The sequence below is a fragment of the Corynebacterium sp. genome (genome assembly GCF_030532325.1).
Classification (GTDB): domain Bacteria; phylum Actinomycetota; class Actinomycetes; order Mycobacteriales; family Mycobacteriaceae; genus Corynebacterium.
The window spans coordinates 1-115,343 of sequence record NZ_JAUNLS010000006.1; the positions used below are offsets into that span (position 1 = coordinate 1).

Below are 115,343 nucleotides of genomic sequence, written 5' to 3' on the forward strand. Positions count from 1 at the left end.
CACCATTATTGTTGCCACCATTGTTGTCACGGTGGTTATCGCGGTTGTGGTGGGACTTCTCGCCCTCGTGGCCCTCGTGCTGGCCACCGTTCTGACCGTTGTGACCACTGTCGTTGTGGCCGTTATCGTGACCGCCCTCGTTGTGGCCGTTGTCGCCGTTGTTGGCCTTGTTGTTTTCCTCGCGGGCCTCGCGCTCCTGGCGGCGGGCGCGGTTGCGGCGGGCGCGGCGGGCCTGAGAGCGCGACTCGTAGCGGTGCTCACCGTGCTCCTCGCCGCCCTTGTTCGCGCCACCCTTGTCCACGCCGCGGTGGTGGCCGGGGCCTGCGTCTCGGGCTTGTGGTCGGTGCTCTTGTTCTCGGCAGCAGCCTGCTCCTCGGCAGCACCCTCCACGGAGCCGGCCTTGCGGGTGGCCTTGCGCGCGCGGCGCGGCTCCTGCTCTGGCTCCTTGGCGCTGTCTGCGGTGGGCTTCTCGGCTGTGTCGGCCTTCTCGGGCTTGCCAGACTTGTCAGTCTTCTCGGCCTTCTCCGGCTGGGCGGGAGCCTCAGCCTTCGCCGCTGCGCCCTTGGCCGGCACCTGTCCGGTGGTCAGCGCGGTAATGAGGTCCCCCTTGCGCAGTCCAGAAACGCCGCGAAGTCCGCGCTCCGCCGCAAGCTTGCGCAGTTCCGGCAGCTTCAGGGATGCCAGGTCCTGTGCTGCGGTCTTGTCCGTTGTGCTCACGGAAATCCTTTCGTCGCTTGACCAGCGCGCGTACCGAAAGGGCACGTGCAACGCCGCACCGTACGCCGCTGGAAGCCAGTGTGTAATTTAAGGTGATTCCGCCGCCACGATCCGCATCCTCTGCGGGCGCGGGCAGAAAGTAGTGTCATGCACGCATGCCCAGCTCAACAACCAGTGAGCATCACGCGATGGAAGGCGACTGCGAGCGTTCTCATCCGGCAGCAGCGCCCACGGCGCTGCGCGATGACCGGGATGTGCTCGGTTCTGCGGGGAAGTGCATAATCAACGTCTCCGCCAGTCGCCGCTCACTATACCGCATAGCACACACGCGCTCATACTGACACCGCTAAAGTGGTACGCATGCTGTCGACGATGCAGGACATTCCGCTCTCCCTCACCCGGATTCTCACCTATGGTTCCACCGTTCACGGCCACACCAAGATCACCACGTGGCACAGCGAATGGCCCGGTGAGGAGCGTGAGGAGACCACCTTCGCGGAGGTCGGGGCGCGCGCCGCTGCCTTCGCGCACGCGCTGCACGACGAGCTCGGCATCACCAGCGATGAGCGCGTGGGCACATTGATGTGGAACTGCGCTGAGCACCTCGAGGTACTCTTCGCCACCGCCTGTAAGGGCGCGGTCATTACCCCGCTGAACAAGCAGCTGATGAATGACCAGATCCGGCACATCGTCAACCACGCGGAAATCCAGGTCATCGTCGCGGACCCGCGCCTGGCGGAGCAGCTCTCCAAGGTGCTGGCCGGCGTCGAGTGCGTCAAGGCTGTGGTCTTCATCGGCACCGAGACTCCCCACGTCCGCTTCCACCCGGACATTCACGTCTATTCCTACGAGTCCCTGCTCGACGGGCGCTCCACCGTCTATCAGTGGCCGGTGCTCGACGAGCGCACCGCCGCCGCGTTGTGCTACTCCACCGGCACCACCGGCGCGCCGAAGGGGGTGCTCTACTCCCACCGCGCGCTCTACCTGGAGTGCATGCAGCTTCGATCCACCGACTCTTTGGCCGTCACCCACGGCGAGACCTTCCTGTGCTGTATCCCCATTTATCACGTGCTCAGCTGGGGTGTTCCCTTCGCGGCCTTTGCCACGGGCACGCCCTTGGTGCTTCCCGACGCCAACATTTCCCCCGCCGAACTCGCCCGCATCATCGCCGCGACCTCCCCGCGCGTGGCCCACGGTGTACCCACCATCTGGATTCAGCTCTTTGTCCACTACCTCAAGAACCCGCCGGAGCGCATGACGCTCACCGAGATCTACGCCGGCGGCTCCCCCGTTCCGCCGCAGCTCATCAAGAGCTGGGAGGAGCGCTACGGCGTGGACGTGGTCCACGTGTGGGGCATGGCAGAGACCACCACCGTGGGCACCGTGGCCCGCCCGCCCTCTGGAGCCTCCGGCGAGGCGCGTTGGGCCTACCGCATCTCCCAGGGCCGCTTCCCTGCCTCCCTGCAGTACCGCGTGGTCAACGACGGCCAGGTGGTCTCCACCACTGACCGCAACGCCGGCGAAATCCAGGTGCGCGGCAACCTGGTCACCGGCTCCTACTACCACTCTCCGAGCTCCGAGCCGGGCGAGTCCGCCTCCGAGTTCCGCGGCAAGGCCGTGGAGGACGCCGATTCCAAGTTCACCGCCGATGGCTGGCTACGCACTGGCGATGTCGGCTCGGTCACCGAGGATGGCTTCCTCACCGTCGAGGACCGCGCCCGCGATGTCATCCGCTCCGGCGGCGAATGGATCTATTCGGTGCAGCTGGAGAATCTGGTCATGGCCAACCCCGTGGTCCTGGAGTGCGCGGTCATCGGCTTCCCGGATAAGCAGTGGGTGGAGCGCCCCCTGGCCGTCACCGTGCTCGCCGCGGGCATTTCGCCCACCATCGAGACCGCCGAGCGTATCCGCGAGGGCATGCGCAAGGAGCTGCCCTCCTGGATGCTGCCGGAGTACTGGACCTTTGTGAAATCCATTGACAAAACCTCCGTGGGCAAGTTTGACAAGAAGGACCTGCGCTCCCACCTCGCGGAAGGCGAATACAACATCATCCGCCTCAAAGGCCCGGGCGAGTCTCAACGCCTCGATCCTGCCGAGGGCGCCACGGAGTCCCGCCCCGCATCCACGCCGACAGGCCCCGCCTAGCTCGCTAGCCTGGTCGCGCCCGGGCGGGCGACTATTAATCCGCTATTACTCCGGCTAAAGTGTGGTTAATGTCTGATCGCGTCTTTCTCCCTACCCCCTCCCCGCGCGGGGCCGCCCGCGGCGGGGCCGACGCATCGGCTGCGGATCTCCCTCCTGCCCACGCCGATGGCCGCCGCGACTTGCTCGACCGCTACGGGCGCCAGGCCCGGGATCTCCGCGTCTCGCTGACGGATCGCTGCAACCTGCGCTGTACCTATTGCATGCCCGCCGAGGGCTTAGAGTGGATGCCCACCGAGCACACGCTCAGCGACGAAGAAACGATCCGCCTCATCCGCATCGCGGTTACCCAGCTGGGTATCCGGCAGGTGCGTTTTACCGGCGGCGAGCCTTTGCTGCGCAAGTCTTTGGAGAAGATCCTTGCGGCCACCACGCAGCTGCACACCGACGAGGGCCTGGCTCCCGCCACGGCGCTGACCACCAACGGCCTGGGGCTTCCCCGCCGCCTCGACGGCCTCATCGAGGCCGGGCTCGACCGCGTCAACATCTCGCTGGACACCGTGGACCCCGAGCTCTACGCCCAACTGACCAGGCGCGACAGGCTCAGCGACGTCTTCTCCGCCATCGAGGCGGCCACAGCCGCGCACCGCGCCGGCCGCCTGGGCACGGTCAAGGTCAACGCCGTGGTGATGCCGGGGGTCAACGAGGAGGACATCGTGCCGCTGGCGCGCTACTGCCTGGGCCACAGCGCGCAGCTGCGCTTCATTGAGCAAATGCCGCTGGGCCCGCGCGATCAGTGGGACCGCGCACAGATGGTCACCGCCGAAGACATCCTGTCCCGCCTCGAGGAGGCCTTCGAGCTCCACCCGGCGCGCGAACCGCGTGGTTCGGCACCCGCCGCCCTGTGGGAGGCCACTGGCCGCGATTCCGCGACTCCGTCCGGGCGCATCGGTGTGATCGCCTCGGTGACGCATCCCTTCTGCGGCAGCTGTGATCGCACGCGCCTGACCACCGACGGCGCCGTGCGCAACTGCTTATTTGGTAACTCGGAGACTTCGCTGCGGGCTCTCATGCGCGAGGGCGCCAGCGACACCGAACTCGCGCGGGCCTGGGCCGGGGAAATGTGGGCCAAGCTGCCAGGCCACGGCGTTAACGACGAAGGCTTCTTGCAGCCGGATCGCCCCATGTCCGCCATTGGCGGGTAGGCGTAGGCTGCGCTGTTAGGCTGTTGGCGTGCTGAATTCTTCTCATTCGCCTCATTCTTCTTCCCGCGGTGTGGAAGAGCACTTTGATGCCGTGATTGACACGGTGCTCGACACGGTGCCGAGCGCAGCCGGCCTGCCCAGCGAGGAGCGCGGCGTGGACGCCTCCGTGGTGGGGCTGGTGCTGGCGCAGGACGTGCGCGCCGCCATTCCCCTGCCGCCTTTTAGCAACTCCGCAATGGACGGCTTCCTCGTCCACGCCGCCAGTATTGACAACGGCCAGGGCCCGTGGACGCTTCCGGTAGCAGGCGACGTTCCCGCCGGCGGCAGCCCGCGGGAGGTACCCGTCGGCCAGGCAGTGCGCATCATGACCGGTGGGCCGGTGCCCGAGGAGCACGCCGATCTCTGCGTGGTCCCGGTGGAGCTGACCACCACCCCGGCGGGCCCGCAGCCCTTGCCGCAGGAGGTGACCATCACCCAGGCGCCGCATCGGCGCAACATCCGGGCCCGCAGCGAGCACATCTGCCAAGGCGAGATTATTGCGCGCGCGGGCGAGCTTATCGACGCCGGAACTCTCGCCGCCCTGCTTTCAGCCGGGGTGAACCGGGTGAGCGTTTATCCCCGCCCGCGGGTAGGCGTGATCTCCACCGGCGCGGAGCTGGGTGAGGGGGTGGGGGCCGAGGGAGCGTCGCCAAGCACGGCCACCCCACGCACAGCCACTACCGCGCAGAGGGCAGGCACGCGCATCCCCGACTCCAACGGCCCCATGCTCAGCGCGCTGGCGCGCCAGGCAGGGGCGGAGGTCGTGACCACTCGCCGCAGCGGCGACCACGCCGAGGAGCTGGCCGCCGTGCTCGATGAGCTGGCCGGGCAATGTGATCTCATCGTCACCACCGGCGGGGTCTCGGCGGGTGCCTTCGACGTAGTGCACGACACCCTGGGCCACACCCCGGGCGCGTGGTTCGGGCACGTGGCCCATAAACCCGGCGCCCCGCAGGGCTACGGCAGCTGGGAGGGCACGCCGGTGCTCTGCCTGCCGGGCAACCCGGTGGCGGCGTTCATGTCCTTTCATCTCTACGTCAGCCAGGCGCTGCGCGTGCTTGCCGGCCACCCACGCCCGGGCTCGCCCTGGCAGCGGCCGTATCTGCCCGCGGCGATCGACGCCGCCTCCTTCCCGGCGGCTGCCCCGGCGAAGACCACGCTCGTGCCCGTGCAGCTCGACTCTCACGGGGAGCGCCCCGTGGCCACGCCCTTTAGCCACCGCAGCCTGGGCAGCCACCTCGTGGCCTCGCTCTCGGGCACGCACGGCTTCGCGGCCCTGGATGCCGGGGAGGAACTGGCAGATAGTCTGCGCGTCTACCTCTTCTAGGCCGCGCATGGCCGCTCAATGAGGCTGAGTGTTTCAGCCGCCCCCGACTCTTAAATCTTCGCGATTTTCACGCGTCTTATCACCGTCTGAAGGAGATTCATCCATGAAGTTCACCCATCTCAACGAGTCCGGCTCGGCCTACATGGTCGACGTCACCGAGAAGCAGCCCACAGTGCGCTCGGCCACCGCGCAGGGCGAGATAGCCTGCTCGCCCGAGGTGCTCGCCGCGCTGCGCGATGGCACCGTGCCCAAGGGCGACGTGCTCGCCGTGGCGCGCGTTGCCGGCATTTCCGCCGCCAAGAAGGTCCCGGATCTGTTGCCGCTGGCGCATACCATCGGCGTGCACGGCTGCTCGGTGGACATCACCCTGGCTGAGGATCACGTCTTCATCGAGGCCACCGTGCGCACCGCCGACCGCACCGGCGTGGAGATGGAGGCACTCACCGCGGTCTCCGTGGCCGCACTGTCTGTCATCGACATGGTCAAGGGCGTGGACCGCTCCGCCTACATCCGCCGCTGCGGCATCACCGCCAAATCCGGCGGGCGCTCCGGTGACTGGTCCCGCGAGCTGCCCGAATGCTAGCGCCAGCGTTGGGCGGCGGTGCCGGGCTGGGCGCCATCATCGTGGCCGGCGGCCGCGGCAGCCGCATGGGCGGGGTGGACAAAGCCAGCGTGCGCGTCGGCGGGGTGCGTATGCTCGATCGGCTCATGCACCACCTGCCCTATGGGGCGGATACCGTGGTGGTTTCCCCGCACTGGCTGGGCACCCCGCAGGTCTGCGAGACCCCGCTCTATGGCGGGCCCGCCGCCGGTATTGCGGCTGGCTACCGCTTTCTGGCCGCGCGCTCCTCGGCCAGCCGGGTGGCGGTGCTCGCGGTCGACGCACCCGAGTCCCCCTTGGTGCTGCCCCAGCTCCTCGTAGCGCTGGAGAAGGCCCCTGCCGTGGAGGCGGCCGTGGCCGCGAACCAGGGCCAGCTGCAGCCGCTGTGCGCGCTGTGGCAGGCAGAAGCTTTGGGCCGCGCGATCACGCGCCTGGGCGAGGTGCACAATCGCTCCGCGCGCTCCCTGCTGCGGGCGGCCGGGCCCCTGGCCGTGGTGCCGGTGGGCGAGGAGATCCGCGACTATGACACGCTCACGCAGCTGCGCGCCTACGAGCACCGCGTGACCGGAGCTTAAGAGCGCTGCCCGCAGCTACCCAGGATGTCCGGTAGCAGCGGCAGCACCACGCCGAGGGTGTCCTCCACCGCGCCGCGGGAGGAAGCACTGTTGATAATGAGGGTGCCGCCGTGGCGGTCTAGCCCGATGATGCCGCGGCACAGCCCGGCCTTGGGCGAGTTCTTCAGGCCCTCCATGAGCACCTGGGTCTCCAGCCCGTGCAGGCGCAGGCGCACGTAGCGCGCGCTGACCTCCGGGGTGAAATTGCCCTCGTGGACGCCGGTGGCCCCGATGATCACTACCACGCGATGGCCCGCGGTGAGGGCGGCGCGGAGGGCGCGGTCAATAGCGCCTTCTTCCTCAGCCACGACCTGCAGGCTATCCACCGCGCAGTTGGCCGCTTCTAGCATCTCTTGCGCGCGCAGCCCGGCTGCATTGTCTCTTTCCCCTCGGCGCACTCTATCGGAGGCCACGATGATGGATGTCGTCCACGGGATCATGTGAGTTCCTTCAGCTTCTGTGTGATTGTTGCTCTGTGACTGTGGCTGTGCCTGCGCGGGCTGTGGCTGTACAGACTGTGGCTGCGCGGGAAAGCACCGCATTGCGAACTCTGCAAAACCGAACCTTCACAGAAAACCGTCCTAGCTGGGTCGTCGTCAAGCCGCGATTTTCGCAACATTTATGTGCCCATATTTTCCACGGCTTTCTTTTTGTTAAATGTCATATTAACGAACTTCCTCGGGTAATTTAAGGATCACAGGTTCACTTCGACCAATAGAGGATCCATGACAACTCTCACTACCTCAGGCAAGGTCATCCAGGGATGGGACCCGGAAGATCCCGCCCGCTGGGACTCCAAGATTGCCTGGCGCACACTGTGGATTTCCACATTCGTACTCATCATCGGCTTCGCCACCTGGTACCTGGTATCCGCCATCGCGCCGATGCTCAACCAGATCGGCTTTGACCTCAGCAAGTCTCAGCTCTACTGGCTGACCTCCATCGCAGGCCTATCCTGCGGCCTCTTCCGCCTCCTGTTCATGTTCCTGCCGCCCATGATTGGCACCCGCAAGCTGGTCAGCCTCTCCTCGCTGCTGTTCATCATCCCCATGCTGGGCTGGTTCTTCGCAGTGCAGGACACCTCCACCCCGTACTGGTGGCTGCTGACCCTGTCCTTCCTTTCCGGCATCGGCGGCGGCGTGTTCTCCGGCTTCATGCCCTCCACCGGATACTTCTTCCCCAAGCGCATGTCCGGCACCGCCCTGGGCATCCAGGCCGGCATTGGCAACTTCGGTATCTCCTTCATCCAACTCGTCGCCCCCTGGCTCATGGGCTTTACCCTGCTGGGTATCGGCTTCGTCGCCCCGCAGCGCACCGAGGCCGGCGAGATCTTCGTGCACAACCCGGCCATCTTCCTCGTGCCCTGGGCCATCGTCGGCGCCATCATCGCCTGGATGCTGCTCAAGGACGTCCCGGTCAAGGCCAACTTCCGCCAGCAGATCGACATCTTTGGCAACAAGAACACGTGGATCCTCACCGTGGTCTACCTCATGACCTTCGGTGCCTTTTCCGGCTTCGCCGCCCAGATGGCGCTGCTCATCAACCAGACCTTCGGCGCCGATTCCCAGTTCGCCGGCTCCTACGAAAACCTGCCCAAGGGCGCGGCCTTCGCCTTCCTCGGCCCACTGATCGGTGCTTTGGTGCGCGCCCTGTGGGGCCCGCTGTGCGATAAGTTCGGCGGCGCCATCTGGACCTTCATCGGCTGCGCGGGCATGACCGTGTTCACCGCCGTGGCTGCACTCTTCCTCAACCCCTCCAGCCCGGATCAGTTCTGGTGGTTCCTGGGCGCGATGCTCATCATGTTCTTCTTCACCGGCCTGGGCAACGCCGGCACCTTCAAGCAGATGCCCATGATCCTGCCGCCGCGTCAGGCCGGCGGTGTCATCGGCTGGACCGGCGCCATCGGCGCCTTCGGCCCCTTCGTCGTGGGCGTACTGCTGTCCATGATGCCGGCCGCCGCCTTCTTCTGGGGCTGCGTGGTCTACTTCGCCATCACCACCGTCCTGGTGTGGATCTACTACGCCCGCCCCAACGCGCCCTTCCCCGGCTAGGAACACCCGCGCACCTTTCTCCCCGCAACTTTTCTCAAGGAGATTAAGACATGGCTAACCACGTCGAGCCCGTCGACGGCAAACTCAACCCCCTCTTCAAGCTGGGCGCCTACCTACGCAAGGGTGAGGCCAGCGACTCGGGCCAGCAACTCTTCCTCCGCGGCGGCCGCCAGGCCGACGTCTTCTACCGCAACCGCTGGGCCTTTGACAAGATGGTCCGCTCCACCCACGGCGTGAACTGCACCGGCTCCTGCTCCTGGAAGGTCTACGTCAAGGACGGCGTGATCACCTGGGAGTCCCAGGCGGTGGACTACCCCACCACCGGCGCCGACATGCCGGAATACGAGCCGCGCGGCTGCCCGCGTGGCGCCTCCTTCTCCTGGTACACCTACTCGCCCACCCGCGTGCGCTACCCCTACGCCCGCGGCGTGCTGGTGGACATGTTCCGCGAGGAAAAGGCCAAGCACGACGGCGATTCCGTTCTGGCCTGGAAGGCCATCCAGGAGGATCCGGACAAGCGCCGTGCCTACGTCTCCCAGCGCGGCAAGGGCGGCCTCATCCGCATCTCCTATGAGGAAGCCATCGACATCGCGGCCGCTGCGCACGTCTACACGCTGCGCAAGTACGGCCCCGACCGCATCTTCGGCTTCACCGTCATCCCCGCCATGTCGCAGGTCTCCTACGGCGCGGGCACCCGCTTCCTGCAGATGATCGGCGGCGTGGCGCTGTCCTTCTATGACTGGTACGCCGACCTCCCGCCGGCCTCCCCGCAGACCTTCGGTGACCAGACCGACGTGCCGGAATCCGGCGACTGGTACAACTCCTCTTACCTCATGATGTGGGGCTCCAACATCCCGGTCACCCGCACCCCGGACGCTCACTTCATGGTCGAGGCCCGCTACAAGGGCACCAAGGTGGTCGTGGTCTCCCCGGACTTCGCGGATAACACCAAGTTCGCCGACGAATGGGCCCGCATCGAGCCCGGCACCGACGCCGCCCTGGCCTTTGCCATGGGGCATGTCATCCTCAAGACCTTCCACGTGGAGCGCCAGGAGCCCTACTTCCTCAACTACATGCGCAAGTACACCGACGCGCCCTTCCTCGTCACCCTAGACGAGCGCGCCGACGGCACCTACACCCCAGGCAAGTTCCTCACGGCCGCCGAGCTGGGCGGCGACCCCTTGGCTCACTCCCCCAACGCCGAGTCCCGCACCCTGGTGATGGAAGCCAACGGCCGCGTGGTGGACCCGGGCGGCACCATGGCCGACCGCTGGGACATGGACTCCGCAAAGTGGAATCTCTCTCTTGACCACGCCGATCCGGTGATGTCCATCGCCGAGACCGATGAGTTTGGTACCGCAGAGGTGCTCTTCCCGCGCTTTGATCTCGACGCCGACCTCGAGGCCGACTCCGCCGACGGAGGCAACGGCCCCATCGGCGCGGGCATCGTCCACCGCGGCGTGCCCGTGCGCGAGGTCGACGGCCGCAAGGTCACCACCGTCTTCGACATCATGCTCGCCCACTACGGCGTCGAGCGCCCCGAGCTCACCCTGCCCGGCAGCTGGCCCAAGGACTTCTTCGATGCCAGCGAGGTGGGCACCCCGGCCTGGCAGGAGGAGCTCACCGGCGTGCCGGCCGAGACCGCCATCCGCATCGGCCGCGAGTTTGCCCAAAACGCCGCGGACTCTCAGGGCCGCTCCCAGATCATCATGGGCGCTGGCGTGAACCACTACTTCCACGCCGACACCATCTACCGCACCTTCCTGGCGCTGACCTCGATGTGCGGCACCCAGGGTGTCAACGGCGGCGGCTGGGCGCACTACGTGGGCCAGGAGAAGCTGCGCCCCATCAACGGCTGGACCCAGTGGGCCATGGCCACCGACTGGCAGCGCCCGCCGCGCCACATGATCTCCACTGGCTTCTACTACTTCGCCACCGAGCAGTACCGCTACGACAACTCGCGGGCCTCCCACCTGGGCTCCCCGCTGGCCAGCCGCGGCAGCATCGGTGACAAGATGGTTTCCGACACCATGGCCGAGTCCATGCGTCGCGGCTGGATGCCGGCCTACCCGCAGTTCAACAAGAACAACCTCATCATCGCCGAGGAGGCCAAGCAAGCGGGTAAGGAAATCACCGACTACGTCGTGGAGAAGCTGGGCAGCGGTGAGTTGGAATTCTCCTACGATAATCCCTCGGCCGAGGAGAACTGGCCGCGCATCCTGCTCAACTGGCGTACCAACCTGCTGGGCTCCTCCGCCAAGGGCACCGAGTTCTTCCTGCGCCACCTGCTGGGCGTGGACTCCGACGCTACCGCCGAGGAGCTCAGCGAGGAAGATCGTCCCAAGACCATCAGGTGGGTCGATAAAGCCCCCGAGGGCAAGCTCGACCTCATGATGACCACGGACTTCCGCAACACCTCCACCACCCTGGTCTCCGACATCATCATGCCGGCGGCCACCTGGTACGAGAAGCACGACATGTCCTCCACGGACATGCACCCCTACCTGCACTCCTTCAACGCGGCTATCAACCCGCCGTGGGAGGCGCGCACGGACTTCGAGGTCTTTAGGGATCTCGCCGCCTCGCTCTCGGATAAGGCGGTGAAGTGGCTGGGTACTCAGACCGACATCATCACCCAGCCCTCGCACCACGACTCCCCGGATGAAATGGGCATGCCGCGCGGCGTGGTGCCGGACGTCGACAAGCAACACCTCATCCCGGGCAAGACCATGCCCAAACTGCACGTTGTCGAGCGCGACTACACCAAGATCTACGAGAAGTGGACACACCTAGGTCCCCTGCCCGCCACGGCCGGCACCGGCGTGCACGGCACCAAGTTCGATGTGTCCAAGCAGGTCAAGGAGCTCGAGCTCATTTGTGGTACCTCGGAGACCTCCCAGGGCCAGCTGGTGGACCTCACCAAGGACACCAAGGTCATCAACGCCATCCTGCACCTTTCGGGTGTCTCCAACGGCGAGCTGGCCAAGCAGGGCTTTGAGTTCCTCTCCTCGCGCACCGGCAAGGACCTCTCCCCACTGGGCACCCCGGACGAGGACGTGCGCATCACCTGGGACTCCATCAAGGAGCGCCCGACGGAGGTCATCACCTCGCCCGAGTGGACCGCGGACAAGCGCGGCAAGCGCCGCTACACCGCGTTTAGCATCAACGTGGAGTTTGATAAGCCCTGGCACACCGTGACCGGCCGCATGCAGTACTACGTGGACCACGACTGGTTCCTCGACTACGGCGAGGCGCTGCCCATCTTCCGCCCGCCCCTGGACCACGTGCGCATGCACGGCGAGTTCGCCCCGGGCCAGACCCTGCGCAACGAGCGCGGCGAGGTCGAGGTCACGCTGCGCTACCTGACCACCCATAACAAGTGGTCCATCCACTCGCAGTACTTTGACAACCTGCACGTGCTCTCCATCTCCCGCGGCGGCCAGGTGGTGTGGATGTCCGATAAGGACGCCGCCAAGATCGGCGTGCGCGATAACGAGTGGGTTGAGGTCTATAACCGCAACGGCGTGGTCTCCGCGCGCGCGATTGTCTCCCACCGCATCCCAGAGGGAACGATGATCTGCAACCACGCCCAGGAGCGCACCGTGGGCACCCCACTCAACGAGCACACCGGGCGCCGCGGCGGCACCCACAACTCGCTGACCCGTATTTCCATCAAGCCGGTGCACATCGCCGGCGGCTACGGCCAGCTGACCTACCACTTCAACTACATCGGCCCCACCGGCAACAACCGCGACGAAGTCACACGCGTGCGCCGTCGTTCTCAGGAGGTTACGTACTAATGAAAGTCATGGCGCAAATCTCCATGATCATGAACCTGGACAAGTGCATCGGCTGCCACACTTGTTCAGTGACCTGCAAGCAGGCATGGACCAACCGCGAAGGCACCGAGTACATCTGGTTCAACAACGTGGAGACCCGCCCGGGCGTGGGCTACCCGCGCACCTGGGAGGACCAGGAGAAGTGGAAGGGCGGCTGGCAGCGCACCGCCAGCGGCAAGCTCAAGCCCAAGGCGGGCGGGCGCCTGAAGAAGCTGGCCACCCTCTTCCACAACCCCAACCTGCCCACCATCCAGGACTACTACGAGCCCTGGTCCTACCAGTACGAGGACCTCATGGGCGCCAAGCCGGGCCAAAAGACCCAGCCCACCGCCAAGCCTGTGTCCCAGATCGACGGCCGCGAGATCAACAAGATCGAGTGGTCCTCCAACTGGGACGACAACCTGGGCGGCTCCACGGAGACCCTGGACCAGGATCCCACGCTGCACGCGATGAACCTCAAGGTCAAGAAGGAGATCGAAGACTCCTTCATGTTCTACCTGCCGCGCATCTGCGAGCACTGTCTCAACCCCACGTGTGTGTCCTCCTGCCCCTCAGGCGCGATGTACAAGCGCACCGAGGACGGCATCGTGCTGGTGGATCAGGATCGCTGCCGCGGCTGGCGCATGTGTGTCTCCGGCTGCCCCTACAAGAAGGTCTACTTCAACCACAAGACGGGCAAGGCCGAGAAGTGCACCCTGTGCTACCCGCGCCTGGAGGTGGGCCAGCCCACCGTGTGCTCCGAGACCTGCGTGGGCCGCCTGCGCTACCTGGGCGTCATCTTCTACGACGCCGACCGCGTCGCCGAGGCCGCCGCCACCGAGAACGAGCAGGACCTCTTCGAGGCACAGAAGTCCATCATGCTCGATCCCCACGATCCCGAGGTGGTGCGCGCCGCCCAGGCCGAGGGCATCCCCCACTCCTGGATCGACGCCGCGCAGAACTCGCCCATCTACGATCTCATCTTCACCTACGGCGTGGCCCTGCCGCTGCACCCGGAGTTCCGCACCCTGCCGATGGTCTGGTACATCCCGCCGCTGTCCCCCATCGTGGACCAGGTCAGCGCCACCGGTAACGACGGCGAGGACCACAAGATCCTCTTCAGCGCGCTGTCGAACATGCGCATCCCGCTGGAGTACCTCGCGGGCCTGTTCACCGCGGGTGACACCGTCCCGGTGGAAAAGTCCCTGCGCCGTCTGGTGGCCATGCGCTCCTACATGCGCGATATCAACCTGGGCAACGAGCCCCAGGAGGAGATCGCCCAAGCCGTGGGCATGACCGGCAAGGACATGGAGGCGATGTACCGCCTGCTGTCCATTGCCAAGTACGACGACCGCTACGTCATCCCCACCGCCTCCCCGGAAACCCCGCGTGGCATCTCCTCGCTGGATCCCTTCGGCGGGGTGGACCCGGCGCGCAGCAGCGACGAGATCTTCCACGATCTGGGCATGGGCGCGCCGGAGGCCTGCTCCCCGGGCGCGGGCGGGGCCGGCCAGCCGGTCTCGCTGATGTCCTGGACTGGGGATCGCCCGGATGCCATGTTCCCGCCCCGGCGCGAGGGCGAGGCGCACGCCTAAGCCGCGGCGCAGAGAGCAAGGACTACAGAGCAAGGACGACGAAGAGGAATATCGTTGAGAAACTGGCGCGGCGCCTTCCGGCCACCACGCCCGGCGCCGCGCGCACCGGGGCGCATCACGCAGGCGCGCCGCTGGATGACGCCATCGCGGGCTTCGGCACCCCAGCCGGCATCGGCTCCGCGGGCGGGGCGAAGGACCTCAAGCGCACCGCGCGCACGCACACCGGCCCGGTGCCCACGGACTTCGTGGAGCCGGTGAGCCTGAGCGAAGAGCAGCGCCGCACCGTAGCAATGGCCGCCGCCGTGCTCCTGCACTACCCCGGCGCGGACTACCTGGAGCGCCTGCGCGTGGTGGAGGACTCCGTGCGCGAGCTGCCGCGAGAGGTGACCGAGCGTTGTGCAGAGTTCGCCGCCTGGGCCCGCGAGGCTGGGCTGCGCGGCGTCGAGGAGCACTACGTGGACACCTTTGACCAGCGTAGGCGCTGCTCGCTCTACCTTTCCTACTACGCGGTGGGCGATACCCGTCAGCGCGGCATGGCCATTCTGGCCTTTCGCCAGCAGCTGGAGTCCATGGGGCTTATCCCCAGCGAGGACGAGCTGGCGGATCACCTCTGCGTGGTGCTGGAGGCCGTGGCCATGACCGAGGGCGCCCAGCACGCCCACGCCGTGGAGATGCTGGCCAGCCACCGCCAGGGCCTGGAGGTCCTGCGCGCCGCGCTGCTCGGCCTGGGCTCTCCCTTTGCCGCGCTGATTACCGCCGTGTGCGCCTCCCTGCCCGCGGTGGATCCCGCCACCGCCCAGAAATACGTCGACCTCATCCGCACCGGCCCGCCGGCGGAGATGGTGGGCATTGCCGATCTTCCCTTCCCAACCTCCCAACCCGACTACGTTTAAGGACCACCCATGGACTACTTCACTAACTTCCTCTGGGGCGCATTCCCGTGGTTGGCCATTGCCGCCTTCGTCGTGGGCATCTTCTGGCGCTGGCGCACCGACCAATTTGGCTGGACCACGCACTCCTCACAGATCTACGAATCCAAGCTCCTTCGCTTGTCCTCCCCGCTCTTCCACTGGGGCATGGTCTTTGTGGTCATCGGCCACATCATGGGCCTGGCCTTCCCCAAGTCCTGGACGCGGGCGGTGGGCATTAGTGATTCCGCCTACCACCTCATTGCCACAATCCCGGGCACCATCGCGGCTGCGGCCGTGGTGCTGGGCTTCATTGGCCTGCTCTACCGGCGCATTGTCAACCGCTCGGTGTTCTTGTCCACCTCGACCTCCGATAAGGTGATGTACCTCGTGCTGGGCCTGGCCATTGCCTCCGGCACCATCGCGACGGTCAGCACCCAAGTCTTCGGCGGACCGCACGGCTACGACTACCGCGAGACCATCTCGCCGTGGCTGCGCGATCTGCTGGTGTTTAACCTCCACCCGGAAACCATGGTGGATGTGCCCTGGCAGTTCCAGGTGCACGTGCTCTGCGGCTTCACCATCATCGCCGTGTGGCCCTTTACCCGCCTGGTGCACGCCTTCTCCGCGCCGGTGGGCTACGTCACCCGCCCCTACGTGGTCTACCGTTCCCGCGATAACCGCACCACGGACATGCGCGGCCACACCGCCTGGGAGCCGGTGCGCTCCCACCGCGCGCAGCTCGACGCCAGCGAGACTCCCTCGCACGGCGCCTAGCGCGCTGGCCGGCAGCCCACCTGCCGGCCGCCTGTGCTACTCGACGACGATCTTGCCGTGCTGGCCCTTCTCCGCGTTGGTCATGATGTGATTGACAAAGCTGTAGGTGCCTGGCTCGTTGAAGGTCATCTCCACAAACCCGCCCTGGGCGGGCAGCAGGTCTAGGGCCTGCGAACCGGCGTCTTCCTTATCCCGGATAAGGTAGGCGCCTTCCTTGTAGACGGTCTCGAATTGCTCGCCCACCACGTGGAAGCTCAGCGGCTGATCGGGGCCCACGTTAACCAGCCAGATGCGGATCTTCTCCCCCACCTTCGCTGTGAGTGGGTCGATATCGTACTGGTTGGGGTAGTAATTGAAGGCCATGAGGTCGAAATCGCCCGCACTCACGCGCTCGGGGTCCGCGCCCTCGGTGCCGAGGAAGACTTCATCAGCCACCATGGCGTACTCGGCGTCGACGGGGCCAAGCGCGTCGGCGCCGCGCGGGTCGATGATCACCATGCCGGCCATGCCGTTGGCGATGTGCAGGCTCATCGGGTCCGTCGAGCAGTGATACATCCACGCCCCGGCGCGGTGCGCGGTGAACTCATAGGTCAGCGACTCCCCCGGCTGGATGGTCTTCATGTTGCTATCTGGGGTGACCTCGCCGGCGTGGAAGTCCACGGAATGGCCCATGCTGCCCTTGTTGACGATGGTGATTTTGAAGCGATCCCCCACCTTGCCGCGCAGGACGGGCCCGGGGTTCTGGCCGTTGAACAGCCAGCGGGTCTGGGTCACGCCGGGGGCGACTTCGAGTTCTTCCTCGGTCATGGTCCAGGTCTCCTCGTGCAGCTCGCCGCCGGCGGGCGGCAGGGCGGCGTCGAAGGCCGCAAAGTTATCCCGCGGGGCGGTGCGCTCGGCGGCGGAGGGGACCTCGATAGGCGCGGAGGCCCCGTGCGCGTGACCGGCGCCGGTGTTGCCCTCCGCCATGGTGGCGGCCGAGCCCGCGCCGCTTTCTGCACCCACGTTGACGTTGAAGACCATGCCCTGCATCTTGTGCCCGGCGATGGTGCAGTAGCCCTCGACGCTCTGGCTGATCACGCCGGCGTCGAGCTGCACGCTATCGCCCGGATCCACGCGGCCGGTCTCGGCCTCGCCGATCTTAAGATCGTGGACCTGATCGCCGGTGTTGGTGAAGTTGACCACCAGGCGGGAGCCGGCCGGCACGTCCACGGAGTTGGGCACGAAGGCCATGCCTTCCACAGAGACGTCCACGGTCACCGCCTCACCGCTGGCCACCATGTCCCCGCTGCCGGCGGTGCCGGAGTGCTTCCACACGGTGGAGTTCATCACCGCCAGGGCGCTGACCGCGATGAGCGCCACGACGATGATCACCCACGAGAGCGTGCGGGCTCTCTCCGGGGACAGCGAGGCCTGGGCGGGCTGACCGGCGGCCGGCGGTGTGGAAGGGTTCTTAGGCATGAGCCTCTCCTTTTTCTTCGGTGGTGGAGCTGGGGTGCTTCCCCAGCGCGAGAAGGATGAGCACGACGGTGGCCCCCAGGCCTAACCCCATCATGATAAGCCCGGCGTTTTCAGCCCCGAAAAGGCAGGCCACGCCACCGGCGTTGATGAGTGCCAGGCGGAGGTAGCCGCCGCGCTGGGCGGCTTGCTGCCGGGCGCGCACGGTGTCCGGCCCGCCGCCGAGCAGCACGGGCAGCAGGTGCTGGGCCACACCGGTGACCATCTGCAGAAGAGCCGCGCCCACAAAGACCGGCATGAGCAGAAGCGTTGCCCCGCGCGGGTACTCGCCCACCAGGGCCAGCGCGGCATCCGCGGCGCACACGGCCAGCATCCACACCAGGCCGGCGATGACGGCCAGCGCGGCGATACTCATGCGGCCGCGCAGCACGCCGGCCAGGACCGGCTGGATGACGGACAAAACCGCGAGCACCACGAAGAGCTGCGCCATGCCGGCGGCCACGCTCAGCCCCACCGCGTAGAGAAACATCGCGGCGCTGAGCCCCACGCAGTGCACCACCAACGCGCGCAGGCACCGCGCAGCCGCCTGCCCGGCGATCCTGGTGCCCGTCAGGGTGGGAAGCAGGGTGACCACCGTGGCCACGATGGTCATGAGGGCAAAGCCCCACACCATCCCACGGGAGTGGGCGGCTACCAGGGCGGAGTAGTTCCCCAGCCCGTTGCCCGCGGCCAGTACGAGCAGCGCGGAGATCACCATGGCCACACAGGCGGCCAGGTACCAGGGCACGGTCACGGCGAAGGAACCGGTCAGCGCCCCGCGCAGGCAGCGGTAGATGACCGCGAACTGCCAGCCCAGCGCCACAATCACCAGGAGGCTGGCCGCCGTGGAGGCAACGCCCCAGTCATAGCCCGCCCGGTCCACCAAGAGCAGCACGAGTGCGGCCTGCACCAGGGCCACGCGCGCGGCCACGCCGCGGTAGCCCCCGGCCGGGGTGCGGGTCAGGGCCTGGCTAAAGTGCGTGCCCAGCACCACGATGGCGGTGGTCAGTGCGCCGATGGTCAGCGGGTGAATGAGATCCCACCACACCACGGGTGCGCCGAGCACGCCGGCCACGTAGATCCCCATGCCGCACAGGATCCACAGCCCCACCACTGCGCCCGCGATGCGGAACCAGCGGCCGCGGGCGCGCAGGGATGCGGCAAGGGAGACATCCCGGGAGGTACCACCGGCAGCATGCCGGGAGCCTTCACCGGAGACAACACTGAGCCCAAGGTTATTTTTCACGGACTTAATCGTAGTAAACTTTCAGGCACCAAGGAAGCGCCCGCATTCCCGCCCGCCAGCGCCCCGCGCGCACTAGTGTGTGATGCAGCCGCCCCACAACCGGAGGAGCCCCTTGATGCACAGCACACCCCACCACCCGCGCCGTGCGGCCGCAGCGGCTGCGCTCATTGTGAGCAGCGCGCTGACCTTGAGCGGCTGCGCCAGCCAGCCCGCGGATACACTCCAGGTCTTCGCGGCCTCCTCCACCCGGGTGCTCAACGAGGATCTCCAGGCGCAGTCAGAGATACCCCTGGCCTTTAACAACGGCGGTTCTTCTGAGCTGGTCCACACCATCCACGAGGGCGCGCCGGCCGATCTCCTGCTCACCGCCTCCGCCGCCACGATGGACATGGCCGTCCACAACGGCGACGTGGACGCCCCGCGCACCCTGGCCACCAACACCATGGTCATGGTGGTTCCGCGCGGAAACCCGGCGGGTATTAGCTCCATTCACGATCTCACCGACGACACCCGCCTGGTACTCTGCGATCCCCAGGTGCCTTGCGGTGATACTTCCCAGCGCATCATGCAGGAGGCAGGCCTTAACGTCAGCGCCGATTCCCTCGAGGGCCAGGTGGCCGACGTCCTGGGAAAGGTTGCCTCCGGTGAGGCCGACGCCGGCTGGGTCTACTCCACCGACGCCGCCGCCAGCGATGACGTGGAAGCCATCGAAATCGACGGAGCCGAGCGCTTCCGCAACGAGATCAAGGGCGCGGTGGTCAGTGCTAGCTCCCGCCGGGAGGAGGCCCAGGCGCTGCTGGACCTGCTGGCCACGGAGTTCAGCGAGTCCTGGCGCGCGCACGGTTTCAGCCCCGCGGACAGCCCTTCCCCCTCAACTGCATCCCGCCCATCACGCGACACGTAGAATCAACGGATCTGATGCCAGATTCACCCACGCCCACCCCGCACACCGGCGCCGTGCGCGGCCCGCTTACCGAGGCCCCCGCGCGCTTCCCGCTGCCGGTCGCCCTCGTGGCACTACTCGCCGCGGCCTACATCCTCGCCCCCGTGCTGGCCTTGGGCACCCGCGTTCCCTGGAGGAATCTGGGCAGCCTGCTGCGCACCCCGGAGACAGCCGACCTAGTGCGGATCACCCTCAGCTCCGGGCTCATCGCCACCGCTGTGTCCACCGTGCTGGGCACCTGCCTGGCGCTGTGGCTGCAGCAACTGCGCGGCAGCGCCCCGCTGGCCCGCGCGCTGGTCTACCTGCCCCTGGCCATGCCCCCGGTGGTTGGCGGCCTGGCGCTTACCGCGCTGCTGGGGCGCCAGGGCCTACTCTCGCCGCTGCTGGCGGCCACGGGCATTCAGCTTGCCTTCGCCTTCTCTGGGGTGGTGGCCGCGCACACGTTTGTCACCATGCCCTTCGTGGTGGTGGCGGTGGATTCCGCGCTGCGCCACCTCGATCCGGAGGTTCACGCCAGCGCTCGGGCGGTGGGCATTAGCCCCTGGCGCATCCTCAGCCGCATTACTACCCCGGCCATCGCCCCGGCCGTGCTCAGCGGCGCTGCTCTGGCCCTGGCCCGCTCCCTGGGGGAATTCGGCACCACCATCACCTTCGCCGGATCCATGCCCGGGGTCACGCGCACCATGCCCAGCGGCATCTACCTTGCCCGCGAGGTCAGCGCCGATCACGCCTACGCCCTGTCCGCGCTACTCATTGGCCTGGCGCTCGTCGCACTCATCATCGCTGCCGCACCCGGGCTGTGGGCCTGGACCCGCGCCCACCGCAGTACCCAGACCCCCAAGCACACCGAGGCGATGGACGTGGCCGCCTTGCGCGATCTCACCGCCGCCGACAACGCCACGCTTGACGACGTCCTCCTCGACACCCCCTCCCACCACGTGCGTTTCCCGGGCGGCGCTACCACGGCGGTCATCGGCCCCAACGGCTCCGGCAAGACCACGCTCATGAGTTTTCTGGGCGGCAGGTTCAGCGGCGCCACCGTGCGCGGCGGCCACGGGGAGGCGGACCACGCGGACGCAACCGCACGCACGAGCCACCGCGCGCAGATCGTGATGCTCACCCAGCGCCCCGGACTGCCGCCGACGGCCACCGTGCGCCAAGCGCTGACCATGGTCACCGGCAATGCCTCCCGCACCGAGGAGCTTCTGCGTGCCGCCGGGCTGAGCGGCTTGGGCCACGTGCGTGAGCTCTCCGGCGGGCAGGCCGCCCAAGTAGCCCTCTTGCGCGCGCTGGCCGCCCGGCCGCAGGTCTTGGTCCTCGATGAGCCCTTTGCCGCCATGGATGTCGCAGCCGCCGCGCGCTGGCGCTACTTCTTGTCCACCGCCTCCGGCACACGCACCCTCGTGCTGGTCACCCACCGACTGGAGGACGTCACCGCACTGGCCAGCGAGCTACTCGTCATGGACAACGCCCAGGTGCGCGCCCAGGGTCCCGCACGCGCTCTGCTTGCTCAGCCGCCAACGGCCTTCGTTGCCGAGCTGCAAGGCGTGAACTTCCTCGAGGGCAGCGTAGACGGGGAGTTCTTTTCCTGCGGTGGGCTGCGCGTTCCGCTAAGTTCCATCGAGCACGCCAGCCTCACACCCGGCTACTCCGGCCCCGTCTGCGCCACGTGCAGCGACGAGGACGTCGTCGTGGTGCCCGAGGCACGCGATGCTGCCACTACGGGAGCACCCGGGAAGACCACAGCAGAAACCACCGTGGTGGCGCTGACCCACGAGGGCGGCAAAGACGTGCTCATCCTCGAGCTTGCCGGGCAGCGCCTGCGCGCTGCTGCCCCCGCGGGCCACCCCGCAGGCGGGCCCGGCTCCTTAGTGCGCGTTGCGGTTTCCAACCTGCGCGTCTATCCAAAAATGTATTAATTAGCCAGGTTTTGCGCACGTAGTGGCAGATATCGCATATCCAAATTTGTAAAAAATAGGGGTAGGGGCGGTAAAGTTTTCCTGATAGGTACATAAAGGAGCATTCATGTCAGCGCAAATGCCTCGCTCATCCACTGAGCTCTTCCCCGAGGCGCTTCGCCTTTCCCCCAAGCAACGCGAAGTGCTCACCACGCTGCAAAACTACCCCCAAGGCGCCAAGGCCGCCGACATCGCAGCGGACATGTCCATGCATGTCAACACCGCCCGCGGGCACCTCGATGAACTCGTCCAAGCCGGCGCGGTGCGCGTGGCCACCTCACCGGCCAAGGGCCGCGGGCGCCCCTCACTCATCTTCCAGGTGCGTGTGCCCGATAACCGCTCGGTGGCCGAGGAGTACATCACCCTCATCAGCGTGCTCGCGGAGATGCTGGCAGATAAGGATCAGCTCGATGACTTCGCCTCCGAGCAGGCCCGCGAGATCGGGCGCTCCTGGGCCAACTCGACCCTCGCCGGTGGCAAGGCGCAGCCAGGTGCGCTGCTCTCCCTGTACCGCAAGATGCGCGACATGGGCTTTGACCCGGTCTTCTCCCACGCCGAGTACCAGCACAATGGCGAGGCCACCATGGAGCTGCACGCTTGCCCCTTCGTGGCGGCGGGCGTGAAGCCCTCTCCTTTTGTCTGCGGCATCCACGCCGGATTCCTCGACCAGACCGCGAAGAACTCCGGCGAGAATCTGCACCTGGAGCTCTTGCCCAAGTCCGGCAACGGCGTGTGCTGCGTGAACGTGAACGCCACAGACTAGAAGCTGACCAGCAGCAGCCTAGGAGCTGCGCTCCACCTTCACCGGGCCGGCCACCTCGAGCTCAAGCACGCGCAAGCCTTGCTCGCGGGCCTCGTCCAGGATGGACTCCTCGACCGGCTCGGTGTGCAGCACCATGACGGTGGGGCCGGCACCAGAGAGGTAGGCGGCATAGCCGCGGTTGCGCAGGCGGTTAACCCACTCCGCGGTCACCGGAAGCACATCGGCGCGGTAGGGCTGGTGCAGGCGGTCGCGGGTTCCCTCCCACAGCAGCTCGGGGTACTGGGTCAGGGCTGCGACGTTGACCGCGGTGCGCGAGACATTAAAAGCAGCGTCGGCGTGCGTGACGTGGGAAGGCAGCACGCGGCGCACCGCCTGGGTGGAGGCCTTGAAATCCGGTACCAGGGCCGTGGCCTTGATGGACTCGTGCACGTGCAAGCTGGCGGCCTTGTACTCCGGCGGGGTCTGGCCGTCCACCGGCACGGTGGTCCAGGAGACGACGGCGTCGCCAAGCACGGAGGCCGCCGCGTTATCGGGGTGGCCCTCAAAGGCCGAGGAGAGCTGCACCACCTGCCCCTGGTTCAAGGGGAACCCGGCCAAGCCGTTACCCGCGGCCACGCCGGCCACCGCCGCAGAGGCGGAGGAACCCAGGCCGCGGGACTGCGGGATGTTGTTGGTGCACACCACGCGCAGGCCGGTCACGGTGACGTCGGCAGCCTGCAGCGCGGAGCGGATGGCCTTGACCACCAGGTGCGAGCCATCGCGCGGGAGGTCCTCGGCGCCCTCGCCGTAGATCTCCACCTCCAGCCCGGACGGGATGACCTCCGCCTCGACGGTGTCGTAGAGGCTCAGCGCGATGCCCAGGGTGTCGTAGCCGGGCCCCAGGTTGGCCGAGGATGCCGGCACGGACACCGTGACCTTGGTGCCCACTTCGACGTCGGTGCTCATGAAGTTCTCCTTTGCTCGTTAGCTAAAAGCCCCAGCGCCCTAGGCGCCCAGGCGGATCACGGAGTGGACTGCCTTGACTTCCTCGAGCTGGCCCAGCTCCGCGACGATCTTCTCCAGCTCGGACTCCTTGGCGGAGTGGGTAACCACGATGAGGCGGGCAGTATCGCCGCGCTCCTCCTGGCGCACGGTACGCAGGGAGACGTCGTGGCCGGCAAACACGCCGGAGATGGCGGCGAGCACGCCGGTGCGGTCCTCGACCTCCATGTCCACGTGGTAGCGGGTGGTGACCTCGCCGAAGGGGGCAATCGGCAGGTTGGCGTAGGTGTTCTCCCCCGGGGCGCGCCCGCCGTGCACGATGTTGCGGGCAGCACCCACCAGGTCACCAAGCACCGCGGAGGCGGTGGGGTTGCCGCCGGCGCCGTTGCCGTAGAACATCAGGGAGCCGGCTGCCTCAGCCTCGACGAAGATTGCGTTGTAGGACTGGGATACGGAAGCCAAGGGGTGTTCCTTCGGGACCAGGGTGGGGTGAACGCGCGCGCTGACGGATTCCTGGCCGGTGGCCTCATCCACCAGGCGCTCGCAGATGGCCAGCAGCTTGATGGAGTAGCCGGCCTGGTTGGCGGCGCTGATATCGTCGGCTGTGATCTTGGAAATGCCCTCACAGTAGACGTCATCGAAGGTTACGCGGGTGTAGAAGCCCAGCGAGGCCAGGATGGCAGCCTTGGAGGCGGCGTCGTGACCCTCGACATCGGCAGTGGGATCGGCCTCGGCGTAGCCCAGGCGGGTGGCCTCGGCCAGTGCTTCGTCGTAGGAAGCGCCGGTGGACTCCATGGCGTCGAGGATGAAGTTGGTGGTGCCGTTGACGATTCCCGAGATGCGCTGGATCTGATCACCGGCCAGGGAGCGGCGCAGCATGCCCACCACCGGGATGGCCGCAGCCACGGCGGCCTCGAAGTAGAGGTCCACCTCGGCGCGGTCGGCGGCCTCGGCCAGCTCGTCGGCGTGGGCGGCCACCAGTGCCTTGTTGGCGGTGACCACGGACTTGCCCGCGTTGAGCGCGGAGAGCACCAGTTCGCGGGGGTAGTCGATGCCGCCAATGACCTCAACGACCAAGTCGATGTCCTCGCGCAGGACGAGGGACTTAGCGTCGTCCGTCAGCAGCTCCTGGGGAACGCCCGGGCGCAGCTTGTTCTTGTTGTGCACGGCGATGCCGCGGATCTCCGCGCGGCCTCCGATGCGCTGCTCGAAGGCATCAGCGTGCTCGTTGAGCAGGCGGTAGACCTCAGCACCCACGGTGCCAAAGCCCAGCAGCGCAACGCCCACAGTGCCACTGTGCGCGCCCTTTCGCTGCGTTGCCGTCTGCGTCGTCGCGTCGTGGTTCGTCTCGGTCATCTCGCCCCTTCAACAGTGTTGTGATCGGCAGCGTGATCGGCGGTTACCGGCGCTGTGATCGTCGTTAAGCAAATGGATGCCCAACACTATACAGAACGAGCTGTCTATTTTTTGGGTGGGGGATGTTAGCTCCCCCACTTTTATTCACGGAGTCTCCTGAGGGGTCCCTACTCCACCTCGAGGGAGAGCAGATCCTCCACCGTCTCGCGGCGCAGCATGAGGCGGGCCTGCCCATCGCGCACGGAGACCACCGCCGGGCGCAGCGCGCCGTTGTAGCGCGAGGCCATCATGTACTGGTAGGCGCCGGTGGTGGCAAAGGCCAGAAGGTCACCGCTGGTGATATCCCCCGGCAGCTCGCGCTCGTTGACCAAAATATCGCCAGACTCGCAGTGGAAGCCCACCACGCGGGAATCTACCGGCTCGCCCTCGGTGCGGCGGTTGACCACGCGCACGTCGTACTCGGAGCCGTAGAGCACCGGGCGGATGTTATCGGACATGCCGCCGTCCACGGAGAGGTAGCGGCGAATCGGCAGCTCGGCCTTGCCGGTCTCCACGTCCTTGACCGTGCCCACGGAATACACCGTCACCGCCGAGGCCCCCACCAGGGAGCGGCCGGGCTCGACCAGCACAAAGGGCGGCTCGATGCCGAGCTCACGGGCGGTGCGCTCCACGGCGGCCAGCAGATCGGAGGCCAGGGAGGCGACGTCGAGTGCTTCCTCGTACTCCATGTAAGGGATGCCAAAGCCGCCGCCAAGATCCAGCTCCTTGAGCGAGACGCCAAGCTCGGTGTGGATGCGCTTGTACAGGCCCAGCACGCGCTCGGCAGCGAGCTTGAAGCCTTCGGCGTTAAAGACTGAGGAACCCACGTGGCAGTGCAGGCCCACCAGGGTGAGGTTCTCCGCCTCGAGTACGCGCTGGGCGGCGTCAAAAGCAGCACCCGTGGCCAGCGAGATACCGAACTTCTGGTCCTCGTGGGCGGTGGCGATGAACTCGTGGGTATGCGCGTCGATGCCGGGCTTGACGCGGATCATCACCGGCTGGACGCGGCCGGCTTCACGCGCGATGGCGTCGAGGCGGTCGAGCTCCTCGGTGTTATCCAGCACCACATGGCCCACACCGTTGTCCACGCACAGCTGCAGGTATTCGTCTTCCTTGTTGTTGCCGTGGGCGGTCATCCGCGCCGGCGGGAAGCTGGTGGACAGCGCGAGCTTCGCCTCGTTTAGGGAGGCCACGTCCAGGCATAGGCCCTCCTCGTTGACCCAGCCCAGCACCTGCCGGGAGATGAAGGCCTTGGAGGCGTAGTGGACGTGCTCTGGGCCCCCGAAGGCCTGGGCCATATCGCGGCAGCGGGAACGGAAGTCCTCTTCGTCGAAGACGTAGAGCGGGGTCCCGTACTCCGCGGCGAGATCGGTCAGAGCTACCCCGCCGATGGTGACCACGCCGTCCTCGCGGCGCGCGGCCGTGCGTGGCCACACGTGGGCCGGAAGCTGGTTGAAGCTCGTCATCGCTGTCTCCTACATTCGCTCCGGGGTGGACACGCCCACCATGGTCAGGGCGTTGGCCAGGACCTGACGGGTGGCGTCGGCCAGCGCGAGGCGCGCGGCGTGGACCGGCTGGGCCTCCTCGTCTGCCTTGGGCAGGATCTGGCACTGGTCGTAGAAGCGGTGGAAGACGGCCGCAAGCTCCTCGGCGTAGCGGGCCACTCGGTGCGGCTCGCGCAGGCTGGCCGCGGTGGCCACAACCTCCGGGAACTCACCCAGGGTGCGGATGAGATCACCCTCCTTCTCGTGGGTGAGCAGGCCCAGATCCGCGCCCTCGGCGCTCACACCGGCCTCGGCGGCGCGGCGCAGGATGGAGCAGATGCGCGCGTGGCCGTACTGCACGTAGTAAACGGGGTTATCGGAAGACTGGGAGGCCCACAGTCCCAGGTCGATGTCCAGGGAGGAATCCACCGAGGAGCGCACCAGGGAGTAGCGCGCGCCGTCCACGCCGATGGCATCAACGAGATCATCGAGGGTGATGACCGTGCCGGCGCGCTTGGACATGCGCACGGCCTTGCCGTCACGCACCAGGTTGACCATCTGGCCAATGAGCACTTCGACCTGGTTGGGGTCATAGCCCATGGCGGCCGCGGCCGCGCGCAGGCGGGCGATGTAGCCGTGGTGATCCGCGCCCAGCATGTAGATGGCGAGATCGTGGCCGCGATCAAACTTGTCGGCAGCGTAGGCGATGTCACCGGCGATGTAGGCGGCGTGGCCGTCGGACTTGATGACCACGCGGTCCTTGTCATCGCCGTAGTCGGTGGACTTAAGCCACCAAGCACCATCGGCGAAGTAGAGCTTGCCGTTGTCCTTGAGGTGCTGGACGGCCTTGTCCACCGCGCCGGACTCGAACAGGGAGTTCTCGTGGAAGTAGACGTCAAAGTCCACGCCGAAGGCGTGCAGGGAGTCCTTGATATGGGCGAACATGAGCTCCACGCCCACCGAGCGGAAGTTCTCCTGGACCTCCTCGGCGCTGCCCTCGAGGGCCTGCGGGTTCTTCTCCAGCACGTCCGCGGCGATCTCCTGGATGTAGGCTCCGCCGTAGCCGTCCTCCGGGGTGGGCTCGCCCTTGGCGGCGGCCACCAGAGAGCGAGCAAAGCGGTTGATCTGCTCGCCGTGATCATTGAAGTAGTACTCGCGAGTCACCTCGGCGCCGGAAGCCTCGAGCACGCGGCCCAGGGAGTCACCGACGGCGGCCCAGCGGGTGCCGCCCAGGTGGATGGGGCCAGTGGGGTTGGCGGAGACGAACTCCAGGTTGATCTTCTCGCCGGCGTAGGTGTCATTGTGGCCGTAGTCCGCACCCTGGGCGCGCACCTGCTCCACGATGGCGCCCTGCGCGGCGGCCGCCAGGCGGATATTGACAAAGCCCGGGCCAGCGATGGAGACCTCATCGATGGCAGCGTTGCTAGAGAGGGAATCTGCCAGCCACTGCGCCAGCTCGCGCGGGTTGGCCCCGGCCTTCTTGGCCACCTGGAGAGCCAGGTTGGTGGCATAATCGCCGTGTTCCGGGTTGCGGGGGCGCTCCACGGTCACTTCGGCGGGAAGGACGCTGGTATCGAGGGAATGCTCGGTCATGACCGCGGCGGCGGTCTCTTTGATGAGAACTGCAAGATCAGCTGGATTCATGCTGCATTACTCTAGCGAAGATAAAGGACAATCGCGGCATCGGGTAGCGTTGCCGACGCCGCGATTGACGCGGATAGTGTTGAGGGGAATCTGAAGGGGAAAGGTCAGGCCCTAGGCAGCGTGGGCGGCCTCGGCGTGCTCTTCCTCTACGTGGGCCACGTGGGCTACAAAGAAGGAGGCGATAAGCCCCAGCGCCGCGCAGGCGATGACGTAGACACTAATCGGCCACCACTGCCCGCCGGACCACTCTTTGAGGGCGGTGGCGATAAGCGGCGCGGTGCCGCCGAAGATGGCCGCGCCCACCTGGTAGCCCAAGGTGGCGCCGGAGTAGCGGATCTCCGGGCTGAAGCTCTCCGCAATCATGGTGCCCAGGATGGCGTTGACGCTGCCCCACAGGAAGCCGAAGCCGATGGCCGTCGCAGCGAAGAGCGCGAGGGTGTTCCCGGTATTGACCAGCATGTAGTACGGGAAGGCGTAGAGGATGGTCAGCACCGTGATAAGCCGGTAGAGGCTGGCGCGGGAGTACTTATCGGAGAGGCGGCCGAAGATGGGCATCCAGATGGTGGCGATGAGCGCGGCCACCGCCACCGCGTTGAGCACGAGGTCGCGGCGCACGTCGAGCACGCCGGTGGCGTAGGCGATGATGTAGGTGCCGAAGATATAGAAGGGGCCGGTCTCAGCGGCCTTGGCGCCGATGGAGACGAGCACCGCGCGCCAGTGATCCTTGAAGACCACCGCGATGGGCATGCGGGCGACGTTGCCGGAGTCCTTGACCTTCTGGAAGTCCGGGGTTTCCTCCAGCTTGGAGCGCACGAACATGCCGATGGCCACGAGGATCACACTGGCGATGAACGGGATGCGCCAGCCCCAGGCCATGAAGTCATCCTCCGGCATGAGAGTCAGCAGGGCCACGAACCCGGAGGCCAACAGCATGCCCAGGCTAATGCCCATCTGCGGGATGGCGCCGTAGAAGCCACGGTGCTGCTTGGGCGCGTACTCGTAGGACAGCAGGAGCGCACCGCCCCACTCGCCGCCGATGCCGATGCCCTGCAGGATACGGCAGATGATGAGGAAGATCGGGGCGGCGACGCCGATGGTGTTGTAGTCCGGAATGAGGCCGATGGCCACGGTGCCGCCGCCCATGAGCATGAGCGTGATGAACAGCGTCTTCTTGCGGCCGATGCGGTCACCGATGTGGGCGAAGATGATGCCGCCGATGGGGCGGAAGAAGAAGGTCAGGGCGAAGGACGCCATGGAAAACATCGTGGACAGGAATTCGCTGTCGGTCACGAAGAAGGTGTGGTTGAACACCAGGGCGGCAACGGTGCCGTAGACGAGGAAGTCGAACCACTCGACGGTGCTGCCGCTCAAGCTGCCGACGATGACGCGCCAATTCAGTTTGTGTGGCTGCGCGGTCTGCGAGGTGGGCGCAGTAGTTGTGCTCACGTGGGGAATCTCCTTCTGCCTGAGGATGAAGCAATCAATCATGAGGGCAGCGGCCCGAGCGTGAAACCAACCCTTGCACGCTCGTTCCGCTGGCCGGCGACCACACACGGCTAAGCAGCGACGGCAGGAACCACAACCACTATCCCTGTGGTCCTACCATGAGGTCTGACCACAGACCGTATTCGAGGATTTTCCTATGTGTCAATCCACACACCCGCCCGCACTGTGAGGCGGGGCACCACATCGAGCGAGGTGCGCAGCCTCCGCTTCTCCCCTCCTTCGGGTGCACAGAGTGCCACCAAGCAGCGCAAACGATGCCCACATCGGAAGGAAGCCTCCCCCACTGTGGCGCGTAGCGCGGCAGCTGCAATGATGTGCGCCAGCACCCCATTCTCAACCCTCCGGATACCCCCGCTTTAGCGGCAGCCAACCGGCGATCAGCCGATGATCAGTCGGCAATAAGTCGGCGATCAGAGGGGCGTCGCCAAGCGACTACCCCTCTAGTCCGCTAGCTCAGGCGCTGCCCCGTCTCCTGGTAGTAGCCCCGGATGTGCTGCTCCAGCAGCTGTGCCGCCTCGGCGCTGCGGCCCTGCGTCAGGACCTCCAGGATCTCGCGATGCTCCGCCTTCAGGCGTGCGGAGGTCTGCTCCCAGTCTGGCAGGTTGTGGGAAAGCTGCAGCGTGTGATCAGAAATGGCCAGGCCCACCGCCTCCATGAGCGTGCTCAGCAGCGGGTTCTCGGCCGCGCGGGAGAGGGCCACGTGGAACTGCGCGTCCAGGCGCAAAAACTGCTCGATGGGCACGTCGGGGCGCTCCATGTGCTCGAGGATCTCCGCGGTCTTTTCCACATCAAAGCCCTCCGGGTTGGACTCGCGCATGGCGGAGGTCTCCAAGAGGATCCTGGTGCGGAAGATGTGCTCCGGCTGCATCTGACTGCTGGCCAGCTGAAAACTCATGGCCATGCCCAGGGCTTGCTCCGGATTAGCCGTAACTATGGTGCCCGAGCGCTGGCCCGAGCCCGTGGCGGACTGCAGCACACCCATCGCCTCGAGAACGCGCAGTGCTTCGCGCAGGGAGCTGCGCGACACCCCGAGGGATTCCGCCAGGGCGCGCTCGCTGGGCAGGTGATCCCCGATGGTGAGCTGGCCGCTTTCCAGCTGCTCGGTGACCCAGTCCAGAACTTTCTCATGAATTCTCATATCGAAAGTCCAAGATAGCGGATAGCCCACAGGCCACGGTAGAAGTGTCCACCCGCACACCTACCCCCTAGCTGGGGATGCGCTACTCTGATCTTCATCCCGCCTTGGCGCGCTTTACCCCACCACCAGCCACCCCACCGGGTGAAGCTTCCAACCCGCCACCGCACCCGCGTGGTGCGCGCACGCATTGTCCCTGAGGCGCCACTCCCGCACAGTCACCTACCCAGCACATTCCGTGTTTTCACAACATTTCCGTTGCGTAATTAGCGCAATAATCGCAGGTCAAACGCGAAATACATAAGCGGAAAGCGTAGAATTTTGGGGTAGTCACTAACAAGGAGAAAGTATGAAGATCGCTTTGTTCTCCACCTGTATTGGAGACGCACTCTTCCCCGACGTACACAAGGCCACCGCGCTCATTCTCTCCCGCTTGGGCCATGAGGTGGTCTTTCCTGAGGAGCAAACCTGCTGCGGCCAGATGCACATCAACACTGGTTACCAGAAGGAGACCCTCGGCATGATCCGCAGCTACGCCGACGCCTTCACGGATCCCTCCATCGATTACGTGGTCTCCGCCTCCGGCTCCTGCGTGGGCGCGGTGCGCGAGCAGCACGTCAAGATCGCGGACCGCTTCGGCACCGCCGCCGACGTCGACGGCGCCACCATCGCCGCCAAGAAGACCCTGGATCTCCCCGAGTTCCTCGTCGACGTGGCCGGGGTGAACAACGTAGGTGCCTTCTTCCCGCACCGCGTGACCTACCACCCCTCCTGCCACGGCCTGCGCTTTCTCAAGCTGGGGGATCGCCCCTACCAGCTGCTCCAGGAGGTCGAGGGTATCGAGCTGGTCACCCTCGACAACGCCGAGGAGTGCTGCGGATTCGGCGGCACCTTCTCGCTGAAGAACCCGGAGGTTTCCCAGGCGATGGTCAACGATAAGACCCGCCACGTCAAGGACACCGAAGCCGAGTACCTCACCGGCGGTGACTCCTCCTGCCTCATGAACATCGGCGGCGCGCTCTCCCGCCAGCGCTCCGGCGTGCGCGTGGTGCACATGGCCGAAATCCTCGCCTCCACCAAGGACCACCCGTGGACGCCCACGTCCGCGGCCTACTCCAAGGAGAAGATGCTCTAATGACCTCTTTCCTCGACACCACCCCACCCCGCGCCCCGGAAGGCTACGGCAACCTGCGCGGCGAGAAGGCCTTCGTGCCGCTGGCCCACGTGGGCCTCAACAACGCCACCCAGCGCCGCAACCTGCACCACGCCACCACCACCATCCGCACCAAGCGCCAGCACGCCGTGGATGAAACCCCGGATTGGCAGCAGCTGCGCGACGCCGGCTCGGCGCTCAAGGAGTACGTCGCCTCCCACATGGGCGAGCTGCTCGTGCAGTTCGAAGAGCAGGTCACCGCCCGCGGCGGCATCGTCCACTGGGCCCGCGACGCCAAGGAGGCCAACGAGATCATCGAGGGGCTCATCCGTTCCACCGGCGAGACCGACGTGGTCAAGGTCAAGTCCATGGCCACCCAGGAGATCGGGCTCAACGAGCACCTCGAATCCGTGGGCATCAACGCCCGCGAGACCGACCTCGCGGAGCTCATCGTCCAGCTGGGTGAAGACAAGCCCTCCCACATCCTGGTGCCCGCCATCCACCGCAACCGCGCGGAAATCCGTGACATCTTTGTCAAAAAGATGCCGCACACCGATGAGTCCCTCAAGGCCGAGCCCGCCGAGCTGGCGGAGGCCTCCCGTACCTTCCTGCGCACGCAGTTCATGAAGGCCAAGGTAGCCATCTCCGGAGCCAACTTCGGCGTGGCGGAGACCGGCACCATCAACATCGTGGAATCCGAGGGCAACGGCCGCATGTGCCTGACCCTGCCGGAGACGCTGATTACCGTGATGGGTGTGGAAAAGCTCGTGCCCACCTTCCAGGATCTCGAGGTCTTCCTCCAGCTGCTGCCGCGCTCCTCCACTGCCGAGCGCATGAACCCGTATACCTCGATGTGGTCGGGCGTCACGCCTGGCGACGGCCCCCAGAACTTCCACGTGGTCCTGCTCGATAACGGCCGCACCGCCGCGCTCTCCTCGCCCATCGGGCACCAGGCGCTCAAGTGTATCCGCTGTTCTGCCTGCCTCAACGTCTGTCCGGTCTACGAGCGCGCCGGCGGCCACGCCTACGGCTCGGTCTACCCCGGCCCCATCGGCATTTCTCTCACCCCGCAGCTCACAGGCATGAAGGACCACCACGATCCCTCGGCCAGCCTGCCCTACGCCTGCTCCCTATGCGGGCGCTGCGACGAGGTCTGCCCGGTGAAGATCCCGCTTTCCGAGGTCATCTTGGAAAACCGCCACCAGAAGGTCACCCACGCCACCCCGCCGGTGGAGTCCAAGCTCTTTGGCATCGTGCAGCTGGTGTGGTCCAACCCCAAGCTGTGGAACCAGGTCACCCACATGGTGGCACTCGGCCGCGTGCTCGGCGGTTTCAACGGCGTGATGGACAAGCTCCCGCTGTTCATGTCCGGCTGGTCGGACGCCCGCGATACCGCGGTGCCGCCGAAGAAGTCCTTCCGCCAATGGTTCAACTCCCCCGAAGCCCAGGAACTGCTTGCCAACGCCAAAAAGGAGGGCATCAAGTGAGCACCCAGCTAAGTGACAACGTGCGCAACTCTTCCGCTAAGGCGGAGATTCTCAAGCGCATCGCCGCAGCGCAGAAGCAGGCCGGTCTGAGCAGCTCGGTGGAGATCCCCCGCGAGTACCAGACCACGGGCACCCTCAACGCCGAGGAGCTGCGCGAGATGCTCATCGACCGCCTCGAGGATTACAAGGCGGCCGTCCACGTGACAACCGAGGAGGAGCTCGCCTCCACCATCGCCGGGATTTTGCGAGATAAAGGCTGCCGCAGCGTGGTCTACGCCCCGGGCATGGATGCCAGCCTGCTCGACAGCTTCGACGGTGAGGCCTCGCCTGACGACGCCTCCTCCGACCCCCGCCAGCTCGACGCCGTCGACGCCGTTGTCACCGAGTCCCACGTGACCTCCGCGCAGACCGGCACCATCGTGCTGGAGTCCGGTGAACTGTGCGGGCGCCGCGCGCTCACTCTGGTCCCGGACCGCCACGTGTGCATCGTGCGCGCGGATCAGATTGTCTACGGCGTGCCCGAGATGGTCTCGCGCATCAATCCGGAGCGTCCGGCCACCTGGATTTCCGGCCCCTCCGCCACCTCCGATATCGAGCTCTCGCGCGTTGAGGGCGTGCATGGGCCGCGTGATTTGATTGTGGTGATTGTGAAATAGGGTTAAGTAGGGTGACGAGTTAGGGCACCCACTTCCCAAGGCTTTCATAAACTCTGCCGCACCTGAGGCACAGGGCGCGTAGTGTTCGGCTAGAAACCACAAACACAGTATTAAGGAGCTGAACATGATGCGCCCTGTGCGTCTTTTAGCGGCAGCCGCGTTAAGTGCTGGGATGCTCGCCGTCCCGCTGACCGCTGCCCCCGCCGCGAGCGCAGCCCCCGCCATTACCTGGGAGGACTGCCCCGAAAGGACCTTCTCCGACCGCACCGAGTGCGGCCGCATCGAGGTGCCCAAGTATTACGACGCACCGGACAAGGGCACCATCTCCGTGGGCTTCGTGCGCCTGCCTGCCACCGGCGAGCGCCGCGGAACCCTCTTTACCAACCCCGGCGGCCCGGGTGGAGACGCCTACAGCTGGACCGGCACCGCCCAGTGGCCGGAGGCCGTCACCGAAGAATTCGACATCATCGGCGTCCAGCCCCGTGGCCTAGCCGGCTCCACCCCGGTGGAGTGCGCCGAGGCCAACCCCAACCAGGATCCGATCTCCGCGCTGAGCAACATCGGCGGCGAGACCCGCGCTCTGTGTGAGCAGAAGACGCCCGGCTACACCGACTCGTTGACCACGGAGAACACCGCCCGCGACTGGGAAATGGTGCGCCAGGCCCTCGGTGAGGAGCGCATTAACATCGCCGGCCTTTCCTACGGCACCTTCCTGGGCTCGACGTACGCCACTCTCTACCCGCAGCACACCGACAAGGTGGTCCTGGATTCCGGCATGGACCCGGGCCTGGCGTGGAACGGCATCTTCGCCTCCCAGCAGGCGGGATACGAGAACGCGTTGCACGATTTCTTCCGCTTCGTCGCGGATAATGACGCCACCTACCACATGGGCAACACCCCGCTGAAGGCCTACGAGCGCTGGTCGCAGAAGGTCGCCTCCGAGGTGGGCGTGCGCCCCACCGTCCTTCCGCCGGATGCGGAAATCGGTGACCTGCCCCCGGGACTGGAGTTTGCCGGGCAGCCAGGCGCGGACATCATGACTGCCACCGGCGAGCTGCGCGTGCAGGCGGAGTTCCTGGTGGACAAGGCCAAGAACCCCAACGCCGTGCAGGCGCAGTCCCCCACCCTGGCTATCACGCGCAGCATCGTTCCGCGCCCTAGCACCTGGGATGAGGCCGCCAAGTTCTTCGCGGGCCAGGAGGAGATGCCGGCTGCGCCGAGTGCCGCGGACCAGGAGCAGGCACAAAAGGAGATCCTTGCGGTCTCGACCATGCAGAACCTCATCATGTGCAACGAGAACACCGTGCCCGATAACCCGGCGATGCTGCCGGACTTCCTCTGGTCTAGCTTCGTGACCGTGGATCCGTTCACTATTGTCAACGCCATGTACACCTCCGGGCTGGGCTGCCGCGGGCACGCGCCTTCCGCCAAGCCCATCGCGGTGTCAGGCGCGCAGCTGAGCACCAAGCCTCTGCAGATTCAGGCCACCGGCGACCCGCAGACCCCGTACAAGTACCACGGCGGCCTGGCAGCACCGATGCAGTCCCATGTGGTCACAGTCCATGGTCCAGGCCACGGCCACTTTGCGCAGGGCAACAAGGCTGTTGACGACATCGTGGTGGACTACCTGCGCACCGGCAACGTCTCCGCCACGGATGCCCCTGGCTACTTCGATCAGCCGGCTCCCGCGGAACCGGCTGCTGACGCGCAGGCGGCAGTTCCTGCTAATTAACGCACCACCTACCTAGCACAAACACCCGCCCGCGAGCCCAATTACTTGCCGCGGGCGGGCATGCGCTAGAATCACCTCGTTGGGATTTTGCCCAGCACGCCTCCGTAGCTCAGCGGATTAGAGCGTCGGTTTCCGGTACCGAAGGTCGCAGGTTCGATCCCTGTCGGGGGCACTTTTACTCTCGCTTTTCTTTCGATGTCACCTTTTGGGATCTCACCTTCTGGCCGCAGGTCTTTTGCCTCTTTCACCGCCAGAACAATCGCCCAGGGCAGTCTCTCCCGAGACCACTTAGGACCACTTAGGGCGATTCTCCTGTAAGACCTAGCGAGGCCCTCCTGCCCAAGACATATATGTCTTCGTGGCCTAAATCGAACTTTTCTGTTTTCAACGCATGTTCATCTACCCGCGGGCCGAGACTCACCATCCCCTCTAAATTGCGGCCCAGATTTCTAAGTCCGTTACCGCTTTGAGCGTAAATACCCCAACTATCCCCTAGCCACACCGAAGCTCTCAATGCATATGAGCACGAGCTGGTCTGGAACATTCTCAACGTGTTTTGGGGTCGCTTCAACGTTGAAGCGCTCGGAATACCTATTTAAAATCCGACGATGCACCGAGTACGCTCCCCAGCCGTGTGGGTAAATATGCGCAACCCGACCTGCGGAAGAGGGAGTGATATCGGGGGTTATGGGCGATACTTATGGGCGAGCACAACGTATTGGCACTGGCGCATGATGGTAGTATCCACGCGGTAGAGCTTGGGAGCGGTGTTGCCGTGCTTGTCTTTCCGCTAGGCGGTTTTGAATTCGCGGGTGATGACACACCACCTACGCCTGCAAACTACCGTTCGGGTCGCTCCCGAGGAACCACAGAGTCTACTCGCGTTTGTCACACTGATAACTGGGGTTGCTGTTCCTGAAGCAGCACGCTACGCTTAAGAGCGTGGAGTTGATCTTCACCGAGAGGTGAACATCGACTCGGCCCGCACTGTAGCTACTGGCAGGTGCGGGCCCATTTTATTTCCCCAATGGGTCCACGTGGATAATCGTGCTGTGCTGCTTCAGATAGGTCCCGAAGTAGTCGCCGGTTTCGTCCCTCCCTTTGTGCGTGATCTGGCGTCGGTAGGCCATACAGGTGATATCTGGAGCCCACAGGAGCCGTTCATCGGATGGGCTAACCCAGGCAACACCTGCCTCGCGGGGAAAAAGACCTTCTTGTCTGAGCTTCTTGACTAGGCGTCGGTCCCGGTCGTCGTCGACCCTCCTCAACCGCTTCTCAAAGATCAGTCCTGTCGGGTGGTCATCCCGCGTCTCCCCGTAGACGTGCTTCACCAGAGCCCTCAGGCAGTCGCCTCTGGCCTCTTCAAGGCCGTTCCCGGACTGGAGGGGAGCCTCGACAGAGATAAGGTGATCATCACCCCAGGAGTCAAACTGCTCCAGCATCTCGACAGTCCGTCCCTTACCATCGGAGGTGCGGAGCTCATCCGTTGTGTGCCAGCGATCCTTTTCCGCGATGTCCCGGAGAGCCTTTCGGGTTCCCTCTAGATTCCCGTAGCTAATCTTTACGGCTGTCAAGATATAAAAAGAGCCTCTCACGTACTCGTCGGGAACCGAATAGGACTCGTCAAGGTAAAGGAAGGTGTCGTCGTCAACCGCGCCACTGTACAAGCGCACCAGGGATGGATGTAGGTGCGTGGCCATGGTGTTCTCCCTGTGTGAGCTTTTCGAATCGACTAGGTCCGGGAAACAGGTTACTGCCCCCGGGCGACGAAGGTTGGACTCAGCATATACCGACGAAGCGGCTGCCGGTCGAAGGACTGTCGACCAGAGGCGGGGCGCTCGACGCAGGCGAGCACTTGTCGAGGTGTGTTGTGCTGTGATGGAGGAAAAGAATTGAGCAGCTTAAACCACTAACGTAACTAAAGAGTAGTGCTCCCGCCCTACTGGGTATTAATCAGTAGGGCGGGAGCACGTCACTGCAACGAATCTGCAGTCTTAGACCTTCATGTGCGGGCGAACAATCGGCTGGGTGAAGTCGATGGTGCCGTGCTCCACCGCGTACATGCCCAGGTACATCGCACCCACGATGACCACGGACAGAAGCATGAAGGGAATCCACATAAGGAAGACGGAAACCCAGCCGTCAGCCTTATCGCGTGCAGCGGCCTCGCGCTGCTCTTCAGCCAAATCGCGCTCGTACATGAAGAGTCCTTTCATTACGTCCTCGTCGGGACACAACACCCAATAACATCGGATATGTTAGCAGGAAAAACCCGCCGATTAGTACTTTTAGGCCCTCGCGTGGGCACATACGGGGCTAATCGGCGGGGGCGTCCTTTTGTCTAGCCTCAGGCCGCGCGGCACCCGGATCCGGGCTTGAGACTCTGGGCTTTAGACGCCGGGGTCGATGTCATTGTCCAGTGCAGCGAGGAACTCCTCGCGGGCTGCGAACATGGCCTCCACCTTTTCCTCCGGGCCGGCAATCCAGCTGCGTCCGGCCTCGTCGAAGGTCAGAGCGTAATCGGGGAAGTCGGCGAGGGCGTGGTCGACATCGCCAAGCTGCTCCTCACTGAGCTCCGGCAGCTCGCCGTTATCATCGGGAACGCCGAGGACCTCCGCCAGGGAGGGCAACTCCACCAGCCCAAAGTGCGCGTACTGGCGCTGCGGATTCTCAAAAAGCTCTTGGCCCATCATGAGTTCTTCCTTTCCTGCTCCCCGTCCAGCTGCGCCGCAGCCCCAGAGTAGCCGGTACCTGGGATGGAATCCACCGCCAGGACGTCGCGGAAGAAGCCCTTGAGCGCGGGCTTGGCATCCTCATCGAGGTGGTCAAAGACCATGCGGCGCACCGCCTCCACATGCTCCGGAACCGCGCTTTCCAGCTGCTGGAGTCCTTGCTCAGTGATCTCCACCATGACCCCGCGGGCGTCGCCGCTGCTGCGCTGTTTGGTCACCAAACCTCGCTTGACCATGCGGGTGACTTGGTGGGAGGTGCGGGAGCGATCCCACTGCAGGGCATCGCACAGCTCCCGCAGGCGGAGCTGATGATTCGGGGCCTCGGACAGGTTCACCAGCACCCCGTACTCAGGCACGCTGAGCTCGCTGGCAGCCATGAGGGATTCCTCCATCCCCCGGTTGATTTTGCGGAACGCCGCCAGCAAAAGGCGCCACAGCTCTTGTTCGTCGTCGCTAAGCCAGCGCGTGTCGGAATTCATGACACGAACTCTACACGGGAGAAAACGCGTTGAATAAATCCCTTTTCCGGCCGCACAGCGCGCCTCTACTCCCGGGTGCCAGCGGCCTTGAGCTCATCCATGCTCACCTCCGTGCGGCCTGGCACGCGCGAATAGCGCTGCGGCATACACGTGAACACCAGCACCTGGGAATGCTTGCCTACCTGGCTAAACAGCGTGGACATCAGCTGCAGGCGGGTGGAATCCGTTGAGCCTAGGGCGTCGTCGATGACCACGGGCACTCCCCCGCCGGCAACAAGCATGGCGATGGCAAAGCGGGTAAGAATGGCCAGCTGCTCCTTCGCGCCGCCGGAGAGCTCCTCGAAGGCCACGGTCTGGCCGTGCCGCGTGCGGGCTTCCACCTTGAGCTCCTCGGTGAGCTGGAAATCCACGTCCGAGCCGAAGACCGTGCGGGCCAGCCCGTTGAGCGCGCTGACGAAGGGCGCGGCGTAGCGCTGGCGGGCGGCGTCGCGGTGGCGCAGCATCACCTCGCGCAAGTAACGCGCGGCCAGAGCGCGCCGCTCGATGCCGGCGTGGCGCTCACGGGCCACCTCGAGATCCGCCTTCGCGCGCTCGGCGGCCTCTGCCGCACCGGTGTGCAGCGCGATGCGCCCGGTGTACTCGCGCATGTCACCCGCGGCGCTATTGGCGGCGTGCTCCAAGGACTTCACGTGCGACTGCGCCCCGGCCACGAGGTTGAGCGCGGTCTCCACATCCACCGCGGCCATCTGCTCCAAGGCCTCGCTCTCAGCGCGGTGCTGCTGGGCTCGCGTGGCGATGTCCTTCTCCAGCTGCGCATCGTCTCTCTCCGCGCGGGCTCGGCTCAACGCAGCGGCAGCAGACTCGTGCTGGCGGCGGGCCTGCTCCGCTTTGACGGTGGCCACCTCCAGCGCGGCTGCCGCCTTGTTCTCGCGGTAGGGCACCAGCGCGCGCTCGGCCTCCTCGACGCGCTGGCGCAGCTCCTCCTCGCGGGCCTCGGCCTGGGCCAGCGGCAGTGCCTCTTCCTCGGCTTCCTCGGTTTCCTTGTCTTGCTTGCCTTCCTGGGCTTCCTGAGCGGCGGCGTGGGGCGTGGTCTCCTCCTCGGCAAAGCCCGCCGCCGCATACCTGGCGCGCAGGGTGCCCAGATCATCGCCGCCCAGGGCAGCGGCGAACTCGCGCTCGGCGTTGGTGACCTCAGCGCGGACCTCGAGATAGTGCTCATGGGCGGCCCGCGCCTCCTCCAGGCTCTGGCAGGAGGCCTCCTCGAGTGCGCGCTGCAGGGCGGCCTCGGCGCGCGCCAGCTCCTCCCCGGAAGGATCCGCCGCACCCGCGCTGTAGCGGGCACTGACCTCGCCGAAGTGTAGGGTGGTGCCCTCGGCCAGCTCGACGGTGGCGGTGCGGCTACCGGCGGCGGGAGACTCCCAATGAAGCTCCTCCCCGTCCGCGGTGATCTCCTGCTGGGTGCCCTCCGGCGCGCTGATGAGCAGCTTGGCAGTGGCGGCCGCGTGGAGGCGCTGCTGGATCTCCACCTCGGTGGCAGCCTTCTCAATCTCCTTGAGGTTAGGTACCTGGACCGCCTCGGCGAGCGCGCGGCGGCGCTGCCCCAGGGCCTCCTCCAGGGCACTGAGCGTGTCCAGGCGGGCGCCGAGCGCCACCCACTCGGCGCGCTGCTCGGCCCGGCGGGAGCGCTGCAGCTCCTCACGCGCGGCGGCGTAATCCGTGCGCGCGGCCTCCAGCTGCTCCTCCAGTTCACTGCGGCGGGCGGCCTCTGTCTCTGCGCGCTCGCGGGCGCCCTCGGTGTCCTTCTCGGCTCGCTGCATCTCGGCTGCGAGGGCCTCCAACTCCGCGATGAGACCGCGGCGCCGGCTCAGCTCCTCCTCCGCGCGGTGCTGGGCCTCCAGCGCGCGGGCCACTGCGGCCTCCTGTTGGGTCACCTTCTCTTGCGCCGCGCGGGCCTGGGCCGCGGCTTCCTCCAGTTCAGCCAGCTCCTCACGCGCGCCCGGCAGGGCGTCCTCGGCCTCTGCTTTGGCCTGCTCGGCGGCCTCGTAGCGCTCCACGATGCCCTCGAGTTCCCGCAGCTGGACCACTGCCTGGTTGTGTCTTGCCTCGGCCTCTTCCAGCTGCGCGATGGCCTCCTTGTAGCGGCCGGTGGGATTGCCGGCGCTCGGTGTGAAGTACTCCTTGTACTCCTTGTCGATCTTGTCCTGCAGCTCGGAGTCCTCAGCTACCGCGGCGCTGCCGGTGCTGTCCTCCAATGCGGTGGTCAAGGAAGGAATGCCCACCGCGGCGATGCCCTCTCCCTGATCCTCTTGTCGCAAAAAGAGCGCGCGCAGCAGGTCGCGGTCAAGGTGCTCGCTGAGGATGCGCTCGAGTTCGTCGTCAGCCTCCGAGCCGGTGAACTGGGCGGGACGCGGCTCAAAGATGTGCAGCTCCGAGGCTTTCTTTTTGAACCAGCGCTTGTGGATGCGGAAGCGATAGGGCCCCACGGTGGCCTCCAGGGTGACCTCGGGGGCTTCATCACGGCCCACCGGGCGCAGCGGCTTGGTGCGCTTGTTGTTCGCGCCGTGCTTTTCATTGAGCACCACGTCGATGGCCTCCACGATGGTGGACTTTCCGGCCTCGTTCTCGCCGTGAACCACCATCACGCCGGTCTCGGGGATCTCCTCCAGCAGCAAGTGCTCGACGCCGCGGACATGGCCTAACGCGACAGAGTGAATGCGCATCATGGCTTAGGCTCCCTTCGCGCTGAGACGAAACAGCAGGTTGGCGGCGTCACGCGCCTGGGGATTATCACGATCCTCGAGGATTTCCGCCAAGGCCTCGGCGGCATAACCGCTGAGGTCTAAGGACTCCAGCTCCTCCTGGGAGGGCTCCAGGTGGATGTCCATGGTGCGCTCGCGGGGCTTGAGCGAGGCAAAGACCTCCTCCAGTTCCGCCAGCCCCTGCTCCAGGCGGGCCTGGGCGCTAAGCCCAATGGTCCCGCGCAGCGAGTACTTCACCGCGGTGCGGATCTTCTCCTCCACCGCCTCCAGCTCCGCCAGGAAGCGCTCCACGTCTGCGGCGGAATCCACGTCGCGGTCGATGGCTCTGAACTCCCAGCGGCCCACGTGATGCGGGGTGACCTCCACCCGGCTTTGCTCGCCGGCGCCGCGCTCGAGGCTGACCACGAGGGCATTGCCGGAATCGCGCTCGCGGTCATCGAAGGCGGTGGTCTCCGGGCTGCCGGAGAACCACACGCGCCCGCTTGTGCCCAAGGAGGCCGTGGAGTGGGTATCCCCCAGCGCCAGGTAGTCGATGGCGCCCTCAGCCAGGCGCTGTTCCACGTAGGCGAGATCGATGATGTCAGCATCCGAGGCGGCATCGCCCTCCTCGCCAGCCCCGGCGCGGGATTCCACCTGCCCGTGTCCCACCGCGATGCGCACTCCCCTTTCCAGCGGCTCCACCGGCTCGAGTGCGCGGCGTACCAGGTCATAGTTGGCCCGCTTGGACAGGTAGGGCGCGCCGACGATCTCCACGCCCTCGCGCACCGTGATGGGCTCGAAGTCCGTGATGACGTGGACGTTATCGGCAAAAGACTTATAGAAGATGGAATCCGCCACCAGGGGGTCGTGGTTGCCGGGCAGCAGGTAGACCGGAACCGGCAGGCGCTTGAACATATCCTTGGCGCGCAGCAAGGTGGACTGCGCCAGCGAGTTGTGTTCGAAGACATCCCCGGCCACCACGATGAACTCCGCGCCGCTCTCCGTGGCAAGCTCGCCGAGGCGCAGGACGGCGGCCTCGCGGTCGTCGTCAAAGCGCGATTGGGCGGCCGGGCCGAAGAACCAGCGGGTCATGCCCAGCTGGAAATCGGAGGTGTGGATGAAGGTGACCCGTGTGCTGTGTGTGCTGGCTGTGCTATCCATGCGCGGCTCCTAGAAGAGGTAGAGAACGTCTCTGGCTAGTTGTCTCGCGAGAGATAGTAGTAGAGGTCTTCGACATCAGAGACGGCGCGAAGCAAATCTATGTTCGTATGGCTCACCGCGCGCATGGCCTTGCGCAGCAGCTCGGGATCGGAGTCTTCTACCGCCGGAGCGCGCTTGGGGGTAGGCAGCGCGGGCAGGTCGCGGCCCTGCCAGAAGAGCTCGTTGCGCTCCTCCACGCTCAGCCCGCTGCCAGAGAAGGAATCCTGCGCCACCGAGCGGGCCTGGTCCATGACGGACTGCTCGAAGCGGGTGAAGTCTAGACCGCGCAGCGCGAAGATCACCGAGGGGTCAGCGTCGATGCGCGCGGCCAACCTATCAGCCACCGCCACCACGTGCTTGCACACGTACTCCGGATCCGGGCAGGTACAGGAAAAACGCAGATCCCCCGGGTACTCGGCAAAGAGAATGTCCAGGGCCTCCTCCCCCAGCATGCCGTCGCGCGCAGCGGACACGGAGTTGGGGGTGCGGGCGAAGAGCTCGGCCAGGCGGGTGATGTCATCGTTGCTGCGGTAGGGCACCTGGATGAGCACGGCGAAGGGCTCGTTCTGAGAACCAGCTACCTTGCCGTGGACTGCGCCGGTGCGCACGTCAAGGCCCACCACGTGACCGCCGGTGGCGTACTGACGCCCGCGGGTGATGCGCCCGGAGTCTGTCTGCTTGTTGACAAAGCTGACCACCCTGGTCGCCGCAGGGGACATCGTGCGCACGCGGGAGACCCGGTGGACCTCCTCGGGAGTGCTCACCCGCTTGCGGGTGCCAAAGTTGGCATAGATGACGTTGTCAGGCGCCTGCTCGTGGGAGCCCTGGCCGTCGGTTCTGCGTGCCATTTAGTCCGCCTCCTTGTAACTCATCAGGTCAGCCAGCTGCTGCGGGTCGAGCTCGGTGAGCCAGCCCTCGCCTTCGCCCACCACGGCGCCGGCCAGCTGGGTCTTGCCGTCGAGGATGTCCTGGATGGATTCCTCCAGCGTGCCCGCGGTGATCATCTTGTACACCTGCACGTTGCGCTGCTGGCCAATGCGGAAGGCGCGGTCGGTGGCTTGGTTCTCCACCGCCGGGTTCCACCAGCGGTCCATGTGCACCACGATGGAGGCCGCGGTGAGGTTCAGGCCCGTGCCGCCGGCCTTGAGCGAGAGGATCATCGCCGCGGGCCCATCGGGGCTTTGGAACTCCTCGACCATCTGGTCGCGCTTGTTCTTGCTCACCCCGCCGTGCAGGAAGGGGATCTCGCGGCCCAGCTGCTCGCTGAGGTAGGGCTGCAGGATGTCGCCGAAGGCCTTGTACTGGGTAAAGACCAGGATGCGCTGCTCGGATTCCACGGCCTCGTCCACAATCCGCATGAGCTCCTTGACCTTGCCTGAGCGGTGCTTGCCCTTGACGGTGACCGGGCTGCCGTCGCCCAAGAAGTGCGCCGGGTGGTTGCAGATCTGCTTGATGCGCGTCAGCGAGGCCAACACCAGCCCGCGCCGGGACATGCCGTGGCGCTCCTCCAGCTGCTTCTGGACGTCGTCCACCAGCGCCTTGTAGAGCGCGGCCTGCTCGTCGCTCATGGAGACAGTGATGATCTGCTCGGACTTCTCCGGGAGATCGTCGATGATGTTGGGGTCCGTCTTCAGACGGCGCAGGATGAAGGGCGCGGTAAGCAGCCGCAGGCGCTCGGCCATCTCCTCGTCGCCCTCGCGCTCGATGGCCTTGGCAAAGTGGTTGCGGAAGAAGGAGGCACTGCCCAGGATTCCCGGATTGCAAAAGTCCAGGATGGAGCGCATCTCACTCAAACGGTTTTCCACCGGGGTGCCGGTCAGCGCCACGCGGTGGCGCGAGGGCAGCGAGCGCACCGCCTTGGAGGAGCGGGTGGCCGCGTTCTTAATCGCCTGGGCCTCATCGAGCACCACGCGGTCCCAGTCCACCTTGCCCAGGGTGAGGAAATCGCGCCCCACCGTACCGTAGGAGGTGATGACCAGATCGGCCTTCTGCGCGGCCTCGATGAGCTGCTTGCCCTTGAGGCGGTTGCTGCCGTGCTGGACCAGGACCGTGAAGCTGGGGACGAACTTCTCCGCCTCGCGGGCCCAGTTGCCCACCACGGAGGTGGGCGCCACGACGAGGGTGGGCTTCCACGCAGATTCAGGGTCCTCAGAGCCTTCAACGTCGTTGTGCTGCGCCTGTTCTTTTTCCACCGCCAGCAGCGTAAGCAGCTGCAGGGTCTTGCCCAGGCCCATGTCATCGGCAAGCACGGCGCCGATGTTGTTGCGCGACATCCAGCGCAGCCAGTCCACGCCGCGGCGCTGGTACTCGCGCAGGGTGGCGTGCACGGTCTCAGGGATCTCCACGCGCTCCGGGGCCCTGGAATCCAGCCCGCCGAGCAGCGAGGTGTGCCAAGTGGAACCGGTAAACTCCACTGGCTGCTCCACCATGGATTGCAGGGCCAGCGCCCGCAGCTCCGCCACGGTCACCTTTTCCGCCTCACCCTTGTTAAAGGCCTCGCGCTTGCGCTCAACCTCCGCCACGAGCTGTTCCCAGCCCGGTTGCTCCAGCTGGCGGGCCATTTCCGCGGTGGCGGCGAGCTGCTCCAGCTCCTTCTTGGCGCGGTTCTTGGCCTTCTTGGACAGCTCCTCCATGTACTCGGAGATCTTGGACAGCGCCTGGGTATCGGCCATCACCCATTCGCCGCGCAGGCGGATCAGCCCCGACTTGGAGGAGACCAGCTGGGCCATCTCCTCGTCCGTGAGCTCGGTATCGCCCACGGAGAGCCGCCAGTTATACTCCACCAGCTTGTCCATGCCCAGGTGCGCCTTGGTGGAGCCCTCCGCAGGATCGTGGGCCTCCTTAGTCTCCAGCTTGGCCTTGGTCTCCATGTGGGCCCAGGCCTTGGGCAGCATGACCACAAAACCCGCCCGCCGAAGGGCCGCGACGTCCACGGAGATAAAGCGCACCAGGTCATCGGTACGCAGGTAAACGTCCCAGTCGCCGGCGTTGGCGGCGGCCTGGGCGTCCAGCCCGGGGTCCACCACGGAGTTCTTCAGCCGGGGCGCCGCACCGAAGGCGCGGCGTTGGGCGTCACGCAGCTTCTCCACGCTGCCGCGGTCAACCTGATCCACCAGCACCGGCCGCGGGGCATCGGTGCCGGAGCGCACCTGCACGCGCACCGGCCACACGGAGATCTCTGGGTCCTCGTCCTTGCCCGGCTCCTCCACGATGAAGACCAGCTGCAGGTCCACCGAGGTGATCGAGTCCTTCCACTCGTTGAGGCCACGCAGCAGCTGCGCGCGCCCCTTCTTCACTGGGGAGGTGGTCAGCAGCGCGTGGGCGAAATCGTGCCAGGGGGTGGGCCGGGTGACGTCGACAAGCGGGCGAAGCTGCGTATACGCAATCCAATGCGTGAGCTCGTCGGCCAAGTCATCGGAAAGCCCCCGATTATTAATGGAGAGGATACCGGGGGCGGCGGCAATCATCTCCGCCAGCCAGCCGCGCTCACCCAGGCCGGAGGCCAGCTGCCACATGGGGAACCACTCCCCGCCCTGGTAGGAGAGCCGAATGGTCACGCGACCGGCACGCACAAAGCGGTAAAGCCCCCGGTAGGCGCGGATGAGCCACATGAGGTCCGGGGCAATCGCGGCCTTTTGCTGCGGGGTGGCCGCCTGGCTCATGGAGTCAAGGAACTCCAGCTTGGCCAGGGTGCTCACGGCCTCGTCGGGGGCGAACATGGCCATGGGCACCATGAGGGAGACGTCCTTGCCCTTGGGCGTGCGCAGCGAGACGCGCGCGCGGTTGCGGAAGGACTTCTTGGCCAGGATGGAGTCCACGACCTCCGGGAAGGTTCCCTCGGGCACCGCGGAGGGCATAACAATCTTGTGTCCTTCGACCTGCTCAATCCACAGACTAAGCCCGGAAACGGGGAGCCACAGTCCGTGCAACAGGTAAGAAGCCATAGGGGCCAGTTTAGCAGCGCCCCCATTTTCGGCAGCGGCAGCACATTTATCGCACCTGCGCCCCGCCAGAAAGGCCCAGAGATGAATCGTTATAGTCTCGTTATACTTGACGGTTTACGCAGTTGAATGCCCATGAAATGTTCAGAAACCTGCAGATAATCTGTACGTCAACTGGAATCCTAGTTGGGTGATGTACGCCACCCTAATACCGTGGGAGTGTCCTACACACGTCCCAACGATTACATAGCGAGGAGATATCAGTGCAAGATTCCACCTGGTATGTCGTGGCAATGCTTATTTACTTGCTCGCGATGGCCGCTATCGGTTTCTGGAGCTACAAGCAAACCGACGAATACGATGATTACGTCCTCGCCGGCCGCGGCCTCCACCCCTTCGTCGCGGCACTGTCCGCCGGCGCCTCAGACATGTCCGGCTGGCTGCTCATGGGCCTGCCCGGCGCCCTGTTCCTCACCGGCATGTCGGAGCTGTGGATGGCCATCGGCCTGCTCATCGGCGCCTGGGCCAACTGGAAGTGGGTCGCACCGCGCCTGCGCTCCTACTCGGAGATCGCCGGCAACTCCATCACGGTGCCCTCCTTCTTTGAAAACCGCCTGCAGGATAAGTCGCGCGTACTGCGCATCCTGTCCGCGATCATCATCATCTTCTTCTTTACCTTCTACGTCTCCTCCGGCATGGTCTCCGGCGGCCGCTACTTCGAGTCCTCCTTCGGTGGCGACTACATCGTCGGCATGCTCATCGTTGCGGGCGTGACGGTCTTCTACACCTTCGTCGGCGGATTCCTGGCGGTGTCCTACACCGATACCGTCCAGGGCATGCTCATGTTCGCCTCCCTCATCATCGTGCCCATCATGGTGCTGTTCACCCTCGATGATCCCGGCCAGATCTTCAGCTTCGCGGCGAACAACCCCTACGCCTCCGGCGGCGTCATTGAGAACCCCGATTACTTCAACATGCTCTCCGGCGTATCTGCCGCGGTGATCATCGGCAACCTGGCCTGGGGCCTGGGCTACTTTGGCCAGCCGCACATCATCGTGCGCTTCATGGCGCTGCGCAAGCCTTCCGACGCCCGCGCGGGCCGCTTCTACGGCGTGGCCTGGATGTTCATCTCGCTTATCGGCGCTGTCTTTGTTGCCCTGTCCGGCACGGTCTTCTTCACCCAGACCAACCACTCCATCACGGACCAGGAGAACTACGAGACCATCTTCCTGGACATGGCGCAGGTCATGTTCCACCCGCTGTTTGCCGGCCTGGTGCTCACCGCTGTGCTGGCGGCCATCATGTCCACCATGTCCTCCCAGATGCTGGTGGTCTCCACCTCGCTCATCGAGGATCTCTACCTCATCTTTGCCAAGCGCAAGCCCTCCCAGGACGTGCTCATCAACCTCTCCCGTACCGCCGTGGTGGCCATCGCGATTATCGCCACCCTGCTGGCCATCAACCCCTCGGACTCCATCCTGGGCTTGGTTGGCTTCGCGTGGGCAGGCTTCGGCGCGGCCTTCGGCCCGCTGGTGCTGCTCTCGCTGTACTGGAAGCGCCTCAACTCCACCGGCGCCATCGCCGGCATGGTTACCGGCGCCGTGGTCACCGTTGCCTGGGGCATGAGCCCGCTTGGCGACGTCCTCTACGAAATCGTCCCCGGCTTCGCCCTCTCCCTGGCGGTCACCGTCATCGTCTCGCTGCTCACCAAGGCACCGAGCGAGGAGGTCGCCAAGGAGTTTGAGGAGGCCACCCGCCTCGCCCACCTCGTCGAGGACGATAAGGACATCGACTTCGAAGAGGCCGCAGACAAGGTCCGCTAGAACGGTCCACTAGAACCCGAGTCGCACTGGCTCGCTAGATCCTGAACTGGGTCAGCGAGACCAAGTGCGCCCGCGAATCGGCGTCGAAGCGGCGCATGAGCTGGGAGACCCGCTTCTTCACGCTCTGCTCCGAGATCCCGAGGCGGTGCGCAATCTGCATATTCGTCAGCCCCGCGTGAATGAAGGAGAGAATCTCCTTCTCCGCGGGGCTGAGCGCTACCCGCCCGTTGTCCGTCAGCGAGGGGTGGTGCAGCACCGAGCGATCCACCAGGCGGGTGGTCAGCTCCGGGCTTAGACTCGTGCGGCCCTCCAGAGCAGTGCGCACCGCGGCGATGATCTCCGCGGGCTTGGAGCCCTTGATGATGTAGCCGGAACCGCCGTGGGCGAGGATGCGCAGGAGGGCGTCGTCAGTGTCGAAGGCCGTCATGGCCACAAAGACCGGCGGCGAGGGCAGGTTCTGAATGTTGGCCAGCAGTTCGATGCCATCGACATCGGGCATGCGGACGTCGGAAAGCACGGCGTCGCAGGAGTTGTACTGCAACCAGAAGAGGGCCTCGCGCCCGGAGCCGATGGTCTGCACCACCTCCATGTCCTCCTCCGTGCTGAAGTAGACGGGCATGTCCTCCAGGATCATGGGGTCATCATCCACCAGCAGGATGCGGATCAACGCTCTAGCCTTTCTCCTCGCTCGGGCGCGCTCATCGGCGCACTGAAGATTACTTCCCAGTAGTTGGGCGTGGCGCACACCAGCGCCGAACCGCCCACGGCGGACATCGTCCGCGACATCGATTCTAAGCCCAGGTTCGAGGACTCCCCCCTGCTCTCCGCGGCCACCCGGTTGCGCAGGCGGATGGAAACCTCATCCCCGGTGCTCGCGTCCAGGCTGACCGTGCTTCCCGCCGCGCCGTACTTGATGATGTTCGCCGTGGCCTCATTGAGGCACTGGCCCAGCGCGGAGTTGAGCAGCTCCCCCTCGCAGGGCTCGCCCAGCTGCAGGGTGGCGCGCACCGGAAAGCCCGCGGACTCCAGCTCGCGGCGCACGTGGTTGAGCAGCGCGGGCAGGGAGTACACGGTGGCCTTGCGCGCGCTCTGCTCGGCCGTGCCCAGCTCCTTGACCAGCCTACGGGTATCCTTCATGGCCTTGCGCGCGGAGTGCGCGGCGTTCTCCAGCTCCTCGCGGCGCTCCGGGGTGACAATGGCCAGCTTTTCCAGCTTGACGGTCAGCGCGGTGAGATCCGCGGCAACGGTATCGTGCAGCAGGATGGCCAGCTCCTTGCGGCGCTGGCGCTGGCGGGCTTCGTGGGCCAGGCGCTGCGAGGTGTGCAGGGCAGAAATCCAGCCCACCGCGATGCACGCGCCGAAGAGCACATCCATGACAAAGACCGAGATGAACTCGAACTCACCGCTGCGCCGGTAGACCAGCACGTGCTCCATCACGGTGATGGCGGCGGCCGAGCCAATCGCCCACACCAAGTGCCCGTGCCAGGCCACCATGCCCGCCACCGGGAAGATGGCAAAAGTGGCCAGCCCCAAGGACACGCCGAGAGCATCCGAGAGCACAATGCACAGCAGCGCCGCGATGACCGCCACCCGCGGCAGGTACACGCTCAGCGGCAGCAGCCCCACAAAAAGCCCGATGCCGAGCTTGACCTGAAAGCTCAGCGCGGCGGCATCGAACTGCCAGAAGGTGTACAGCGCCCACAGGATGGCGGCGATAGCCGTCATCACCAGGGCGATCGTGCGCGGGCCCGTGCGAAGCACCTCAATTCTCATGCCAGAGACAGTACCGGGGAACCAACGACATATGGGCGCAGTCTAATAGATCGTGAACTTTCGTACCCTCTATGTGGCCACCCTCGGGGGGATTACCGCCCTGCTGGGCGCCTACCAGTTTCTGCCCGGCCCCAGCCTGGGGGTGGCCACCGTGCCCGCCCGCGTGGAGCTCCCCGGCTACGTGCGCGAGGACTTCGGCGGTTGGCTGCCCGGCACCAAAGACGCCGTGCGCGCCAGCCAGATGCGCGCGGGCGTACTCTACGATCCCTATGCCGACGCCCCCGCCCCGGCCCGCGTGGAAGTCGACCACGTCTTCCCCCTCTCGGCGGCCTGGGACATGGGGGCGGCCACCTGGCCCGCGCAGCGCAAGGCGGAGTTTGCCAACGATCCCCTCAACCTCGTGGCCACCGACCGCGCACTGAACCAGGCCAAGTCGGACAAGCTGCCCGCCCAGTGGCTGCCGCCCAAGCGGCGCTGCGACTATTCCAAGCGGCTGGCTGCGGTGGCCATCAAGTACCAACTACCCCTGCCAGCTGCGGATCATGCGGTGATGCGAAAGCAGTGTCGATTAGATATCCTCCTGCATCCTCGTTAAGCTGTGCCGGGGTTGCCCCTGTTGAAAATGAACCGGAAAACAACACGCGGGCAACGTTGTGAACTCGACGCCGCGCGCCGGCACTGAAAGGCTCCCCCATGGTTAACCTCTTTATTTTCCTGCACGTCATTACCGCGATTCTGTTCATCGGTACGATCTGCATCGCCACCTCCGCCTTCCCGGCCCAGCTGCCCAAGGCCGCGGCTGGCGATGCCTCCGCTCAGGGTGCTGCGTCCATCCTCAACCGCATCACCACCTCCTATGGCTACATCTCCGCCATCGTCCCGGTGCTCGGCGTGGGCGTGTTCCTCATGGATCTCAACACCTACAAGTCTGAGGTCCAGTTCCACATCGCCCTTCTGCTCTCCGTCATCGCCTGGTGCGTGCTCTTCTTCCTGGTTATCCCGAAGCAGAACAAGGCCATGGCTGCCCTGGCAGGCGCCGAGAGCGCCGACGTGCCTGCCCTGAAGAAGAAGCTGGGTATGTTCTCCGGCATCTTCAACCTGCTGTGGATGATTTGCGCCATCCTGATGTTCGTCTAAGCATCCAGAAAACACGAAGCCGGGCTTCCTCTCACTCTGAAAGGAAGCCCGGCTTGTGACGTGTTGGGGGTTAACCAACCACTGGGGTTAACTAACGACGCCCCCTGTAGCCGCCACGGCGCCCGCCGCGGTGATCATCGCGGCCACCGTCACGGTCACGCCAGCCGCCGCGGCGCCCACCGCGGTCATCGCGGTCACGGCGCGGCGGGCGGCCGGTGTCCTTGGCGATGTTAATCAGCTGGCCCGAAATGCGGGTGTCCTTGAGACGGTCCAACACGGCCGGATCCAGATTCTTGGGCAGATCCACCAGGGTGTGGCCCACCGCGATGGTGATGCGGCCAAAGTCCTTGGAGGACAGCCCGCCCTCGTTGGCCAGCGCGCCCACGATGGCACCCGGGCGCACGTTCTGGCGCTTGCCCACGTCCAGGCGGTAGGTCTCGAAGTCCCCGTCCGGGCGCCGCGGGCCGCGGTCACGGCCGCGGCGATCATCGCGGTCGCGGAAGCCGCGGCGGCCGTCACGGTCACGGTCGCGGTCGAAGCGCTCGCGCTCACGGCGGTCACGCTTGGAGCGCGGCAGCTCCTTGAGCAGGAACTCGGTGCCATTTTGCAGCTGCACGGCCAGCGAGGCGGCGATGTCATCCATGGCCACGTCGTTATTCGCCGAGTACTCGCGCACCATCTCGCGGAAGAAGTCAAACTGCTTATCCTCGATGTGCTCGCCGATAGCCGCGAAGAACTTCTCTTTGCGCTTGGCGTTGACCTCATCCACCGAGGGCAGATCCATCTCCTCCAGGCGGGCGTTGGTCACGCGCTCAATGGAGCGCAGCATGCGGCGCTCGCGCGGGGTGACAAAGAGAATGGCCTCGCCGCTGCGGCCCGCGCGGCCGGTGCGGCCGATGCGGTGCACGTAGGACTCGGTGTCATTGGGAATGTCGTAGTTGAGCACATGGGTAATGCGGTCCACGTCCAGGCCGCGCGCGGCGACGTCAGTAGCCACCAGGATGTCCAGGCGGCCGTCCTTGAGCTGATCCACGGTGCGCTCGCGCTGCTGCTGGGCGATGTCGCCGTTAATGGCCGCGGCGTTGTAGCCGGCGTCGCGAAGCTTGTCCGCCACCTCTTCGGTCTCGTGCTTAGTGCGGCAGAAGACGATGATGGCGTCGTACTCAATGACCTCGAGGATGCGGGTGAACGCGTCCATCTTCTGGCGGTGCGGGGTCAGCAGGAAGCGCTGCGTGATGTTGTCGTTGGTGCGACGCTCAGACTTGACCGTGACCTCGGCCGGATCGTGCAGGTAGCGCTTGGACAGGCGGCGGATGCTGTTGGGCATGGTGGCCGAGAACAGCGCGACCTGCTTGTCATCCGGGGTGTCCTCCAGGATGCGCTCGACGTCCTCCTGGAAACCCATGTTGAGCATCTCGTCCGCCTCATCGAGCACCAGGAAGCGCAGCTGGGAGATGTCCAGCGAGCCCTTCTCCAGGTGGTCGATGACACGGCCCGGGGTGCCCACGATGATCTGCGCCCCGCGGCGCAGGCCGGAAAGCTGAATGCCGTAGGCCTGGCCGCCGTAGATAGGCAGCACCTCGATGCGGCCAAGGTGGTCAGCGAAGGACTGGAAGGAGTCCGCTACCTGCAGTGCCAGCTCGCGCGTGGGGGCGAGCACGAGTGCCTGGGGGTGGCGTTGGGAGGGATCGATCTGTGCCAGGACCGGCAGCGCGAAGGCCGCGGTCTTGCCGGTGCCGGTCTGGGCCAAGCCCACGACGTCGCGGCCGGTCATCAAGATCGGGATGGTTTGCTCTTGGATTGGGGAGGGCTTGGTAAAACCAACCTTGGCCACAGCGTCCTGGACGTCCTGTGGAAGGTCGAGGTGCGCAAACCCCTGGGACTCGTCGTTGGCCGAATCAGTAGATTCAGCGCCGGTTTCCTCAGAAGTTGCCGCAGCCCTAGTGTCATCAGCGACAGCGCCCTCAGCGGCAGTGTCATCCTTGACATTCGACGAGGCGTTCATGGCCTCATCCCTTTGCGAGTTTTCCTGAGATTCCGACTGGTTAAAGGTATCGTCCGGCTCGTTCACGCCGCCGGTGGCGTTATCGGTAATGCTCATTGCTTCGTCCAGAGTACGGCACCGGCCCACAATAAGCTATTGCATTGACAAAGCGCTGGCCACGGGCGTGCCGTTTAGTATGCCCGCCCGCGCGCGTTAGACTCGTGCGCATGATTCTGCCCGCCGCCCGCCCGCGCACCCGCGCGGCCGTGTCTGCCCTCATGGCAACCCTGGCGCTGGTGGCAGGTTGTTCCACCCCGCCCGCGGGCCAGGACCTCGCGCCGGAGTTCTCTCCTTCTACTCCGCATCCCGCCCCAGCACCGCACGCTTCTTTGGCGGGCCTTCACTACGTGGCGCTCGGCGATTCCTACGCGGCCATGGGCAGCCGCGGCAGCACGGCCAGTGGCCCCCAGCTGTGTATGCGCGCGCAGGACAACTACCCCACCGAGCTCGCGCGCCTGACCGGCATGCGCTTGGAGGACAACACGTGCCAAGGCGCTATCACCACCCACATCACCGGCCAGCGCTCCGGCGACGGCACCGGTGACGTCCTGCCCGCCCAGGCCGAGGCCCTCAGCCCCGCCACCGACGTCATCTCCTTGAGCATCGGCGGCAACGACGCTGGCTTCGGCCTTCTGGCCGGCTGCGCCTCCGGGGCAACCAACCCGGACGCTCTCAAGGACTGCAAGGGCTGGCTCACCCCGCAGGTCGACGCCTCCCTCGGCGCACTTCCGGATCGCCTCGACGCCGTCTACACCCAACTGCGGGAGCGCGCGCCGCACGCCCGCATCATCACCACGGGCTATCTTCCCCTCTTGGCCGCCAGCGACAACTGCGAGTTCGCCTCGCTCATCAACGCCACCGACCGCCAGTGGCTCGTCGAGCACATCAACGCCATCAATCACACAGTGGCCGAGGCCGCCGCCCGCAACGGCGCGACCTTCGTGGTGCCCGAGCGCTCCGAGGAGCACACCGGCTGCGCCCCCGCGCCGCAGCGCTGGACCGACTTCACCGGCGCGGAGACCGACTCCTTCCCCATGCACCCCACCGCCGAAGGCCAGAAGGCCATGGCCGCCGCCATTGCCGACGCCCTCCGCGCCTAGCCCAGGCCTAGCCCGGGCCCTCCCTCACTTCTGCCCGCTTTCCCGCCGAGTCTCCCACCACTGCTCACCTTCCCCGCCCACCTCCCTCCCACTTTCCTATCTTCTTCGCGCCCAAAAATCTCCCAGCTTCAAAAACACGCTCCAAAAGCCCCCGATCCGACCCCCAAAATGAAGCTGGGAGACATCCACGCCCCACAAGGCCCACTTTTAGCCACCAAAGCCCCTCCACCCCCAAACACTTCCCCGCCGCGAAACCCACCATCCGCGCCCACAAGACTCCCAGCTTCAAAAACACGCCCCCAAAGCCCCCAATCCGACCCCCAAATTGAAGCTGGGAGGCCTTCGGGGTCCTTCGGCGAGCGGAGTGAGCCCGTTGCCGCTACTCTGAGAGGCAGCCTCGGCGCCTCGAGGGCCCTCAACAGGGAGTAGGAGCGCGGGGAGCAACAGGAAGTTCCGCCACAGACAGAGCAACAAGAGCAAGTACACAAAAGGGCCTCGAGGCTCCTCGTGACGTGCGAGGTGGGCTTCGGGAAAGAATCCGGCAATATATCCGGGGAAAATTTCGGGGGAAAGTATGGAAGGAATCGTCGGCACGCGCGGCATGTCCAAGTCGCTGCGCAGCTCCGCAGTCAAGATCACTCGCGGCCTCTACGCACCGCAGGAGCCTACGCCTTTGGAGCTGGCGCACATCGTGACCAAGCACTGGCCAGACCTCGCGCTCGACGGGTACTCGGCGGCCAACCTCTACCTAGGCAAACCGCTTCGCTTCCCCTTGCAGCTGGCCCGCAAGAACGGCTTGAGCAACACCCGCTTCTTTCAGTGCCGCCGCGCAAAGCCGGTCGGCGCGGCCACCCGCCAGGGCATCAGGGTATGTAATCCCCTGCAAATCACCGAGATCATGGGAGAAGAGGACGCCACGTACTTCCTCGAAGAGCACTTCGCTGGTCCACGCGGCCACGAGCTAGTACACACGGCGAAGAAGGACTTCCACAGGCTTACCCTGCACTCGCAGCGCGCTTTGGATACCGCGGTTATCGGCGCGGATAGCCACCCGGAACGCCAGCTCAGCAAGGCGCTGCGCACATACTTCGACGTACGCAACAATGTGAGGCTGGCCGGCTACCGCTGGGATGTGTTCATCGAGAAGCACAACATCGCCATTGAGGTCGATGGCTTCGCCCACCACCGACGCGATGACCGCCGGCAGTTCGAAATCGACCACCACAAGCTCAACGACGCCTCCCTCGCCGGCTACCGCCTCCTGCGATTTACCGCCACCACCATCGAGTTTCACCTCGGCTACGCGGTGGACCAGGTGCGCGCCTTAGCCGCTGGGCGCCACCCCACCAGCCAGCCACCCTGGCAGTGGCACTGGCTGTGGCGCCACGAGAACGACCCCTACAACGCCCTGTAGCACATGGCCCTATAGCACAGGGCCATGTAATACAAGCCCTGCCTAGCTCACCTCGCGGCCAGCCACGAAGGTCTTCCAGGTCATTGGCATGCCTGGGCGGTAGGCCAGGTGAATGGCACTCGGCGCATCGAGCACGTGCAAGTCAGCAGCCGCACCAACCACCAGGGTGCCCTTGGCCGGGCGTCCTTGCGCATCGCGCCCGCCGCCGACGTCCTGGCGGCGCAGGGCCGTGGCCCCGCCGCGGGTGGCCGCGGCAATCGCCTCGTCCAGCGAGAGGTGTTGCTGCAGCACAGCCGTGGTGACGCAGAAGTTCATCGAGGAGGTATAGGACGTGCCCGGGTTGAGGTTGGAGGCGATGGCGAGGGTAGCGCCGGCGTCGAGAAGCCTGCGCCCCGGGGCCAGCGGCTGCCGGGTGGAGAGATCGCAGGCCGGCAGCATGGTGGCCACCGTCTCCGAGGAAGCCAGCGCCTCAACGTCGGCGTCGCTCAGGTAGTTGACGTGGTCCACGCTGGCAGCGCCCAGCTCCACGGCGAGTGCCACACCGGGGCCCTCCCCCAGCTGGTTGCCGTGCACGCGCAGGCCCAGCCCGCGGGCCTTGCCGGCCTCAAGGACGCGGCGGGACTGCTCCTCGTTGAAGGCGCCGCGCTCGCAGAAGACGTCGATCCACTGCACGTGCTCAGCCACGCCGTCGAGCATGGGGCCGACTACCTCGTCGAGGTAGTCCTCGGCCTCCGCGCCCGGCGGCACGAGGTGCGCGCCCAGAAAGGTGACGTCATCGACGTGCGCCGCGGCCACCCGGGCGGCCTCCACCTCGGAGGCGGTGTCCAGCCCGTAGCCGGTCTTGGTTTCCAGGGTGGTGGTCCCGCCGCGGTGGGCGGCCGCGATGCGCTCTTTAAGGAGCCGCTCCAGCTTCTCCGCGCCGGCCGCGCGGGTGGCGTCCATGGTCACCGCGATACCGCCGGCCTGGTAGGACTCGCCTGCCATGCGGGCCTCGAACTCCGCGGAGCGGTCGCCGTCGAAGATCATGTGGGTGTGGGAGTCCACCCACCCCGGCAGGACGGCGCGCCCGCCAAGGTCCACGGCGTGGTCGGCAGCCGGGGCCTTACCCGCCGGGCCGATCCAGGTGATGATGCCGTCCTCGGCGATGAGGGCGGCATCCTCAAGCGTGCCTGCCTCGGCGACGGTGCGCAGCTCCGAGATTCCGCGAAACAGTGTGGACATGATTCTCCTTCCTGTGGGGTGGGCGTTTAGTCGCGCGCGGTGAACTCCATGGGGATGCGCACGCCGCGCTCGTCGGCGACCTCCTTGGCGCGAGTGTAACCGGCATCCACGTGGCGGATAACGCCCATGCCGGGATCGTTGGTGAGCACGGCGCGCAGTTTGGCGTCGGCCAGCTCGGTGCCGTCGGCCACCGTGACCTGGCCGGCGTGGATGGAGCGGCCCATGCCCACGCCGCCGCCGTGGTGGATGGAGACCCAGGTAGCACCCGAGGAGACCGCGGTCATGGCGTTGAGCAGCGGCCAGTCCGCCACGGCGTCGGTGCCGTCAAGCATGGACTCGGTCTCGCGGTAGGGCGAGGCCACGGAGCCGGAGTCGAGGTGGTCGCGGCCGATGACAATCGGCGCCTTAATCTTGCCCTCGCGCACCAGCTGGTTAAAGAGCAGGCCGGCCTTGTGGCGCTCGTCGTAGCCCAGCCAGCAGATGCGGGCGGGCAGGCCCTCGAACTCCACGTATTCCTCGGCGGCGTCGAGCCAGTTGTGCAGGTGCTCGTTGTCCGGGAAGAGCTCCTTGAGGGCTTGGTCGGTGACCTTGATGTCCTCCGGATCGCCGGAGAGCGCGGCCCAGCGGAAGGGGCCCAGGCCCTCACAGAACAGCGGGCGGATGTAGGCCGGCACGAAGCCCGGGAACTCGAAGGCGCGGGTGTAGCCGGCGCGGCGGGCCTCGTCGCGGATGGAGTTGCCGTAATCGAAGACCTCGGCGCCCTCGTCCTGGAATTCCACCATGGCCTGGACCTGGGCGGCCATGGACTCGCGGGCCTTCTTGGTGAAGGTGGTGGGATCGGCCTTGGCCTCGTTAAACCAGTCCTCCACGGCGATCTCGGTGGGCAGGTAGCTCAGGGGATCGTGGGCGGAGGTCTGGTCGGTGACCACGTCCACGGTGAGCTCGCCGGCGCGCTGGCGGCGCAGAACCTCGGGGAAGACCTCGGCGGCGTTGCCTACCAGGCCCACGGAGAGCGGGGTCTTGTCCTTCTTGGCGGCGAGAACGAGCGTGAGGGCTTCGTCGAGATCGGTGACCACCTCATCGAGGTAGCGCTTCTGCTGGCGGCGGCGCAAGCGGGTCTCGTCGACGTCAACGATGAGCACCACGCCCCCGTTGAGCGTGACGGCCAGCGGCTGCGCTCCGCCCATGCCGCCACAGCCGCCGGTCAGGGTCAGCGTGCCGGCCAGGCTGCCGCCGAAGCGCTTCTTGGCCACAGCCGCGAAGGTCTCAAAGGTGCCCTGCAGGATGCCCTGGGTGGCGATGTAGATCCAGGAGCCGGCGGTCATCTGGCCGTACATCATGAGGCCCTCGTCCTCCAGCTTGCGGAAGTGCTCCCAGTTGGCCCAGTCCCCCACCAGGTTGGAGTTGGCGATGAGCACGCGCGGGGCCCACTCGTTGGTCTTCCAGATACCTACCGGCTTGCCGGACTGCACCAGCAGGGTCTCGTCCGACTCCAGATCCTTAAGCGCTGCGACGATGGCGTCGAAGGCCTCCCAGGAGCGCGCCGCGCGGCCGGTGCCGCCGTAGACCACGAGGTCCTCGGGACGCTCTGCGACCTCGGGGTCGAGGTTGTTCATGAGCATGCGCAGCGGGGCCTCGGTTTGCCAGGACTTGGCGTTTAGCTCCGTACCGCGGGGTGCGCGGACTTCGCGGGGTTGAGACATCAAGCATCCTTTCATCAAACGCACCTGCCCGCGCAAGCTCAGGCGGCGAGGGCCGGTTTCCCGGGGCTGTCCCCCTGCCGCCTGCCTGCGCGCGCAGTGTGCTGCGGGCAATTCCTTTCCTTCAACGTAATGGTCGCCACATCACCGATGAAGCCCCACAGGACCCCGTCTGTCTGAGATTCCAGACAGTCCCGCTCAGCGCACGAAAAAGGGCCCCGCCGAGGCAGGGCCCAAGTCCTTTACCGTCAGCGCCGTTGTATCAGCGCAGCGCGCCGACGGCCTCCTCGACCGCCGCGATCAGCTCTCCCTCCTTGACCAGGCGCACGGTCTCCTCGATCTCCGGGGAGAGGAAGCGGTCCGTGCCCGGCCCTTCCACGGTTTCGCGCAGCTTGGCAATGACCACCCCGGTCCCCCGCGCCGGCTTACCCTGGCGCATGTCGATGGCCCGGGCCGCGGTGAGGATCTCGATGGCCAGCACCCGCTGCAGGCCGTCGACAGCCTTACGCAGCTTGCGCGCAGCCGACCAGCCCATGGAGACGTGATCCTCCTGCATAGCGGAGGAAGGAATAGAATCCGCCGAGGAGGGGTTGGCCAGGCGCTTGAGTTCGGAGACGATGCCCGCCTGGGCGTACTGGGCGATCATGTGGCCGGAGTCGACACCGGGGTCGCTGGCAAGAAAGGCGTTGAGGCCGCGGTTACGCGCGACGTCAAGGAAGCGGTCTGTGCGCCGCTCCGAGATGGAGGCCAGGTCAGCGGCCACGATGGCCAGAAAGTCCAGGGCGTAGGCCACCGGCGCGCCATGGAAGTTGCCGTTGGAGACCACGCGGCCGTCCAGGGCCACCACCGGGTTATCCACCGCGGCGGCCAGCTCGCGGGCGGCCACCTGCTCGCAGTGGGCCAGGGTATCGCGGAAACCGCCGGCCACCTGGGGCGCGCAGCGCACCGAGTAGGCGTCCTGGACCTGGTTCTTCTTGAACTCCTCCAGCGCCGCGGCGAGGATCTCAGAGTCCGCGGCCACCGCGCGGATGTTCGCCGCGGAATCCGCCTGGCCGGGGTGTGGGCGCAGCTGCTGCAGGTCATCGGCGAAGACCACCAGCGTACCCAGCAGGCCCTCCACGGTCATGGCAGTGGCGATATCCGCAGTCTTCGCCGCCGCACGCAAATCAGTCAGCGCCAGGCAGAGCTGGCCCAGCATGCCGTCGGTGCCGTTGATAAGCGCCAGGCCCTCCTTCTCCCGCAGCACCAGCGGCTCGATGCCCGCGGCCTGCAGGGCCTGGGCGGCCGGGATAACCTCGCCGCCGTCGACGCGGACCTCACCCTCCCCCAGCAGCGCGAGCGCGCAGTGCGCCAGGGGCGCCAAGTCACCGGAGCAGCCCAGGGAGCCGTACTCGCGCACCACCGGGTGGATCTTGGCGTTGAGCACCGCGGCGTAGGTCTGTGCCACCTCCGGGCGCACGCCGGTGCGGCCCGTGCACAGGGTGGACAGGCGCAGCAGCATGGTGGCGCGGATGACCTCGGTCTCCACCTCCGGGCCGGTGCCCGCCGCATGGGAGCGCACCAGGGAAAGCTGCAGCTGGGCGCGCATCTCCTCGGGGATGTGGCGGCGGGCCAGCGCGCCGAAGCCGGTGGAGATGCCATAGACCGGCGTGGGATCCTTGGCCAGCTTCTCGATGTGCGAGCGGGTGGCGGCCACCTCCTCCAGGGCCGCGGGATCAATCTCCACGGCGGCGCCGTAGCGGGCCACCGCCACAACCTCCTCGATGCTCAAGGCACCGATTCCCACAGTCACGGTGCTGGGGTAGGCGGCAGAAGATGAAAAAGACATGTAAGGCTCCTTAGAACACGATCCGTGCTGACAAACGCAAGCACAGCGTCACTCACGCGCCGCACGCAGAAACTACGCAATGACCACGCAGGGGCAATCCCGGTGGGCGGGCACAGATTGAAAAGATCGGAAGATCAGGTGACGCGCGACAGCCTTACGCGCTGCCCACATAGTACACCTCGCACTAAGCACCCGTGCCGTACATTTTGACAGAAACGTCGCCCGCGGCAGCCTGTAACTCAGCGGCCACAGCGGCGGCATCCGCCGTGCCCACCGGGAAGGTCACCGCCAGCGCGGCGGCCGGCCGGCCCAAATGATCTCTAATGGGCACGCCCACCGAGGCCTGCCCGCGGGAGACCTCCTCGACCTCCTCGGCCCATCCGCGCTGGCGCACCAGCTCCAGGCTCGTCAAGAATTCTTGAAAGCTGCCACGGGCGGGCGTGGTGGAAAAGACGGCCCGCCACTCCGGCTCCGGAAGCAGGGAGAGCATGGCCCGCCCGGAGGCCGTCGTCTGCGCGGATAGCCGCACGCCCTTTTCCGTGACCAGGGAGGCCGCCCCCGGCGCGCGGACCTCCTGCAGATAGACAATCTCACTGCCCGCCAGGCGGGAAAGGTGCCCGGAGCCGGACACCAGCGCGGCGATCCTGTCCAGGTGCCGGGTGGTGGCGCGCACCAGCGGCTGCTGGGTCACGTACGCCGAGGCCATGGCGTAGGCCGCCATGCCCAGGCCATAGGTCTGGTTCTCCGGGATGTGCACCACGAAGCCAGCTTCTACCATCTCGTTGAGCAGGTGGTAGGTGGTCGAGCGCGGCAGATCCAGCTCCGCACGGATGCGGGCGGCGGAAATGGGCACATCAATCGATGACAAGAGCTTCAAAATAGCTAAAGCATTTCTTGCAGCCGGTACTTGCGCCCTCGACAAAGCTTCTACCTCCAGTTTTAGCCCCTCACGCCTTGGCACCAGGCCAACGCCAGTCTCGCATACAAGACCTTAGAGGAAATTTTGCTACTGCTTTCTTGATTCCCGCTTTGTAGCCTATGCCATACGAGGTGGTCTACGTAACACTTTACGCCTCAGTGTGTGTCACGTTACCTATAAGATTGGAGGAACTTATGCCAGGCCGCTATCCAAATGGGGACTTTTATGGTTTTGAGAAGGACCTATCTTCGGAAGAACTCGAAGTACTTCACAAAGTCCGGAATTGGACCCACGAAAAGGTTCGTCCGATTGCTACCGACTACTGGAACCGTTCCGAGTTTCCGCATGAACTACTGCCGTCCATTCAGGATCTGAACATCATCAGTTTGGTTCGCCAGCAGGGATACTCGCCTCTCCTCGCTGGGCTTGTCACCGCAGAAATCCACAGGGCAGACGCCTCCGTCGGAACGTTTTTCAGCGGGCACGATGGACTTTTTACCGGCTCAATCGAGCTGCTGGGCTCAGAGGAGCAGAAAGCCCGGTGGCTGCCCGACTTTTACAGTGTCGAGAAGACTGGCGTTTTTGCGATCACCGAGCCCGATGCGGGCTCTGATGTCGCCCAAGATATGTCGACAACCGCCACCAAAGTCAAAGGCGGCTGGGTACTCAACGGCGCAAAGCGATGGATTGGTAACGCAACATGGTCCGACTACGTAATCATTTGGGCGCGAGATCCTGAAGACAACAACGTGAAAGGCTTCGTGGTTGATACTTCCTCAGACGGCTATGAGGCTAGCCTGATGCACAACCGCATCGCACTGCGAGCGGTCCAAAATGCTGACATCACCCTCACAGACGTATTCGTTCCGGATGACTACAAACTTGCTCATGCCAACAGCTTCAAAGACACCAACAAGGTTTTGAAGTCAACTCGCTCGACAGTGGGCTGGCAAGCAGTCGGCCTTCAGATGGGGGTCCTTGACACAGCACTGGAGTACACCGGAAATCGCCATCAATTTGGCAAACCACTCGCTGGATTTCAGATCAATCAATCCAAGCTTTCAACCATCCTGGGGAATCTTATCGCCTCTGAGTCCATGATGGCTGCTCTCGCGCGTTTGGAAGCACGGGGCGACGACCACAACGAGCACTCAGCATTGGCAAAAGCTCACGTGACCAAGATGATGCGCGAGTCCGCAGCTTTGGGGCGCGAGCTACTGGGCGGCAATGGAATCATCTCCGACTTCACAGCGGCAAAGCATTTTTGCGACGCGGAAGCCATCTACTCCTATGAGGGAACGTTCGATATCAACCAGCTGGTAGCGGCCCGGTCCATTACTGGGCTCTCCGCTTTCGTCTAGGGCTAAGAAAGGATTGCAATGGAACATACTCCACAAACTCATTCCCTTGAAGGCATTCGAGTCTTAGACATGTCCCGCGTATTGGCCGGACCTTTCTGCTCCATGATCCTGGCGGATTTGGGGGCAGAAGTAATAAAAGTTGAAACACCGTGGGGAGATGACTCGCGTAGCTTTGGCCCCAATTTCAACGGAGATTCTGCCTACTACAGGCTTTTCAACCGCTCCAAGCAGGGCATCACACTCAATCTCAAGCACAACGCCGACAGGGAAAAGCTCAAAGAATTAGCAAAGCGCGCAGATGTCATCGTCGAGAATTTTCGTCCCGGGGTAATGGAAAAGCTGGGGATCTCTCCGGACTTGCTCCGGAAACTCAACCCTAGCCTCATTGTCACAAGCATCAGTGGCTTTGGGCAAAGCGGTTCCCTCAGTAGCGCTCCAGCTTACGATTTAGTAGCCCAGGCAATGAGCGGAATCATGTCCATTACAGGTTGGCCTGGAGGCCGCGCGACGCGAGTCGGTATCAGTATCGGTGACCTAGTGCCTGGGCTCTATGCAGCAATTGGAACTTTGGGCGCGCTGCAAGAGAGAACGCGAACGGGTACGGGCCAGCACGTGGACGTTGCAATGTTTGATTCGCTGGTTTCAATACTGGAATCAGTCGCAATGCGCGACCTCTACGAGGAAGGCATTCCTACCGCGGTGGGTAGCGACCACGCGATGACTGTGCCTTTTAGCACATACCGCGTTGACGATGGTGAAGTGGTTATTGCCGTTCTCAATGAGAAACTATTTGGCCGTCTAACCCAAGCACTCGGCCTGGAGTTTATGGTCGATGACCCAAGATACAATTCGAATACCGCTCGCCGAGAGCACCGTGAAGAAGTCCGCGACATTATCGAGAACGCTCTCAAAGGCATGACCGAGAAACAGGCATTACAAAGACTCCAAGAGTTCGGCGTTCCAACGGCACCGGTCCACTCCGTAGACGAAGCCCTCCATGGAGCCATTGGAACCGAGCGCCAAGTTCTATTTGCGGAATCCGACGGTTTTCAAACGCTGCGCTCTCCCCTGCGTCTAACTGGTTCACGTGTTCCAGAACCAGCACCCCAGCTGGGCGAGCATAATCACCGCATTGCTACGTGGCTGACAGAGCCGGTTCGCAACTCGTCCTGAATGGAGAAGTCATGACAAACTCCACTAAGAGCAATGACACTCTCGTCACTCCTCCTGCCAACCATTCTTGGAGGTTCTTCGTCTATAGCGGTCTGGGTATCTTTGCATTTTTCGTGCCCTTCCCCATTGGAGACGAGAACACAATTCTGTTGGATCATCTTGTCGGGCTCATCTCCGCAGTGCTCGGAGACAATGCCAAGTTCGTGGCACTGCTATTGATCGTCGCTGGCGCGATTATGCCGTTTGTCAATGGAGCGTGGAAACGCTCCATAGCTCGAAAGGTGTTCGCAGTACTCAACGTTTTTGCGGTTGTGATCACCGCAATGCTGATATTCGATTGTGGACCGAACTTTATTTTCGCTGAAAACTTGGGGCCATTCCTCCTCGATAAACTAGTGATCCCCGTTGGGCTACTCATTCCGGTCGGCGCTATCTTTCTTGGGCTCCTCGTTGGATTCGGCCTGATGGAATACATGGGTGTATGGGTCCAACCCATCATGCGCCCCTTGTATAAAACACCCGGACGGTCAGCGATTGACGCCGTCGCATCTTTCGTGGGCAGTTATTCACTCGGACTACTGGTCACGAATAAGGTGTACAAGTCAGGCGGTTATACAGGAAAAGAAGCAGCAATTATTGCTGCCGGTTTTTCCACAGCATCAGCGACTTTTATGGTCGTCATCGCTCGAACTCTTGATCTCATGAGCGTATGGGGAATGTACTTCGGTGCCACTCTCATTGTGACGTTCATAGTCACAGCGGTGATGGTTCGGATCCCTCCGATTTCGCGCATTCCCGAGGATTTTTATCCCGGGGCAGAGCCCAATCCTGAGACGCAGGCCACCGGCAGCCGTGCGCGGATCGCGTGGGAAGAAGCCAAAGATGTCTTGAGACAATCCCCTTCGGTGTGGCGAGTTCTTTGGACCCATTTCCGCGATGGTCTTCTCATGACGATGCAAGTTCTTCCAGGCATCATGTCGGTCGGATTCTTGGGCTTGACGGTCGCGTTTTACACCCCAGTGTTCACCTATTTCGGATACTTGTTCTTCCCTTTGCTCTGGATCCTGGGAATACCTGACCCTGTTCTCGGTTCGGAAGCACTAGCAATTGGATTGTCCGAGCTATTCCTGCCAGCAACGTTGGTAGCAGGTTCCGAGTCCGATGTCTTGCGTTTGCTTATCGCAATCGTCTCCGTATCCCAAATATTCTTCTTCTCGTCGATGGTTCCCTCTGTGTTGGCCACCGAAATACCCCTGTCCATCAAGAATATGGTCATTCTGTGGTTTGAAAGAGTCATACTTTCTACACTTGTAGCAGCCCCGTTCGCTTACGGCATCGCCGCTGTGATGTAGCTCTTCGAGCGGCGCATCGGGACAGGCAACAAGGCGCCGAACGCGACTTCACTGAGTATCTCCACCGCGCGTCCTCCGTGGGAGACGTTAGCGGTGGACCTTGCTCACAGCCGTCTCGGCGCCTTCGTCTGGGCTTGATCGCAGTATCTTCATCAAGGTCCGAACCAGTTCAACCAGTGGTTTAAGGGTTTAATGCCCCCCCCCTGAGATGTCAACTTCTTACGTTTGCGCGGAATGAGCTCCCCATTCCTCAGCACACCAGGTACCCAATTGGCGTGGCGATGAGGATGGTGAGCACCACACGCTCAAACCAGATAACCACCATGTGCCACAGCTTCACCGGGATCTTGGTGGCCAGGATGCAGGGCACCAGCGCGGAGAAGAAGATGATGGCGGAAACAGCTACCACTCCGATGACAAAGCGCAGCACCAGGTCCGCCGAGTCTCCCACCACGGTGGCAGGCAGGAACATCTCCGCAATGCCCATGGCCGCGGCCTTGCCGGCCAGGGCGGGCTCGGGCAGCTGCACCAGCCAGGCGAAGGGATAGAAGAGGTAGCCCAGCCAGTCAAAGAGCGGGGTGAAGTTGGCCAGTAGCAGGCCGATGAGCCCCACGGACATGATGGAGGGCACAATCGCCGCGGCCATGCGCACGCCGTCGCGCAGGTTCTCCCACACGGCCACGCCCAGCTTCGGCGCGCGGTCCAGGGCCAGCAGCGCCTCGCGCCAGGCGGTGGACAGGTAGGCACCCTCCACAGGCTTTTCGGGGTCCTGCTCGGTGTTCTCGTAGTACTCGTTGGGGATGATGCTCAGCGGCGGGATCCACACGGTGATCGCCGTGACCACGAAGGTGACAATCAGCGCCACGCCAAAGTAGATGCCCCACATGTCCATGAGATCCAGCTGCTTGGCCACGATGACCATAAAGGCCGCGGAGACGGTGGAAAAGCCGGTGGCGATGATGGAGGCCTCGCGGGCGGTGTAGCCGCCGCGCTGGTAGACGCGGTCGGTGATCATGATGCCCAGGGAGTAGGAGCCCACGAAGGAGGCGACGGCGTCAATAGCCGAGCGCCCCGGGGTGCGCCACAGCGGCCGCATGACCGGCTGCATGAACACGCCGACGAACTCGAGGAAGCCGTAGCCGATGAGCAGCGCCAGAAAGGCCCCGCCCACTGGGACGATGAGCCCCACCGGGGTGGCAATGGAGTTCCACAGGAAGGGCACGATGTTCTCATCGGCCAGCACGCCGGGCAGCTTGTCGATGACCATGAGGAAGGACACCACCAAGCCCACCACGTTGAGCACGGTGAAGACCGCTGGCAGCGCGCCCTGCCTCCAGTTCTTGTTCACGATGCTGCGCGCCGTGCCGTAGAGCGCCAGCGCGAGGATGAACCAGGGCACAGCGGGCGCGGCGTAGTCCCTAATGATGGTGACGATGTGATCTAGGGGGATGGATTTCTTGCCCTGGTAGGTAATGGGGAAGAAAAAGACGAAGGCGCCGATGGCGCTGTAGACAAAGAGCCGCCAGATTCCCTTCTTGCTGGGTACGGCGTCCTCGGACTCGTAGTAGGCGTCGACGAAGGTGTCATCGGTGTGCATAAAACCGCCTTAAGGCTTGGGTGGCGTGGGCATGAGTTCACGCCCGCACGACAGCCTTGCGCGGGGTTGCCGTTACTATACTTGTTTAGCTTGGCTTTTGTCAGCCGTTTCTGTGAATCCGCTCACGCCACCCGCAACCGCAGAGGAGAATGCATGTCTGTGCCTCCCGCAGGCCAGCCCGCCGCCCAAACCACCACTCAGCTCACCGTCAGGCGCAGGGGTCTCAAGCACCGACACCTCCACTTCATCGCCTTGGGCTCGGCCATCGGCACCGGCCTCTTCTATGGCTCCGCCAGCGCCATCCAGGCCGCCGGCCCCTCGGTGCTGCTGGTCTACCTGCTCGGCGGCGCGGTGATCTACTTCCTGCTGCGCGCGCTCGGTGAGATGTCCGTGCACCACCCGCTCACCGGCTCCTTTGCCGAGTACGCTCGCGCCTACCTGGGCAACTGGGCCGGCTACATCACCGGCTGGATGTTCGCCTTTGAGATGGTCATCGTGGCTCTGGCGGATCTCACCGCGATGGGCGTGTACATGCAGTTCTGGTTCCCGGACGTACCCAAGTGGATCTGGGTGGCGGCCACCCTGCTCATCGTGGGCGGGGCGAACCTGGCCACCGTCAAGGCCTTCGGTGAGCTGGAGTTCGCCTTCACCATCATCAAGGTGGGCGCGGTGGTGGCCATGATTGTCGGCGGCCTGGCGGTGCTGGCATTCGGGCTTTCCGACGCCGCCACCACCGGCCCTGCCAACCTGGTCAACGATGGCGGCTTCTTCCCCAACGGCTCCTCCGGCATGATCGCCTCCTTCATCCTGGTGCTCTTTGCCTTCGGCGGCACGGAGATCGTCGGCGTGGCCAGTAGCGAGGCCGAGGACCCTGAGGTCTCTGTACCCAAGGCGGTCAATACCATCCCGGTGCGCATCCTGCTGTTCTACGTGCTGGCCATCCTGGTCATCCTCATGATCAACCCGTGGCGCACCATCACCGGCGAGCAGTCCCCCTTCGTGCAGATCTTCGACACCCTGGGCGTGAACTGGGCGGCCGGCCTGCTCAACTTCGTGGTGATCACCGCCGCCATTTCCGCCATCAACGCCGATCTCTTCGGCGCGGGCAACGTGCTCACCGGCATGGCCAAGCAGAACCTCGCCCCGCAGATCATGTCCAAGAAGGCCCGCGGCGTGCCGGTGATGACCATCGTCATCCTCATCATCGTGCTCATCATCGGCACGGTGCTCAACGCCCTTATCCCGGATAACGTCTTTGAGATCATCGCCTCCCTGGCCACCTTCGCCACCATCTACGTGTGGCTGATGATTCTGCTTTCCCACGTGGCCTCCCGCCGCCAGATGACGCCCGAGCAGGTCGCCGCCCTCACGTACAAGGTGCCGCTGTGGCCCTGGGGCCAGTACTTTGCCATCGCCTTCATCCTCTTTACCTTCGGCATCATGGTCTGGCAGCCGGAATACCGCATCTCCCTGGCGGTGGGCGTGGGCTTCATCCTGCTGATGACCGCGCTCTTCTACGCCGGCGGGCGCCACCGTCTGCCCCACCCCGATATTGAGGAGGCCGCTCGCGCCGAGGCGCAGAACGCGCAAGACTAGGCAGGCACACACCGGCACAACCAACGGCAACTCGGCCGCCACCAACAGCGTATGGCCACCACCCACAGCGAAGGAGCCCAATGAACACCGTCGACGCACCCCTGTACACCCCCGCCCCCGAGTGGAGCGGCCGCAATGACGGCCCCGGCCCGGAGCACGCCCGCTGGCACAGCAGCATTAGCTCGCTGGATATCAACGCCGCGGCGGAATCCTCCCCCGGCGTGGCACTCCTGGGCTTTGCCTCCGACGAGGGCGTGCTGCGCAACGGCGGGCGCCAGGGTGCCGCCGCCGGGCCGGCCGCCATCCGCGCGGCGCTGGGGTCCCTGGCCATCCACCACGGGCAGGCGCTGTACGATGCCGGCACCATCACCACCCAGGGCACAGATCTGGAGGGCTCCCACGCCGCGCTGACTAAGGCCACCTCCGCCCTCACCGCCGCCGGGCACCTGCCCATCATCCTGGGCGGTGGCCATGAGACCGCCTTCGGCTCCCACCGCGGTGCGCACGCAACCTACGGCCCGATGAAGGTCATCAACCTCGACGCCCACTTTGACCTGCGCCAGGCTGAGCAGCCCACCTCCGGCACTCCCTTCACCCAAATCGCCGCGCTGGTGGGCGAGGAGAACTTTGATTACTCCGTCTTCGGCATCTCCGCACCGAACAACACCGCCGTACTCTTTGATGAAGCCGCCCGCCTGGGCGTGGACATCGTCCTCGATGAGGAGCTAGTAGAGATGAGCGCTGCCGCCGCCGCTGAGCGCGCCGTGGCCGCCTGCGATGAGCACTCCACGGTGCACCTGTCCATTGACCTCGACGTCCTGCCCGCCTACCAGGCCCCCGGCGTTTCTGCCCCGGCCAGCCTCGGCGTGGCTTTCACCCACATCCGCGCCATCGCCGTGGCCCTGGCCCGCACCGGCAAGCTGGGGCTTGTGGACGTCGTCGAGCTCAACCCCACCTACGACATCGACGGCCGCACCGCCAAGCTGGCCGCCCGGCTCATCGACGACATCACCACCGGCCACCTCGCCGCCACCGCGTAGAGCCACGCAGAGCATGAGCACCTCATCCACCTCCCCCGCCACGCCGCCCCTCAAGGTCGTCGGCGCTGTCTTTGCCCGGCGCGCTCTCGGAGCCGATTGCCCAAACGATGACCGCCGTCACCGGCTCTTTCTCGCCTTCCGCAAATCGCCTGGCACCTCACTCGCCGGCATGTGGGAGTTTCCCGGTGGCAAGATCGAACCCGGCGAAAGCCCTGAGCAGGCCCTTGCCCGCGAACTCCACGAGGAGCTCGGCGTGAAGGCAACCGTGGGCGAGCACATCACCACCACCGTGCACGCCTACGAGTTCGCCACCATCGAACTGAGCACCTACTACTGCACGGCCGATACCAGCTCCATGCGGTTCACCGACCACGACGCCGCCCGCTGGTTCTCCCCCGCCGAGGCACACGAGTTCGAGTGGGCGCCGGCTGATGTCCCGACGGTTGAGATACTCTCTTCTCCATGACCGCAGACTCCTCCCTGCCTGATGGCGTCTATGAGACGCCAGTGACTCAGCGCGTGCGCGAACGCATGACCGAGACCTCAGCCTCGCGGCCTACCACGGCCTTCGCTGTGGCCAACGGCTCGGACGCTGCCGTGCGCTCCCGTTTTTCTTCCGCGCTGGCTCACCAGGTTTCCCGGTGGATCGAAACCCGCCTCAACGAGCTCACCAAGCCCGAAGAGCGCGTCGCGTTCATCAATGCGCTGACCACGCAGCTGGGTGAGGACGAGACGGTGAGCACCGAGGAGCTCCTCTACGCGGTGCACAACACTGCGCTTGCCGAGCCGCCCACGCTTCCCGAGGTCTCACTGACCAAGAGCGCGCTGTTTACCAATAGCGTCGGCGACACCAACATGTCAGCGGAAATCACCAGGGAGATCACCACCGCCGATTCGGTTGACCTGCTCTGCGCCTTCGTGAAGAACTCCGGCATTTCCGTCATCAGCGACCAGCTGGAATACCTGCGGGACAACAAGATCCCCTTGCGAGTGATCACCTCGACGTATTGCGGTGCCACTGACGCCGCCGCGGTCAAGCGGCTCGTTGAGGACTACGGCGCCGAGGTTCGCGTCTGCTACGAGTCAAAGTCCACGCGCCTGCACGCCAAGGCCTGGCTGTTCCGCAGAAACTCCGGCTTCGATACCGCATTCATCGGCAGTTCCAACCTCTCGCGCTCAGCGCTCATCGACGGCTGGGAATGGAACGTGCGCGGCTCCTCTGCTGCTACTCCGGAGATTATCTCCAAGTTCATCAAGACTTTCGAAAGCTACTGGCACGATAGCCACTTCAAGTCATTCGACCCGCAGGAAGACTTCCTCCGCCTCAAGGCGTCGCTTCGCGCCGCTCGCCAGTCCGAGTCCTCAGGGACCTTAGGAGGAGAACAGCTGGAGCTCTCCGGTCTTCGAGTGGAGCCCTACCCTTACCAGGAAGCAATGCTGGAAGCGCTTGCCTCCGAGCGCGAGGTCAAGGGCCGGCATAAGAATCTGCTTATTGCCGCGACCGGCACGGGTAAGACTGTCGTCGCCGCACTCGATTACCGCTCAATCTGCGAAAAGGAAAAGCGCCGCCCGCGCCTGCTCTTCATCGCCCACAGGAAGGAAATTCTGCAGCAGGCTCGCCGGACTTACCAGGAGGTTCTTCAGACCAGTGGATTCGGTGAGCTGCTTGTCGACGGCCACATTCCCGAGCAGTGGGAGCACGTCTTCGCCAGCGTGCAATCCCTCACCACCGCACGCCTGGAACAGATCGCCCCGGATCACTTCGATGTCATCGTCATCGACGAGTTCCACCACGCCGAGGCACGCACGTATCGAGCAATACTCGAGCACTTCACGCCCAAGGAGTTGCTGGGACTCACCGCGACTCCGGAGCGCGCCGACGGCGAAAACGTCCAGAAATACTTCGACTACCGCGTCGCCTACGAGCTTCGACTATGGGATGCACTGCGTCTGCAGCTGCTCACCCCAATGCACTACTACGGCATTGCCGATGGCACCGATCTATCCAGTCTGACCTGGAATCGCCGCGCCAAAGACTACAAGAGCTCTGAGCTCAGCGAGCTCTACATCAAAGCCGGCGAAAAGCGCACTCGCTTCATCATCAACGAGCTCAACAAGCGCATCTTCGATCTCTCTGAGATGCGGGCCCTCGGCTTCTGTGTCTCCATTGATCATGCCGAATACATGGCCGCGCAGTTCAACAGCTTCGGTCTCCCGGCTCTCGCCGTGAGCAGCAGGCAATCAGCACAGGAGCGTCGCGATGCCCTGGCCTCGCTGCGCGAAGGAAAGACCAAGATCCTGTTCAGCGTCGACATCTTCAACGAAGGCGTCGACATCCCCTCGGTCAACACGCTTCTTCTCTTGCGCCCAACTCAGAGCCCGGTGCTCTTTGTCCAGCAGCTCGGCCGTGGCCTGCGCCTTCACCCCGGTAAAGACGCCTGCACAGTCTTCGATTTCATTGGTGAGCAGCACCAGGAGTTCGACTTTGAGAGCCGCTACGCCGCGCTCACCGGAAAGCGCGGGCAGCGATTCGTGCGCGAGCTTGAGTCCGGATTTTCCTCCACCCCACCAGGCTCGCACTTGTCTCTCGACCGCGAAACCACCGAGCAGGTACTCAAGAACGTCAAGCGGATCTCCCGCAACTCAGTGAAGAAGATTCGCTCACTGGTCGCCGAGATCAAGACAACGAGCCTCATGCACTTCCTCGAAGAGTCGGGCTTGAGTCTGAGCGACATCTACCGCCGCAAAGGCATCACCTGGACGAATTATCTCAATGACACCGGGCTGGCCAGCGCGTCCCCGAGCGAGGAAGAGTCTTTCTTGCTCAGTCGCCTCCGCGCTCTGTTGCACATCAACGATCCGCACCGAGCCCGCTACTATTCTGAGCTCATTGCGCCCGATGGCCCGGACGAGTCCGCAATGGATGAGGTTCAAAAGCGCTTCGCCACGATGCTCGTGCTCAGCATCTGGGCCAACTCCGGCACTCCCGTACCCCCGACGCTGGACGACGCTCTTCGCATCATCCGCCGCAGCACACACTTTGTCTCGGAGCTGACCCAGGTCATGGGCATTGTTGTCGACGCCGCCCGCATCATTCCCTCCCCGACTGAATCCAGCGTCTTGGAAAGTCATGCCGACTACTCACTCGCTGAGCTCATTGGCGCGCTTGATGAAGGCCCCCTAACAAAGCTGGCCAACCTCCCGCGTGAGGGAGTAAAGCACTTTGACCATGCTCACACGGATCTCTTCCTGGTCACTTTCCAGAAGGATGAGAACGTATCCGCATCCACGAACTACCGCGACTACCCTATTTCGCCTGGTCTGATGCACTGGGAATCGCAGTCAACGACGTCACTCAAGTCGAAGGCCGCCCAGCGCTATATTCACCACAAGGAGCGTGGCAACCAGATTGTCATCGCTACGCGCTTCACCCGGAAGAACGCCGTGGATACCGCGTCCGCCTACACGTTCCTGGGCAGCGTTGACTACGTCTCCCACCATGGCGAGAAGCCCATCGCATTTGAGTGGAAGCTGCACCGCGATATGCCCAAGCAGGTCTACACCACCGGCAGGACCGTTGCCTAACGGTTGTCTAGCCTCTCCCGGCCGGGCCCTCCATGCTTCCCCTCCGCGGTTGGTCGCTCCGCTCAGCACGAGCGTTACCCACTTTCGCCGGTGAACTCCACAAGTCTAGCCCTGGAAATGCCGACCTCAAGGTCGCGCTTCGCCACCACTTCGCTAACGAGATCCGCGACCAGGAGGTCTAGACTTTCAGGGCTAGACTTTAGATTTCGAACTCATAGTCCTTCACCCCTACCCCAACCACATCGAGGTGTGAAACCTCGTGGCAGTCGATGCGCACGCGGCGGCGGTCATCGAGGCGCCGCAGGACGAGAGTGCCACCGTCACGCCAGTGGGCGCTGCCCACGAGGATGGCGTTCTCCCGCGTGCGCACGCGGAGTATCAATGCGTTCTGGATGGCTTCATCGAACATCGCGGTGAGGTGCGCAAGTTCTATCGGACTCGTTACTTCCATGCCAGGCACACTAGCCGGCGCACGCGCATTGCAGGAACCGGTGTCACATGGCAGGATTTTTACCTATGCCCCAGCGTGAAGTGAAGAACAAGTCACCAGAAAAGTTGATGAATGGCTACGTCTTCATCCTGCTTATTGCCCTGACCGTGCTCGGCGGGATGCTGCGCTATGCGCTGGGTGCCGATGCCCGCACGGCTTTTCTTGGCTCCTCGGCTGAACTGAACTACTTGTGTCTGGCCATCTACCTCACCGTGCTGGTGGTGCTGCGCAAGAAAGAGGTAATCAGCAGCTACTTCTAGTCGGCCTAGTTGTAGTACTGCGCCTTGCCCATCATCCCGCGCACAACCTCGGCGATGTGCTTGGCGTCCTCCCCTGTGCCCTGAGCAATCTGGGTGCGGCAGGAGAAACCATCGGCGATAACGGTGGCGTTCTCCTGCTGGGCTTGGCGCACCTTGGGAAAGAGCTCGCGCTCACCAAGGGCCAGAGACATCTCTGCGTGGCCCTTCTCAAAGCCCCAGTTGCCGGCCAGGCCGCAACAGCCAGTGGAGATTTGTTCTTCGGTGACACCGAGGGCCTCGAGAATCGCCTGCGAATGCTGGGGATCACCGAGGGACTTCTCGTGGCAGTGCACCTGCGTCAAGGCGCTGACGTCCTGCGGCTCAATGATCCCGGCATCCACGAATTGCTTGAGGCGCGGGGCGATGAACTCGCTGAAGGAGTGGGTGTTCGCAGCCAGGCGCGCGATGGCAGGGTTGTTGCTCAGCGTGGTGGCTTCCTTCTGCAGCATGACGGTGCAGGAGGGCTCCACGCCGATGACCGGCAGGCCGCGGTCGAGGTAGGGCTTCATCACGTCGGCGGTGTGCTGCAGAACGCGCTGCACCATGCCCAACTGCCCGGTGGAGTGCCACGTCAGGCCACAGCACACAAACTTCTGGGGGATCTCCACGGTGTAGCCGAGCATCTCCAAGACCTCGACGGCCGCGGTGGCCGGGGAGGTACCCAGCGAAGAGTTGAAGGAATCCGGCCACAGCACCACGGTGCGCTCGCTTTCGGGCAGCGGCGGGATCGGGTTGGGGGCATCGCCAAGCGCGGCAAGGGGCTCGTGGCGCTTGTGCCAGGCGCGCAGGGAGGTATGGGCGAAGTGGATGAGCGGGCGCTTGGGATCCAGGCCACCCAGGCGGGCGATGAGCTTGTCCAGACCCTTGGCGGACATGGCCTTGTCAATGAGGGTAGGCACCAGCGGAATTTTGTGCGCGATGAAGCCCAGAAGCGGCAGCCAGCCCATGACGTAATGGGCGCCGGGGCGCAGGCGGTGCTTGTAGTGCTGGTTGAGGAACTCGGCCTTGTAGGTGGCCATGTCCACGTTGACGGGGCACTCGGAAACACAGGCCTTGCAGGAAAGACACAGATCGAGTGCCTCGTTGACCTCTTCGGAACGGAAGCCATCGGTGATGGACTCGCCGCGGAACATCTCACTGAATAGGCGGGCGCGCCCGCGGGTGGAGTGCATTTCATCACCAGTGATCTGGAAGGAGGGGCACATCGCTCCGGTCTCACTACGGCAGGCAGAGACACCCACGCAGCGGTTAATGGCGTTGACTAGCGAGCCCTTGTCCCGGCGTAGCTGGTGTACGGGGGTGAGCTCAAAGGTGCGCTGGCCAGGTGCCATGCGCAGGCCTTGGGTAACGCTCTCCGCGTGGACCAGCACGCCCGGGTTGAAGAGGTTATCCGGATCGAAGATGTCCTTGAACTGCTCGAAAAGCGCGAGCATCGCCGATGAGTACATGTGGTTAAGCAGGCTGGAGCGGGCGCGGCCATCGCCGTGTTCGCCGGAGAGCGAGCCGCCGAAGGAGGAGACCAGTTCAGCGGCCTCGTTCATGAAGGACTCAAACTGCTCAATGCCCTCCGCGGAGCTAAAGTCGAAGGACAGGCGCACGTGGACGCAGCCCTCACCGAAGTGGCCGAAGGGGATGCCGCGCAGGCCGTACTTATCCATCAAGGCGTAAAGCCCGCGCAGGTAATCCGCCAGGTGCTCCGGGGGAACGGCGGAGTCCTCCCAGTTGGGCCAGGCCTCGCCGCCGTCGGGCAGGCGGGTAACCAAGCCAGCGGAAGACTCGCGGATGCGCCAGAGCTCGCGCATCTCCTGGGGATCGTGGACCACGATGGCGTCGATGGTCTCAGATTCCACGGAGGCGGAAACCTTCTGCGCAGCGGCCATGGCCTCCTCGAGGGTCGCACCACCGGTCTCGCAGTAAAGCCAGCCGCCGGCGGTCATCCCCTTGCGGTTGCCGGGCAGGTTCTCACCCGCGCGCTCCTGGCCCACCTTGGAGCGCAGTGCCGCCAGCAGGTCGCCACCCATGCCCTCGATGGTGGCCACGCCCGGCTGGCGCAGGCGCGGGGCGGCAGCGGCGGCGTCGAAGACGGTGTCGAAGGCCAGCACCGCCAGGGCCTTAACCTTGGGCACCTCGACGAGCTTGACGGTGAGCTTGGTGATAATGCCCGTCGTGCCCTCGGAGCCAGCCAGGGCCTTGGCGGTGTGGAAGCCGTGGCGCTCCAGCAGGTAATGCAGGCCGTAGCCGGAAACCTGGCGGGGGAAGCGGCCCAGCTCGGACTCGATGAGCTCGGCGTTGGCGCTGACCAGCTCGTGCAGGCGATCATTGATCTCCGGATCATCGCAGCCACCTGCGGAGAAGGTGACCTCGTGGCCGTCGGCAAGCATGAGCGTGACGTCCACGAGGTTTTCTGCCGCGGTACCCCAGGCCACGGAATGAGAGCCGCAGGCGTTGTTGGCCACCATGCCGCCCACCGTGCAGCGCGAGTGGGTGGAGGGATCCGGCCCGTAGGTCAGGCCGTAGGGCAAGGCTGCGTCACGTAGAGCATCGGCCACCACGCCCGGCTCGATGGTGGCGGTGCGGGCCTCGGGGTCGATGTCCAAGATGCGGTTGAAGTAGCGCGAGGTGTCAATGACGAGCCCCTCCCCGATGGCGTTGCCGGCCACTGAGGTTCCGCCGCCGCGGCCGACGACCTTCCAGCCGCGGGCCCGGGCGATGCTTAGACCATCGCGGATGTCCTCGACGCTGCGCGGTTCCAGCACGCCCGCGGGGATACGGCGGAAGATGGAGGCATCCGAAGAGTAGGCCGCGCGGGTAGCCATGTCCGTGCGCAGCTGCGTGCGGGAGATCTTGGAATAGACGCTGGGTTCCAGGCGCGTGAAGCGGGTGGTTCGTTGTTGTGCTGTCTCGGACTGGGCTGCCTTGGTCATGGGGCTCTCACTTTCGCTGCCGCGGCTGGATTGGAGGTAGGTAACATGTTACGTCACATTGTCGCGCGGCGGGCGGGCTTGGCTTTGTTACTCTAAGTTCCTATGTCTGCGCGTTACTCTTCACCTTCTGGCCATTCCTCGCCGCGGCGCCCCACCACCGCGGTGGGTGCTTCCGCGACGCTGGCCACCCAGGTGATGAACTACGTGCGCGACGCCGCCCAGACCGGTTCCATGACGCCGGGGACCTGGTACAGCGTGTACAGACTCTCCGAGGAGCTGGGGATCTCCCGCTCCCCCGTGCGCGATGGTTTGCTGCGCCTGGAGGAGGCAGGGCTCATTGAGTTCTCCCGCAACCGCGGTTTTCAGATTGTGGAGACCAAGCCCTCCGACGTGGCCGACATCTTCGACGTGCGCCTTGCCCTCGAGCCACGCATCGCCGCCCGGGCCGCGCTGCAGCGCAGCGAGACAGACATCGAGCTGATGCACGAGATCCTCGAGCACATGGCCGCGGCCAACGCCGCCGAGGACGAGCCGGTGTTCTTTGACTGGGATGTGGAGCTGCACAACGCGATTTTGCACGCGGGCAACTCCCGCCGCGGGGCCCAGGCGCTGGAGACTCTGCGCACCCACACCCGCATCTTGGCGGACTCCACGGTGCGCACCCAGCGTTCGATGGACCAGGTGCAATCCGAGCACGTGCCGATTGTGAAGGCCATCGAGCGCGGCGATGCGCAGGCCGCGGCCCACGCGATGCAGGATCACCTCACCGCCACCGGGCGGCTGCTGCTCACCCAGACCATCCTCCACCACAACCCAGGGCTTGAGGCCGCGGCCCTCGAATCTGCGGTGGATGAGATTTGGCAGCGCCACATTGGGGATGCTGGCTAACCTTTGCGGCCGCTCCGGCTGTCTAGTCTTGGCTTAGTCTTGGCCGGGTTCGCCGGTGTAGGTGTGGGCGGTGCCCTTGTCCTTCTTCTTGGGGCGGTAGTTGAGGATGAACGCGCAGATGGCGCACAGGGTGGCGCAGGTGTAGGTGGCCGGCGCCAGCCAGTCATCCACCCCCACCACGCGGGCCTGGCTGGCGGTAATGATGCCGAAGGACTGCGTGGCGATGATGGCTACCCCTCCCAGCAGGAAGAGGGCCAGCAAGAGGAAGAAAAGCGCTTCCACTACGGAAAAGAATGCTTTCATGGCGTAGCCCTCCTTAGGCCGGGACGTAGATGGGCAGCCAGCCCATGCCGATGAGCCAGGACAGCAGAATCATCGGCAGAACGAAGTAGATGATGAGCGGGACGAACATCTTGGGCGGATCCGCCTCCGCCATGGCGGCGGAGAGGTAGATCGGCGCGCCCACCGGCGGGGAGGCGCCCTCAGTAGAGGTGCACAGCAGGATGACAACGATAGCCACGGTGGGGTCCAGGCCCACCGCAGTTAGTGCGGCCACGGCCGGGGCGCCGATGGCGGCGGCAGTCGCCGTGGAGGACAGCGGCGTAGCCACCAGCACGGCCAGCACGCCGACGGCGATGAGCATGAGCCAGCGCGGGAGATTCATGGCGTCGAGAAGCCCGGAGAGCTGATCACCCACGCCGAGCTCCTCCATAATCTTCGCGGCGGTCAGGGCGGCGAAGAGCGAGATGCCCACGGTGGCGAACTGCGGCATGTCGCGGCGGAACTGTACCGCCAGGTTGATGTTGTTTTGGCTGATGCGCCACGCGCCTTCCACCAGCGCGATGAGCGTGATGAGCACCGGGACCCAGACGATAATGGAGATGGCCTTAACACCTTCCTCGCCGATGATGGCCTCCTTGCCCAGGTACCCGGCCAGCGGGCCGATGGTGAGCAGGACCGGGATGATAATGCCCAGGAAGATTGAGGGCGAAGACCAGCCGTGCTTGACCGCGGTGCCTAGGGGCTTGCGCTCCTCAGGTGCGGTGGCTGTGATGCCCTCGCGGCGGGTCCAGAAGAAGACCACGGCCAGGCGGTAGAGCACCGCGTAGGCGCCGCCGCAGGCCAGGGCCACGTACACGCTGGAAGCAGAGGCACCCGCCGCGGCCGGCAACGCCAGGATGATGAACATGGTGGAGTTTGGCGGCAGGGCCACGCCCAGGCCGGAGTTGCCGGCCACCAGGGTGGCGGCCCGCTCACTGGACCAGCCGGCCTTCTTCATCCACGGGATGGTCACCGAGCCCACAGTGGCCGAGTTACCCGCGGTGGAGCCAGCCATCAGGCCGATGATGGCCGAGCCCAGGGTAGAGACGTATGCCGCGCCGCCGCGCACGCGGCCGAAGATGGAGTTGAGGATCTCAATCAGACGGTCGATGAGGCCCGTGGCCTGGACGATGATGCCCATGAAGACGAAGGCCATACCGGCGAAGGTGACTTCGGACTGGGCGGCTTCCTTGGCTGATTCCCACAACAAGGCCGGCGCCTCGCGCCCGCCGAGCAGGGCGGTGCAGATGAGGGCGACGACCAAAGACTCAGAGATGTCGCGCTTGGCGATGGTGTTGAGCACCACGGTCACCGCGATGAAGATCGCGAGTGCTGCTATTCCCATGAGCCCCTCCTCACTTTTCTAGTTTTACACACCTCCATTGGGGTGATGGCGCTCACAGTAGCATGTTACAGGCTAGCGCCAGAGCAAAACGGGCGAGAAAAGCTCAAAAAATTTGGGGTTCCTCCCCCATCGCCCCAATCTGACTGCGCGGCAGGGAGATTGGCCGGTCGGGTGGCCACCGTCACCCCGGAACTCCCCCACGGCCTTGACGCACGCGGTAGGATTCAATGCATTGAACTTTTAGTTCCAGACAACTCGATCGAATGAGAATATGCGTCGAAATTTCTTTGCCCTGACCGGCCCGGCCTTCGTGGCGGCCATCGCCTACGTGGACCCCGGCAACGTGGCCGCCAACATTAGCGCCGGTGCGCAATTTGGCTACCTGCTGGTGTGGGTGCTCGTGGTGGCCAACATCATGGCCATGTTCATCCAGTACCAATCCGCCAAGCTGGGCGCGGTGACCGGCCACTCGCTGCCGGAGCTCATGGGCACGCGGCTGCGCCGCCCTGCCCGGCTGGCCATGTGGGTCCAGGCCGAGCTGGTGGCCGTTGCCACCGACCTCGCCGAGGTCATCGGCGGCGCTATTGCCCTCCAGCTGCTCTTCGATCTGCCGCTCGTGTGGGGCGCGTGCATTGTTGGCGCTGTCTCCCTGGCGCTGCTGGTGTTTCAGAAGGAGGCCAGGGTTTTCGAGCGCATGGTCATCGGCCTGCTCGTCATCATCTGCGTGGGCTTCCTCGCCGGGCTGTTCATCGCCCCACCCAATCCGGGTGAGGTGGCCGCGGGGCTCATCCCCCGCCTCGAAGGCAAGGAGAGCGTGCTACTGGCAGCCTCCATGCTGGGCGCTACCGTCATGCCGCACGCCATCTACCTGCACTCCTCGCTGACCAGGAAGCGCTTTGATTCCGTATCCCTACCGGAGGTTCTCTCCGGCACGCGCAAGGACATTGGCATCGCGCTTTCCCTGGCGGGCCTGGTCAACATCGGCCTGCTGGTACTGGCCGGCGCGGCTCTCTACGGCGTGGAGGGCACCGACACCATCGAGGGCGCCCACGCGGCCATCGCCCAGCACCTGGGCTCCGGCGCCGGGATACTCTTTGCCATCGGCCTGCTGGCCAGTGGCCTGGCTTCAACCTCAGTGGGCTCCTATGCCGGCGCGGAGATCATGAGCGGCTTGCTTCACGTGCGCATCCCACTGGTGGTACGCCGCCTAGTCACGCTCATCCCGGCCCTGCTTATCATCGCCTGGGGCGTGGACCCGACGATGGCCCTCATCATCAGCCAGGCCCTGCTCTCCCTGGGCATCCCCTTTGCCATCCTCCCGCTATTTAAATACGTCAGCTCCCGCGAGGTCATGGGCAACTTTGCCGCCTCGCTGCCCCAACGGGTCATCGGATGGGCGCTGGCCGCGGTGGTCATTGCGCTCAACCTGGCGCTGGTGGTCACCTCCGTGTAGGGCGGCGAGGACGGCGATGGCGGCGATGGCTGCGTGGAGGGCGGCGATGGCTGCGCCGGTTGAGGGCTGGCCGCTTATCGATGCCCCTACTTCCGCGAACGCTGCGAGCGCTGCCAGCGCAGGCGGCGCACGCGGTGCAGGTTGAGCGTGCGCCCGGTCATCGGATCCCGGGCGAAAGCCCACGCCACCACGCCGGCCAGCGCCACCACACCGCACAGAGCAAAGGCAGTATCGAAGCCATAGAGATCCGCCAGGCCGCCGATGACGATGGGGCCCAGGATCTGCCCGAGGTCACCGGCCATCTGGAAGGTAGAAAGCACCTGGCCGCCGGAGCGCTCCGAGCCGATAACATCAGCCACCGCCGCCTGCTGCGCCGGGTTGATCATGCCGGAGGCCGCACCAGCCAGCGCGGAGATGAGAAGCAGGCTCCACACCTCGGTGGCGAAGCCCAGAACGCCCATGAACACGCCGGTGCCCACCAGGCCGATAAGAATCAGCGGGCGGCGGCCGTAGCGGTCCGCCCACGAGCCGGAGAACTGCAGCACCACGGCGTTGCCCGCGGCAAAGACGGCCAGCGCAAAACCTGAGGCCGCCGGGCCATTGCTAAAGAAGCTGGCGGCAAACAGTGGCAGCACTGCCACGCGCACGCCCATGTTGATCCAGCCCTGCGCGAAGTTTGAGGTGAGCACCGCACGGAAGGCGGTGTCCCCCCAGGCCTCACCCAGCGCCATCGGGCGGGCCTTGCCCTCCTTGTGCTGGGCCACGGCCACCGAGGGCATCATCACCCAGACCACCACCGCGGCGAGGGCAACACCCAAGCCATAGATGAAGAAGGGCCAGCGGAAGCCCAGGAAGGACAGGCTCGCGCCCAGCAGCGGGCCAATGACGTTGCCCAGCAGGAACGCCGTGGCGTAGGTAGCCGAACAGCGCCCGCGGATGGTGGGCGGCGAAAGGCGCACGATGAGCTCCATGGCAGAGACCGTGAACATAGTGGAGCCGATGCCGGCCAGGGCGCGCAGGATGAAAATGTGCCAGTAGTTTTGCGCCACGGCCACCAGGCCCGTGGTCACCGCGACGGTAAACAGGCCGGTGAGGTAGACCCTGCGCGAGCCCAGGCTATTGACAAAGTGACCGGCGGCCGGGGCAAAGATAAGCCGCGAGGCTGAGAAGATGGAGACCACCAAGCCGGCGGCAGCCATGGAGACATCGAAGCTCACAATAAACTGCGGCAGCAGCGGGGCGATAAGACCGTAGCCCAGGGCGATAATGAACGCCGCGGTGACCATGACCCAGATTTCGCGCGGAATACGAGGCAACTGCCCCGATGATTCCTGAACATTAACCCCACTATTCATGATGTCTCACTCTAGCCCTTGTGTTTCAAAATGCGACATCGCCGTACGGCTCGAACATACATTCCCATATTTGAGGTGTCTCGCGCCGCCATGTCAGTACCACGCCCTAGCGTGAGCGCCATGAAGAACTACAGCAGCAAGAACACCGCGCACACCCCGTCCACCAACAGCGCCTCCGGCAACGGCACTGCCGCTAAGAGTGCCTTCCACTACCCCACCCCGAATGACGTCGCGGACACCCTCCACATGCTGGAGCATGACTGCATCGAAGCCATTCAGGGCATCATCCGGCACCCGCGCTCCTTGGCTCGGCCCACCTCAACGTGGCGGCCACCGCTAAAGAAGCTACCTGCAGTAGACATCGACGGCCTAGAGCCCGTCGGCCTCAACCTCACCGTGGCACGCCACCGCGTCGGTGCACGGGCGCAGGCACGCGTCCTGGGCTTTGGCGAGCACCGCGTCCCCTCCTACCTCATCACGGTGCGCATCACCGATCCCGCCGGGCAGCCAGTGCCCCCGGAGTTGGCCGAGGGCTGGGTGCGCGCCCTGGTGCCGGAGCATTTGGTCTCCGCAGTGCATGAAATCACTAGCAGCAGTGCTTCCACCTTTGTGTGGCTGGTGGATAGCTCCTACGTGCCGGTTCACTCGCCGGTCTCGCTCTTTGCGGACTACAGCCAGGCCGCCTAGGGCGGCGGCGCCTGCGTCAGCGCTCAGCGCCCGGGACGTCTGCGTCAGCGCCCATGGCGGCTATCTCAGTGTCCCGTAGGGCGGGTCACTGAGCACCCGGCCAATGGCTTCTTCGGTGCCGCGATACTCGTACAGCCGGCGGATGAACCGTGGGTTATTGCGGATGCAGAAGCACACCAAAAGCAAGGACAGCGCCTTGTCCAGCGGATCGCTGGTGAGCGATTGCATGACCAACGCCAGATCGTCGTTATGCACCAGCATCCGGTAGAAGGCGGTGAGATCGCCTGAGGAGATGTTGAGCCCCACCGCGTTTTTGGCAAAAGCCGGTGACAAGGCCAGTAGCCCGGCGAGCACGCCGGTGAGCAGCCCGGTGATCATCACGTTGGATACCGAGGTGAGCTTCTCGCGCTGGGCTGCCGTGCCGATGAAAATGGCCACGGCCACGCCTACCGGCACAAAGGCCAAATCAGAGGGCGCGTAGAGGCTAGCCATCGCCGCAGTAAACAGCGCGGTAGACATTCCCCACACCGGCCCGTAGATGATAGCGATGAACATCGTGCCAATGGTGTCAAAGTAAAACGGTAGGTCGGCGTTGTACATCACCGTAGAAAACGCCAGGTTGACCGCCACGGCCATGAAGGGGTTGAGCCACATGAGCGAGGGAATCACTCCCCACCGCGAGACATACAGCAGCACCCCGCTAGCCAAGGTAAGGCCCCAGGCCACCAGGGTCAGCGGGGAGTCCACCGTGTGGGTGGCGGTGGCAAACTCATCCTGAATGGTCAGTGAGCCTACGACGAGCAGCAGGCACAGCGCCACGATGATGAGGATGTCACGCCACGTAATTGCACTACGAGTTCGCACTAATTGTGCCTGCTACTTGGTGGAGTCTTCGTCGACCTCGTCGTCCTCGTCGTCGCCGTCGTCGAAGAAGTCGTCGTCCAGCTCGTCGTCGTCGAAATCATCATCGTCGTCGAGATCGTCGGCATCGTCTTCGTCTTCGTCATCGTCGGCGCCGAAGATGTCGTAGACGTCGGGCTCATCGAAGTCGGGGTCCTCGATGGAGACCAACTGTGCCTCCCAGTCCAGGGCCTGCTCAGAGACGAGCCCCAGGACGTCGAAGAGGCGGTCAAAGTCGGTGTAGGTGCCCAGCTCCAGGGCCTCGGCGGGGACCTCGACAATCGGGGAGATCTCCTCGAACTCGCCGGATTCAAAGCGTGCGAGGCGCTGCTCCTCATCGAGCTCCTCGTCATCGTCGTTGCCCCACAGCTCAATGAGGGCCTCGTCCTCCAGCTCGTCGAGCTCCTCCTCATCGAAGTCGAAGGCGAGGAAGCGCACGATGGCGCTGGGGACGCCGTCGATGGTCTCCACCAGCACGCGCAGCTCAGAATCGTTGGCCACCTCAGCCACCACCAGATTGGGGTTGAACTCGTCCTGCTCAAACTCCAGCTCGGCGATGCGCTCATCGGTGCCCTCCAGCAGGTCCCGCAGCACGGTGACCACTTGGTCGGTCGCGATGTGCTTGGCCACGGCTTCCACGGCGTCATCCACCGAGAACGCCACGGACACCAAGACGGCCTCAAAGTCTTCGTCATCCTCATCCACATCAGCCGCCGCGATGTACACGTTTGCCGCCGGCAGAAGCGGATCGATTTCTACGAACTGAATCTCCAGGTCAGAGGTGATCGGCACGAACATTACGTCATCGTTGACGCGGGATTCGATGCCATCGGCGTCGAGGGCAGAAGCGATATCTTCAAAAAAGCTCATATGGTCTACATCCGTCCATGTGGCAGGGTCCCCCCAGGCGGGTGCCCGGGCTGTTCACATCCTACTCGTCATTGCGCGGGCTGGCCGCCAGGTTTTCCGGGTCAAGTCCCAGTGCCGCCACCACCTCAGGGCGCCCGCTGCCCCACTCCAGCATGTCGTAGCGCTCCCAGGCCTCGCGGCGCTCGCGGCCGGGATCCATCTCGATGGACTGCTCCACGTCAAAGATCAGCGTCTCGCGCTTCGGAGCGCGGTAGCGCGGCCACGTCTCCAGCGGCTTTCCGGTATGAATGAAGCTCGCCCACTGCTGCTGCATGGACTCGGTGACCGCCTCCATGTGCTCCGGGTCTCCGAAGCTGGTGAGGAACTGCACCCGCGAGGCCCGCGGATCCCCAAAGACGTTGGACAGCTCCATCGAGTGCATCGCCCCCAGGCCCAGCCAGCGCAGCGCGGCCGGGGCGAAGTCAAAGCGGTACATCCAGGTAGGGCTGCGATACGCGTGCGCAGAGGCCACCCGCACCGTCGGTGCCCAGAAGAGGGCGTCGGAAAGCAAGTCCGCAAAGTCCTGCCGGCCCAGCTCCCCGCCGTAGGCGTCCACCACCCGCGGGGCGTTGACCGGGTCGAAGGAGGCCAGCAGGCGCAGCCCCGCGCGATTGCGCGCGCTCTGGCGCTGGAAGAGGAAGCGGCCAAAGCTGGCCTCCCCGGAGTTGGTGCCCAGCAGCAAGGGAATATCGTGCTGCTTGCCGCGGGTGAAGGCCTCCAGCGGGTGAAGGGGAATGAGCTCGCCGTCCACCGTGGGCGCGTAGCAGGAGTTAAGGTGTAAAAGCTCCCCGGCGCGCCACATCATGGACTGCCCGGCGCGCACGATGTCGGCGAAGTTCTCCGCGCGCAGCGCCTCCACGTCTGCCTCCCTAGGCAAGGCGAGCCTGTCCACGAGCTCCCGTGCCCACAGCGTGGACTGGGTGCGCGAGTGGATCATCGCGATGGGAGGGGACTGGGCAATCGCCCGGTGGAAAAGCCCCTCGGCCGCCGGGGAGGTCATGAGGGTCAGCACTGCCGCCCCGCCGGCGGATTCGCCCATGAGCGTGATGTTGGAGGGATCCCCGCCAAAGGCCGCGATGTTGGCGCGCACCCACTGCAGGGCCAAGAGCTGATCACTCACCGCCGGATTGGCCTCCACCTCCCCGCCGAGGCTGCGCAGATCCAAGTAGCCCAATGCACCCAGGCGGAAGTTGACGGAGACGTAGACCACGTTCATCCGGGCGGCCAGCTCAAAGCCGCGCAGCATGAGCATGTGGGAGGAGCCCACGATGAAGCTACCGCCGTGCAGGTAGACCACCACCGGGAGCCTCTCATCGGTATCGGGCCTGACCACGTCGAGGTGCAGGCAGTCTTCGTCACCGATGACGCGGTCCTGCCAGGAGTAGATGGGCTGTGGGGCCACGGGACCAAACTCGCGGCAATCGCGCACCCCGCTCCACGGCTTGACCGGCCGGGCGGCGCGGAAGCGCCCTGCCCCGGAGGTGTCCGCCCCGAAGGGCACCCCGCGCCAGGAGCGCACGGGCACCGAGAGCGGCTGCTCGGAGCGCAGATCCTCTTCCCTGCTGCCGCGCACCCAGCCGGCGGTGGTGCGGATGGTCAAAGAATCCCCCAGCGCGTTGCGCGCGGCTTCCTCTGCGCGGCGGGCACGCTCCCGGGCTTCCTCCGCGGCCACGCGGGCGGCGGCAGAGCTGGGCTCAAACTCGCCGGATTCGCCTTCGCCTGGGTAGCGGATACTCATGGCTTCACTATAAGTCGAACGGCCGCCCATGACCTTGCTTACATAGATAGGTAGGGTGGACTACATTCGCGCGCGGGGTGTTGTACGTAATGTACACAGCCGTGGTGTACACAGCGCTGCTTTACCCAGCGCCTGCCCGTGGCTAGCCCGCCTGGCCGCTGCGGGCAGCCGTGCAAGCCGAGAAAAGATGGAGGACGTACCTTTTGGCTGCATTCTTTAAGAAATCCAAGGCCACGCCCGAGCCCACCGCCCAGCCGGGAGCGCTGGCCCTCGATGAGGCGCTGGAAGGCGAGATCGTCGAGGGCCCCGGCGAGGAGCTGGAGCTCAACCGTTTCGCCGCCCTGCTTCGCGACGGCCTCGATAAAGCCGTCTCGCTGCAATCCTCCACCATCGTCAAGTACGTGGAGTCGCTCAGGAAGCGCAACCCGCAGATGAGTACGTCGCAGCTGCAGGAGGTCATCGACAAGCACTTCATCAACCTGGTCTCCGGCACGGGGGCCGCCGCCGGTGGGGCTGCGGCCGTCCCCGGCGTGGGCCTGCTCACCGGCGCAGCCGCCATCGGTGCGGAGTCCGTGGTCTTCCTCGACGCCGCCGCGTGGTACGTGCTGGCCTCCGCCTATCTGCGCGGGGATGACATCCACGGCCGTGAGCGCCGCCGCGCCCTGGTCCTGCTGGTGCTCACCGGCTCGAAGGGATCCGCGCTGGTGGATACCATCGTCGGCGACATGAGCTCGGTGACGGGAATGCGCTCGGCGGCCACCCTCTCCCGCTTCTCCGGGCCCACCCTCAGCGGCATCAACGGGCGGCTGACCAAGCTCTTCCTCAAGCAGGTCAACAAGAAGCTGCGCTGGGCGTGGGTGTCCAAGCTCATGCCCATGGGAATCGGGGCGGTTCTGGGCACCACCGCCAACCGCAAATTGGCCAAGCAAGTCATCGAACACGCCCGCACGCAGCTGTCCCCCTTGGGCTCCTAAGGGTGCCCTCAAAGTGCCTGTCTACCCCTGAGATAGTGAACAATGTCTCAGGGGCCGTATCATGTGGGGAGACACTTTCCGGGATGGTCTGTGCATCCGCGGAAATGCCCAACTAAAGTCGAATAAACGACCATCATTAAAGCAACGAAATGAGGCGAATACCTGCCGTGAGCAACTCGACTATTTTCGGCCCTAACGCGTGGCTGATTGACGAACAGTTCCAGCAGTACTCAAAGGACCCCAATTCTGTGGACAAGGAATGGCGTGAGTACTTCGAGGCCAACGGCGCCCCGAAGACCACCGCCAGCACCTCCGCGCAGAAGGCGCCCGCCGCCAAGGCCAAGGCCGCGAAGGCACCTGCTGCCGCCAATGCGTCCCAGCCGGTGTCGCTGGAGGACGCCCCCGCCAAGACCGCCGAGAAGCCCGGCCAGGCAGATGAGAAGTCCGCCCGCGAGTACGAGGACTCCCCGCTGGGCCGCATCGGCGAGGCCCCAGAGGCCGGCGCCACCCCGCTCAAGGGCATGTTCAAGGCCATTGCCAAGAACATGGACGAGTCCCTCGAGGTCCCCACCGCCACCACCGTGCGCGACATCCCCGTCAAGCTGATGTGGGAGAACCGCTCGATGATCAACGAGCACCTCAAGCGCACCCGTGGCGGCAAGATTTCCTTCACCCACATCCTGGGCTACGCCATGGTCAAGGCCGTTCAGATCCACCCGGACATGAACGTGCGCTACGAGGTCAAGGACGGCAAGCCCACCGTGGTGCAGCCGGAGCATGTCAACCTCGGCCTGGCTATCGACCTGCCGCAGAAGGATGGCTCCCGCGCGCTGGTCGTTGCCGCCATTAAGGAAGCGGAGAACAAGACCTTCTCCGAGTTCGTCGACGCCTACCAGGACATCGTCAACCGCTCCCGCAAGGGCAAGCTGACCATGGACGATTTCTCCGGCGTCACCATTAACCTCACCAACCCCGGCGGCATCGGCACCCGCCACTCCATTGCCCGCCTGACCAAGGGCGCCGGCGCCATCATCGGCGTGGGCTCCATGGACTACCCGGCCGAGTTCGCCGGCACCTCCGCCGACCGCCTCGCAGATCTCGGCGTGGGCCGCCTGGTGACGCTGACCTCCACCTACGATCACCGCGTCATCCAGGGCGCGGAGTCCGGTGAGTTCCTGCGCACCCTGGGCCAGCTCATCCTCGATGACCGCTTCTGGGATGAAATCTTCGAGTCCATGGGCGTTCCCTACGAGCCCTTCCGCTGGGCTGCCGACGTCCCCAATACCGGCGTCGATAAGAACACCCGCGTCATGCAGTTCATCGAGGCCTTCCGTTCCCGCGGCCACCTGCTGGCCGATGTCAACCCGCTGGGCTGGAAGCAGCCGGGCCTGCCCTGGCCGGATCACCGCGATCTCAAGCTGGCCACCCACGGCCTGACCATCTGGGACCTGGACCGCACCTTCAACGTCGGCGGCTTCGGCGGCAAGGAAACCATGACGCTGCGCGAGGTGCTCACCCGCCTGCGCCTGGCCTACACCCTCAAGGTGGGCGCCGAGTACACCCACATCCTCGACCGCGACGAGCGCGACTGGCTGCAGGAGCGCCTGGAAAAGGGCATGCCCAAGCCCACCAACGCCGAGCAGAAGTACATCCTGCAGAAGGTCAACGCCGCCGAGGCATTCGAGAACTTCCTGCACACCAAGTACGTGGGCCAGAAGCGCTTCTCCCTCGAGGGCGCCGAGTCCCTCATCCCGCTGCTGGATTCCATCGTGGATACCGCTGCCGGCCAGGGCCTCGACGAGGTTGTCATCGGCATGCCGCACCGCGGCCGTCTCAACGTGCTCTTCAACATCGTGGGCAAGCCGCTGGCTGATCTCTTCGGTGAGTTCGACGGCAACTACAAGGGCGGCCAGCTCGGCGGCTCCGGTGACGTGAAGTACCACCTGGGCGCCGAGGGCCACCACCTGCAGATGTTCGGCGACGGCGAAATCGACATCACCCTGGCCGCCAACCCCTCCCACCTGGAGGCCGTTGACCCGGTCATGGAGGGCATCGCCCGCGCCAAGCAGGACCTGCTGGACAAGGGCGCAGACGGCTTCTCCGTCATGCCGGTCATGCTGCACGGTGACTCCTCCTTCACCGGCCTGGGCATCGTACAGGAGACCATCAACCTCTCCCAGCTGCGCGGCTACACCACCGGCGGCACCGTCCACGTGGTGGTCAACAACCAGGTGGGCTTCACCACCACCCCGGATTCCGCCCGCTCCACCCACTACGCCACCGACCTGGCCAAGGGCTTTGATTGCCCGGTCTTCCACGTCAACGGCGACGACCCCGAGGCCGTGGTGTGGGTTGGCCAGCTGGCCACCGAGTACCGCCGTACCTTTGGCAAGGACGTCTTCATCGACCTCATCTGCTACCGCTTGCGCGGCCACAACGAGGCCGACGATCCGTCGATGACCCAGCCGGAGCTCTACGACATCATCGACCACCACAAGTCCGTGCGCGAGCGCTACACCGAAGAGCTCATCGGCCGCGGCGACCTCTCCGACGAAGAAGCAGAGGCAGCAGCCCGCGACTTCCACGACCAGATGGAGTCCGTCTTCACCCAGGTCAAGGAAGCCGAAAACTCCGGCCCGCGCGAGCAGACCGGTATCACCACCGCGCAGGAGCTCACCCGCGGCTTGGATACCTCCATCACCGCCGAGGAGATCGCCGAGCTGGGCGAGGCCTACGCCAACGGCCCGGAGGGCTTCGAGTACCACAAGCGCGTGGCCCGCGTGGCCAAGGAGCGCCTCAAGTCCTCCAAGGAGGGCGGCATCGACTGGGGCTGGGGCGAGCTCTTGGCCTTCGGCTCCCTGGCAAACCAGGGCCTGCTGGTGCGCGTTGCCGGTGAGGATTCCCGCCGCGGTACCTTCACCCAGCGTCACGCCATCCCGATCGACCCGCGCGACGGCTCCGAGTACAACCCGCTCAACTGGCTGGCTAAGGCCAAGGGCAACGGCGGCCGCTTCCTCATCTACAACTCCGCGCTGACCGAGTACGCCGGCCTCGGCTTCGAGTACGGCTACTCCGTGGCCAACCAGGACGCCCTGGTGGCCTGGGAGGCACAATTCGGTGACTTCGCCAACGGCGCGCAGACCATCATCGACGAGTACATCTCCTCTGGTGAGGCCAAGTGGGGCCAGCTCTCCAGCCTGGTCATGCTGTTGCCGCACGGCTACGAGGGCCAGGGCCCAGACCACTCCTCCGCCCGCATCGAGCGCTACCTGCAGCTGTGTGCTGAGGGCTCCATGACCGTGGCTCAGCCTTCTACCCCGGCTAACCACTTCCACCTGCTGCGCCGCCAGGCGCTGGGCAGCATGAAGCGCCCGCTGGTGGTCTTCACCCCGAAGTCCATGCTGCGCAACAAGGCCGCGGCCTCTTCCATCGAGGACTTCACCGAGGTCAAGAGCTTCCAGTCCGTGATCAATGACCCGAACAAGGTGGACATCAACGGCACCAAGGTCGGTGACACTGACAAGGTCAAGACCATCATGCTGGTCTCCGGCAAGCTCTACTGGGAGCTGGAGAAGCGCCGCGAGGCCGACGGCCGCGATGACATCGCCATCGTCCGCCTCGAGATGCTGCACCCGATCCCCTTCAACCGTCTGCGTGAGGCCTTCGAGTGCTACCCGAACGCCACCCAGATCCGCTTCGTGCAGGACGAGCCGGCCAACCAGGGTCCGTGGCCGTTCTATAACGAGCACCTCAAGAACCTCATCCCGGATATGCCGGAGATGGTTCGCGTCTCCCGCCGCGCGCAGTCCTCGACTGCCACCGGTATTGCCAAGGTGCACCAGCTGGAGCAGAAGAAGCTTCTTGATGAGGCCTTCGACATCTAGCTAGCCGCCGACGCTACGGGCGCCGCAGAGAGTCTCCCAGCAGGTCTCCGCAGTAAGACCCTCAGAGACTCAAGGCCCCCTCCCGCTTAGCTCACAGTGAGCGCGGGAGGGGGCCTTGTGCTTGGTCTGCTGATGCCCGGGCCCCGGGTTCCAGGGGTTGTTGGAGGCGTGCGCGCTAGCCTTGCCTGGAGTCCAGCCGGTCCTGCTTGTCCTGCTTAGTGTCTCCGGAGACCATGTCGGAGCCCGAGGAGTTGGAGTCGCCACCCGTCTTCAGCGCCGCGCCGCCGGCGTGCTGGGCCATCCAGATACCCACGGCCTCGCGCACGGAAGAATCCTCGGCGTTTTCCACCAGCTCATCCAGCTCCGGCTTGGTGAGGAACTTGGTCAACGAGGACACTGCCAGCTTCTCCTCGCGGTTGAACATGCCCTTGCCATAGACCACCACGTAGTTTTCCGGCAGCTCTGGCTTAGCGTTCTCGCAGCCCTCGGCGCCCGCGGGCTCCACCACGCTCAGCTGCGGCGGTATCGCGCCCATGAGCGCGATGTGCGTGCGCTCCAAGAAATCCTCACCGGAGGGGTCCTCTTGGTCCTTGGCGTAGTCGGCGGAAAGCTCGCGCGCGGTATGCCCGTCAAAGAAGTTGAGCAGCGCGCCCGTACAGCCGATAAACAGCTTGCTGCCGGGCTCGAAGGCCAGCTCGTGCGAGGAGGCCGATTCATAGTCCTTGGAGGACAGCGGGGTGATATCGGCCGCGCGCCCCTCGCTTTCCAGGGTTTGTTTGTAGAGCTCCGCCAGCACCAGGTTCTCCGTGGATTCCCTGGCAAAGACCACGGTCACCGGGGTGGTCAGCTGCGGGTTGGCGTCAGCACGCGGCTCAAACTTGGCGCAGCCGGCCACGGTGCTTGCGGCAAGGCCAACGGCGCTTACTAAGGCGGCGAGTCTGTACCTTCGCATGGGGGATGGCTCCTTCGGCGACGCGGGCGGCTGGGGCAGCGCAGTGATGGCGCACGTGCCCACCGATGCTGGCTAATCCGTTGTGATTCTACACGGCGCGCACCCACACCCTTGCATCCCCAGGGTGGCGCTTGCATCCCCAGGGCGGCACTACGGCTGGCACGCGGCGGGGGCTAGAATAAACACCGATATGTCTAACGCAATTACTGAAGCCACCGTCCGCGAGGCCCTCTCGCGCGTGGAAGATCCCGAAATTGGTCGTCCCATCACCGAGCTCGGCATGGTCAAGTCGGTCGCCGTGGAGGGCAACGACATTGCCGTGGAGATTTACCTCACCATCGCCGGCTGTCCCATGAAAAACACTATTGAGGCCAACACCCGTGCGGTGCTGGAGGAGCTCGAGGGCGTGGGCACTGTCAGCGTCAGTCTCGATGCCATGAATGACGAGCAGCGCCGTGAGCTCAAGGCCAAGCTGCGTGGCGGCCAGGCCGAGCCAGAGATTCCCTTTGCCAAGCCTGAGTCCACCACCCGCGTGTTCGCGGTGGCCTCGGGTAAGGGAGGCGTGGGCAAGTCCTCCGTGACGGTCAACCTGGCCGCCGCCCTGCAGGCCAAGGGCCTCAAGGTCGGCATCGTGGACGCCGATATTTACGGCCACTCCGTTCCCAGCCTGCTCGGCTCCACCGCGGGCCCCACGGTCCTCGATGATGAGATGCTGCTGCCGCCCATCTCACACGGCATTAAGCACATCTCCATCGGCCAGTTCGTGGAGGGCAACGCGCCCGTGGTCTGGCGCGGCCCGATGTTGCACCGCGCGCTGCAGCAATTCCTCGCAGACGTCTTCTGGGGCGATCTCGACGTACTCCTGCTGGACCTACCACCCGGCACCGGTGACGTGGCCCTGTCCGTGGCTCAGCTCATCCCCAACGCCGAACTGCTCATCGTGACCACCCCGCAGGCCGCCGCCGCTGAGGTGGCTGAGCGCGCGGGCTCCATCGCCCAGCAGACCCGCCAGCGCGTGGCCGGCGTCATTGAAAACATGGGCGCAATGGTGCTTCCTGACGGCAGCACCATGGACATCTTTGGCAGCGGCGGCGGCAAGGTCGTAGCACAGCGCTTGTCGACGATCCTCGGCTACGACGTCCCCCTCCTCGCCGAGATCCCACTGGACCCGGCCCTGCGCGCCGGCGGCGACGCAGGCGAGCCCATCCTCAACGCCGCACCGGAGTCTCCGGCCACCACGGCGCTGAAGTCCCTGGCCGATAAACTGGCAATCCGCAAGGATTCCCTGGTGGGCAAGACCCTGGGTCTGGGAGTCACCCGCCACTAGAGTTGCTTACGGCAGCCTAGCCGCCCTACACGGCAAAAGTCGCGCCCGATCCCCTCGGATCCGGCGCGACTTTTGCCGTCTAGGCCGGTTGCGTACTTTCTGAGAGGACACGCGTGAGCTTAGAGCACGCTGGTCCAGCTGAACCCGCCGGTGTCCTCGCTGCCAGAAGACTCGCTGCGGGTCTGGGCATCAGGTGCGGCGGGTTCCTGCTGGGCGGGTTTCTGCTGAGCTTGCTCCTGCGCTGCAAGCTCCTCAGCGCGCGGTTCAGAGCGCTGCGGCTCGGCCGGCTGGGAGTAAATCTGTGAGTAATCAAAGCCGCCCTGGGTCTGCTGGGATGGCTGGCCGGGCTGCTGCACGGTGCCCGGTGCCGGTGTGGACTGTGCGCCCGGATGCCCCGGCTGGGGGCGCACAGAGCGCTGTGGCTGTGATTGTGACTGTGCTTGCGGTTGCTGGCCGGCCAGGGTGGGGTTGCCCATGTCCTTGGTGATGGTGCGGGGGTCAAAGTCATCCCAGGCGGAGTCATCGCCGTCAAACAGCGCCTTGGTGATAGCCCCCTTGGGGCCCAGCCTTCCCCACTCGGCGGCCTGGCTAATCGGCCCGCGCAGCGCCTCAAACTCGCCGCTGAACTGGCTCATTTCCCCGTTGAGCTCGGCCTTGGCGTTGTTAATGGCCTTGCGCGCGGCATAGATAGCGGCGCGGATATCGGTAATCACACCGGGCAAACGCTCGGGGCCGATGACGACGATGCCCAGAAGGACAATCATCGCAATTTCGGGCCACCCAATTGAAGAAAACACCTTGTTATCTTAACTTGTTTCCTGCTTTTTGCTATCCAACCCACCGCAGCGCCTGGACGGCGCCCTCGCGCAGGTACTTAACCGCCGCGCTGATTGTGACGAATGGCCCTGATGACCATCTCCACTCGGTCCAGGAAGTCGCGGTGTACCTCGCCGGCCGGCGTCTCCCCCGCTGCCTCTTTCGGGGCGCGGTGCTCGCGCGGGGGCAGGCTGGCAATGTCCGCTAGCTTCGCCATAAGGCCGGTAGGCATGCGCACGTCGCCGTCGATGTTGGAGTGGCGCAGACGCTCCGAGGCGTGCCGCTGGGCGTGGACGTCGGCTCGGCACTGCGGGCAGTGCACCAGGTGCACGCGGACGCGGTGCATGAACTTGTCTTCCATCTCCCCGTCCACGAAGGCCGCCACGGCCTCCGGGCCGAGGTGGCCGATGGTGTCGTTGCGCCGCGCTCGCGCCTTGGACTTATCGCGGGCCTTCCTGCGAGCCTGGCAGTCCTTGGATTCCTCGCTGCCAGCAGCACGCAGCCAGAAGGATTCGCGGCGCTGCGATGATGCCTCCACGCGCGCTCCTTTCCGCTCACGCTGGCCCAGGCGCTCACCATGGCCAGCTCACTACAGCTCAGCTGCACGCGGGGCGCGTGCTCAGTGCCCCGCGGCTCTATCCCTTAGATTGTAGTGAAATACGGCTAGCGCACGCGCAGCAGATCGCGAGCGTTATCGTCGGTCTGCGCGGCTTTCTCCAGCGCGGCGCGCAGCTGGGAGCGCCCGCGGTGGATACGCGAGCGCACGGTTCCCATCTTCACGCCGAGGGTCTCAGCGATCTCGTCATAGCTCATGCCCACGACATCACAAAGAACCACGGCCACGCGGAAATCGGGCGCCAGATCATCGAGCGCCAGCTGCAGCGCCGGGTCCAAGTTGGCCGCACTGTAGGCCTGCTCCGGGGTCATGTCGTTGCCCGGCACGCGCTCGTAATCCTCCGGCAGGGCCTCCATGCGGATCCTCGAGCGGTGGCGCACCATATCGAGGAAGAGGTTGGTAGTGATGCGGTGCAGCCATCCCTCGAAAGTCCCGGCCTGGTACTTGTCCAGGGAGCGGAACACGCGCATGAAGGTCTCCTGGGTGAGGTCTTCGGCGTCGTGCTGATTACCGGCCAGGCGGTAGGCCAAGCGGTAGACGCCGTCGGCGTGCTCGGCCACCAGCTCCGCCCAGGAGGGCATCTCGCCTTCCCCGGCGTCGAAAGCGGCGGTTCCGGTCAGCTCCTCACCGCCAGCACCCGCCTGCTCGGCTGACTGCGAGTCATGCTCGCCATCGCCGGCGAAGGGAGAGGTGGAGGTGTTGTGGGAGTTCCGAGAATCGCGCAACTTTCGTGACATGGGCTCTATCTTTCTATATTTGGATGCCAAACTCCAGACGTGAAGCTGTAAAGATCCTGTAAAGCCACCACAAGCGCCACACCCGTCACAAATCCACTGCTCTTGTGCAGGTCTGACACCACCGCGCGCACTTTTTCCCTAATGTTGGGGACGTGAATAATACGGCTTTTGACGCACTGCGTTCCTACATCGAGAACACCAGCCAGCCCTCCGAGGCCCTCACCGGCGCCCGCGCCCACGCGGAAGAATACGGCCTTTCCGTGCCCGACGAGCCCACTGGCCAGCTGCTCGCCACCCTGGCCGCCGCCGCCAGCGGGACGGACCGCGCGCAGGCAGTTGTCATCTCCCCTGCCGCCGCGGTGGTAGGCCTCTACGTGCTCGAGGGTCTGCCCGATGCCGGCATCCTCACCTGCATCGACCCCGAGGCCGAGCACCAGGCCACCGCCAAGGCTACCTTCCGCGAGGCCGGTTACGCCTCCACCCGCTGCCGCTTCCTCCCCTCGCGCCCCCTGGAGGTCATGGGCCGCCTAGCCACTGACGCCTACCAGCTCATCTACGCCGACGTCCCCGCCCTAGACATGCCGGCGCTCATCAAGGCCGCGGTCCCCCTGCTGCGCGCACACGGCACGCTCGCCATTGCTAATTCGCTTCTCGACGCCACCGTGGCCGATCCCACCCGCACCGACCGCGACACCGCCGCCGCCCGCGAGGCAGACGAGCTCGTCCGCACGCTCGAGGGCGTGTTGGTGACTCGCCTCCCCCTGGGCTCCGGGCTCACCCTGGTGACCAAGCTCTAGCCGCGCGAGCGGCCAGAGGCCCTAGACCACCTGGTTCTTGCCCACGACCACCACGCCGCCGTCGGATACCTTGAAGCGCTCGGCGTCGCGCTCGCGGTCGACGCCGATAATCGCACCCTCGTTGACCTTGACGTTCTTATCCAAGATGGCGTGACGTACCACCGCACCCTTGCCGATGCGCACGCCGGGCATGAGCACCGAGCCTTCCACCGTGGCGCCGTCGGCCACGTGAACGTCTGAAGCCAGCACCGAGTTGCGCACCGTGCCGCCGGAGACGATGCAGCCCGCCGAGACCATCGAGGACTGCGCGATGCCGTTTTGCACGAACTTCGCCGGCGGCCAGTTGGCGGAATCCGTGGAGTGAATCGGCCACTTGTCGTTGTAGAGGTTGAAGATCGGGTGCACGGAGATGAGATCCATGTGCGCCTCGTAGAAGGAATCGATGGTGCCGACATCGCGCCAGTACCCGTGATCCCGCTCGGTGGAGCCGGGGACCTCGTTGGCCATGAAGTCGTAGACGTGGGCCTGGCCCTGGGAGACGAAGTAAGGGATGATGTCCCCGCCCATATCGTGGGAGGAGTTCTCATTCTTTTCGTCGGCCAAGAGGGCGTCGATCAGCGCGCTGGCAGTGAAGACGTAGTTGCCCATGGAGGCGTAGGTCATGTTCGGGTCATCCGGGGTGGCCGGGGGATTCTCCGGCTTCTCCACGAACTCCGTGATGGTGCCCATACCGTCAGCCTGAATGCAGCCGAAGGCCGAGGCATCCGAGCGCGGCACGCGGATGCCTGCCACCGAGCAATCAAGCCCGGTGGCGATGTGTTCCTCCACCATCTGGGAGGGATCCATGCGGTAGACGTGATCGGCGCCAAAGACGATGACGTAGTCCGGTTTCTCGTCATAGATGAGGTTAAGGGACTGCACAATCGCATCGGCCGAGCCGTTGTACCAGCGCTTGCCGCGGCGCTGCTGGGCCGGCACCGAGGCGATGTACTGCGGGGTGGGCCCGGAGAGGTTCCAGGCCTGGGAGATGTGGCGGTCCAGGGAGTGGGACTTGTACTGGGTCAGCACGGCGATTTTCAGGTAACCGGCGTTGACCAGGTTGGACAGAACAAAGTCAACGAGGCGGTAGGAACCCCCGAAGGGCACGGCGGGCTTGGCGCGGTCTTCGGTCAGCGGGAAGAGGCGCTTGCCTTCGCCGCCGGCAAGAACAATTGCTAGGACATTAGGCTGGCTTTTCACATCCTCCAACCTATTCATGTTTGGCGCGCTTCGCAGTGGAAAATCGCTCAGAGTTACCCCCGCCGCGGATTTCTGCACGGGCCTGCAAGCTTCCGTATTCTAGGTGGGTATGAGAGCTGGAATTTTTTCCAAAGAATATCCCCCAGAAATTTACGGCGGTGCCGGTGTGCACGTGGCCGAACTCACCCGCTTCATGCGCGAGATCATCGATGTCTCCGTTCACTGCACCGGTTCCCCTCGCGAAGAAAAAGACGTCTTTGTCCACGGCGTCGACCCAGAACTGGCCCAGGCCAACCCGGCCATCCAGACGCTGTCGACGGGCCTGCGCATGGCCAACGCCGCCAGCGACATCGACGTCGCTCACTCCCATACCTGGTACTCCGGGCTGGGCGGCCACCTCGCCGCACGCTTCTACGGTATTCCCCACGTGGTGACCGCCCACTCGCTGGAGCCGCACCGCCCGTGGAAGCGCGAGCAGCTCGGCGGCGGCTACGAGGTCTCCTCGTGGTCGGAGAAGAACGCCATGGAGTACGCCGACGCCGTCATCGCGGTCTCCGCCGGCATGAAGGAGTCCATCCTGGACGCCTACCCACGCATCGACGCCGACAAGGTCCACGTGGTGCTCAACGGCATCGACACCGAGATGTGGTACCCGCGCCAGGCGGATTACCTGGACACCTTGGGCGTGGACAAGCAGCGCCCCATCGTCGCCTTCGTGGGGCGTATCACCCGCCAGAAGGGCGTGAAACACCTGCTCAAGGCCGCAGCGCAGTTCGATGAGGATATCCAGCTCGTCCTTTGTGCCGGCGCCCCCGATACCCCGGAGATCGCCGCGGAGACCAAGGCTTTGGTAGAAGAGCTGCAGGCCACCCGCGATGGCGTCTACTGGGTGCAGGACATGCTCTCGCGCGAGCTGATCCAGGAGGTCTACTCCGGTGCGGACGTCTTTGTCTGCCCCTCCATTTATGAGCCTTTGGGCATCGTCAACCTCGAGGCCATGGCCTGCGGCACCGCCGTGGTGGCCTCCAACGTGGGTGGCATTCCGGAGGTCGTCGTCGACGGCGAAACCGGCATCCTGGTCAACTATGACGAATCCGATCCCGCCACCTTCGAGGCCGACATCGCTGCCGCCGTCAACCAGGTGGCCGCCGATAAGCAGCGCGCCGCCGCCTTCGGCGAGGCTGGGCGCACCCGCGCGGTGGAGCACTTCTCCTGGGCCACCATCGCGCAGCAGACCGTTGACATCTACCGCTCACTGATCAAGTAAGGAGCACCGTGACTTCCCACCAGCCAGAACTGCACCTCTCCCTGGAATCCGGCATCCTCGAAGCCCCCGCGGGCGTGTTGCTCGACGGCACCACCTGGCACCTGTTCTACCAGTACCGCCAGGACAAGGGCGCGCCCACCCGCTGGGGCCACACCACCTCCGAGGAAACCCCCTTCGAGTGGATGGAGTGCGATGACGTCCTGGCCCCGGCCGGCGGCGAACTCTCCCTGCGCGCGGGTTCTGTCACCGCCGAGGAGGGCTCCATCAACCTCTACTTCACCTCGGTGACCTCCACCGACACCGCGGTTCACCTGGCCCGCTTCAGCGACTTCACCGATCCCTGCGTGCTGTCCGAGGACAAGCTGGCGCTGGATCCGCACGTCACTCGCTACGGCGAGGTGGCCGGCTCCATCACCAACTACACCCGCTTCCGCTCCCCCTCGGTGGTGCCCAACTGGGCCTCGGATGACCGCGACGAGGGCCACGAGGGCTGGCTCATGCTGGCGCTAACCGGGCACTCCGACGCCCCGAAGCCGGTGATCCTGGAAAGCCCCGACGGGGTCTCCTGGACCTTCAAGGGCCCGCTGACCTTGGATGGTGACGCCGGCTTCAACGAGAGCGAGGTCCCCTCCACCTCCCCGCTTCCCCCGGTGGTCTCCCCGCGCGTGGTGCGCCTGCGCGATGAGATTGACGGCAAGATTTACGATGTCCTCCTGGTCACCCTCGAGCGCGATCACCGCGATGTCTCCGGCTACTTGGTAGGCCGCCTGGAGGGCACCACTTTTAGCATCGTCTCCGGCTTCCAGCGCATCGACTTCGGCCACGATTTCTCCCGCCCGCGCAACACCAACTTCACCACGGGCACCGTTGCCCAGGGCAAGCGCTACGACGAAGCCATCATCTTCGGCCTGCTCAACGGCGCTGGACGCGCCGACGATCCCACCCAGCAACTGGCCTTTAAGGAGGAGGGCTGGGCCAACTCCCTGGCGTTGCCGCGCCACATCACGCTGCAGGGCGGGAAGCTCTACATGACTCCCCCGCCGGGGCTGCAGGACGCCATCCTCGCCACGGATCGCGCCCGCTCCTGGACGGGCATCATGAACGTGCCAGCCGGCGGCTCGGTGGCGCTGACGCTTCTCGACGCCCACGGCAAGCCCGCCGCCGTGGTCACCCACGCTGCGGACAAGCTCACGCTGGATCGCTCCATGAGCGCGACCTTCGGCGAGTCCCAGCCGGCGGTGGCCCCGCTGGTGGAGGATGACACCGACGCACTGACCGTGGTGGTGGACGGCAACACCGTGGAGGTCTTTGCCGACGGCGGCCAGGCCGCCATGGCTTCGCGCGTCTACTTCGACGGCTACTGCTCCGGCATCGAGGTCGCCACCGAGGGCGGCGCCGAGGTGGAGCAGTTCTATGAGCGCAAGGGCTCTAAGTTCTAGAGCTATAGAGGCGCTGCACTAGAGCTGTTCTGGCGCTGCACTAGAGCGCGCGCAGGCGGTCCAGGCGGGCGCGGGCGGTGACGGTCATGGTCTCCGGCAGCGCCGCCATCCGCTTCTCCAGCTCCGCAGTCTCGATGTGGCGCGCCGAGGGGCTCATGCCCACCTGGGCGGCGATGGACGAACGGTCCAGGGTGATGGGGAAGCTCAGCTCCACCGGCTCGGCCGCCTGCTCGAGGAAGCCCTCCGCCTGCTCGTAGAGGCGATCGATCTTTCCTTCCTCCACTCCCAGGATGCCCAGCGGCTCGCGCAGCTCGTCGAGGTGGCCCGTATCCGGGGTGAGCACGATGACCTCACCGCCCGGGCGCAGCACGCGCTGGAACTCCGCCGAGTTGCGCGGGGCGAAGATCACAGAGATGGCGTCGATGGACTCGTCGCGGAGGGGCAGCCGTTCCCAGACGTCGGCCACCACCGCGCCCACGCGCGGGTGGCACTTGGCCAGGTGTTTGGCGGCGTGCGGGGAAATATCCAGGCCCACGCCGCGGGCCTCGGCGATGGAATCGAGGGTGTGCGCCAGGTAGTAGCCGGTACCAGCTCCCACTTCCAGCAGGGCCGGGTGGTGATCCTCGGGGACCTCGGCGGCATCGAGGGCGTCGAACACGGCAGCGGTGACTGCCTCCACAAAAGGCGCGAAGTGGCCCAGTGAGAGGAAGGTCTCGCGGGCGGCGACCATCGCGCTATCGTCGCCCTTGTGCTTGAGGCCAGCGCCGGCGGCGAGGGTGACATAGCCCTGCTTGGCTACATCAAAAGAATGGCCGGATTCCGAGACCAAACGGCTGAAATCATCTTCCCCGTGCAGGGCGGTGCCGTCATTCGGATCGGCCAAAACATCAATGATGTGTGAAAGCATGAATCCAGCCTAGCGTTAAAACACGAGGCTGGAAACTTCTTCAACACAAAGAAAATTAGCCGGGAAAATTAGCCGGGAGTATTAGCTGGAAACCTCTACCAGCAGCGAGCCCAGCTCAGCTGCTTCTTCCTTGCTGAGCTCCACGACGATCCTGCCGCCACCGTCGGAGGGGATCCGCATCACAATCTTGCGCGACTCTTCCACGGCCTCCATCGGGCCACCCGTAGTGCGAGGCTTCATTGCTGCCATTACGCATCCGCTCCTTAAACAAGCATTTCAATTGTTGGGTACTTCCAACCACTCTACGCGTTTTTCACTAGTCACGAGCGGACTCGGCCCGCAGGCGCTCCTCCAGCGCCGTCAGGAGGTCATCAACCTGATCCTGGCGGTAACCGCGGGTGACCACGTCAAAGCGGATCTTCTCCCAATGGCCAGCCTCCAGGGCCGCGCGGTTATCCTCCATGAGATTACGCGCTTCATCGGGCTTTTCCATCACCGTTGTCCGCCCAAAAAGCCTCCCGCTTAGCCAGGTGCCCAAAACAACCAGGGCGGCGAGAACAACGATGAGCACAATCCACGAAAGCATGGCTTAAATAGTAGCGTCGTGCGCTGCGCGGTGGGCAACTGCGCCGTCGATTCCGGCGCGCGAGAGCAGCGTGCGCGCCACGGTCTCCGCCATGGGGGCCAGTTCCTCCAGCGGGCGGTTGCGGTGGGCGCGGATGCCGAGGTCCACCTCGGCGATGGCGGCGGCACCGTGGCGCTGGGCGACGTCGACAAGCAGCCCGGCCTCCACCCCGTAGCCCTCAACGAAGGGCAGGCGGCGCGCGGTGGAGGTGCGCAGGGCGTACTCCCCTCCCAGCGGCTGGCTCACCCCGGCCAGCTCCGGGAAGAGCAGGCGCAGCAGCGGCTTGGCGGTCAGCTCGGTCACTCGACCGCCGCCGGTGGGCTGGCCGTTGAAGGTGCGCCGGTAGGTGGCCTTAACCATGTGGATGGACGGATCCTCCAGCGGGGCGCAGAGTACCGAGACCATGCCCGGGCGCGCGGAGGTGAGGTCGGCGTCGATGAAGACCACGTACTCCCCGCGGGCAATGCCCACCCCGCGCCACAGGGATTCGCCCTTACCGGGACGCGGCGGGCTGGGGTGGGCCTCGCGCCAGTTGATCACGCGCGCACCGGCGGCGCGGGCGCGCTCGGCGGTGGCGTCAGTGGAGTCGGCGTCGATGACGAGCAGCTCCAGTGGGCCATCGGCCAGGCAGGCGCGGACTACCTCGGCGATGGTGGCTTCCTCGTTGAGCGCAGGAATGATGACGCTAGCCCGGGATGCGTTAGCCATCAGGCCAGCCCCCGGGTGGTGGCCAGGGGTTCGGCGGTGCCCTGGATGGCAGCGGTCATGCGGATGACGTCGATGGTCTCTGCCACCTCGTGCACGCGGAAGGCGGCGACCCCGCGGGCGGCGGCCCAGGCGGTGGCCGCCAGTGTGCCGGCCACGCGCTCGCCCACCGGGCGGTCTACGGTCTCGCCCACGAAGTCCTTGTTAGACAGCGCCATGAGCACCGGCCAGCCGGTGGCCACCAGCTCGTCCACGCGGCGCAGCAGCTCCAGGCCGTGGAAGGTGTTCTTGCCAAAGTCGTGGGTGGGATCGATGAAGGTGAGCTCCTCCGGGCAGCCCAGCGCAGCGGCGCGCTCGGCCAGGGCGGTGGTCTCGCGGATGACGTCGGCGACGACGTCGTCAAAGTGCACGCGGTGCGGGCGGGTGCGCGGGGTGATGCCGCCGGTGTGCGAGCAGACGTAGCCCACCTTGTGCTGGCCGGCCACCTCGATGAGCTCCGGATCCCAGCCAGCCCAGGTGTCGTTGACCAGCCCGGCCCCGGCGCGGATGGCTTCCTCGGCCACCTCGGCGCGCCAGGTGTCCACGGAGATGAGCACCTCGGGGTGGCGGCGGTGGATCTCGGCGATGGTGGGCACTACCCGCTCGATTTCCTCTTGGGCGTCGACGGCCTCGCCGGGCCCGGCCTTGACCCCGCCGATGTCGAGGATCTGCGCGCCGGCGGCGATGACCTCCTCGGCCCGGGCGAGCGCCGGATCAAGCTGCCAGGTCTTGCCGTGGTCGTAGAAGGAATCCGGGGTGCGGTTGATGATCGCCATGACCCGGGCGAGGCCAGGCACGGGGGCGCTGGGCACGGTGTTCTTCATTATTTTTGGGTGGCGCTCCTGCGTTTCTTGTTGGCTCCGATGCGCTTATCGCTCATCACCTTGTGGCATTCCACAATGTGCTCGATGGCCTCGTCCACGTCATCGGTGACGAGGAAGAGATCCATGTCCTCCTGGTTAATGTACCCGCCGGCGGCCAGGGTATCGCGCAGCCAGCCCACCAGGCCGGACCAGTACTCGCTGCCCAGCAGCACGATGGGATAGTTGGTCACCTTGCCGGTCTGCACCATGCACAGCACCTCGAAAAACTCGTCCATGGTGCCCATGCCGCCGGGCAGGCAAATGAAGGCCTGGGAGTACTTGAGGAACATGGTCTTGCGGGCAAAGAAGTAGCGGAAGTTCACGCCCAGGTCCACGTAGGGGTTCATCCCCTGCTCGTGCGGCAGCTCGATGCCCAGGCCCACGGAGAGCCCCTCGGCCTCGTGCGCGCCGCGGTTGGCCGCCTCCATGAGCCCCGGGCCGCCGCCGGTGATAACGGCGTAGTCGGCCTTGGCCAGGGCCTCGCCCACCCGCACGCCGAGCTTGTAGGCCTCCGAATCCTCGGTGCTACGCGCGGAGCCGAAGACCGTGACGGCCTTGGGCAGGTTGGACAAGGCGTCGAATCCGGCAACGAACTCGCCCTGAATGCGCAGAACACGCCAGGGATCCGCGTGCATCCAGTCGTGGTCGGCGCCGGATTCCAGCAGGCGCTGGTCAAAAGTGGAGGCTTGGGTGCCTTCACTGCGCAGCAGCATGGGGCCGCGCAGGGTGCGCAGGTGATCGGGGGTCATTCTCTTCAGAGTCCTTCTGGGTTGGGGAAAGTTTATGCGGTGAGGTAGCTCAGCAGCGCCTGGGAGACCTCGGTGATCTGGGCCACGGGCACCTGCTCGTCCTTCTTGTGCGCGAAGCCGGGATCACCCGGGCCGAAATTGACGGCCGGGGTGCCCATCTCGAAAAAGCGGGCGACGTCAGTCCAGCCGTACTTGGCGCGGACGCTGCCGCGGCCACCGACGGCTTCTACAAGCGCACGCGCCGCAGGTTGAGCAAGCCCGGGCAGGGCGGCGCCGGCGGCGTCATCCACCTCGATGGTGACGTTCTCGTGCTCGCCGATCACCTCGCGCAGGTGGGCGTGGGCCTCCTCGAGGCTGCGGTCCGGGGCGAAGCGGAAGTTGACAAACATCCAGGCCTCATCCGGGATGGTATTGGTGGCCACCCCGGCTTCCAGGTGGACGATGTTGATGCCTTCCTTATAGGTACAGCCGTCGATGGTGACCTCGCGCGGGCTGTACTGCGCCACACGCTGCATCACCGGGGCAAGGGTGTGGGCGGCGTTGGAGCCCAGCCAGGCGCGCGCGGAGTGGGCACGGGTGCCGTGGGCGGTGACGCGGTAGCGCAGCGTGCCCTGGCAGCCTGCCTCGATCATGGCCCCGGAGGGCTCGCCCAACAGGGCAAGATCGCCCGCCAGCCATTCGGGGTGGTCCCGCTGCAGGTGGCCCAGGCCGTTGTACTCGGTGGCCACTTCCTCGCCCTCGTAGGCGATGACGGTAAGGTCATGGCGCAGCTGCGGGTCTGCATAAAGTGCAGCGAAGGCATGAAGATACACAGCCATGCCGGACTTCATATCCACGGTTCCGCACCCCCACATGATGTCCCCCTCCATGTGGTGCGGGGTGTTATCCGCCAGCGGCACGGTGTCTAAGTGACCGGCCAGAACCACGCGGGATCCCAGTCCGCGATCGGTGCGCGCACACACCGTATTGCCGTAGCGCTCCACCTGGATATCCCCAGGTAGCGCGCGCAACGCAGCCTCGACGGCGCTGGCGATCTCCTCCTCGTGATGGGAAGGGCTTTCAATGTCAACGAGAGCCTTGGTCAGTTCAATCGGGTCGGCGAAGAGATCTAAGTTCACAAGGCGCCATGCTAGCGCCCCCGGCGGGACTATGCATTGTGTAAAGTAACGTGCATTCTATCGACGACAATCACATAAGGCAGGAAACATGGCAGAAGCCACACAGAAACTCAAGACCAGGCACCTCACGATGATGGGCCTCGGCTCTGCTGTCGGCGCGGGACTGTTCCTCGGTGTTGGTCTGGGCATCCAGATCTCCGGCACCTCGGTGCTCATCTCCTACGCCATCGCCGGCGCGCTGGTGGCCGTCATCATGTGGATGCTCGGTGAGATGGCCGCCGCCCGCCCCTCACTGGGTTCCTTCTCCACCTACGCCGGCGACGCCTTCGGCGACTGGGCCCGCTTCACCATGGGCTGGATGTACTGGTTCATGCTGGTGATGGTCATGGGCGCGGAAATCACCGGCGCAGCTGCCATCATTTCCTCCTGGTTCGGCATCGCCCCGTGGATCCCGGCGCTTATCGCCGTGGCCTTCTTTGCGGTGGTCAACTTCTCCGCGGTGCGCGGCTTCGGCGAGTTCGAGTTCTGGTTCGCCATCATCAAGGTCGCCGTCATCGTGGCCTTCATCGGCGTGGGCGTGCTCATGCTCTTCGGCGTGCTGCCGGGCATGGACCTTAACCGGGCCGGCACCAACTTCACGGAGAACTTCATGCCCAACGGCATCTCCGGCTTCGCGGCCGGCCTGCTGGCCGTGGCCTTCGCCTTCGGCGGCATCGAGCTGGTGACCATCGCCGCTGCCGAGTCCGAGGATCCGGCACACAACGTAGCAACCGCCGTGCGCGCGGTGATCGTGCGCATCATGGTCTTTTACATCGGCGCCATCCTGGTCATCACCATGGCCCTGCCGTTTAGCTCCATCAAGGACGCCGACGTGGCCGCCGAGTCACCCTTCACCCTGGTGCTCGACGCCGCCCAGATCCCGGGCGCGGCCGGCTTCATGGAGGCCATCATCGCCCTGGCCCTGCTCTCCGCCTTCAACGCGCAGATCTACGCCACCTCGCGCCTGGTACACGACATGGCCAAGGACGGCTCCGCCCCGGCCATCTTCCTCAAGAAGAACGCGCAGGGCTCCCCGGTCAACGCCGTGACACTGTCCATGGTTTTCGCCTTCATCTCCGTGGGCCTACAGTTCTGGAACCCGCCGGGGCTTTTGGCCTTCCTCTTCAACGCGGTGGGCGGCTGCCTGCTGGTGATCTGGATCTTCGTGGTGGCCTCCTACATCAAGCTTCACCCCATTATGGAGGCACGCGGTGAGCTGACCACCATCCGCGTGGTGGGCTACCCCGTGGTCGGCTGGGCCACCCTGGGCGTTATCGGTGTGCTGCTGGTTCTTATGCTTTTCGACGCCTCCGCGCGCAGCCAGGTCATCGCCGTGCTCATCCTGGCGGCCGCGCTCATTGTGATCTCGCGCCTTCTTCCCTCCCGCGGTGCCACACGGAACAAGGCCGAACTGTAAGCTCTAGGTTTGTCACGATTCACGCTTCGATACAAGGTTTCTAGGTTCATGACTTCTGCTTCCGCACGCGGCCTCGCCACCATTACTCACGACGGCACCGTGCTCGATGTTTGGTTCCCCGCAGTCAAGGTCGGCGCCGATGCGCCCGTCTCCGAGTCCGGCACCGTCCGCCTGGAGGAGACTCCCCAGCAGTTCGCCTCGCTGGTCGGTCCGGATGAGGAGCGCGGCGTGGCTCGCGTGGCGGTGGAGACCTCCATCAAGGATCTTGACGACGCCCCGCAGGACACCTACGACGCCTACCTGCGCCTGCACCTGCTCTCCCACCGCGCGGTCAAGCCGCACGGCCTGAACATGGACGGCATCTTCCGCCTGCTGGCCAACGTGGTGTGGACCAACTACGGCCCCTGCGCGGTCTCCGACTTCCAGATGGTGCGCGGGCGCCTGGCCTCCCACGGCCCGGTGGTGGTTTACTCCGTGGACAAGTTCCCGCGCATGGTGGACTACGTGGTCCCCTCCGGCGTGCGCATCGGTGATGCCGACCGCGTTCGCCTGGGCGCCCACCTGGCTGAGGGCACCACGGTGATGCACGAGGGCTTCGTCAACTTCAACGCCGGCACCCTGGGCGCCTCCATGGTCGAGGGCCGCATCTCCGCCGGCGTGGTGGTCGGTGACGGCTCCGACGTCGGCGGCGGCGCCTCCATCATGGGTACCCTCTCCGGCGGCGGCAAGGAGGTCATCTCCATCGGTGAGCGCTGCCTGCTGGGCGCGAACTCCGGCGTGGGTATTTCGCTTGGCGATGACGCCGTGGTCGAAGCCGGCCTCTACGTCACCGCCGGCACCAAGATCGCGGTCTTCGGCAAGGTGGCCGAGGCCCTCGGCGTCGAGGAGGGAGCCACCGTCAAGGGCTCCGAGCTCTCCGGCGCCTCCGGCCTGTTGCTGCGGCGCAACTCCGTCAGCGGCGCCGTGGAGGCCGTGGAGTGGAAGGCCGAGGCCGTGGCCCTCAACGAGGACCTGCACAAGAACTAGCGCGGCTGTGCACACACGATAAGTGGTTGGGGAAGCTACCCCAACCACTTTCGCCGTTTTGGCCGGTTATACACTAGTTTTGTGACTCAACCATCGAATTCAACTCTCGGCAGCGGCCTCAAAGTCCGCCACCTGACCATGATGGGCTTGGGCTCCACCATCGGGGCCGGGCTCTTCCTGGGCACGGGTGTGGGCATCGCCGCCGCCGGCCCCGCCGTGCTGCTGGCCTACCTGGTGGCGGGCTTTTTGGCCATCCTCGTCATGCAGATGCTCGGCGAGATGGGCACCGTCATCCCCGCCTCCGGTTCCTTCTCCGAGTACGCGGAGCACGGCATCGGCCGTTGGGCGGGCTTTACCCAGGGCTGGATTTACTGGCTGGCCACCGTGGCCGTGCTCGGCGCGGAGATCACCGGCGCCGCTGGCTTCATCGGTTCTTGGTTCAACTGCCCGCCGTGGATTCCCGCGGCGGTGTGCGTGGCGGTCTTCGGCGCCATCAACCTGCTGCGCGTGCGGCTCTTTGGCGAGTTCGAGTATTGGTTCGCCTTCATCAAGGTGGCTGTCATCGTGGCCTTCCTCATCATCGGTGTGCTGCTCATCTTTGGGCTGCTGCCCGGCCACCCCTTCGTGGGCACGGAGATCTTCTTAGGCGATGGCTTCATGCCCAACGGCCTGGGCGGCGTGGCCGCGGGCCTGCTCGCCGTGGCCTTTGCCTTCGGTGGCATCGAGGTCGTGGCCATCGCCGCCGCCGAGTCCGAGGACCCACAGAAGTCCCTGGTCAACGCCGTGCGCACCACGATCACCCGCATCTCGGTGTTCTATCTGGGCTCGGTGCTGGTCATCACCTTCCTGCTGCCCTATTCCTCCCTTGGGCAGGCCAACTCGGCGGCGGAGTCCCCGTTTACCATGGTGCTCGACCGCGCCGGCATCCCCGGCGCTGCGGGCTTCATGGAGGTGGTCATCGTGCTCGCGCTGCTCTCCGCCTTCAACGCGCAGATCTACGCCTCCTCGCGCATGATGCACTCCCTGGCCGCGCGCCACGAGGCCCCGCGCATTTTTGCCCAGACCAACGCCCGCGGCGTGCCCTTCAACGCCATTGCTCTCTCGGTGGCGCTGTCCGTGGTCATGGTGGTGCTCAACTACGCGGACACCGGCTGGCTGCTCAGCTTCATGCTCAACGCCGCGGGCGCCTCGCTGCTCATCGTGTGGGTCTTCATCGCGGTCTCGCAGCTGCGCCTGCGCCGCCGCTTGGAGGCCATCCACCCGCTGCCGATTCGCATGTGGGCCTTCCCCTACCTCACGTGGTTCGCACTAGCCCTCTTTGCGGCCATCGCTGTGCTCATGCTTACCGACGCCTCCGCCCGCGTCCAGCTCTTCTCCGCCGCCGCCATGTTCGCCGTGCTGGCTGTGGCTGGCGTCATCAACGCTAAGGCGCGCGGCATCTCCCCGACCTCCACGCTGCCGCTTCCCCGCACCGGCGCACATCCCTAACACAGCAGAGCCCTAACGCAGCACATCCCTCAAGCCCGCGCCACCAGCACCCGCCTGCAGAGCCCTGCGCCTTCCTGCGCTCGGCAGGCGGGTTTTCTGCTGTGCGCACGAGACACATCATTGACATGGTGCCAAGTTTCTTTTACATTGTGACATGTAAGCATTGCAGAACAGCACGAGAGGTTGACATTATGTCTTATAGGATTGGACTGAGAGCCCGTGGGTGAGCAGCACACCACGATGGTCCGCAAATGGCGCCGCTGGAAGGAGCTCACCCAGGGCGAGCTCGCTGAGAAGGTCGGCGTCTCCCGCCAAACAATCGCTAACATCGAAAAAGGAAACTACTCCCCCTCCGTCTACCTGGCACTGGCTATCTGCCGCGAGTTGGGCAAGACCGTAGAGGAAGTCTTCGGAGAGGAAGCAGGAGAAAACAATGGCTAACTCCACTGGAACACATTCCATCAGCGGCTTGGCCGCCGACTACACATTGAAGGAAATCGATCGCTTCTCCCGTGACGAGTTTGAGCACGAGGTCCTGCTCAAGACCTACGCCATCGGGTACGTGACCGCCATGTTCACCGTCTACTGCGCCAGCGCAGTCCTCGCCTGGGCCCTACCCGGCGCACTGACCTTCTGGGCGCTGGCCCCGCTGGTGGCGCTGGCCATCGCGGAGGGATTCTCCTCCCGCTGGATGCGCAAGCACATCCCTGCCCCGGCCCGGCTGCGTTCCTGGAGCGGCATCCTCCTCATGCTCATCCCCGCCGTCGCGCTCTTCGCGGGCATGTTCTACCGCTCCCGCGAGGCCGTGGACAGTGACTTCGCCTCGGGCGGGGCGGTGGGCGCTATCATCGGCGCGGCCGCCGTGGTCATCCTTGCCCCGCTGGTGGCGCGCTGGCGCCACGACCGTGACGAGAAGCGCCTCAACCGCGGGTTGGAGGACTAGCCTCCTCATCAGGGCCATGCGAGGGAGAACGCACGGGGTTCACCGCTGAGGGGATCGGTGAACTCGATGCGCTCGTGCACCAGCTGCAGCGGGCGCGAAAAATCGTAGAGGTCCAGGCCCCGGTCCGCCGGGTAGGTGTCATCGCCCAGAATCGGATGACCTAAGTGGTTGAGCACCACACGCAGCTGATGGGTGTGCCCGGTGCGCGGCTGCAGCTCCACCTCCCTGCCGTGGGCGCACACATACGTCTCAGTGGATGTTGCCTGGGTGGGCGTGCCCTTCTCACACACAAGCACCTGTCTGGAACCCCGCGGCTTATACATGGCGAGCTCGACGGTGCCCTCGAAGAAGAAGGGCTCGGCCACCCGCGCGCGGTAGTGCTTGCGCAGGCCGCGGTCCTGAAAGAGCCGCTGATACTTCCCGCGGGTGGCCGGGTTGCGCGAGCACACCACCACCCCGGCGGTGAGCCTGTCCAGGCGGTGCAGCGGGACGATGCCCTCCTCGCCATAATCCACACGCAGGCGGGTCTGCAGAGTCTCGCGCACAATCCGCCCATTGGAGGTGGTGGGCAGAAAGTGCGGCTTGTCCACCACGATGAGCTCGCTGTCCTCGTAGAGTACCGTGTACTCAAAAGGAATGGGCTGCTCCGGCGGAACCTCCGGATAAAACCAGGCCAGGGTTGGCCGCGCCAGCCGGGTGCCCGGAATGAGCCTCTCCCCCGGCGCAAAAGGCGAGTCGCCCGCCTGCCCGGCCCAGTAGTCGGTGCCGTATGGAACCACGTCGCGCAGCATGGTCTTGCGCGCGCTAATACCCTCGCGGGCCGGCGGGCGAAAGCTCGACGCCGCTCCCTAGTTTTCAGTGCCTGAGTTTTTGGTGCCTGAGTTCCCAGCAGATGGGCGCTCGGCGGCGAGGCGCTCGACGGCAGCGTCCACGCGCTCGTCGCTGCCGTTGAGCCCCACGCGCACGTACGTCTGGCCGGAGGGGCCGTAGAAATCGCCGGGGGCTACCAGGATGCCGCGCTCGGCCAGCCAGTCCACGGTGGTGCGGCAATCCTCACCGCGGGTGGCCCACAGGTACATGCCCGCCTCGGAATGCTCGATGCTAAAACCGGCCTCCACCAGCGCGCGCACCAGCTTGGCGCGCCGCGCGGCGTAGCGGCCCACCTGGAGGGCCTCCGAGGGGTCGTCGCCAAGAGCTTCCACCATGGCCGCCTGGATGGGGCCGGGGACGATGAGCCCGGCGTGCTTACGCAGCTCCAGCAGCTCAGCAATGAGCTTCTCATCGCCCGCGAAGAAGGCCGCGCGGTAGGAGGCCATGTTGTGGGACTTCGACAGCGAATGCATGGCAATCAGGCCGGTGTTATCGCCGTCGGTCACCCGCGGATCCAGGATGGAGACAGGGCGCTTATCATCCTCCCAGGCCAGCGAGAGGTAGCACTCGTCCGAGGCCACGATGGCGTCATTCTCCCGGGCCCAGGCCACCACGGCACGCAGCTCCTCGACGCCGAGCACCTTGCCCGTGGGATTCGACGGGGAGTTCACAAACGCCAGAGTCGCGCCGCCGAACTGAGCGGGATCATCCTCGCGCACCGGGGTGGCCCCAGCCATGAGCGCGCCGACCTCGTAGGTGGGGTACGCCACCGAGGGGATCACCACGGTCTCCCCGCGCACGCCCAGCAGCGTGGGCAGCCAGGCGATGGACTCCTTAAGCCCGATGACCGGCAGCACGCCGATCGACGCCTCATCCACCCCCACCTTGCGGCCCATGTAGGAGCGGATGGCCTCCTGCAACTGCGGGGTGCCCGCCGTGGAGGGGTAGCCGGGCTCGGCAGCCACCGTGCTCATGGCCAGCTGCACGCCGGGGGCCACCGGGTCCATGGGGTTACCCACGGAGAGATCCACAATGCCGCCCGGGTGGGCCTGCGCCTTCTTCTTGGCGCCCTCCAGGGAGTTCCACGGGAAGTCCGGAAGTAAATGTCCAAGCGGTTGGCGTGCCATAGGAGTGCTCCTTTGTCAGGGATATGAGAGAAAAAGCCCGGCCCTGCGGGAAGCAAGGTCCGGGCGATAATTCTAGTCTTGGTTCTGCGGCGGAAGTGCAGCAATCATCGGTGCGTCGAAGTCCTGGGGGCCCAGGGCGGCGGCTCCACCGGGTGAGCCAAGGTCATCGAAGAAGGCGGCGTTGGCATCGTTGTAATCCAGCCACTCATCTGGGACGTCGTCCTCGTAGAAGATAGCCTCCACCGGGCAGGCCGGCTCGCAGGCACCACAGTCAACGCACTCGTCGGGGTGGATGTACAGGGAACGCTTGCCCTCGTAAATGCAATCGACCGGGCACTCTTCAACGCAGGAACGGTCCATTACATCCACGCACGGCTGCGCGATTGTGTAAGTCATAGGGTCTCCTGTTTTCACGGTTTGTTGATGCTTAACAGTATGTCACTACTGCTTTAAAAATGGCGAAACGCTACCCACGATGCCCGCGATGAGCAAGAGCAGCGCCAGCACGTTATTGGCCAGCAGCTGACTGTGCGTGGCCGCGCCTGCCAGCGCAAACACACAGAAGCCCACCAGCCACACCACGCCGGGGATGGCGGCGATGTAGGTTTTCTCACTCCACAGGCGCGCTGTGCGCGTGAGCACAGAGTTAAACCACCATGCCACCACGATGGTGATGGGGAAAGGAATGGCCGCCCCACCACACCACGGCAGGTAGGCGGTCAGGTACACCACCTCGAGAATGAGGGAGAAAACCGCGCCGAAGCTCAGCCACACCAGGCCGACGATCTTCTCCCCGCGGCTGGTGTCCGTGCGGATGACTGGCTCGCTCACTTAGAGCCCTCCTAGCAAGCTGGCGGCGGGGCTGCCCTGCCCCAGCTGGTAGTGCTCCGCCGGCAGTAGCGGCATGAGCAGGCGGTTAGACAGTGCGTAGGCACCAGGCGCACGGGAGGGATCAGCCAGCGCGGCCACGGCGGACTCCGGGTTGGTGCGGGTGACGCGGCCGTCGGCAAGCCAGATCTGGGTGGCGTGGGCGGCCATCGCCTCGCGCTTGGCGGCCCACGCGGCGGGCGTGAGCTGGTAGACCACGTCCGCGCCCTCGTTGGTGAAGTTATCCAAGTAAGCCTTATCGGGCTTGCTCCAGCCGGCCGGGGCGCCCAGGGTCTCCAGGGCAGCGTAGTGCGCGGCGCGCTCGAAGACGGCCCACCAGATCCGGGTGGACTTCTCAGCCGCCTGATGCACCGCCTGGTGCACCGCGATGTGATCGGGGTGGCCGTAGCCGCCGTCGGGCCCGTAGGTGAGGATGGCGTGCGGGCGCAGCCGCAGGAAGTGCTCCTGCAACAGCGCGGCCGCCTCATCCACCCGGTTGACCAGGGCACGCGGGTTGGCATGATCCGGCGAGCCGGCCATGCCGGAATCACGAAAGTGTCCGAAGCCGCCCAACTGGATGCCGCGCGCACCCAAGGTGCGCAGCGCGCAGTCAAGCTCGCGGGCGCGGAACCCGCCGAGTTGGTCGGCCTCGGCCAGGCCCTGGTAGGTCTCGCCGATGATCTCGCCGCCCTCGCCCAGCGTCGCGGTGATGACAGTGACCTCGGCGCCGCGGGCTGCTAGATCGGCGATAGCGCCACCGGTAAACAGGGCCTCGTCGTCGGGATGCGCGTGGACGCACACCACTCGGTATCCGCTTAAGTCACGCGGCGTGCTCGCATCCGGCGCAGTCAATTCCTCTGCCACTTCTACTCCTCATCAATCTTCCACATCGGCGCGCTAACCAGCCCGGAATCCCAGTCCTCAATGCGCTGGCCCGGCCCCACGATGCCCTGGCCCAGGGCGTGGATGCGGGTCTCATCCAACACCGGCACGTAGAGCACCTCCTCGCGGTTGAGCGCGTCGAGGCCGTGCAGTGCTTCTTCCACCGGGGTCTGCCCGGAGAGTATCTTATCGCGGGTGGCCGCGGCATCCTCCGGGCAGAAGCCGGAGACGTCGCCCGCGTAGCGCGAGCTGCTGGCGCACACGTAGTGATTGGCAATGCTAATCGCGTCCACCGTGGTGTCCTCCCAGGTCACCACCGCGTCGATCTCACCGTGCGGCAGCAGATCGCTGGTGATCGTGGTCAGCCGCTCGGTGACCAATTCGGCGTCAATAGCCTGGGCGCGCAGCACGTCCACGATGGCATTCGCCGCCGCCAGCGCGGTGGGGTTGGTGGGATCCACCCCGATGCGCAGCGGCTTGGCGCCGGCGCGCTCGCGCAAGGGTGCCAGGCCCGCCTCGCCGGCGACGGGGTTATCCCCCGGGCGCAGCTCGGAGGCTCGGCCGGTGGCCAGGCGGGCAATCTGCGCGGTGTCGATAAGCGAGGCCAAGCCGCGGCGCTGCTCCCGCTCCGGCAGCGCGCCCTCGTAGGTGGATAGGTGCAGGCGCAGCTGGCGCGGCCTCGTCACCGTGCCGGCGTTGACGTTGCTGAGCAACCCGAGGTACTCCAGTGAGGTCTGCTCGGGCGTGAAATCCACAAAGCCCACCTGCCGCGAGCGCAGCATGTTCACCGCCTGGTTGGTATCGCGGATGCCCCGCAGCTGGACGACGTCAATGAGCGCCGGGTCCTGCCCCCAGAAACGGTCGTTGCGGTTGAGCGTGATGACGTTGCGCCCGCGATCCACGCTGCGCACCAGGTAGCGCCCCGCCGAGGCCGGAATCCCGTCCGCCAGCGCGCTGGTAAAAGGCACATCCTGCAACAGGTGCGAGGGCACGAGGTGGGCGAAGAGCTGGTGCCAATCGGCCACCCGGCGGGAGAAGTCCACCGTCACCACGCGCCCGTTACCGGTGGTACGCACCGAGGAGATCGCGTTATAGCCCGCGGGGTCGTTGACCCCCGGGGTGGTGGTCATCTTGTCCCACAGGTAGAAGAAGTCCGAGCCGCTGATCGGCGTGCCATCGGACCACTGCGCCGGGGAG

The 115,343-nt window shown here is 65.1% G+C and carries 94 protein-coding genes, 1 tRNA gene and 3 pseudogenes (1 of these 98 running past the window's edge); 45 read left to right on the forward strand and 53 right to left on the reverse strand.

Annotated elements, in window-relative coordinates:
* Positions 1-301 (reverse strand): annotated as a pseudogene (locus tag Q4E25_RS04780) (transcription termination factor Rho); the annotation flags it as partial.
* Positions 302-633: 332 nt separating this feature from the next.
* A pseudogene (locus Q4E25_RS04785) lies at positions 634-762 on the reverse strand (hypothetical protein); the annotation flags it as partial.
* 315 nt (positions 763-1,077) lie between these two features.
* Between Q4E25_RS04785 and Q4E25_RS04790 the strand changes: the two are divergent.
* The 5 genes from Q4E25_RS04790 to Q4E25_RS04810 all read left to right on the forward strand — a co-directional run bounded on the left by Q4E25_RS04790 (position 1,078) and on the right by Q4E25_RS04810 (position 6,606).
* Positions 1,078-2,862, forward strand: a complete 1,785-nt coding sequence (locus Q4E25_RS04790; protein WP_303154639.1) for a long-chain fatty-acid--CoA ligase — start codon at positions 1,078-1,080, stop codon at positions 2,860-2,862.
* A 68-nt stretch (positions 2,863-2,930) separates the two neighbouring features.
* Positions 2,931-4,064 carry a GTP 3',8-cyclase MoaA gene (gene moaA, locus Q4E25_RS04795; protein WP_303154640.1) on the forward strand — a complete coding sequence of 378 codons (1,134 nt, stop codon included), beginning with the start codon at positions 2,931-2,933 and terminating at the stop codon, positions 4,062-4,064.
* 28 nt (positions 4,065-4,092) lie between these two features.
* A complete protein-coding gene (locus tag Q4E25_RS04800; RefSeq protein ID WP_303154642.1) occupies positions 4,093-5,430 on the forward strand; it encodes a molybdopterin molybdotransferase MoeA in 1,338 nt (445 codons plus the stop codon).
* Positions 5,431-5,533: 103 nt separating this feature from the next.
* Positions 5,534-6,013, forward strand: coding sequence for a cyclic pyranopterin monophosphate synthase MoaC (gene moaC / locus Q4E25_RS04805; protein WP_303154643.1), 480 nt, complete (start codon positions 5,534-5,536; stop codon positions 6,011-6,013).
* Positions 6,007-6,606 carry a molybdenum cofactor guanylyltransferase gene (locus tag Q4E25_RS04810; RefSeq protein ID WP_303154644.1) on the forward strand — a complete coding sequence of 200 codons (600 nt, stop codon included), beginning with the start codon at positions 6,007-6,009 and terminating at the stop codon, positions 6,604-6,606. Before moaC ends, Q4E25_RS04810 begins: the two co-directional genes overlap by 7 nt.
* Here the strand turns inward: Q4E25_RS04810 and Q4E25_RS04815 are convergent.
* The gene (locus Q4E25_RS04815) at positions 6,603-7,085 is read right to left on the reverse strand and encodes a molybdopterin-binding protein (RefSeq protein WP_303154647.1); all 483 of its coding nucleotides are present in this window, start codon (positions 7,083-7,085) and stop codon (positions 6,603-6,605) included. The genes Q4E25_RS04810 and Q4E25_RS04815 overlap by 4 nt on opposite strands.
* A 285-nt stretch (positions 7,086-7,370) precedes the next feature.
* Here Q4E25_RS04815 and Q4E25_RS04820 point away from each other — a divergent pair, with 285 nt between their 5' ends.
* From Q4E25_RS04820 to narI, 5 genes are all read left to right on the forward strand, one after another.
* Complete coding sequence (locus tag Q4E25_RS04820; RefSeq protein WP_303154649.1) at positions 7,371-8,696, forward strand: NarK/NasA family nitrate transporter; 1,326 nt, start codon at positions 7,371-7,373, stop codon at positions 8,694-8,696.
* A gap of 50 nt (positions 8,697-8,746) precedes the next feature.
* On the forward strand, positions 8,747-12,496 hold the full coding sequence (locus tag Q4E25_RS04825; protein WP_303154652.1) for a nitrate reductase subunit alpha: 3,750 nt from the start codon (positions 8,747-8,749) through the stop codon (positions 12,494-12,496).
* Positions 12,496-14,109 (forward strand): nitrate reductase subunit beta, encoded by a 1,614-nt coding sequence (gene narH / locus Q4E25_RS04830; RefSeq protein WP_303154655.1) that lies wholly within the window; start codon positions 12,496-12,498, stop codon positions 14,107-14,109. Before Q4E25_RS04825 ends, narH begins: the two co-directional genes overlap by 1 nt.
* A gap of 170 nt (positions 14,110-14,279) precedes the next feature.
* Positions 14,280-15,002 carry a nitrate reductase molybdenum cofactor assembly chaperone gene (gene narJ, locus Q4E25_RS04835; RefSeq protein ID WP_303154819.1) on the forward strand — a complete coding sequence of 241 codons (723 nt, stop codon included), beginning with the start codon at positions 14,280-14,282 and terminating at the stop codon, positions 15,000-15,002.
* A gap of 9 nt (positions 15,003-15,011) precedes the next feature.
* Positions 15,012-15,794, forward strand: a complete 783-nt coding sequence (narI, locus tag Q4E25_RS04840) for a respiratory nitrate reductase subunit gamma (protein WP_303154656.1) — start codon at positions 15,012-15,014, stop codon at positions 15,792-15,794.
* Positions 15,795-15,830: 36 nt separating this feature from the next.
* Here narI and Q4E25_RS04845 read toward each other — a convergent pair whose 3' ends face one another.
* Positions 15,831-17,252, reverse strand: coding sequence for a multicopper oxidase domain-containing protein (locus Q4E25_RS04845; protein WP_303154658.1), 1,422 nt, complete (start codon positions 17,250-17,252; stop codon positions 15,831-15,833).
* Complete coding sequence (locus tag Q4E25_RS04850) at positions 17,245-18,534, reverse strand: beta-carotene 15,15'-monooxygenase (protein WP_368502605.1); 1,290 nt, start codon at positions 18,532-18,534, stop codon at positions 17,245-17,247. The genes Q4E25_RS04845 and Q4E25_RS04850 overlap by 8 nt, the downstream gene beginning before the upstream one ends.
* Positions 18,535-18,649: 115 nt before the next feature.
* On the opposite strand from Q4E25_RS04850, the gene modA reads away from it, so the two are divergent.
* The 3 genes from modA to Q4E25_RS04865 all read left to right on the forward strand — a co-directional run bounded on the left by modA (position 18,650) and on the right by Q4E25_RS04865 (position 22,198).
* A complete protein-coding gene (gene modA, locus Q4E25_RS04855) occupies positions 18,650-19,438 on the forward strand; it encodes a molybdate ABC transporter substrate-binding protein (protein ID WP_303154661.1) in 789 nt (262 codons plus the stop codon).
* A 14-nt stretch (positions 19,439-19,452) separates the two neighbouring features.
* Complete coding sequence (locus Q4E25_RS04860) at positions 19,453-21,396, forward strand: ATP-binding cassette domain-containing protein (protein WP_303154663.1); 1,944 nt, start codon at positions 19,453-19,455, stop codon at positions 21,394-21,396.
* A gap of 106 nt (positions 21,397-21,502) precedes the next feature.
* Positions 21,503-22,198 (forward strand): metalloregulator ArsR/SmtB family transcription factor, encoded by a 696-nt coding sequence (locus tag Q4E25_RS04865; protein ID WP_303154665.1) that lies wholly within the window; start codon positions 21,503-21,505, stop codon positions 22,196-22,198.
* A gap of 18 nt (positions 22,199-22,216) precedes the next feature.
* Here the strand turns inward: Q4E25_RS04865 and thrB are convergent, their stop codons facing one another.
* The 6 genes from thrB to Q4E25_RS04895 all read right to left on the reverse strand — a co-directional run bounded on the left by thrB (position 22,217) and on the right by Q4E25_RS04895 (position 30,346).
* Positions 22,217-23,143, reverse strand: coding sequence for a homoserine kinase (thrB, locus tag Q4E25_RS04870; protein WP_303154668.1), 927 nt, complete (start codon positions 23,141-23,143; stop codon positions 22,217-22,219).
* Between the two features lie 39 nt (positions 23,144-23,182).
* A complete protein-coding gene (locus Q4E25_RS04875) occupies positions 23,183-24,535 on the reverse strand; it encodes a homoserine dehydrogenase (RefSeq protein WP_303154671.1) in 1,353 nt (450 codons plus the stop codon).
* 167 nt (positions 24,536-24,702) lie between these two features.
* Positions 24,703-26,040 (reverse strand): diaminopimelate decarboxylase, encoded by a 1,338-nt coding sequence (gene lysA, locus Q4E25_RS04880; protein WP_303154673.1) that lies wholly within the window; start codon positions 26,038-26,040, stop codon positions 24,703-24,705.
* 9 nt (positions 26,041-26,049) lie between these two features.
* A complete protein-coding gene (argS, locus tag Q4E25_RS04885) occupies positions 26,050-27,702 on the reverse strand; it encodes an arginine--tRNA ligase (RefSeq protein WP_303154676.1) in 1,653 nt (550 codons plus the stop codon).
* Between the two features lie 111 nt (positions 27,703-27,813).
* Entirely contained in the window at positions 27,814-29,148 is a 1,335-nt protein-coding gene (locus Q4E25_RS04890) for an MFS transporter (RefSeq protein WP_303154677.1), read from the reverse strand.
* Between the two features lie 508 nt (positions 29,149-29,656).
* The gene (locus tag Q4E25_RS04895; RefSeq protein WP_303154678.1) at positions 29,657-30,346 is read right to left on the reverse strand and encodes a FadR/GntR family transcriptional regulator; all 690 of its coding nucleotides are present in this window, start codon (positions 30,344-30,346) and stop codon (positions 29,657-29,659) included.
* Positions 30,347-30,692: 346 nt separating this feature from the next.
* Between Q4E25_RS04895 and Q4E25_RS04900 the strand changes: the two genes are divergently transcribed.
* From Q4E25_RS04900 to Q4E25_RS04920, 5 genes are all read left to right on the forward strand, one after another.
* The gene (locus Q4E25_RS04900) at positions 30,693-31,478 is read left to right on the forward strand and encodes a (Fe-S)-binding protein (protein WP_303154679.1); all 786 of its coding nucleotides are present in this window, start codon (positions 30,693-30,695) and stop codon (positions 31,476-31,478) included.
* A complete protein-coding gene (locus tag Q4E25_RS04905; protein WP_303154680.1) occupies positions 31,478-32,983 on the forward strand; it encodes a lactate utilization protein B in 1,506 nt (501 codons plus the stop codon). Before Q4E25_RS04900 ends, Q4E25_RS04905 begins: the two co-directional genes overlap by 1 nt.
* Positions 32,980-33,639, forward strand: a complete 660-nt coding sequence (locus Q4E25_RS04910; RefSeq protein WP_303154681.1) for an LUD domain-containing protein — start codon at positions 32,980-32,982, stop codon at positions 33,637-33,639. The genes Q4E25_RS04905 and Q4E25_RS04910 overlap by 4 nt, the downstream gene beginning before the upstream one ends.
* 127 nt (positions 33,640-33,766) lie before the next feature.
* The gene (locus Q4E25_RS04915; RefSeq protein ID WP_303154823.1) at positions 33,767-35,371 is read left to right on the forward strand and encodes an alpha/beta fold hydrolase; all 1,605 of its coding nucleotides are present in this window, start codon (positions 33,767-33,769) and stop codon (positions 35,369-35,371) included.
* Positions 35,372-35,469: 98 nt separating this feature from the next.
* A tRNA-Arg gene (locus Q4E25_RS04920) sits at positions 35,470-35,543 on the forward strand.
* Positions 35,544-36,387: 844 nt separating this feature from the next.
* Here the strand turns inward: Q4E25_RS04920 and Q4E25_RS04925 are convergent.
* From Q4E25_RS04925 to Q4E25_RS04960, 8 genes are all read right to left on the reverse strand, one after another.
* The gene (locus Q4E25_RS04925) at positions 36,388-37,071 is read right to left on the reverse strand and encodes a hypothetical protein (protein ID WP_303154682.1); all 684 of its coding nucleotides are present in this window, start codon (positions 37,069-37,071) and stop codon (positions 36,388-36,390) included.
* Positions 37,072-37,365: 294 nt separating this feature from the next.
* Positions 37,366-37,587: a hypothetical protein gene (locus Q4E25_RS04930; protein ID WP_303154683.1), complete on the reverse strand. Its 222-nt coding sequence runs from the start codon at positions 37,585-37,587 to the stop codon at positions 37,366-37,368.
* A 174-nt stretch (positions 37,588-37,761) separates the two neighbouring features.
* Complete coding sequence (locus tag Q4E25_RS04935) at positions 37,762-38,064, reverse strand: molecular chaperone GrpE (protein ID WP_303154684.1); 303 nt, start codon at positions 38,062-38,064, stop codon at positions 37,762-37,764.
* A complete protein-coding gene (locus tag Q4E25_RS04940) occupies positions 38,061-38,582 on the reverse strand; it encodes a MarR family winged helix-turn-helix transcriptional regulator (protein WP_303154685.1) in 522 nt (173 codons plus the stop codon). The genes Q4E25_RS04935 and Q4E25_RS04940 overlap by 4 nt, the downstream gene beginning before the upstream one ends.
* A 65-nt stretch (positions 38,583-38,647) precedes the next feature.
* Positions 38,648-41,305 (reverse strand): ATP-binding protein, encoded by a 2,658-nt coding sequence (locus tag Q4E25_RS04945; RefSeq protein WP_303154687.1) that lies wholly within the window; start codon positions 41,303-41,305, stop codon positions 38,648-38,650.
* Positions 41,306-41,308: 3 nt separating this feature from the next.
* The gene (locus Q4E25_RS04950; protein WP_303154689.1) at positions 41,309-42,481 is read right to left on the reverse strand and encodes an exonuclease SbcCD subunit D; all 1,173 of its coding nucleotides are present in this window, start codon (positions 42,479-42,481) and stop codon (positions 41,309-41,311) included.
* A gap of 35 nt (positions 42,482-42,516) precedes the next feature.
* Entirely contained in the window at positions 42,517-43,368 is an 852-nt protein-coding gene (locus tag Q4E25_RS04955; RefSeq protein ID WP_303154691.1) for a hypothetical protein, read from the reverse strand.
* Positions 43,369-46,464, reverse strand: coding sequence for a DEAD/DEAH box helicase (locus Q4E25_RS04960; RefSeq protein WP_303154693.1), 3,096 nt, complete (start codon positions 46,462-46,464; stop codon positions 43,369-43,371). It lies immediately after the preceding gene.
* Positions 46,465-46,724: 260 nt separating this feature from the next.
* Between Q4E25_RS04960 and putP the strand changes: the two genes are divergently transcribed.
* Positions 46,725-48,284 carry a sodium/proline symporter PutP gene (gene putP / locus Q4E25_RS04965; protein WP_303154695.1) on the forward strand — a complete coding sequence of 520 codons (1,560 nt, stop codon included), beginning with the start codon at positions 46,725-46,727 and terminating at the stop codon, positions 48,282-48,284.
* A gap of 34 nt (positions 48,285-48,318) precedes the next feature.
* Here the strand turns inward: putP and Q4E25_RS04970 are convergent, their stop codons facing one another.
* The gene (locus tag Q4E25_RS04970; protein ID WP_303154697.1) at positions 48,319-48,951 is read right to left on the reverse strand and encodes a response regulator transcription factor; all 633 of its coding nucleotides are present in this window, start codon (positions 48,949-48,951) and stop codon (positions 48,319-48,321) included.
* Positions 48,948-50,057 (reverse strand): sensor histidine kinase, encoded by a 1,110-nt coding sequence (locus Q4E25_RS04975; protein ID WP_303154699.1) that lies wholly within the window; start codon positions 50,055-50,057, stop codon positions 48,948-48,950. The genes Q4E25_RS04970 and Q4E25_RS04975 overlap by 4 nt, the downstream gene beginning before the upstream one ends.
* A gap of 52 nt (positions 50,058-50,109) precedes the next feature.
* On the opposite strand from Q4E25_RS04975, the gene Q4E25_RS04980 reads away from it, so the two are divergent.
* Positions 50,110-50,652, forward strand: a complete 543-nt coding sequence (locus Q4E25_RS04980) for an HNH endonuclease family protein (protein WP_303154700.1) — start codon at positions 50,110-50,112, stop codon at positions 50,650-50,652.
* A gap of 98 nt (positions 50,653-50,750) precedes the next feature.
* Positions 50,751-51,194 carry a DUF2269 domain-containing protein gene (locus Q4E25_RS04985; protein ID WP_303154702.1) on the forward strand — a complete coding sequence of 148 codons (444 nt, stop codon included), beginning with the start codon at positions 50,751-50,753 and terminating at the stop codon, positions 51,192-51,194.
* A 91-nt stretch (positions 51,195-51,285) separates the two neighbouring features.
* Here Q4E25_RS04985 and Q4E25_RS04990 read toward each other — a convergent pair whose 3' ends face one another.
* Positions 51,286-53,295 carry a DEAD/DEAH box helicase gene (locus Q4E25_RS04990; RefSeq protein WP_303154704.1) on the reverse strand — a complete coding sequence of 670 codons (2,010 nt, stop codon included), beginning with the start codon at positions 53,293-53,295 and terminating at the stop codon, positions 51,286-51,288.
* 110 nt (positions 53,296-53,405) lie between these two features.
* Here Q4E25_RS04990 and Q4E25_RS04995 point away from each other — a divergent pair, with 110 nt between their 5' ends.
* Both Q4E25_RS04995 and Q4E25_RS05000 read left to right on the forward strand, forming a co-directional pair.
* Complete coding sequence (locus tag Q4E25_RS04995; RefSeq protein ID WP_303154705.1) at positions 53,406-54,338, forward strand: SGNH/GDSL hydrolase family protein; 933 nt, start codon at positions 53,406-53,408, stop codon at positions 54,336-54,338.
* 574 nt (positions 54,339-54,912) lie between these two features.
* Positions 54,913-55,752: an endonuclease domain-containing protein gene (locus tag Q4E25_RS05000; protein ID WP_303154706.1), complete on the forward strand. Its 840-nt coding sequence runs from the start codon at positions 54,913-54,915 to the stop codon at positions 55,750-55,752.
* Positions 55,753-55,794: 42 nt separating this feature from the next.
* Here Q4E25_RS05000 and hutI read toward each other — a convergent pair whose 3' ends face one another.
* The 4 genes from hutI to Q4E25_RS05020 form a co-directional block, all read right to left on the reverse strand.
* On the reverse strand, positions 55,795-56,973 hold the full coding sequence (gene hutI, locus Q4E25_RS05005; protein WP_303154709.1) for an imidazolonepropionase: 1,179 nt from the start codon (positions 56,971-56,973) through the stop codon (positions 55,795-55,797).
* Between the two features lie 26 nt (positions 56,974-56,999).
* On the reverse strand, positions 57,000-58,676 hold the full coding sequence (locus Q4E25_RS05010) for a urocanate hydratase (RefSeq protein WP_303154712.1): 1,677 nt from the start codon (positions 58,674-58,676) through the stop codon (positions 57,000-57,002).
* A gap of 259 nt (positions 58,677-58,935) precedes the next feature.
* On the reverse strand, positions 58,936-60,501 hold the full coding sequence (gene hutH / locus Q4E25_RS05015) for a histidine ammonia-lyase (protein ID WP_303154714.1): 1,566 nt from the start codon (positions 60,499-60,501) through the stop codon (positions 58,936-58,938).
* 184 nt (positions 60,502-60,685) lie between these two features.
* Positions 60,686-61,423, reverse strand: a complete 738-nt coding sequence (locus Q4E25_RS05020) for an IclR family transcriptional regulator (protein ID WP_303154716.1) — start codon at positions 61,421-61,423, stop codon at positions 60,686-60,688.
* Positions 61,424-61,614: 191 nt separating this feature from the next.
* Between Q4E25_RS05020 and Q4E25_RS05025 the strand changes: the two genes are divergently transcribed.
* Genes Q4E25_RS05025 through Q4E25_RS05035 form a run of 3 tightly spaced genes read left to right on the forward strand, consistent with a single transcriptional unit; the run spans position 61,615 to position 65,306 of the window.
* The gene (locus tag Q4E25_RS05025) at positions 61,615-62,781 is read left to right on the forward strand and encodes an acyl-CoA dehydrogenase family protein (protein ID WP_303154719.1); all 1,167 of its coding nucleotides are present in this window, start codon (positions 61,615-61,617) and stop codon (positions 62,779-62,781) included.
* Positions 62,782-62,799: 18 nt separating this feature from the next.
* Positions 62,800-63,954: a CaiB/BaiF CoA-transferase family protein gene (locus tag Q4E25_RS05030; RefSeq protein WP_303154721.1), complete on the forward strand. Its 1,155-nt coding sequence runs from the start codon at positions 62,800-62,802 to the stop codon at positions 63,952-63,954.
* An 11-nt stretch (positions 63,955-63,965) separates the two neighbouring features.
* Positions 63,966-65,306, forward strand: coding sequence for a YjiH family protein (locus Q4E25_RS05035; protein WP_303154723.1), 1,341 nt, complete (start codon positions 63,966-63,968; stop codon positions 65,304-65,306).
* Positions 65,307-65,556: 250 nt separating this feature from the next.
* On the opposite strand, the gene Q4E25_RS05040 is transcribed toward Q4E25_RS05035, so the two are convergent.
* On the reverse strand, positions 65,557-66,903 hold the full coding sequence (locus Q4E25_RS05040; RefSeq protein WP_303154725.1) for a YjiH family protein: 1,347 nt from the start codon (positions 66,901-66,903) through the stop codon (positions 65,557-65,559).
* A 153-nt stretch (positions 66,904-67,056) separates the two neighbouring features.
* On the opposite strand from Q4E25_RS05040, the gene Q4E25_RS05045 reads away from it, so the two are divergent.
* The 4 genes from Q4E25_RS05045 (at position 67,057) to Q4E25_RS05060 (ending at position 73,124) form a co-directional block, all read left to right on the forward strand.
* Positions 67,057-68,499, forward strand: coding sequence for an amino acid permease (locus Q4E25_RS05045; RefSeq protein WP_303154729.1), 1,443 nt, complete (start codon positions 67,057-67,059; stop codon positions 68,497-68,499).
* An 80-nt stretch (positions 68,500-68,579) separates the two neighbouring features.
* Complete coding sequence (gene hutG, locus Q4E25_RS05050; RefSeq protein WP_303154731.1) at positions 68,580-69,539, forward strand: formimidoylglutamase; 960 nt, start codon at positions 68,580-68,582, stop codon at positions 69,537-69,539.
* A 13-nt stretch (positions 69,540-69,552) separates the two neighbouring features.
* Entirely contained in the window at positions 69,553-70,005 is a 453-nt protein-coding gene (locus tag Q4E25_RS05055; RefSeq protein ID WP_303154733.1) for a (deoxy)nucleoside triphosphate pyrophosphohydrolase, read from the forward strand.
* Positions 70,002-73,124, forward strand: a complete 3,123-nt coding sequence (locus tag Q4E25_RS05060) for a DUF3427 domain-containing protein (RefSeq protein ID WP_303154735.1) — start codon at positions 70,002-70,004, stop codon at positions 73,122-73,124. The genes Q4E25_RS05055 and Q4E25_RS05060 overlap by 4 nt, the downstream gene beginning before the upstream one ends.
* A 199-nt stretch (positions 73,125-73,323) precedes the next feature.
* Here Q4E25_RS05060 and Q4E25_RS05065 read toward each other — a convergent pair whose 3' ends face one another.
* Complete coding sequence (locus Q4E25_RS05065) at positions 73,324-73,575, reverse strand: hypothetical protein (RefSeq protein ID WP_303154737.1); 252 nt, start codon at positions 73,573-73,575, stop codon at positions 73,324-73,326.
* 47 nt (positions 73,576-73,622) lie between these two features.
* On the opposite strand from Q4E25_RS05065, the gene Q4E25_RS05070 reads away from it, so the two are divergent.
* The gene (locus tag Q4E25_RS05070; RefSeq protein WP_303154740.1) at positions 73,623-73,874 is read left to right on the forward strand and encodes a hypothetical protein; all 252 of its coding nucleotides are present in this window, start codon (positions 73,623-73,625) and stop codon (positions 73,872-73,874) included.
* A 5-nt stretch (positions 73,875-73,879) separates the two neighbouring features.
* On the opposite strand, the gene Q4E25_RS05075 is transcribed toward Q4E25_RS05070, so the two are convergent.
* The gene (locus Q4E25_RS05075; RefSeq protein ID WP_303154742.1) at positions 73,880-76,837 is read right to left on the reverse strand and encodes an FAD-binding and (Fe-S)-binding domain-containing protein; all 2,958 of its coding nucleotides are present in this window, start codon (positions 76,835-76,837) and stop codon (positions 73,880-73,882) included.
* 102 nt (positions 76,838-76,939) lie between these two features.
* Between Q4E25_RS05075 and Q4E25_RS05080 the strand changes: the two genes are divergently transcribed.
* On the forward strand, positions 76,940-77,725 hold the full coding sequence (locus Q4E25_RS05080; protein ID WP_303154743.1) for a GntR family transcriptional regulator: 786 nt from the start codon (positions 76,940-76,942) through the stop codon (positions 77,723-77,725).
* Positions 77,726-77,758: 33 nt separating this feature from the next.
* Here the strand turns inward: Q4E25_RS05080 and Q4E25_RS05085 are convergent, their stop codons facing one another.
* Together Q4E25_RS05085 and Q4E25_RS05090 are read right to left on the reverse strand one after the other, a co-directional pair.
* A complete protein-coding gene (locus tag Q4E25_RS05085; protein ID WP_303154744.1) occupies positions 77,759-78,028 on the reverse strand; it encodes a hypothetical protein in 270 nt (89 codons plus the stop codon).
* 13 nt (positions 78,029-78,041) lie between these two features.
* On the reverse strand, positions 78,042-79,391 hold the full coding sequence (locus Q4E25_RS05090; RefSeq protein WP_303154747.1) for a TRAP transporter large permease subunit: 1,350 nt from the start codon (positions 79,389-79,391) through the stop codon (positions 78,042-78,044).
* A gap of 268 nt (positions 79,392-79,659) precedes the next feature.
* Between Q4E25_RS05090 and Q4E25_RS05095 the strand changes: the two are divergent.
* Positions 79,660-80,844, forward strand: a pseudogene (locus Q4E25_RS05095) (Nramp family divalent metal transporter); the annotation flags it as partial.
* Positions 80,845-80,930: 86 nt separating this feature from the next.
* On the opposite strand, the gene Q4E25_RS05100 reads toward Q4E25_RS05095, so the two are convergent.
* On the reverse strand, positions 80,931-82,199 hold the full coding sequence (locus Q4E25_RS05100; protein ID WP_303154749.1) for an MFS transporter: 1,269 nt from the start codon (positions 82,197-82,199) through the stop codon (positions 80,931-80,933).
* Positions 82,200-82,319: 120 nt separating this feature from the next.
* Between Q4E25_RS05100 and Q4E25_RS05105 the strand changes: the two genes are divergently transcribed.
* The gene (locus tag Q4E25_RS05105) at positions 82,320-82,886 is read left to right on the forward strand and encodes a hypothetical protein (RefSeq protein ID WP_303154750.1); all 567 of its coding nucleotides are present in this window, start codon (positions 82,320-82,322) and stop codon (positions 82,884-82,886) included.
* A gap of 60 nt (positions 82,887-82,946) precedes the next feature.
* Here Q4E25_RS05105 and Q4E25_RS05110 read toward each other — a convergent pair whose 3' ends face one another.
* The 3 genes from Q4E25_RS05110 to Q4E25_RS05120 all read right to left on the reverse strand — a co-directional run bounded on the left by Q4E25_RS05110 (position 82,947) and on the right by Q4E25_RS05120 (position 86,433).
* The gene (locus Q4E25_RS05110; RefSeq protein ID WP_303154752.1) at positions 82,947-83,750 is read right to left on the reverse strand and encodes a hypothetical protein; all 804 of its coding nucleotides are present in this window, start codon (positions 83,748-83,750) and stop codon (positions 82,947-82,949) included.
* A 12-nt stretch (positions 83,751-83,762) separates the two neighbouring features.
* Positions 83,763-84,656 (reverse strand): DNA primase, encoded by an 894-nt coding sequence (locus Q4E25_RS05115; protein WP_303154753.1) that lies wholly within the window; start codon positions 84,654-84,656, stop codon positions 83,763-83,765.
* A 61-nt stretch (positions 84,657-84,717) separates the two neighbouring features.
* Positions 84,718-86,433 carry a carboxylesterase/lipase family protein gene (locus Q4E25_RS05120; protein WP_303154755.1) on the reverse strand — a complete coding sequence of 572 codons (1,716 nt, stop codon included), beginning with the start codon at positions 86,431-86,433 and terminating at the stop codon, positions 84,718-84,720.
* A 293-nt stretch (positions 86,434-86,726) separates the two neighbouring features.
* Here Q4E25_RS05120 and Q4E25_RS05125 point away from each other — a divergent pair, with 293 nt between their 5' ends.
* Entirely contained in the window at positions 86,727-87,407 is a 681-nt protein-coding gene (locus tag Q4E25_RS05125) for a hypothetical protein (RefSeq protein ID WP_303154825.1), read from the forward strand.
* 167 nt (positions 87,408-87,574) lie between these two features.
* The gene (locus tag Q4E25_RS05130) at positions 87,575-91,291 is read left to right on the forward strand and encodes a multifunctional oxoglutarate decarboxylase/oxoglutarate dehydrogenase thiamine pyrophosphate-binding subunit/dihydrolipoyllysine-residue succinyltransferase subunit (RefSeq protein WP_303154758.1); all 3,717 of its coding nucleotides are present in this window, start codon (positions 87,575-87,577) and stop codon (positions 91,289-91,291) included.
* A 175-nt stretch (positions 91,292-91,466) separates the two neighbouring features.
* Here Q4E25_RS05130 and Q4E25_RS05135 read toward each other — a convergent pair whose 3' ends face one another.
* On the reverse strand, positions 91,467-92,243 hold the full coding sequence (locus Q4E25_RS05135) for a hypothetical protein (RefSeq protein ID WP_303154759.1): 777 nt from the start codon (positions 92,241-92,243) through the stop codon (positions 91,467-91,469).
* Between the two features lie 190 nt (positions 92,244-92,433).
* Between Q4E25_RS05135 and Q4E25_RS05140 the strand changes: the two genes are divergently transcribed.
* Positions 92,434-93,570 (forward strand): Mrp/NBP35 family ATP-binding protein, encoded by a 1,137-nt coding sequence (locus Q4E25_RS05140; protein WP_303154761.1) that lies wholly within the window; start codon positions 92,434-92,436, stop codon positions 93,568-93,570.
* Between the two features lie 119 nt (positions 93,571-93,689).
* Here the strand turns inward: Q4E25_RS05140 and Q4E25_RS05145 are convergent, their stop codons facing one another.
* The 3 genes from Q4E25_RS05145 to sigE form a co-directional block, all read right to left on the reverse strand.
* On the reverse strand, positions 93,690-94,334 hold the full coding sequence (locus Q4E25_RS05145) for a Sec-independent protein translocase TatB (RefSeq protein WP_368502606.1): 645 nt from the start codon (positions 94,332-94,334) through the stop codon (positions 93,690-93,692).
* A 110-nt stretch (positions 94,335-94,444) separates the two neighbouring features.
* A complete protein-coding gene (locus Q4E25_RS05150) occupies positions 94,445-94,888 on the reverse strand; it encodes an anti-sigma factor (protein ID WP_303154827.1) in 444 nt (147 codons plus the stop codon).
* Between the two features lie 161 nt (positions 94,889-95,049).
* The gene (gene sigE, locus Q4E25_RS05155) at positions 95,050-95,739 is read right to left on the reverse strand and encodes an RNA polymerase sigma factor SigE (protein WP_303154766.1); all 690 of its coding nucleotides are present in this window, start codon (positions 95,737-95,739) and stop codon (positions 95,050-95,052) included.
* Positions 95,740-95,891: 152 nt separating this feature from the next.
* On the opposite strand from sigE, the gene Q4E25_RS05160 reads away from it, so the two are divergent.
* The gene (locus tag Q4E25_RS05160; protein WP_303154768.1) at positions 95,892-96,536 is read left to right on the forward strand and encodes an O-methyltransferase; all 645 of its coding nucleotides are present in this window, start codon (positions 95,892-95,894) and stop codon (positions 96,534-96,536) included.
* 21 nt (positions 96,537-96,557) lie between these two features.
* Here Q4E25_RS05160 and glgC read toward each other — a convergent pair whose 3' ends face one another.
* Entirely contained in the window at positions 96,558-97,775 is a 1,218-nt protein-coding gene (gene glgC / locus Q4E25_RS05165) for a glucose-1-phosphate adenylyltransferase (RefSeq protein WP_303154771.1), read from the reverse strand.
* Between the two features lie 109 nt (positions 97,776-97,884).
* On the opposite strand from glgC, the gene glgA reads away from it, so the two are divergent.
* Both glgA and Q4E25_RS05175 read left to right on the forward strand, forming a co-directional pair.
* Positions 97,885-99,042: a glycogen synthase gene (gene glgA, locus Q4E25_RS05170; RefSeq protein WP_303154772.1), complete on the forward strand. Its 1,158-nt coding sequence runs from the start codon at positions 97,885-97,887 to the stop codon at positions 99,040-99,042.
* A gap of 8 nt (positions 99,043-99,050) precedes the next feature.
* Complete coding sequence (locus Q4E25_RS05175; protein WP_303154774.1) at positions 99,051-100,481, forward strand: GH32 C-terminal domain-containing protein; 1,431 nt, start codon at positions 99,051-99,053, stop codon at positions 100,479-100,481.
* A 40-nt stretch (positions 100,482-100,521) separates the two neighbouring features.
* Here the strand turns inward: Q4E25_RS05175 and Q4E25_RS05180 are convergent, their stop codons facing one another.
* From Q4E25_RS05180 to dapE, 7 genes are all read right to left on the reverse strand, one after another.
* Positions 100,522-101,388: a methyltransferase domain-containing protein gene (locus tag Q4E25_RS05180; protein ID WP_303154776.1), complete on the reverse strand. Its 867-nt coding sequence runs from the start codon at positions 101,386-101,388 to the stop codon at positions 100,522-100,524.
* A gap of 81 nt (positions 101,389-101,469) precedes the next feature.
* On the reverse strand, positions 101,470-101,637 hold the full coding sequence (locus Q4E25_RS05185) for a DUF3117 domain-containing protein (protein ID WP_303154777.1): 168 nt from the start codon (positions 101,635-101,637) through the stop codon (positions 101,470-101,472).
* Between the two features lie 67 nt (positions 101,638-101,704).
* The gene (locus Q4E25_RS05190; RefSeq protein WP_303154779.1) at positions 101,705-101,974 is read right to left on the reverse strand and encodes a DivIVA domain-containing protein; all 270 of its coding nucleotides are present in this window, start codon (positions 101,972-101,974) and stop codon (positions 101,705-101,707) included.
* A gap of 3 nt (positions 101,975-101,977) precedes the next feature.
* Positions 101,978-102,721 carry a glucosyl-3-phosphoglycerate synthase gene (locus tag Q4E25_RS05195; protein WP_303154781.1) on the reverse strand — a complete coding sequence of 248 codons (744 nt, stop codon included), beginning with the start codon at positions 102,719-102,721 and terminating at the stop codon, positions 101,978-101,980.
* The gene (gene folP / locus Q4E25_RS05200; RefSeq protein WP_303154829.1) at positions 102,721-103,533 is read right to left on the reverse strand and encodes a dihydropteroate synthase; all 813 of its coding nucleotides are present in this window, start codon (positions 103,531-103,533) and stop codon (positions 102,721-102,723) included. Before folP ends, Q4E25_RS05195 begins: the two co-directional genes overlap by 1 nt.
* A gap of 47 nt (positions 103,534-103,580) precedes the next feature.
* A complete protein-coding gene (locus Q4E25_RS05205) occupies positions 103,581-104,369 on the reverse strand; it encodes a TIGR00730 family Rossman fold protein (protein ID WP_303154784.1) in 789 nt (262 codons plus the stop codon).
* 32 nt (positions 104,370-104,401) lie between these two features.
* Positions 104,402-105,487, reverse strand: a complete 1,086-nt coding sequence (dapE, locus tag Q4E25_RS05210) for a succinyl-diaminopimelate desuccinylase (protein WP_303154786.1) — start codon at positions 105,485-105,487, stop codon at positions 104,402-104,404.
* A gap of 88 nt (positions 105,488-105,575) precedes the next feature.
* On the opposite strand from dapE, the gene Q4E25_RS05215 reads away from it, so the two are divergent.
* From Q4E25_RS05215 to Q4E25_RS05235, 5 genes are all read left to right on the forward strand, one after another.
* Complete coding sequence (locus Q4E25_RS05215) at positions 105,576-106,943, forward strand: amino acid permease (protein ID WP_303154788.1); 1,368 nt, start codon at positions 105,576-105,578, stop codon at positions 106,941-106,943.
* Between the two features lie 48 nt (positions 106,944-106,991).
* Positions 106,992-107,969, forward strand: a complete 978-nt coding sequence (gene dapD / locus Q4E25_RS05220; RefSeq protein WP_303154790.1) for a 2,3,4,5-tetrahydropyridine-2,6-dicarboxylate N-succinyltransferase — start codon at positions 106,992-106,994, stop codon at positions 107,967-107,969.
* 81 nt (positions 107,970-108,050) lie between these two features.
* On the forward strand, positions 108,051-109,457 hold the full coding sequence (locus Q4E25_RS05225; protein ID WP_303154791.1) for an amino acid permease: 1,407 nt from the start codon (positions 108,051-108,053) through the stop codon (positions 109,455-109,457).
* Positions 109,458-109,697: 240 nt separating this feature from the next.
* Positions 109,698-109,898: a helix-turn-helix transcriptional regulator gene (locus Q4E25_RS05230; RefSeq protein WP_303154831.1), complete on the forward strand. Its 201-nt coding sequence runs from the start codon at positions 109,698-109,700 to the stop codon at positions 109,896-109,898.
* Positions 109,891-110,400: a transcriptional regulator gene (locus tag Q4E25_RS05235; protein ID WP_303154793.1), complete on the forward strand. Its 510-nt coding sequence runs from the start codon at positions 109,891-109,893 to the stop codon at positions 110,398-110,400. Before Q4E25_RS05230 ends, Q4E25_RS05235 begins: the two co-directional genes overlap by 8 nt.
* A gap of 8 nt (positions 110,401-110,408) precedes the next feature.
* Here Q4E25_RS05235 and Q4E25_RS05240 read toward each other — a convergent pair whose 3' ends face one another.
* The 6 genes from Q4E25_RS05240 to Q4E25_RS05265 all read right to left on the reverse strand — a co-directional run.
* Positions 110,409-111,191, reverse strand: a complete 783-nt coding sequence (locus Q4E25_RS05240; RefSeq protein ID WP_303154796.1) for a pseudouridine synthase — start codon at positions 111,189-111,191, stop codon at positions 110,409-110,411.
* Positions 111,192-111,248: 57 nt separating this feature from the next.
* Positions 111,249-112,397, reverse strand: a complete 1,149-nt coding sequence (gene dapC, locus Q4E25_RS05245; protein ID WP_303154797.1) for a succinyldiaminopimelate transaminase — start codon at positions 112,395-112,397, stop codon at positions 111,249-111,251.
* A 72-nt stretch (positions 112,398-112,469) separates the two neighbouring features.
* Positions 112,470-112,793, reverse strand: coding sequence for a ferredoxin (fdxA, locus tag Q4E25_RS05250; RefSeq protein ID WP_303154799.1), 324 nt, complete (start codon positions 112,791-112,793; stop codon positions 112,470-112,472).
* 45 nt (positions 112,794-112,838) lie between these two features.
* The gene (locus tag Q4E25_RS05255) at positions 112,839-113,228 is read right to left on the reverse strand and encodes a hypothetical protein (RefSeq protein ID WP_303154800.1); all 390 of its coding nucleotides are present in this window, start codon (positions 113,226-113,228) and stop codon (positions 112,839-112,841) included.
* Entirely contained in the window at positions 113,229-114,128 is a 900-nt protein-coding gene (locus Q4E25_RS05260; protein WP_303154802.1) for a PIG-L family deacetylase, read from the reverse strand.
* Between the two features lie 2 nt (positions 114,129-114,130).
* A protein-coding gene (locus tag Q4E25_RS05265) for an ABC transporter family substrate-binding protein (protein WP_303154804.1) crosses the window boundary here: on the reverse strand, positions 114,131-115,343 show its 3' portion. It continues 404 nt past the right edge of the window; 1,213 of the gene's 1,617 nt are visible here — the last part of the coding sequence; its start codon lies off the right edge, out of view — the gene reads right to left on this strand; it ends in the stop codon at positions 114,131-114,133.

Excerpts from the sequence above, each read along its gene's own strand:
- Q4E25_RS04790 (WP_303154639.1), top strand. The coding sequence starts at position 1,078 with ATGCTGTCGACGATGCAGGACATTCCGCTCTCCCTCACCCGGATTCTC.
- moaA (WP_303154640.1), top strand. The coding sequence starts at position 2,931 with ATGTCTGATCGCGTCTTTCTCCCTACCCCCTCCCCGCGCGGGGCCGCC.
- moaC (WP_303154643.1), top strand. The coding sequence starts at position 5,534 with ATGAAGTTCACCCATCTCAACGAGTCCGGCTCGGCCTACATGGTCGAC.
- Q4E25_RS04810 (WP_303154644.1), top strand. The coding sequence starts at position 6,007 with ATGCTAGCGCCAGCGTTGGGCGGCGGTGCCGGGCTGGGCGCCATCATC.
- Q4E25_RS04815 (WP_303154647.1), bottom strand. The coding sequence starts at position 7,085 with ATGATCCCGTGGACGACATCCATCATCGTGGCCTCCGATAGAGTGCGC.
- Q4E25_RS04820 (WP_303154649.1), top strand. The coding sequence starts at position 7,371 with ATGACAACTCTCACTACCTCAGGCAAGGTCATCCAGGGATGGGACCCG.
- Q4E25_RS04825 (WP_303154652.1), top strand. The coding sequence starts at position 8,747 with ATGGCTAACCACGTCGAGCCCGTCGACGGCAAACTCAACCCCCTCTTC.
- narH (WP_303154655.1), top strand. The coding sequence starts at position 12,496 with ATGAAAGTCATGGCGCAAATCTCCATGATCATGAACCTGGACAAGTGC.
- narI (WP_303154656.1), top strand. The coding sequence starts at position 15,012 with ATGGACTACTTCACTAACTTCCTCTGGGGCGCATTCCCGTGGTTGGCC.
- Q4E25_RS04845 (WP_303154658.1), bottom strand. The coding sequence starts at position 17,252 with ATGCCTAAGAACCCTTCCACACCGCCGGCCGCCGGTCAGCCCGCCCAG.
- modA (WP_303154661.1), top strand. The coding sequence starts at position 18,650 with ATGCACAGCACACCCCACCACCCGCGCCGTGCGGCCGCAGCGGCTGCG.
- Q4E25_RS04860 (WP_303154663.1), top strand. The coding sequence starts at position 19,453 with ATGCCAGATTCACCCACGCCCACCCCGCACACCGGCGCCGTGCGCGGC.
- Q4E25_RS04865 (WP_303154665.1), top strand. The coding sequence starts at position 21,503 with ATGTCAGCGCAAATGCCTCGCTCATCCACTGAGCTCTTCCCCGAGGCG.
- thrB (WP_303154668.1), bottom strand. The coding sequence starts at position 23,143 with ATGAGCACCGACGTCGAAGTGGGCACCAAGGTCACGGTGTCCGTGCCG.
- Q4E25_RS04875 (WP_303154671.1), bottom strand. The coding sequence starts at position 24,535 with ATGACCGAGACGAACCACGACGCGACGACGCAGACGGCAACGCAGCGA.
- lysA (WP_303154673.1), bottom strand. The coding sequence starts at position 26,040 with ATGACGAGCTTCAACCAGCTTCCGGCCCACGTGTGGCCACGCACGGCC.
- argS (WP_303154676.1), bottom strand. The coding sequence starts at position 27,702 with ATGAATCCAGCTGATCTTGCAGTTCTCATCAAAGAGACCGCCGCCGCG.
- Q4E25_RS04895 (WP_303154678.1), bottom strand. The coding sequence starts at position 30,346 with ATGAGAATTCATGAGAAAGTTCTGGACTGGGTCACCGAGCAGCTGGAA.
- Q4E25_RS04900 (WP_303154679.1), top strand. The coding sequence starts at position 30,693 with ATGAAGATCGCTTTGTTCTCCACCTGTATTGGAGACGCACTCTTCCCC.
- Q4E25_RS04905 (WP_303154680.1), top strand. The coding sequence starts at position 31,478 with ATGACCTCTTTCCTCGACACCACCCCACCCCGCGCCCCGGAAGGCTAC.
- Q4E25_RS04915 (WP_303154823.1), top strand. The coding sequence starts at position 33,767 with ATGCGCCCTGTGCGTCTTTTAGCGGCAGCCGCGTTAAGTGCTGGGATG.
- Q4E25_RS04925 (WP_303154682.1), bottom strand. The coding sequence starts at position 37,071 with ATGGCCACGCACCTACATCCATCCCTGGTGCGCTTGTACAGTGGCGCG.
- Q4E25_RS04930 (WP_303154683.1), bottom strand. The coding sequence starts at position 37,587 with ATGAAAGGACTCTTCATGTACGAGCGCGATTTGGCTGAAGAGCAGCGC.
- Q4E25_RS04935 (WP_303154684.1), bottom strand. The coding sequence starts at position 38,064 with ATGATGGGCCAAGAGCTTTTTGAGAATCCGCAGCGCCAGTACGCGCAC.
- Q4E25_RS04940 (WP_303154685.1), bottom strand. The coding sequence starts at position 38,582 with ATGAATTCCGACACGCGCTGGCTTAGCGACGACGAACAAGAGCTGTGG.
- Q4E25_RS04945 (WP_303154687.1), bottom strand. The coding sequence starts at position 41,305 with ATGATGCGCATTCACTCTGTCGCGTTAGGCCATGTCCGCGGCGTCGAG.
- Q4E25_RS04950 (WP_303154689.1), bottom strand. The coding sequence starts at position 42,481 with ATGGATAGCACAGCCAGCACACACAGCACACGGGTCACCTTCATCCAC.
- Q4E25_RS04955 (WP_303154691.1), bottom strand. The coding sequence starts at position 43,368 with ATGGCACGCAGAACCGACGGCCAGGGCTCCCACGAGCAGGCGCCTGAC.
- Q4E25_RS04960 (WP_303154693.1), bottom strand. The coding sequence starts at position 46,464 with ATGGCTTCTTACCTGTTGCACGGACTGTGGCTCCCCGTTTCCGGGCTT.
- Q4E25_RS04975 (WP_303154699.1), bottom strand. The coding sequence starts at position 50,057 with ATGAGAATTGAGGTGCTTCGCACGGGCCCGCGCACGATCGCCCTGGTG.
- Q4E25_RS04985 (WP_303154702.1), top strand. The coding sequence starts at position 50,751 with ATGGTTAACCTCTTTATTTTCCTGCACGTCATTACCGCGATTCTGTTC.
- Q4E25_RS04990 (WP_303154704.1), bottom strand. The coding sequence starts at position 53,295 with ATGAGCATTACCGATAACGCCACCGGCGGCGTGAACGAGCCGGACGAT.
- Q4E25_RS04995 (WP_303154705.1), top strand. The coding sequence starts at position 53,406 with ATGATTCTGCCCGCCGCCCGCCCGCGCACCCGCGCGGCCGTGTCTGCC.
- Q4E25_RS05000 (WP_303154706.1), top strand. The coding sequence starts at position 54,913 with ATGGAAGGAATCGTCGGCACGCGCGGCATGTCCAAGTCGCTGCGCAGC.
- hutI (WP_303154709.1), bottom strand. The coding sequence starts at position 56,973 with ATGTCCACACTGTTTCGCGGAATCTCGGAGCTGCGCACCGTCGCCGAG.
- Q4E25_RS05010 (WP_303154712.1), bottom strand. The coding sequence starts at position 58,676 with ATGTCTCAACCCCGCGAAGTCCGCGCACCCCGCGGTACGGAGCTAAAC.
- hutH (WP_303154714.1), bottom strand. The coding sequence starts at position 60,501 with ATGTCTTTTTCATCTTCTGCCGCCTACCCCAGCACCGTGACTGTGGGA.
- Q4E25_RS05025 (WP_303154719.1), top strand. The coding sequence starts at position 61,615 with ATGCCAGGCCGCTATCCAAATGGGGACTTTTATGGTTTTGAGAAGGAC.
- Q4E25_RS05030 (WP_303154721.1), top strand. The coding sequence starts at position 62,800 with ATGGAACATACTCCACAAACTCATTCCCTTGAAGGCATTCGAGTCTTA.
- Q4E25_RS05035 (WP_303154723.1), top strand. The coding sequence starts at position 63,966 with ATGACAAACTCCACTAAGAGCAATGACACTCTCGTCACTCCTCCTGCC.
- Q4E25_RS05040 (WP_303154725.1), bottom strand. The coding sequence starts at position 66,903 with ATGCACACCGATGACACCTTCGTCGACGCCTACTACGAGTCCGAGGAC.
- Q4E25_RS05045 (WP_303154729.1), top strand. The coding sequence starts at position 67,057 with ATGTCTGTGCCTCCCGCAGGCCAGCCCGCCGCCCAAACCACCACTCAG.
- hutG (WP_303154731.1), top strand. The coding sequence starts at position 68,580 with ATGAACACCGTCGACGCACCCCTGTACACCCCCGCCCCCGAGTGGAGC.
- Q4E25_RS05055 (WP_303154733.1), top strand. The coding sequence starts at position 69,553 with ATGAGCACCTCATCCACCTCCCCCGCCACGCCGCCCCTCAAGGTCGTC.
- Q4E25_RS05060 (WP_303154735.1), top strand. The coding sequence starts at position 70,002 with ATGACCGCAGACTCCTCCCTGCCTGATGGCGTCTATGAGACGCCAGTG.
- Q4E25_RS05065 (WP_303154737.1), bottom strand. The coding sequence starts at position 73,575 with ATGGAAGTAACGAGTCCGATAGAACTTGCGCACCTCACCGCGATGTTC.
- Q4E25_RS05070 (WP_303154740.1), top strand. The coding sequence starts at position 73,623 with ATGGCAGGATTTTTACCTATGCCCCAGCGTGAAGTGAAGAACAAGTCA.
- Q4E25_RS05075 (WP_303154742.1), bottom strand. The coding sequence starts at position 76,837 with ATGACCAAGGCAGCCCAGTCCGAGACAGCACAACAACGAACCACCCGC.
- Q4E25_RS05080 (WP_303154743.1), top strand. The coding sequence starts at position 76,940 with ATGTCTGCGCGTTACTCTTCACCTTCTGGCCATTCCTCGCCGCGGCGC.
- Q4E25_RS05085 (WP_303154744.1), bottom strand. The coding sequence starts at position 78,028 with ATGAAAGCATTCTTTTCCGTAGTGGAAGCGCTTTTCTTCCTCTTGCTG.
- Q4E25_RS05090 (WP_303154747.1), bottom strand. The coding sequence starts at position 79,391 with ATGGGAATAGCAGCACTCGCGATCTTCATCGCGGTGACCGTGGTGCTC.
- Q4E25_RS05100 (WP_303154749.1), bottom strand. The coding sequence starts at position 82,199 with ATGAATAGTGGGGTTAATGTTCAGGAATCATCGGGGCAGTTGCCTCGT.
- Q4E25_RS05105 (WP_303154750.1), top strand. The coding sequence starts at position 82,320 with ATGAAGAACTACAGCAGCAAGAACACCGCGCACACCCCGTCCACCAAC.
- Q4E25_RS05115 (WP_303154753.1), bottom strand. The coding sequence starts at position 84,656 with ATGAGCTTTTTTGAAGATATCGCTTCTGCCCTCGACGCCGATGGCATC.
- Q4E25_RS05120 (WP_303154755.1), bottom strand. The coding sequence starts at position 86,433 with ATGAGTATCCGCTACCCAGGCGAAGGCGAATCCGGCGAGTTTGAGCCC.
- Q4E25_RS05135 (WP_303154759.1), bottom strand. The coding sequence starts at position 92,243 with ATGCGAAGGTACAGACTCGCCGCCTTAGTAAGCGCCGTTGGCCTTGCC.
- Q4E25_RS05140 (WP_303154761.1), top strand. The coding sequence starts at position 92,434 with ATGTCTAACGCAATTACTGAAGCCACCGTCCGCGAGGCCCTCTCGCGC.
- Q4E25_RS05145 (WP_368502606.1), bottom strand. The coding sequence starts at position 94,334 with ATGATTGTCCTTCTGGGCATCGTCGTCATCGGCCCCGAGCGTTTGCCC.
- sigE (WP_303154766.1), bottom strand. The coding sequence starts at position 95,739 with ATGTCACGAAAGTTGCGCGATTCTCGGAACTCCCACAACACCTCCACC.
- glgA (WP_303154772.1), top strand. The coding sequence starts at position 97,885 with ATGAGAGCTGGAATTTTTTCCAAAGAATATCCCCCAGAAATTTACGGC.
- Q4E25_RS05180 (WP_303154776.1), bottom strand. The coding sequence starts at position 101,388 with ATGCTTTCACACATCATTGATGTTTTGGCCGATCCGAATGACGGCACC.
- Q4E25_RS05185 (WP_303154777.1), bottom strand. The coding sequence starts at position 101,637 with ATGGCAGCAATGAAGCCTCGCACTACGGGTGGCCCGATGGAGGCCGTG.
- Q4E25_RS05190 (WP_303154779.1), bottom strand. The coding sequence starts at position 101,974 with ATGCTTTCGTGGATTGTGCTCATCGTTGTTCTCGCCGCCCTGGTTGTT.
- Q4E25_RS05195 (WP_303154781.1), bottom strand. The coding sequence starts at position 102,721 with ATGGCTAACGCATCCCGGGCTAGCGTCATCATTCCTGCGCTCAACGAG.
- folP (WP_303154829.1), bottom strand. The coding sequence starts at position 103,533 with ATGGCGATCATCAACCGCACCCCGGATTCCTTCTACGACCACGGCAAG.
- Q4E25_RS05205 (WP_303154784.1), bottom strand. The coding sequence starts at position 104,369 with ATGACCCCCGATCACCTGCGCACCCTGCGCGGCCCCATGCTGCTGCGC.
- Q4E25_RS05215 (WP_303154788.1), top strand. The coding sequence starts at position 105,576 with ATGGCAGAAGCCACACAGAAACTCAAGACCAGGCACCTCACGATGATG.
- dapD (WP_303154790.1), top strand. The coding sequence starts at position 106,992 with ATGACTTCTGCTTCCGCACGCGGCCTCGCCACCATTACTCACGACGGC.
- Q4E25_RS05230 (WP_303154831.1), top strand. The coding sequence starts at position 109,698 with ATGGTCCGCAAATGGCGCCGCTGGAAGGAGCTCACCCAGGGCGAGCTC.
- Q4E25_RS05235 (WP_303154793.1), top strand. The coding sequence starts at position 109,891 with ATGGCTAACTCCACTGGAACACATTCCATCAGCGGCTTGGCCGCCGAC.
- Q4E25_RS05240 (WP_303154796.1), bottom strand. The coding sequence starts at position 111,191 with ATGCTGCGCGACGTGGTTCCATACGGCACCGACTACTGGGCCGGGCAG.
- dapC (WP_303154797.1), bottom strand. The coding sequence starts at position 112,397 with ATGGCACGCCAACCGCTTGGACATTTACTTCCGGACTTCCCGTGGAAC.
- fdxA (WP_303154799.1), bottom strand. The coding sequence starts at position 112,793 with ATGACTTACACAATCGCGCAGCCGTGCGTGGATGTAATGGACCGTTCC.